The sequence below is a fragment of the Marinomonas shanghaiensis genome (genome assembly GCF_003259175.1).
Classification (GTDB): Bacteria; Pseudomonadota; Gammaproteobacteria; order Pseudomonadales; family Marinomonadaceae; genus Marinomonas; species Marinomonas shanghaiensis.
Window position 1 is genome coordinate 342,008 of sequence record NZ_QGOK01000005.1, and the last position, 83,939, is coordinate 425,946.

Sequence of the window (83,939 nt, forward strand, 5' to 3'; positions counted from 1 at the left end):
GCCGCTTCACTGTTAATGTGAATCTCAGCAAATAAATGATGGGCGACTAATATGGCGTGAATTTCACGCTCGCGCTCAGCACTTTGCACTTGTAAAACCAGCGGGTTTTCTTCACTACCGGATTTCACTTTAGGCTTGGGTTGATAATTGCCTAAATTATGCTTTTCCATAATGTCGGGTTTACCGCGATAAAAGAATTTTGACACTGGTGTTCCTAATGATGTGTAAAGTCACTCAGAGTAAGCAACTAAAGTCCGCGCAGTCTAACAGAATTTAGCGTGCTTAGCGCGTGTCTTTCATGTGCTGATAAGGTCAATTCAAACGCGTTAACCAAGTAAACATGGCTTCTATCGCTTGATTTGACCAAGCTGAGGTGGCTTGTTCTTGGGCTTTGTCTAGGGTTTTAGCAATACCTCTAGCACTGACTGTCCAGGAAGCAAGTCGTGCGCCGGCGGGATCAATCAGTTCTAATGTGCCATCCTCAAAGACATAAAAGCGCCCATTTTGTTCTTCATGATGTTGTGCTGTTCGGCTATTCAGTGTGAATAAGGAGCCACTTTTAGGTGTGAGCCCAAATTGGGAAAGTGCGCTGGCAAGAGAGTCCGCTTGCTTTGTGGCTGAAACATCAAAGCCATACTGCGTGAGCGCCTGGTTGAGTCGTTGTTCTATGTCTTGTATTTCTGTATCGGCTTTGCCTGCAAAGCGACGTTCCGTTGAATAAAGGCCGAGCTCGCTTTCATAGGACTTTCGTTGAGCAAAATAAGGAATAAGCTGCATGTAAGTTTGCCAGTCTTGAGGTGCAGGATTGTGGTCTTCTGTTTGTGTTAATGACGTCGCCAGTTTACGAATCATGTCGTCTGTATCGTTTAGGGCGATTTTTAACTTGGCAACAATGCGGCTACGATCAATCGACTGCAATGCGTATACATAATTTTTGTCGGCAAAGCGTTGTTCGTTGACGGTCTGTTCCAGTTCAATGGGGGCGGTTGTTATCTGTGTATAGGCGGTTTGCGTTTTTAAAACCTGCTCAGCACCTTGTCCTGATCTGACTTGTGTGTCTTGCGTATTCACTTGACTGACTTGGGTACGAAGTTGCTGAGCAATCTGCAGATTGCCGTTTTGCTCAGCTTGAGTGAAGGCTAAGGCAATATTTTCAATACGTGCTGCGCTGCCTACGCCATACAAATGTGTGTTGCTTTGAGGAGGCGACATAACCCAGTCAGGTAGGCGTTCCTCGCTCTGCGACACGTTTGTATTGACGCTTGAACAGCCCGTTAAGCTGAGCAATAGCGCAGCGAAGATAAGGCTGTGTCGTCTGGCAGGAAGCGCAAAACATTGCATGATTAGAAAAAGCCTTTATCTGCCAATTTTTTGATCTTCTTCTGACCGTTCCATACTTCACGGTTGGTGGTCATATCAATCAATTTCAAATCGACTTGATAGAAGCTGACACGCTGATCGCCATTGGAATCAACAATGGAGTTGATGGTACCCGATAAGGCAAAACCAGCGCCTTGCTCAAGTCCAAATTTCGCGACAGTATCCGGTGCAGCATTAAGCTCTTGCTCTTCTCGCTCAGCACGAACGTCGTCACGCTCTGCGCCAGACACGACAAAATCAACTTTGCCAGCACGCAATAGACTGCGTTTGATGTCGTTAATAAAGGTCTCGACAGGAATATGCTCAGAGGTTTTATTACGAATACTCTGCACTATTACCGTCGGATTGCCTTTGTTGCTAAAATTGTAATCACGAAACCACGGGAAAGTGAGCATGTCCCCCATCATTTCTTCTGCTACAAGGCGGGAATCCGTGTCATTCCAGCGATCAGAGAGCATAACGTCTTCGTTGGTATCCAAGCGCTTCACACTGCCAGAGCAGGCGCTTAACAACATTGCCATAAAGAGCGTAAATAGACCCTTCACTGACAGGATTGTCCATTTGGAATGTTTTGGTGTCGCGATGAACATGAGTATTTTCCTTACGTGTGTTTTAGCGGATGGTTATGGCGTCTAACCAATAACCTTTGAGTGTAACGAATTTAGTTAGGATTGCGTAGATTCCAAACTTTAATTTTGTTTGCTTCCAGATGTATTTTACCAAGAGAAAATGTCTTCTGATTGATTTGATAATCTGGCGTGTATTCGCCCGGAGGCAATGGTGCTCGTGTTAATCTAACTTGGGCTGGTAACGTCAGCCAATTTCGGGTGTCTGCAGCAGAAGAAGCAAAGACAGCCACTTGACCAATCAGATTTAAAATTAATGCCGCGTTTTGGTCCTGTACATTGGAGGATACTTGATACGCTAACCAGCTGCGTAATAGTTCTCTTACTAAGCCTTCATAAATGTCTCGTTGTGCTTGTGCTAGTTGCTCTTGAAAGGCGATATCCGCGAGAGAGGTCATGCGAATACTGTTACTAAAAGGCGCTAAATTTGGCGTGTTCACTTGCAACGTTGGCTGGTGATGGTCCAATGTGAAACGGGTGTAATATGGCACCGTCACTCGTATAGTTTGCTCGGTCAGCAATTTATCGACATTGGTGGCGCTGAGTTGTTGCCAAACAGGACGGCCAAGAATAACTCGCTTGGTAAAAATGCCAGAAAAGGTTCCCCACGCGCCGCCGGCTTTGTAGTTCGCAATCAGATTCAGTGGATTGATATCCGCATAGACCATGGTAAACCAACGGAATGAATCATTCGCTTGAGTGGTTCCACCAGCGTGCAGCGGTTCTAAAACCAAAGAGTAAGCGCGTGGATCGGCATACAATAATAAAGTCATTTCGCTTTTGTCTGGGACAAACCCTTGATGTTCTAAAATGACCAGTTCAGACTCACCGTCATGGTATTGTTTGAGCGTATCTTGCATGGATGGAGAAAGCTTGGTGTTAATGAGTTGTTGAATCTCATCTTGGTTGTAACCGCTTTTTTGCATCATGCGAATCGTGTCGAGCCAAGCGCGTTCCGCTGTTATAGCAGGTAAATCGTATTGTGTTGCGTAGCCATCTTGATAGAGATTGGCCGCTTTTTGATAACTAATTCGAGCGTCATCGAATTCACCGCTTATTTCATACTGTAAACCTTCCATATAGCGGGCCCAGGCGTCATCACGGTAGATAAATTGATCGGTATCGCGTCCGCCTGTGTAAAAGTTTCCTAACCAGCTAAGTGCTTTCATGTAAAAGGCTTGGTTTTCTTTTGCTTTGAGATCTTGATAGCTTGGATTTTGTGCTCGAATTTCATTTAGTTTTATGTCGATACGACGTACTTCAACCAAGGCTGCATCGTGGAGCTGACGTTTTTGGCGTATGTCTTCTTCTTGTTCTGCTAGCGCAAGGTAGTTGAGTGATTTAAGGTAGCTGATGTACACGCCTTCTATGCCACTACCACGATAATCACTTTGTCTAGGATTGGTGAGTAGCGCCCAAGAGCGGTTAGAAAATTTTTCTGGAAAAAAGGTGTCACTTAACTTTTCAGCCTGTTCTAACAGCGTGTTACTGCGCTCAAAATCGCCTTGATTTTGGGCAAGAGCGCCAGCTTCCATATAGTACAGTAGCTTGTCTTGAGGGTTGTTGAGTACGCCTTCCAGTTTATTCTCTGCGGCTTTCCATTCGCCTTCTTTGGCTAAGCTTAGACCCGCATCGATATCTTGTTTGTAAGTGGCACAGCCGGCTAAAAAGCAAACGCTTGCCCAAAGGAATAGCCACTTCACGCTACATTCCTTTTTCTAAGAACTGATTGGCAAAAAGAAGGGCGAGCAAGGCAAAACACCCTAAATACAGTATAAGCCAGCGGGCTCTTAGGCAATTCGGACATGGTTTTTTTTTCTTTTTCATCACAGCTTCCGTTGTGTTGGATGATCTCAAGATGCTTATTATGCAACAAAAAAAAGAGGCTGTAGCCTCTTTTTCTTAACGTCTATTTGCTTTCGCCATTCGATCGTATTATTGCTTGGTTTCCGCTTGTTGCTTTTGTAGGCTTTCAATATAGAGCGCATCAAAATTGATAGGCGCAAGCATAATCGCAGGGAAACTGCCTTTTACCACAACAGCATCAATATTTTCACGAGCATAAGGGAACAGTGTCGCAGGACAGAATGCTCCCAATGCGTGATGAAGTTGTTGGTCGTTAAGGCCAGCAATAACGAATAGACCGCCTTGTTGGACTTGTACTAAATAGCCAGTATTGCCATTATTTTTTACCGTTACGGTAATTTCCAGAACGATTTCGTAGACGCTTTCACCTACTTGGCGGCTTTTTGTATTTAATTCTAAGCCAACTTCTGGTTTCCATTCTTCTTGGAAAATCATAGGTGAACGAGGAGATTCAAAAGAAATGTCTTTTAAAAACACGCGCTGCATGGAAAGTTGTGGTGTTTGCGCTTCTTGTGCTTCTGGTGTTTCAGCTGTATCGGACATCTTGGTTCCTTTTTGTTAATGGTTTCATTTTATTATTGGGTGAATCAGAACGTTTTCTATGGTCACTATTGTGCGAGTAACGCATCCAGTTTTTGTTCACGTTCAAGGGCATAAAGATCATCACAGCCGCCGACGTGTTGTTCACCGATCCAAATTTGGGGAACAGTATGGCGACCGCTTTTTTCCATCATTTCTTGTCGTAATTCACGTTCCCCGTCTACACGGATCTCATTAAAGGCAACATTTTTGGCCGTTAATAATTGTTTTGCTCTGACGCAAAACGGACAGTAATCGCTCGAGTAGATAGTGACAGTGGCCATAATATTCTCTCTTATCCTTTCACTAGTGGTAGGTTAGATGATTGCCATTCTACAATACCACCTTGAAGTTTGTATATTTTACTAAAACCTGCTTTTTTGAGGTCTTTTGCACTGGCACCAGAGGTGATACCCGATTTACAGACGATAATGATTGGCGTCTCTTTATGTTTCTCAAGACGCTTTAGATTGTCTTGCATCTTAGTCGCAGGGATATTCATCGCACCAGTAATGTGGCCGGTGTTGAACTCTTTTTCTGGACGAATATCAATAACAACGGCATCTTCGTTATTCATAAGATTGGTTGCTGCTGAAGGGGTAAGACCCTGAGCACCGCCTTTGCTTTCAACAAACAGTAGCGTGGCAAGAATCGCTAAAAAGACAGCGACCATTTCCCAGTGGTTGATAGAAAATTCAATAAGTTGGTTCATCATAATCGTAAGGCCCATATTTAAACTGCGAGCATTATACACGGACGGTTGAATCGGTACATACTCTCAGAAACCTTTGTGTGATTAGTATGCTTGCATTGACCGACTTAATTCAAGATTCGCGAATGGGTTCTATCATAGGTATGTGACAAAGAGATAATGGCACTAGGCTAAAACAAAAAAACGAGCCATGTAGCGGCTCGTTATTGTCTTTTTGTTGTTAGGCGTACTTACTTTGCGCTGGTGGAGTCAAAGATTTTATCGGCGTTGCCTTCAATAAAGCTGTCGAACAATTTGCCATTCGGCATGACATGACGACGAGCGAATTCATAAAAGCAGCTCGGAATGGTTTTTTGTTTGCCATCGGCAAAGGTGAACTCTATCTTGTCGGCCATGGTAGATGACTGCTCTAGGAAGAGTTCAGATGAGCCTTTGACCAAACCACCGACTTGATTTAATGCGTAGCCTGCGTTTTGCACGAGAGTATTGACGTCGTCAATGGTTGGGAATGCCTTCAGGTGATTAATGCTGACCGTGAAATGGTTGGCTTGTAACCCCATAGTAGACAACCAAGCTGCGTATTCACTGTGTTCAGCTAGTGTGAGGTATTCGGCCTCCGTTGGTGTCTGCCACAATTTACCTGCCCAAAAAATAGCGGGTGTCTGTACCGCATCGGCTGGGATTTGTGCGATGAACTTACCGATAATCTCTTGGCAGTTTTCCGGTAGCTCTTCTACTAACAGCTCAGATAAAAAAATCTTTGGCGAATCCACATCCGTTTGGTGTTTGTAACAACGGGCTTTTAGATGTTTGTTTTCAAAACGAAATGCCCCATAGGCCTTGTAGCCAATGGCTTCTAGTTGGGGTTCCAATTTTTCCAATGAGATCGGTGAGTTATTAAACGTGCGAAAGGCCACGTGATCGTTCAGTACGTTTTCGCCATGACTCTTAAACAGTGTTTGGATGCGTTGAGCTTGTGGAGTAACGTTTGTGTAATGATCCCATAAGGATGCAAAAAAATCATTCGGTGTCATTAAAATGCCCTGCCATCAGTGTTAGATCGTTTTCTCTACTGTAGTGCAGGAGTCAGTCGAAAGGCAAAGGGTAAAAACGCACCTTGTTATGCATAAAAGTTATGCGAGGCGCAATTCTGTTGGATTTTTGTGGAGAAATAATTGCTGCTTGGCCGTCAGAATCGTATTGATTAGATGCGCCGGAAAACTGCGTTCTTTTTTATGTGCCAGACCCACTACACGCTTTAGTTTGACATCGTTTAATGGTCGTAAGCACAAATCGTTGCGGCCTCGGGAAGAATGCTCGGGAATGAGTGAAATGCCTAACCCTGCCGCGACTAAGTCCAATGCGTATTCTTCCGTTTTGACCTGAGCACGAACATCTGTGGTGAGTTCTTGTTTTTGCATCAAGTAGTTCCAAGATTCCAAAATGTCGCACGGCGTACGGGAAATAAAAGGTTGTTTGTCTATTTGTTTAATGGATAACGAAGGAAAGTCGGCAAGCCAGTGATCCAATGGCATGGCGATGACATAATCGTCTTCCCAGAGCGGATAAAACACATCTTCTTCAGTGGTATAGCGCTGACAGGTAAAGCGTAGATCGGCGCTTTCTGATTCATCCACAAGCTTTAAGGTCAATCCTTGTACTTCGTCCAACATGGTTTTGATCACTTGACTGATCAACGCACCTGATAAAAAAGGCGTCAAGGAGATAGACAGCGCCAGCGGTGTGGGTGTCTCGGTAAATAGGCTGCGCATGGCGCTGAGGTCGCTGACCATTTTGCAGGCGTGGGGATAAAGTTGCGAGCCGCTGTCGGTTGGAGACACGCCTTTGGAATGGCGAACAAAGAGTTTTGTGCCTAGGTCATCTTCTAATTGTGCAACTGTTGTTGATATAGAAGGCTGTGCCACAAAGCAACGTTTGGCGGCAGCGCTTAGGCTTCGCTCTTCGTAAACGGCAATAAAGTAGCGTAATGATCGAATATCCATCGGTAGGCTCTTTTAAAAGGCGGCTCTATTTAGGGTGGTTTCTGTGTTCCTTTCTAATATACCTATAGAAGTATTATCTGGCCATAGGAAAAAACTAGACCACTAGCAGGAAAACGGTATTTCTCATTCTAGGCTAGGCTGGTTAAGGTGAAGGAAGTTTCGTTCTATTTATACATAAATCTTAGAGGTTCCTATGTCACTTACTTGTTTAGAAACATTGGGCGTAAACACCCTAAAACAAGGCGATACTTTTTACAGTGTATTAACGGGTAATTCGGTTGCTTTGGGTGAAGGCAGTACTTTTTCCGTTCACAGCCCCATTGATGGCAAAGCATTGTCTACTTTTAATAATGCGACTCCAGCTCAGCTAGACAAGGTAAACGCCGAGCTAAAAGACGCCTTTAAAGTATTGCGCACCATTCCAGCGCCACGTCGTGGTGAATTGGTTCGTCGTATTGGCGAAGAAGCACGCAAATACAAAAACGAATTGGCACAAGTGATCTCCTTGGAAGCTGGCAAAATTGTTCCTGAAGCCCTTGGTGAGGTGCAAGAGTGGATCGATGTGTGTGATTTCGCGGTTGGTCAATCACGTATGCTGCATGGTTTGTCTATCGTGTCTGAGCGTCCAGGCCATCGTATGATGGAGCAATGGCATCCACTTGGTCCAGTTGCGGTGATTACCGCGTTTAACTTCCCGATGGCCGTTTGGGCATGGAATGCCATGCTGGGTCTGGTCTGTGGTGATCCGATCCTACTAAAGCCTTCTGAAAAAGCGCCGTTGTGTGCTTTGGCTATGTACCAAATTGCGCAAAATGTGATTGCTGATATGCCCGATATCCCAAAAGCATCCGTATCTGTCATGATTGGTGATCGCGAATTAGGGGAAGCCATTTCAGCAAGTGAGACGTTTCCATTGGTTTCTGCGACAGGTTCTACGGCCATGGGCCGTGCTGTGGCAAAAACCGTGGCAGGTCGTTTAGGCCGTTCTTTGTTAGAGCTTGGTGGTAACAATGCCATGATCGTTTCCGATACAGCGGATTTGGATCTTGCGCTTCGTGCCATTGTTTTCTCTGCGGCCGGTACAGCGGGTCAGCGTTGTACTACGTTGCGTCGTTTGATTACTCATGAATCTATTGTGGAGGGTTTGGTTGAGCGTTTGGCGAAATCTTACGGATCGCTTCGCGTCGGTAGCCCAATCGTTGAAGGCAATTTGGTTGGGCCACTCATCGACGAAGGCAGCTTTAATCGTATGCAAGCGGCCCTAGAAACCGCGAAACAACAAGGCGGCGACATTGTCTGCGGTGGCGAACGTGTGACTGAAGGCGTTCCGGCGGGTGGTTTCTACGTGCGTCCAGCGATTGTGCGTATTGCTCACGATGCGCCCATCGTTCATGAAGAAACCTTTGCGCCTATCCTCTATGTGTTGACTTACCAAACCTTTGAAGAAGCGATTGAAATTCAAAACGAAGTACCGCAAGGTTTGTCTTCTGCGGTTTTCACAGAAAGCATGCGTGAAGCTGAGTTGTTTATGTCTCCAGCGGGGTCTGACTGTGGTATCGCCAACGTCAACATTGGTACCTCTGGTGCCGAGATTGGTGGTGCGTTTGGCGGTGAGAAAGAAACGGGTGGTGGTCGTGAGTCAGGTTCGGACGCGTGGAGAAACTACATGCGCCGTACAACGAATACCGTCAACTACGGCGGTGATTTGCCGTTAGCTCAGGGAATCATTTTTGAGTAATACACCGTATTAAGTAACTTAATAGGCGAGAATTTTCTCGCCTATTTGCGTTCTGGCCAATGTCCTGATGAGGTCATTTTATGTCTGATAAAATCTGCAATTCTTTATGGCGCGCTAGCTCTCCCGCGGCGCCTGTGTTGGCGCCTCTTGAAGGGCGCGTTGATGTCGAAGTGGTGATTGTTGGCGCGGGTTTTACGGGACTTTCAGCGGCATTACATTTAGCTAAATTCGGCATTTCTGTTGCTGTGATTGAAGCTCAAGAAGTGGGCTTTGGAGGATCCGGACGTAATGTTGGCTTGGCGAACGCTGGTGTTTGGTTAGAACCCGACCAGTTGGATAATGCCATTGGAACAGAAGCGGGAAGCATTATGTACAAGGCTCTCGCAGCGGCCCCCGAGTTTGTCTATGGCCTCATAAAAGAATATGACATTCAATGTGAGCCCGTTCGCAATGGCACCCTACATGCAGGCGTGGGGAAATCAGGTTTGGCACAATTACAGCGTCGTTGTGAACAAATGCAGAAGCGTGGTGCGCCAGTTCAGTTGTTGGACGCCGCCGAAGCGCAAGTTCGTATCGGTTCGAGTAAATTTAATTCCGCCTTGTTTGATCCACGCGCCGGCACGATTCAACCTTTGGCCTATGCTCGTGGGTTGGCTCACGCCGCGTTAAAAGAGGGAGCTAAGCTATTTGACCAATCTCCTGTGAGTAAAATCGAACCTGCAGACAACGGTTGGGTTTTGCACACGGAAAAGGGGCAAGTACACGCTGAAAAAGTGATTCTTGCGACGAACGCTTACAGTGAATTTGGGGTCAAGGAACAAGCTCGTAAGTTTGTGCCGATTTTTTATTCTCAATTGGCAACCAAGCCTTTAAGTGAAGCGCAGTTGGCCAGTATTCTTCCAAATAAAGAAGGCGTCTGGGATACCTGTACCGTGATGAGCTCTTTCCGTTTAGACCAACAAGGTCGCTTAGTCTTTGGTGGCATGGGTGGCGAGGGCAGCGTGTTGTCTAACTGGGCTACGCAACGGGTTACCGAACTCTTTCCCATTTTAAGTAAAGTGCAATGGGATTACTGTTGGACGGGAAAAATTGCCTACAGTGAAGATCATTTACCTCATTGCCAACAATTAGAAAAGGGCTTGTTTAGTGTGGCCGGTTACAGCGGTCGGGGAATTGGGCCTGGCACAGTGGTTGGTGCGGAGTTGGCTGAGTGGCTTTCGGGTCGAAGAGAAAGTTTGTCGATACCGACCACAGTACTGAGAGACATTTCGTTTCGTGAGTTGAAACGTTTGTTTTACGAAGTGGGAGCGCATACGTATCATATTGGGCAGCAGTCACATGCCTTAAGTTAAGGGTTTTGGTTGGTTTGGTACTCGCATACGTTTACGGTGAATAATCCGCATATTAGAACGCATCTTTATGGTGCGTTTTTTATTTTACTGGTTGGGTATAAAAGTGATATAGGATACAGTTATTGTCTTCCTGTTTTTATTTTCTTTTTTGTCTTTTTATTTATGTGAATGAGTAACGCCAACATGCGCCGTTATATCCCATCGTCTACTGCACTAAAATGTTTTGAGGCTTCGGTCAGGCATTTGAGTTTCACCAAAGCCGCGGAAGAGTTGCATCTCACTCAAAGTGCTGTTAGCCGTCAAATTCGTAACCTTGAAGAGTTCTTGTCACGAGATTTGTTTATTCGTCTTAATAAACGCTTGGTGTTAACCGGAACAGGAGCGGCTTACTACAAAGAAGTGGTGCCTTTGCTCGATGGTATGGAAAACGCGTGTCTGCGAATGTTGCATCGAGAGGATGAAAAAACCACCTTGACCATATCCGCGTTGCCCACTTTGGCCTCGTATTGGTTGATGCCATTGCTGGCAGAGTTTCAAATCGCCCATCCGCAGTTTCAAATTAAGGTTCGTTCCTTAGACGATGCCGCTAAGATCGACCCAGAAAGTATTGATATTATTTTGCATTATGGTGGTGATCATTGGCCTCGTGCGATTTCTCATCAATTGATGAAGGAAAAAGTGGTCGCGGTGGCCTCACCTGCGTTATTGAAACGAATTGCTAATAAATCCATTGAGGCATGGCGAGTCGAAGATGTCACTTTATTCCCTTTTCTGCATTTATCATCCCGAATCAATGCATGGCCTGACTGGATGGTAGCGCAAGGCTTAGAAAGTGGTTCCTTTGCAGGGGCTTCATTTGCGCATTTTCATATGTTGCTTGAAGCCGCGAAAAACAGCATGGGCATTGCGATTATGCCCACAATATTGGCGGAACGTAGTCTACAGAATGGCGAACTGGTAGCGCCTTTTGGTAGCGCTGTCTCGACTCCCCATGAGTATCTTTTGTCGTACCCAGTTGATAAAGCAGATCTTGAGCAAGTAGTGATTTTTCGTGACTGGTTACTGACAAAACGAAATGAGGCTTAGTGTGTGATTAGTGAAATTAATAGTCTGAATAGCCACGCTACTCTGTAACTAAATTACAAGCCTGTGATAGTATCGAATCATAATCATGATCAATTTATGGGATAGATTAACATGAACAAGAAAACCACAGCCCTCTTCATCCTTGATGGGTGGGGATACAGCGAAACCTCTACTTCTAATGCTATTGCGGCAGCAAATACTCCTAATTGGGATGCTCTGTGGAACAGCCATCCGCATACGCTTATTAAAACGTCTGGTTTGGCGGTGGGTTTACCCGAAGGCCAAATGGGGAACTCCGAAGTAGGCCACATGAATTTAGGCGCCGGACGCGTTGTTTATCAAAACTTTACTCGTATTGGCAAAGCCATTGAAGATGGGGCGTTTTTTGAAAACGAGGCGCTTGTCAACGCCGTAGACAAAGCGGTTAATGCTGGCAAAGCGGTACATATTTTAGGTTTATTGTCTGATGGTGGTGTTCACAGTCATCATGAACAAATCATGGCGATGTGTGAATTGGCTGCAAAACGTGGCGCCAAAGCAATATATGTACATGGTTTTACCGATGGTCGTGACACGCCGCCGCGCTCTGCCAAAACACCGACAGCCGAGTTAGAGGCCAAATTAGCGGAATTGGGCGTGGGGAAAATTGCGACTCTAACTGGCCGCTACTACGCAATGGATCGTGATAATCGCTGGGATCGAGTGCAAACCGCATACGATGCTATTGTGCTAGGCAAGGGGGAGTTTCAAGCGGACACGGCGGAAGGTGCGATTCAAGCGGCTTACGATCGTGACGAAAATGATGAATTTGTTAAAGCGACTATCGTTGGTACGTCTGCGCCAGTACAAGATGGTGATGCGATAATTTTTGCTAACTTCCGTCCTGATCGTGCACGTCAATTGACGCGTGCTTTTACGGAGGTCGATTTTGACGGTTTCACGCGTGCTGTTTATCCAAAACTGGCGGCGTTTGTTACCTTTACTGAGTTTTCATCGGATATCAAAGCCGATGTAGCGTTTCCTCCGGTTGCATTGACAAATACCTTAGGTGAAGTGCTAGCCAAGCATGGCAAAAAACAATTACGTATTGCGGAAACGGAAAAATACGCACACGTGACGTTCTTCTTTAATGGTGGGGAAGAGGCCTTGTTTGATGGCGAAGAGCGTGAGTTGATTCCTTCGCCTAATGTGGCGACTTACGATCTGAAGCCTGAAATGAGCGCACCAGAAGTGACGGATAAGCTTGTTGAAGTCATCAAAGCAGGCAAATATGACACGATTATCTGTAATTTTGCTAACGGTGACATGGTAGGACACAGTGGTATTTTTGATGCCGCCGTTAAAGCGGTTGAGGCGGTGGATGCTTGTCTAGGTCGAATCATCGAAGCATTGAAAGTGAATGGCGGTCAATGTTTGATTACCGCTGACCATGGTAACGTAGAACAAATGCTAAGTGATGATGGATCGCAACCATTGACGTCTCATACGATTGGCCCTGTTCCTCTTGTGTTGTTTTCTCCGACCCAAGGTCTGGGAATCAAAGAAGGGGCTTTGTGTGATCTTGCTCCAACATTGCTCGATATGATGGGAATGGATAAACCAGCAGAAATGACAGGTGTGAGCTTGCTCACACGGGCATGAGGCGGTAATGGTCTTACTATTTCGTAGTTTTCTTTTGTGTTTGTGTTTGCTGCCTGGCTTAAGTTGGGCAGCAGGGGAGCCGCAAACGCCTGAAGAGGCCAAGCAACAAATTCAAGCGTTGCAAAAGGATTTGCAAAAGCTGAATAGCTGGCTGAAGGATCTAAAATCTGAGCGATCGGGCGTGGAAAAGCAGCTTGAAAGTAAAGAAAAAGAAATTCAGGCATTGCTTAAAAAAATCCAGAACATCCAAGAAAGCTTAAAAAAAGGCGATGAGCAGCTGGGCGAGTTAAGAGTCCAGCAGCGCTCCCTACAGCTTAGTATTCAACAACAAAATGAACAAATAGCCGCCCAATTAAGGGCGGTTTATCGTTCCGGCAATGAAGAAAGCATTAAGCTGTTATTGAATGGTAATACCTCTGAAGAAGCGCAGCGTTTGGTGCAGTACAATCGCTATTTTTCCACCGCGAGGCAGTCTTTGATCAATGGTTTTGCGAATGAGGTGAACGACCTCAACTTAGTTGAGAAAAGCATTCGTAGCCATCGAGCTCAGCAAGCCAAAGAAGAGAGTCAGCTTAAAGAAGAGCGCAATCGACTGCTCAGTCAGCAAACCGAACGTCAAAATTTGCTGGTGAAATTGGATCAAGATTTGGCGCAAGGAGATAAACGTTCCAAGCAGTTATTACAAGATCAGCAAAATTTACAGGACATGTTGCAACGTCTAGAAGAAGCTTTGGCCGACGTAAAAATTCCGGATCAAGATGTGCCTTTTTCTTCTCAACGTGGCAAGCTTGTAAAACCATTGAAGACGCTGGCTACATTACCTACAACAGGCAGTATAAATTTAGGTGGCGTCACGCTTCGAGCCAAAGAAGGTGAGCCTGTCCATGCGATATTTTCGGGACGAGTCGTATTTTCTGACTGGATGCGTGGTTTTGGTTTTTTACTCATTTTAGATCACGGTGATGGTTATATGTCACTGTACGGTTACAACCAAAGTTTATTAAAAGAAGTAGGAGAATGGGTTGGGGCCAATGATACCGTCGCGATGGCCGGTAGCACGGGCGGTCGTCCTGATGCTGCTTTGTTTTTTGCAATTCGCCATAATGGAACGCCGTTAAAACCACTTTCTTGGATAGATGCTGGATAACCTGCATAACAGGCCCAGTTCCGCCGTTAGTAAAGAAGTCATAGGAAGAAACATGATCAATATTTTGCGTCAACGAATACCCTTTTTATTTATGGTGTTATTGGTTCAGCCGGCTTTTTCTGCGGATACTAAACAAGCATCTAAACTGCCTACCACCGAGATTCAATCTTTCGTTGAAACGTTCGAAACCATTCGAGAAGGGTATGTCGAGACGCTTTCTGATGAGGACATTCTTCACAAAGCATTAAAAGGTATGGTCTCAGGGCTTGATCCGCATTCTGAGTATTTTACTAAAACAGAGTTAGCCGATTTTAATGAGCTAACGTCAGGTAACTATGCCGGTATTGGTGTTGAAGTCGAAATGAAAGACAAACGTTTGACCATAGTGACGCCAATTGATGGTTCAGCGGCTGCCGAAGCGGGTATCTTGCCAGGTGATGTGATCATTAAAATTGATAACACCTTGATTACCGATCTTGGTATGCAAGACATTGTGACATTGATGCGCGGTGAAGTCGGTTCTACTGTGTCATTGGATATTGAGCGAGAGGGAGAGATCAAACACTATGAGTTAACACGTCGTTTGGTTGAAGATGCCAGTGTTACCGCGAAATGGTTAGATACTGGAATTGCTTATTTCCGAATCAGTCAATTTCAGGGAGACAGTGACCTAGAGTTTTATCAAGCAATCGATAAACTGGCTGCGGAAAGTAAAATTCAAGGGGTTGTCTTAGATTTACGTAACAATCCTGGTGGCGTTTTGCAAAGTGCTGTCGGAGTGGTAGACGCTTTTGTTGACAAGGGTATGATTGTTTATACCACTGGTCGTCATGAGATGTCGAAGAGTCAGTTTAAGGCAACTGAGAAAAACACTAAATTCAAGCAAATTCCAGTGGTGGTTCTTGTGAATGATGGCTCTGCTTCGGCGTCAGAGATTGTGGCTGGGGCTTTACAAGACCATAAACGCGCTGTGGTGTTGGGAACGGAAACTTTTGGAAAAGGTTCTGTTCAAACCGTGGTTCCTTTATCGAACGGTGATGCGGTAAAATTAACAACCGCCTTATATTACACGCCAAATGGTCGTTCTATCCAAGCTCAGGGTATTACGCCCGATCTGATTGTGCCACAAGCGACATTAACCTTCGATAAAGATCCGTTTTTGGTGAAAGAGTCAGAGCTAAAAGGACATTTGGGAAATGGTACGGGTGGTAAAGAACGAACCAGTGCGGATGCCTTGTCCGATATTGGCGAATTGGCAAGAACCGATTTTCAATTGTTTCAAGCAGTGACAATTTTGAAAACCTTGCCTAAATTAGTGCAGAAATAGCGATCTGTTTTTCACAAATGTATTGTTGGGGTAATGACTCCTTTGTTTGATATTAAAAAAGTATGTGTGCTTGTTTTGTTTTTGCTCGCCCTACCTGGGGGAGCAAAAACATTAGACAGTGATAGTGATCCCTTAGATGATTCTTTGCTCAATGAGCGAATTGGCGTTGAACTGCCAAATAACGAGAATGTGCCAGAAGAGAGTGTTGTAGAATTAGAAGAAGGGGGCATGGCGGAGTCAAACAAGGCACCCTCTGTAAATAAATCGATCATTTTGCCCGAACATCTGGGGCCGGTTTTGGTCGAATCTGAAGACTCGATAGAGAGCCAAGTTAAATTTGACTCTTATCCTTCTATTTTACAAAGTCAGCAAGAAGTGCCATGGAAGCCTTCCATTGCGCCTTTATTAGATGTTCCTGTTCTCCAACAAGTCACACCTGTGGAGGATTTGCTCTCAGTACCTAAGCCCAATACAACAGATGCTCCGAAAAAGGTCCCTACGCCCGCGAAAATGTTAGCGGTTGACGTGCACCCTAAAATGCCGCAAATCGCGATTTTGATTGATGATCTTGGGTACAGTCGAGACGGTATGGAATCGTCCCTATTGCTACCGACCGAAGTGGCATTAGCCATTTTGCCAAGCACTCCCTTTGCTTTGCAAACCGCGTTAACGTCTCAAAAACAACATCGTATAACGCTTTTGCATGCGCCGATGGAAAATCAGCGTGAGCTAAAACTTGGTCCTGGTGGTCTGTATGCGAGTATGACGGAGCAGGAATTAAAAACCACTCTAAGCAAGGACTTGGACAGTTTGCCTGGTATTCAAGGGGTAAATAATCACATGGGGAGTTTGCTAACGACCAAGGCCGATTCAATGAAATGGGTCATGGAAACGCTGAAAGGCCGTTCATTGTTTTTTATTGACAGCTTGACCAGTGCTCAAAGTGTGGCGAAAAAAACCGCACAAGAAGAGGGGCTAAAAACGGTTGGCCGAGACGTGTTCTTGGATAATATCCGAACAGAAGAGGCGATTGATAAGCAATTTTCTCGTCTCATAAAGCTGGCTAAACGTCATGGGAGTGCTTTAGCGATAGGGCACCCTTACCCAGAGACAATGGCATACCTTAAAAAACGCCTGAAGAATTTGGAGCAAGATGGCGTTCGCTTAGTAAAAGTGTCTGACTTGTTGGTCGCCTATCCTCTGTCTAAACCGCTGTCGACGGAAACAAAATAGCCATAAAACTCCGGTTTTTAATACAGCCGGAGTTTTTTGATAAAAAAACCGATTTTTTATCAATTTTTGATTGGGTTTTTGTACTAAATTATAGTGAGTGTCATTTTTCATAATAGGCTTATTAAAGTCCTTTTTTGCCCTTTCTTTTAGCTTACTTATTTCTTGCTCCTGCTTGGTGCGTATCTCCTTGTTAAAAAGTGTAAAAAACCATAAAAATAAATAATTTTAGTGATTTATTTCGCATTTTTTTTGCGCCACAGAATTTCATCTAGGTTATTTGCACTATTTATCTGCACTACTATTGACCAAACTTTAGACTGATATTAATGTGTAGCTTCATTCCAGTGCACATTCCTTGGATAGTTGCTGTGAAAGTTCCATATTTTCTGCTTTTTCTTTGAGCTTAAATTATTGGAACGCTTCTTGCTTTTGAATAATAACGATAAAACACAAAACGAATAGAGGCTTTTCTTATGTCAAACGCGGTTGTTAGAAAAACATTAATTTCTCTTGCGGTAGCTGGTGCAGCGACACTGGCTCAAGCTGATGTCGTCATCGGTGTTGCAGGTCCTCATACTGGCGCTTATGCCGCCTTTGGTGAGCAGTTGTGGAAAGGGGCTGAAAAAGCCGCTCAAGATATCAATGCCGCGGGTGGCATTAATGGTGAGATGATCACGTTGGTAAAAGCAGATGATGCTTGTGAGCCAAAACAAGCGGTTTCTGTTGCCAACCGTCTGGTCGACTCAGATGGTGCTTTAGCGGTAGTAGGGCATTTCTGTTCTTCCTCTTCTATCCCTGCATCCAAAATTTACGAAGAAGCGGGCGTTATCATGGTAACACCAGCCTCTACGAACCCAACGTTAACAGATCAAGGTTTACCAAACGTTTTCCGTGTGTGTGGTCGTGATGATCAGCAAGGTGACGTGGCTGCCAGTTATATTGTTGACAAGCTAGGCGCTAAACGTATTGCGGTTATTCATGATAAAGACACTTATGGTAAAGGTCTTGCTGATGCCATGAAATCGACGCTGAACGCTTATGGCGTAAAAGAAGTCATGTATGAAGGTTTGACTCGTGGTGAAAAAGACTTTAACGCTTTGATCACCAAAATTCGTTCAGTTGACGCTGATGTTGTGTACTTTGGTGGTCTGCATTCTGAAGCGGGTCCATTGGTTCGTCAGTTGCGCGAACAGGGCTCTAAAGCCATCTTTATCTCAGGTGATGGTATTGTATCGGATGAGTTTGTATCCGTTGCGGGTTCCCCAGAATATGTTGATGGTGTTCTGATGACATTTGGTGCGCCACCAACGTCTTACCCTTCTGGTGCTAAAGTAATCAAAGAATTCCGCGACGCAGGTTATGAGCCAGAGGGTTATACCCTTTACTCTTACACCGCTATGCAAGTCGCTGTTGCCGCGCTTGCGAACAATAACTTAGATCCAATAAAAGGCGCTGAGTGGTTGAAGACCCATTCCGTGGATACCGTAATGGGTAAGAAAGACTTTGATGAAAAAGGCGACTTAACCGTTTCTGACTACGTTATGTACGAGTGGGATGCTCAAGGTAAATACAACGTAGTAGATTGATTTTTACGTTAGTTGTTATTTTTTAGGCGTAACTAATACATGTTTACTGGCCAAGGATTGTGTTGGTAAACATGTTCTTTCTGTTCAAAAATCCCCACGAGGTCTTACGATGGATATCGTTCTCCAGCAGTTGGTAAACGGTCTTACCCTTGGCTCTGTTTATGGGCTCATTGCGATCGGTTACACCATGGTGTATGGCATTATCGGCATGATTAACTTCGCCCATGGCGATGTCTACATGGTGTCTTCTTATATTACTGCGATCGCTATTGCACTGATCAGTGCCTTGTTAACCTTTTTAGGTTTTGAATCTTTTCTTGTTGTAATAATCGGTACGCTCTTTTTAACAATTGTTGTAACGGGGGCTTATGGATGGGTGATTGAACGTGTGGCTTATCGTCCATTGCGTAACTCCAGTCGCCTAGCGGTATTGATCTCAGCGATCGGTATGTCTCTGATATTGCAGAATTACGTGCAATTGAGCCAAGGTGCAAATCAACAGGGTGTTCCAACCATGTTGACTGGCGCATTGCGTTTTCACGTGGGTGATGGGTTTGTACAAATTACCTATATGAAAGTCTTTATTCTTATTGCCGCTTTCGCTGGTATGGGGATTCTGACTTACGTCATTCAAAAAACAAAATTAGGTCGTATGTGTCGTGCGACTCAGCAAGATCGAAAAATGGCGTCTATTTTAGGTATAGACACCGATAAAATCATTTCAACCGTGTTTGTTATTGGTGCCACAATGGCGGCGTTGGCGGGTGTTTTAATTACTCTGGACTATGGCGCGTTCGATTTTTATATTGGTTTCATTATCGGCATCAAGGCCTTTACCGCGGCGGTTTTGGGTGGCATAGGTTCTTTACCTGGAGCCATGTTAGGCGGCCTAATTTTAGGCTTATCTGAAGCCTTGTTTGCTGGCTTAATTAGTTCTGATTACAAAGATGTTTTCTCATTCTCTTTGTTGGTTCTCATTTTGATTATTCGCCCAAGTGGCCTTCTCGGCAAACCTGAAGTGGAGAAAGTATAAATGAGCCAATCTGTCGGAATTAATTTTAAAAAAAGCAGTATCGATGCCTTGATTGCTGGCTTTATGGCCTTGATTTTATTTGGTCCGATTGTCGGTGTGGTGTTGGATGGCTATAGCTTCAATGCCGAGTTCGGTAAAGTGGCTTGGATGGTGTTGGTGGTTATTGTTGGGCGCTTTGCCATGTCTAGCTTTTTTCAAACAGAAAAAGGCATTGCCATGGCGTTTCGTTACGCCAACAATAATGACGGTGCGACTGTGTTGCCGCCAGGGCATAAATCCAAAATGGTGTGGATTATTCCTCTGGTGATCGTGATTGGTTTGCTTGTGCCATTCATTGCTTCAAAATATGTGTTAACGGTCGTGATTCTAGGTTTGATCTATGTTTTGCTTGGCTTGGGGCTCAACATAGTGGTTGGACTTGCAGGCTTATTGGACTTGGGCTTTGTCGGCTTCTATGCCATTGGAGCGTATGGTTTAGCACTGGGCTATGAAAATCTAGGATTGGGTTTTTGGTCTATGTTGCCAATCGCCGCTCTCATGGCTGCTATTGCAGGTGCGATATTGGGTTTCCCTGTGTTGCGTATGCACGGTGATTATTTGGCGATTGTGACTCTGGGTTTTGGGGAAATTATTCGCTTAGTGTTAACAAACTGGGCCTCTTTTACCCACGGTCCGAATGGTGTGTCCGCACCGATGCCAACCTTTTTTGGACTAGAGTTTACGCGTCGGTCAAGTGACGGTGGGACATTTCATGAATTCTTTAATATTCCCTACGATTCTGCGTACCGATATATGTTTATTTATATCGTTTTGTTTGCCGTCGTATGGGCTGTGCTCTTCATCAAACACCGCTTAGTAAAAATGCCAATAGGCCGTGCGTGGGAAGCGCTTCGCGAAGACGAAATCGCCTGCCGCTCACTGGGGTTGAACCACGTATTAGTGAAGCTGTCTGCTTTTATGCTAGGTGCTTCCACAGGTGGTTTGGCGGGGGTGTTCTTTGCAACTTATCAAGGATTCGTTAACCCTTCTTCTTTTACTTTTTTCGAATCGGCTCTTATTTTGGCGATTGTTGTGCTAGGTGGAATGGGCTCGACATTAGGGGTGGTCATTGCTGCCTTCTGTCTGACAGTATTGCCTGAAATGTTGCGGGAATTTGCAGAATACCGCGTTTTAATGTTTGGTATTTTGATGGTTGTCATGATGATTTGGAAACCTCGAGGTATTGTTCGTGTCACGCGAACAGGTTTTGCAGCGAGAAAAGGGGTAGTTAAATGAGCCAAGAAAATATTTTAGCCGTTGAAAACTTGGTGATGCATTTTGGTGGTATTAAGGCACTAAATGATGTGACTTTTGACATTAAGCGTGGATCGGTTTCTGCGCTTATCGGTCCAAATGGTGCAGGTAAAACCACAGTGTTTAACTGCCTGACAGGCTTCTATAAAGCCACTGGTGGAAAAATTATTTTGTCTGCTGGTGGCAAAGAGACCAGTATTATTAAAGTGCTGGGAGAGCCTTTTAAACTGACCGATTTCTTTTCTCCAGTTGCCTTTTTTTCTCGTCTTAAATACAAGATGTTTGGCGGATCGCATTTGGTAAACCGTGCGGGTCTGTCGCGGACATTTCAAAACATTCGCTTGTTTAAAGAAATGTCTGTGGTAGAAAATTTGTTAGTGGCTCAGCATATGCGCGTCAATCGCAGTCTGATTGCGGGGATTCTGAATACGAAAGGCTACCGAAAATCTGAAGAGGAAGCGTTAGAGCGTGCTTTTTATTGGTTGGGAGTGGTTGATTTAGTGGGGTCAGCCAATCGTTTGGCGGGAGAGCTTTCCTATGGTCAACAGCGTCGCTTAGAGATTGCTCGAGCCATGTGTACGAACCCTGAAATTGTATGTCTAGATGAACCCGCAGCAGGTTTGAATCCTTCTGAAACCGAAGCGTTGACAAAAATGATTCGTGTGTTGCGTGATCAACACAACACGACGGTACTGCTGATAGAACATGATATGGGCATGGTGATGGATATTTCTGATTATATAGTTGTATTGGATCATGGTGAGGTCATTGCCAAAGGGGGTCCTGACGATATCAAAAATAATCCGAAAGTGATTGCGGCGTATTTAGGTGCAGAAGAAGGTGAAGAGGTGACACTATGACTACTTTAATGCAGTTTAAAGACGTCGATGTGCATTATGGTCCGATTCAAGCACTGAAGAAGGTGTCTTTGACAATCGATGAAGGTGAAATAGTCACCTTGATTGGGGCAAACGGTGCCGGTAAGTCGACGCTTTTGATGTCTATTTTTGGTCAGCCTCGTATTTCTTCTGGAGAGATTATTTATCGCGGAGAAGATATTTCACAAAAATCGGCGCATTATGTGGCCTCGAACGGTTTGGCTCAGTCTCCTGAAGGTCGCCGTATTTTTCCCAGTATGTCGGTGGAAGAAAATTTGTTAATGGGGACCATCCCAATTGGTATGGAGCATGCTGAAAAAGACATGCAGCGTATGTTTGAGATGTTTCCGCGTTTGCTGGAGCGTCGTAATCAGCGAGCCTCAACCATGTCCGGAGGCGAGCAACAAATGTTGGCGATCGCTCGTGCGTTAATGAGCCGACCTAAGTTGTTGTTATTGGATGAGCCTAGCTTGGGACTTGCTCCGATTATTGTGAAGCAGATTTTTCAGATCCTAAAAGACGTTGCCAGTACTGGTATGACGATCTTTTTGGTGGAACAAAATGCGAATCATGCTCTAAAACTGGCCAATCGTGGCTACGTTATGGTGAATGGTGAAATTAAGCTAACAGGGACAGGTGCTGAGCTTTTGGTGAACCCAGAGGTGCGAGAAGCGTATCTTGGTGGTCACTAAAGGTTAATCTAGTCATTGTGTTAGAGCAAATGCAAAGCCATGCCACATCTTATACAGGATGTCGCATGGTTTTTTTTTGCACTAGAGAATCTGAACTGTGGATAAAAAAGGCGCTTTTACACAGAGACTGTACTGTTACACTCGAAACAGTTTGTCCGTCAAAATATCTCTTACTTGAGAGGGTTTTGAGGCCTTCCCTAAAGGCGCATGATAAATAGCGTCTATTTGATCTCCAAAATACGCGTGTACTTCCTCAGCGCTCAGAGCAGGATCGAGACCCGCTGGGTTTGCTGAAGTAGACACAATCACTCCCTGAAAGGCAGCGCAGAGACGTTTTACTGGATCGTGTTGAGATAGGCGAATAGCGACACTTTGGTGTTCGCCCCTTACCCAGCTTGGCGTGATTTTGGTATCAGGCACAACCCAAGAAGTGGGGATGTCATTGATACTAATAAGACGCTGCGCAGCGTGCACGTCTAAAGTCTCCAGCCAAGGGGTGAGTTCTTCTTGTGCGCCAGCGATTAAAATTAATCCCTTTTCTTCAGGACGTGATTTCAAGGTTAAAATACGTCTTACTGCGTTTTCGTTAAAAGGATCGCAACCTAACCCCCAAACCGCTTCTGTTGGGTAAGCGATGACGCCACCTTTACGGATGATGTCGGCCAGTTCTGTGGTAGAAGTAACAAGATGCATAGATGTAGACTCAAACAACGTATATAAAAGATGTTTAGAAGCACTAAAATACGAGAAGTACCAAGCGATGATTTTTTACCGAGAAGAGGATTGTAGCGGGATTTTGAGTACCGAGCTAGCAAGCATTCCCTTCTTATGCTGGATTGGATAAGCAATCCAGTTTAAAAGAAAATGCTCGCTGTTTGCCATTCGGAGCATTATTCCATGGCTTGAATTTTTGTCTTTAGTTCTTCTATTTTGCTGTTAACCACTTTTTCTAGATGTTCGAGCTCTTTGATCAAGTCTTCTTTGGTGGCTTTGGTCTCATGTTGTTTACCCACAATCTTTTCTAGCTCTTCCATTGCGCGTAGCACAATCAGAGAAGGTTCCTGTACTTGTCGGTAAGTTTGTTGACCGCCATCGGCTAACACGGTTTTGGTTGAGCGACCAAATTTAAATTTTTTGCTTTTTGGTAGCAGAGACCCTTTTTCACGACGGTAATAAATTTTTAATACATCGTGGCCGCCTTCGTAACGCAAAGTAAATTTTTCAATGTCCTGTATGCTGGTGATACCCATGGACTGAAGTGTTGGATACATAACCATTTTCCCATTTATTAGTGATCATTTAATAGTCTTTAATTAGTAGGGGATTGTGTTAGTAAAAGCAAGTCCAAAATAGCAGAAAACAGAGATAATGCAGACAAACAAACGATAGATTGACCTGCATTATCTTTTTTATCAGCTGAGTTTAATCTTCATCATGTTCAGCATGATCGATGTTTAGCTCTTTTATTTTACGAGTCAAGGTGTTGCGTCCCCAGCCAAGTAACAATGAAGCATCTCGTCTACGTCCACCAGTATGGGCAAGGGCGGTTTCGATCATAATACGTTCAAATTTGGGTACGGCTTGATCCAAAATACCTTTTTGCCCTGTGGCTAAGGTGTTGTCTACCCAATTTTTAAGCGCTTCTTCCCACGAGGCAAAAGGTTGCTCATGAGGAACTGCAGCAAGCAGCTCAGGTGGTAGATCTTCCACCAAGACTTCACGACCAGACGCCATGACAATCAACCAGCGACAGGTGTTTTCTAATTGTCGAACGTTACCAGGCCAATCCAGCTGAGTGAGGTAATTTTCGGTTTCTTTGGTCAATTGTTTAGGTTCTACTGCCAACTCTTCAGCTGCGCGACTTAAGAAATGACGAGCTAATTTTGGAATGTCTTCGCGTCTTTCTGCGAGTTTAGGCAAATGAATTCGAATGACGTTTAAGCGGTGGAATAAATCTTCGCGGAATGATCCTTTCTGTACCAGATTTTCCAGGTTTTGGTGGGTGGCAGCGATAATGCGAACATCTACTTTAACCGGTGTGTGGCCACCTACTCGGTAAAATTCACCATCCGCTAGTACGCGCAGCAGGCGGGTTTGCGTTTCTGCTGGCATGTCGCCAATTTCATCTAAAAAGAGTGTGCCACCGTTGGCTTGTTCAAAACGGCCACGGCGTTGTGTATTGGCCCCTGTAAAAGCCCCTTTTTCATGACCAAACAATTCCGATTCAATTAAATCGTGTGGAATGGCGGCCATATTAAGAGCAATGAAAGGATTGGCAGAGCGAGGGCTGTGTGTGTGCAGTGCTTGTGCGACGAGCTCTTTGCCTGTGCCTGATTCGCCGTTAATCAATACGGTGATGTTAGACTTTGCAAGTCGACCGATGGCGCGAAAGACTTCCTGCATGGCTGGGGCTTCACCGATAATTTCTTTGTCAACTTGTGGCTCGGCTTCAACTTCCATATTGTCCGTGCTAGGTCTGGCATTGCGGTGGTGCAGCATAGCGCGTTTAACAAGACTGACGGCTTCTTCAACATCAAATGGCTTAGGTAAGTATTCAAATGCCCCACCTTGATAAGAAGCCACAGCACTTTCAAGATCAGAGTGTGCTGTCATGATGATGACAGGCAAATAGGGGTGGTCTTTTTGCAGTTTTTCTAACAGCTTTAAGCCATCCATACCCGGCATGCGAATATCACTGATAATGGCGCTTGGCTGTTCTTTATCAATCATATTGACAAGATTTTCAGCTGAATCAAATAGGCGACATTGAATCCCTTCTTGTTCTAACGTTTTCTCTAGTACCCAGCGAATAGAGCGATCGTCGTCAACAATCCATACGGTTTCTTCTGGTGTCATGAGTGTTTCTCCTGGTCTTGGACTGTCGTCTCAATGGGAATTAATATATTAAATTCGGTTTTTTTCGGGTAACTATTGCATTCAATAATGCCATGATGTTGATGAATCACGGATTGAGCGATGGACAGCCCTAAGCCCGTACCATCAGCTCGGCCACTCACCATGGGATAAAATAGTGTTTTGAGAATTGCCTCAGGAATGCCTGGTCCATTATCAATAATGCTGATTTTGCAGACCAAGCGATGACGTTTGGAGCCGATGGTGAATTGGCGCAATGCACGCGTTACCATATGAATGGTTTTATGAGGATTATTATCGTCTTCCATTAAGGCTTGCATGGCATTTCGTGTGATGTTGAGCAAAGCTTGTATCAGTTGAGATTCATCACCTATTAAGTCTGGGATGCTGGGGTCATAATCTCGAATTAATTCAATTTGGTTGTCTGTTTCAACAGAGATGAGCTGTCTAACCCGTTCAATCACTTTGTGAATATTGAGGGGTTTATTTTTAGGCAGTTGTCTTGGTCCTAATAAACGATCAACGAGGTCGCGTAGGCGATCCGACTCTTCGATAATAACTTGCGTGTAATCATTAAGCGCTTCATCTGTAAAGGCTCGGCTGATTAACTGGGCTGCTCCACGTATACCGCCCAGTGGGTTTTTGATCTCGTGAGCAAGTCCACGCACCAGTTCTTTACTGGTTTCATGGTTAGCAATAATCTCATCTTCTTGCGAAATCCGTTTCATTCTGTCCCTAGGATAGAGTTCTATGATAATACTTTCCGTATCATTAGAGGTTCCCATAATCGGTGTGACGGTATAGTCACAAAAAAGCTTTTTACTGTTATTGCATTCTATTTCTGCTTCACGCTTAGTAAATGGATGACCTGACTTAATTGCAGCATACAGTGCTTGAATGCTGTCTTCGTCTTCGCGAAAAGCCGCCCCTAAATCATTGCCATAAATTCGACGACGGCTGACAGCAAGTAACATTTCAGCAGCAGGATTTAAATATTCGATCTCTAGTTTGTCGCTCACTTGAATGACGGCGGTAGATAAATGGTCGATTAATAAGCTATACACAGTATGTGCCTCATCTGTTGACTCCTGCTTTTTTGTTGCTATTTATGCTCAATTCTTTTTATACGTTAAATGAATTGCAAAAAACGAACCAACATTGGGCATAGTAAAACGGCTTGTTTGTTAAGGTTTTTTATGTAAAGAAATTAATTCATAGCACCATTATAGTGCACCTGAATGGCCGCGTTTATTTTTGGGCAAAAAAAATCCGAAATGTGCTCAAAAAAAAGCCTCGAACGAGGTCGAGGCTTTATGGTATTCGGATGCCTTTAGAGCTTACGCGCTGTAGTACAATTCAAACTCAAGTGGGTGAGTTGTCATAGACACACGGCGAGCTTCTGCTGTTTTCATAGCAATGTAAGCATCAATCATGTCGTCAGAGAATACACCGCCTTGTGTTAGGAACGCACGGTCTTCGTCTAGACATTTAAGCGCTTCTTCCAAGCTGCTTGCCACAGTAGGAATCGCCAAAGCTTCTTCTGCTGGTAGGTCATATAGATCTTTGTCTGCAGCATCGCCAGGGTGAATCTTGTTTTTGATACCATCAATACCAGCCATCAACATAGCAGCGAATGCTAGGTATGGGTTAGCGGTTGGATCAGGGAAACGTGCTTCAATACGTTTGCCTTTAGGGCTCGCAACGTATGGGATACGGATAGACGCTGAACGGTTACGAGCTGAGTAAGCTAGCATAACTGGAGCTTCGAAGTGAGGCACAAGACGCTTGTAAGAGTTCGTTGAAGCGTTAGTGAACGCGTTCAACGCTTTAGCGTGCTTGATGATACCGCCAATGTAGTAAAGCGCCATTTCAGATAGGCCAGCGTATTGGTCGCCAGCAAATTGGTTTTGGCCATCTTTCCAGAAAGATTGGTGAACGTGCATACCAGAACCGTTATCGCCAACGATTGGTTTTGGCATGAAAGTCGCTGTTTTTCCGTAAGCGTGAGCTACGTTGTGTACGCAGTACTTAAGGATTTGAACTTCGTCGGCTTTTTTAACGAGAGTGTTAAATTTAACACCGATTTCGTTTTGTCCAGCCGTTGCCACTTCGTGGTGGTGTACTTCAATAACAAGACCCATACTTTCCATAGCGTTACACATAGCGCCACGAAGATCGTGATGAGAATCAACTGGTGGTACTGGGAAATAGCCGCCTTTTACGAAAGGACGGTGGCCCATGTTGCCGCCTTCAAATTTCTTGTTAGAAGACCAAGCTGCTTCTTCAGAGTTGATCTCTACAGAACAACCTGACATGTCAGTTTTCCATTTAACATCATCAAAAATGAAGAATTCTGGCTCTGGACCGAAGAATGCCGTGTCGCCAAGACCTGTTGACTTAAGGAACTCTTCTGCGCGAAGGGCAACAGAACGAGGGTCGCGGTCATAACCTTGCATGGTAGAAGGTTCAATGATGTTACAACGAACGATAACCGTTGATTCTTCAGTGAAAGGATCGATAACAGCGGTATCATCTTGAGGAGACATGATCATGTCAGATTCGTTGATACCTTTCCAGCCAGTAATGGATGAACCATCAAACATCTGACCGTTTTCGAAAAACTCTTCATCTACCGTAATAGCTGGAATAGTTACGTGTTGTTCTTTACCTTTAAAATCGGTAAAGCGAAGGTCAACCCACTTCGCGTCATGCTCAGCAATCAAGGCAAGGGTCTTGTTTGACATAGTTGTTCTCCAGTCGTAGTGAAAGCGAAATTACTTTTCGTTTATAGAGTGCTTCAATATAAAGCGCCATTTGCCGAATATAAAGCATAACTTGTGCCAGAATTTTGTGCGGGCTAATAAGTCCTTATATTACAATAAGATAAGAATTTTAAAATTTGCTGTGCACTTATTGGTTGCTAAAAAAAGTCATAAAAAAAGTTGTTATGCATTGTTTTGGTGCGGTCTACTTTGTTTTTGTTCATTGTTGGTGCGTATTCTGTGTTTTCGTATCTCCATACTTTTCTTTATACTATGCGTCTTTATTTATAATCTCTGGTACAAATTGCACCCCCTATGAAATTTATTGTTAAGTTTTTTGCCGAAATCACGATCAAGAGTCGCCCCGTACGAAAAGCCTTTATTAAACAGCTTAAGCATAATGTTAAACTGGTACTTAAGAAGTATGACGCGGATGTGAAAGTCTCAGGTAACTGGGATTTCATTGAGATTTATTCGGATCAGGAAGCGTTAAGAGAAGAGTTTATAGCGGCTCTGTCTAATATAGCTGGCATTGCGCACTTTCAATACGTTCGTGAGTTTCCTTTTACTCATCTCGATGACATTGTTGAACAAGCTATTATTTCTTACGGTGATGTCATCAAGGATGCTGTATTTGCCGTTCGAGTGAAACGTGTTGGTAATCATGATTTTACATCGGTAAAAGCGGAGCAATACATAGGCGGCTGTTTAAAAGTGCGCTGTGGTGCTTTGGCGGTTCGTTTGAAAGACCCAGAAGTATTGGTTCCTATCGATATTCGAGACAATCGAGTGTGGATGATTGAGCAGCGTGTTAAAGGTCTTGGTGGTTACCCATTGGGGTCCCAAGACCCTGTATTGTCATTGATGTCAGGTGGGTACGACTCCACAGTAAGCTCTTATTTGACCATGAGTCGTGGTTTGAAAACGCATTTTTGCTTTTTTAATCTTGGTGGCGACGCGCACGAGATTGGCGTAAAGCAAGTTTCTCACTTTATTTGGGAAAAATACGGCTCGGCATTGAATGTAAAATTCATCACCGTACCGTTTGAAGCGGTTGTAGGTGAGATTTTAACAAAAGTTGACCATTCTGAAATGGGTGTGATTCTAAAGCGTATGATGTTGCGTGCTGCTTCTCATTTGATGAAAGAGGTGGGAGCGAAAGCCCTGGTCACGGGAGAGAGTGTGGCTCAGGTGTCGAGTCAAACCCTGATGAATTTAAAAGTCATAGACCAAGTGACAGAAGAGTTGGTGCTACGCCCTTTAATCACCACCAACAAGCAGGAAATAATCGATAAGGCAATTGAAATCGGTACGGCCCCTTTTGCGGCCAGTATGCCGGAGTTTTGTGGCGTTATTTCTGTTAGACCAACAACCCGAGCAAAAATGCATCGCGTCGAAAAGCAGGAGTCAAATTTTGATTTTGCTGTTTTGCAGCAAGCAATTGATAGCGCTCAAATTCTGTCTATTCAAAATGTCATGGACGACGTGGCAAAGCAGTATCAGGGAGAGGTGCCAGTCGTTCGCATGCCTGTGGATGACGAGATTATCATTGATATTCGCCACCCAGACGAAGCAAGCAATCGTCCCTTAAAAGTCAGTGGTCGGCCTGTCAAAGTCATTCCTTTCTTTTCTTTAGAATCCAGTTGGAGTGATTTAGAGCGTGATGTCACGCATTTACTCTACTGCGGTAAGGGTGTCATGAGTCGAATGCAGGCTTCTTACCTACTGGGCAAAGGATACGAGAATGTAGGGGTCTATTTGCCCTGAATATTAGACCCCGACAAACGGTAGCATTTGTGTCGTAAAAAAATGTTATGGTTAATATACGGATGCGCTTTTTATCGCTTATTGAATTATTTAAAGGACTTTTTTTGTCACTTTAATGGGATATTGATCAATATAAGAGTATAATTGCGCGAATTTTACCCCGCACCAAGATTCGAGACGCTTGAAGAGCATATCTGTTCGTATCAAGCGGCGTTACATCTTTTTGCTCACGCTAAACGCAGAGAACTATAAATGTCTAATGATATCAATAAGTTACGTAACGTAGCTATTATTGCCCACGTTGACCATGGTAAAACAACCTTGGTTGATCAGCTATTAAGCCAATCTGGCACATTGGATCGTAAAGATCAAGGTTCTGAACGAATCATGGATTCTAACGACCAAGAAAAAGAACGTGGTATCACTATTTTGGCGAAAAACACGTCAATCATGTGGAACGACTACCGTATTAATATCGTAGACACACCTGGACACGCCGATTTTGGTGGTGAGGTTGAGCGTGTATTGTCTATGGTTGACTCTGTGCTTTTGTTGGTTGACGCGGTAGATGGCCCGATGCCTCAAACGCGTTTCGTAACGTCAAAAGCGTTTGAGCGTGGCCTTCGCCCAATCGTCGTTATCAACAAAATTGACCGTCCAGGTGCTCGTCCTGATTGGGTTATGGATCAAGTGTTTGATTTGTTCGACAGCCTTGGTGCAACAGAAGATCAGTTAGATTTCCCTGTGATTTACGCGTCTGCTATCAATGGTATCTCTGGTAATGATCCAGAGAACATGGCAGAAGACATGACACCGCTGTACCAAATGATTGTAGACAGTGTGCCTGTGCCAAATGTTGACCCAGATGGTATGTTCCAAATGCAGATTTCTGCTTTGGATTACGATGCTTATGTTGGCGTTATCGGTATCGGCCGTATCACACGTGGTAGTTTGTCTCCAAACCAGCAGGTTGTTGTTAAGTCTGCCGATGGTAAAGAGCGTAAAGGTAAAGTATTAAACGTGAAGGGCTATCATGGTCTAGCGCGTGTTGATACTGATAAAGCAGGTGCAGGTGATATCGTTTGTATTACAGGTATCGATGGCCTAAGTATCTCTGATACGCTTTGTAACCCTGATTGCATCGAAGCATTGCCAGCCTTGTCAGTAGATGAGCCGACGGTCAGTATGACCTTTATGGTTAACGATTCTCCTTTTGCAGGTAAAGAAGGTAAGTTTATTACGACTCGTAATATCTCAGATCGTCTTGATCGAGAGCTTATCCACAACGTAGCATTGCGTGTTCGCCAAGGCGAAACACCGGATAAATTTATTGTATCTGGTCGCGGTGAGCTGCATCTTTCTGTATTGATTGAAAACATGCGTCGTGAAGGCTTCGAAATGGGTGTTTCCCGTCCTGAAGTGGTTCAAAAAGAAGTGGATGGCAAAATCCATGAACCTTTTGAACGTGTTGTTATCGACGTTGAAGAGCAGCATCAAGGCTCTATCATGGAAGAGCTTGGTTTGCGCAAAGCAGAATTGACCAACATGGAACCAGATGGTAAAGGCCGTGTACGTCTTGAATTCATGGCGCCTTCTCGTGGTTTGATCGGTTTCCGTGGTTTGTTCCTAACGCTAACTTCTGGCTCTGGTATCATGACCAGCGTATTTGATCATTACGGTCCTGTAAAAGACGGTGATGTAGGTGGTCGTCAGAACGGTGTGTTGGTCAGTATGGTGACGGGTAAAACAGCGGCGTTTGCTTTGTTTAACCTACAAAGCCGCGGTCGTCTGTTCTTAGGTCACGCAGTTGAAGTATACGAAGGTCAGGTTATTGGTCTTCATTCACGTGATAATGACTTAACCGTTAACCCAGTTAAAGGTAAGCAGTTAACGAACATGCGTGCTTCTGGTACAGACGAAGCCCTAACTTTGACTCCACCGATTCGTCACACACTTGAGCAAGCGCTTGAGTTTATTGAAGACGATGAGTTGGTTGAAGTGACACCAGTCAGTATTCGTATTCGTAAAAAACTATTGACTGAAAACGAGCGTAAACGCGCTGGTCGTAAGTAATAGCGATTTTTTGAAAAGGTATGAAAGTATCTTTTACAAAGAGCAGCAGCAAATGAATTCATGCAAATGAATTCGTGAGCGACAGAAGCGCCTTCGGGCGCTTTTGTTTTTTCTGGCATTTGATTTAAAGTAACCGCCTACAAACCTAAAGTTATAGGTAAGGAGTGATGATGAAAGTGTTGGTTCAGCGCGCCCTAAACGCCAGTGTGGTGGTCGAGGGGGAAACCATAGGTGCCATTGATCACGGTCAGCTTGTGTTGGTTGGTATCGAAAAAGGTGACACGGAAACGGATACACAAAGACTGGCTGATAAGCTTTTAAAATACCGCATGTTTGGTGATGAAGAAGGCAAAATGAACCTCAATGTTCAGCAAGTGGGCGGTGGCGTTTTACTGGTATCACAATTTACCTTGGCCGCAGAAACCAAAAAAGGTCTTCGTCCTGGTTTTTCTACTGCTGCGATTCCAGAAGAGGGGGAGCGCTTGTTCAATGACTTTGTGGATAAAGTACGTGCTCAATACGCTAACGTTGCAACAGGGCGTTTTGGGGCTGATATGAAGGTATCTTTTATCAACGATGGCCCTGTTACATTCATGCTGGAATAGGCGTTACTGCTCTGTTGGCTTATGTCTGGCTGTTGAGTAGTTGGTAAACAAGATAGGCACTGGCTACGTCAGCAAGTGCCGTGCCGACTGATTTAAATAAAGTGGTTTCGCTGTTATTTAAGCGACCTTTGATCGTTGAAGAGCATAGCTCTGCGAGCTCTCCCTGAATGTGGCTCTCTTCAATACAGTTTTCTGCCAGTGGAATTAAAATCTCACCCGCTTCGTTTAAGACGTTCAAACGACTGTCCACTATAACTCGTGACATTTTAACCGTTGCCGAATCGCATTCACGACAGGTTCTGTGGTGATTGCCCACCAAATCTAGATGTGTACCAGCGGCGAGTAAGGCGCTGTTGAATAAGGGCGTGGGACTGCCGGTAGCGCAGCTGACAATATCGATACCCGTTATTACGCTTTCATAATGATGGCATACCTGCACATTAAGATCGGGTCTGATGGCCTTGATTTTTTGTTGAACGCTGCGCATTTTTTCATCCGAACGGCCATGCACGTATACGGTGTGAATTGGTCGAACGCTGGCGTGGGCAATCGCCATAAAAGGCGCTAATTCCCCTGTACCAAATAAGAGCAAAGTGCTGGCATCTTCTCTTGCCATATAGCTAGCCGCCAAAGCAGATACAGCAGCTGTTCGCCAATAAGTTAGGCTCGTACCATCGACAAGAGCGAGTGGTGCGCCTGTTGATCGGGAGAAAAGCAATACCTGAGCGGCGACGGTAAGCAGGCCTTTTTGTGGGTTCTCTGGGTAGTGAGTGAAAGATTTTACGCCCAGCACGTCTTCTGTCCATGCTGGAAGCACGGCAAAGGTATCGTGCTTTTCCGCGGTGCCTCCGGGTAAGGGGTACATTTGTCTTTGCGGCATGCCAAAGGCTTGTTGGAAGGTTTTGTTTATAGCGGGGATGAGTGCTTCAAAGGTTAGTACTTGGTTTACGGCATGGGCGTCAATTATCTGCATAGGGAGAAAGCCTCTCATGTGTGCTTTGGTTTTCTAGCACAATACCACTTTGTTGCGAGTCGATGAAGGTTCGTTTTATTAGATGGGTGACAGATAATAAAGAGCCCCCTAAACTAAGTTTAGGGGGCTCTAAAAAGGTTAAATTTTAGATATTACTGAGTCGCCTGAGTTTTTTCATTTTCTTCTTCGCTGCCATCGACCACGACTTTGACCGTGCGTCCAGCCAAAAGACCCAGTTCAAATAGCATCCACATAGGAATGGCGAGTAAGGTTTGAGAGAAAATATCAGGCGGTGTGATCAACATACCGACCACAAAACAGCCGAGAAAAATATAAGGACGCTTTTTTGACAAAGCCGCAACGGTTGTCACACCGGCTTTGATCAGCAAATAGGTAGCGACAGGAATTTCAAAGGTAACGCCAAACGCAAAGAAAAGTTTGAGTACAAAGTTTAAATAATTATTAATGTCAGTCATGACCGTGACTTCGCCTGGCCCTACTGTCGTGAAGAAGCCAAAAATCAATGGCAGAACAATGTAATAGGCAAACAAGACGCCTGCATAAAAAAGGAAAATGCTGGACACCAATAAGGGAATCGCAATTTGTTTTTCATTTTTGTACAAGGCTGGGGCAATGAAGGACCATGCTTGATACAGGGTATAGGGAACAGAGATTAAAACAGACACAAAAAATGTCAGCTTTAGAGGGGCCAAAAAAGGTGAGGCAACTTCTGTTGCAATCAATGAGCTGCCAGCGGGCAATAAAAGCCGTAATGGTTCAGACACAATAAGATATAAGTCGTTGGCAAAGGCGTACAAGCCAACAAAGAGAATCAGTATCGCTAGAACTGACTTTAGCAAACGATTTCTAAGCTCGAGAAGATGAGCAACCAGTGGGGCTTGATTTGAAGAATCTGTACTCATAGTGCGTCACATGTCCGCGTATAGGTTGTCAAAGTGAGTGTCATTAAGGGCGAGATGGGGCTTCAGGCACTTTGTCTGTTTCATGGGCCAGTTGATCGATCTCTTTTACCTTCTCTGGTTCTACTTGTTGTGTGTCTGCTTGCTGTTTGTCTGCTAAGGGGGCTGTTTCTAACTCAATGTCTGGTTGCGTATTTTTGTGCACCGCAATAGGGTCTTGAGTCGCCATGGGTAAAATAGTGTTTTGAATAGCACGCTCTTCTTTTAAGAGGCGTTGATTCGTCTCACTGATTTTTTGCTGCAGTTCCTCTTGGTCTAGCTGAGCATTAATTTCCCTTTGTACGGAATTAATGCTGCGCTTGATTTTACGCACCCACAGCCCTGCCATTTTTGCGGCATGAGGCAAACGTTCGGGGCCTAGTACTAATAGGCCTACGACGAAAACAACAAGAAGTTCAGAAAAGCCAATGTCGAACACGGCTTAGGCGCTCTTATCGTCTTTTTTGACATCAGCATCAATGACTTTGTGCTGAGTAACTTTTTCATCTTCTGCTTTGTCGTCTTTATCAACCGCTTCTTTAAACCCTTTTACCGCTCCACCAAGGTCAGACCCAAGGTTTTTAAGCTTTTTGGTACCAAAGATAAGGATTAAGATAGCCAACACGATTAAGAGTTGCCAAATACTGATTCCACCGAACATATTGCTCTCCTATTTTTATTTACTACGGTTGGCTTTTTCGTCTAAGCCAGACAAATTAAATCGACGCGCTAGCTCATCCAATATGGCTTCTGGGCCAATATCCAAGTGAGATAACATGACTAGTGTGTGAAACCAGAGATCTGCTGTTTCATAAATCAAATCGGACTTATCGCCAGAGATGACGGCATCTTTCGCTGCAATGATGGTTTCAATGCTTTCTTCGCCTACTTTTTCAAGGATCTTATTCAATCCCTTTGCATGTAGACTTGCAACATAAGAAGAATCTGCGGCGGCGGTTTTACGTTGTTCTAGCGTGGCTGCTAACTCAGCCAATACATCGGATCTCATTATAATCTCTCGAATGTTACGGTTTTAAGACAAGTAGGTAAAGGCCCACGAGAAATAAGCCTAAACTGGCTATATCAGCGGTTTGTAAGTGCTCTAGTGCTGTGGGATCTGTCACCATCCATGCGCTCGCCAAACTCAATACGCCCAGCAAACGAAAAGGCGTGTTTTTGCGACCCTTTTGTAACTCTTTACCGAGCTGCTCAATCGCTTCTGTTTGTGCTTTCATGCGCTCTTCTTGATGCGAAATTTGCGACAGTGCGGTAAAAATTAAGTTGGGGATCTGAGGTAATTGGCCTGCCCACTGTGGTGCTTGTTTACGCACTTCTTCCATGACACGTTTGGGTCCCACTTGTTCACTCATCCATTTTTCTAAGAAGGGTTTTGCCGTCACCCATAGATCTAAGTCTGGGTAGAGTTGACGCCCTAAGCCTTCTATATTCAATAGAGTTTTTTCCAGCAACACCAATTGTGGCTGCACTTCCATATTGAAGCGTCGCGCGGTCTGGAATAAGCCAATTAATACTTGGCCAAAAGAGATGTCTTTCAAAGGTTTAGCGAACATAGGTTCACATACACTGCGAATAGCCGATTCAAAGGCGTGCACTGGTGTTCCCTTTGGTACCCAGCCACTTTCCACATGCAACTCAGCCACTAAGCGGTAATCTCGTTGAAAAAAAGCCAGAAGATTGCGTGCTAAATAACTCTTATCGGCGTCATCTAAACTGCCCATAATTGCACAGTCTATCGCAATGTATTTGGGTTTTTTAGGGTTGCTGACATCAACAAAAATATTGCCTGGATGCATGTCTGCATGAAAAAAACTGTGTGAAAAAACCTGCGTGAAAAATATTTCTACGCCACGTTCAGCCAAACATTTCATGTCTACATTGGCTTTGTTCAGGGCGGCAATATCGGCAACAGGAATGCCTGAAATACGCTCCATTACCATGACATTGCGATGACTGAAGTCCCAATACACTTGTGGTACGTAAAGTAGCTCAGAGTGGGTAAAGTTGCGCTGCAATAAACCGGTATTGCCAGCTTCCTTGGCGAGGTCCAATTCGTCTAGGATGGTGTATTCGTAATCGGTTACCACCTCCACAGGGCGCAAACGACGGCCATCAGCGCTCATATTCGCGACAAGGTGGGCTAAAGTGTAAAGCAAACTGATGTCTTTGCTGATGGTTTTTTCTATATGAGGACGAATCACTTTCACCACCACTTCTTCGCCAGAATGAAGCGTTGCCGTGTGAACTTGCGCAATAGACGCAGACGCTAAAGGTGTGGCTGAAAATGTGGCAAACAGCTCAGAAACGGGGGCTTTTAAATCTCTTTCAATAATGGCTTGAGCCACATGGCCCGGAAACGCGGGCACCTTATCCTGTAATTTAGCGAGTTCGTCGGCAATGTCGTCATCGAGTAAATCGCGTCGAGTCGATAATATTTGTCCAAATTTGACAAAAATAGGGCCTAATGACTCTAACGCGAGTCGCAGTCGCTCGCCTCTATTTTGTTGAGCCCGTTTACGGCCTATGGCGCAAAGTGGGCCGAGCGTGTAACGAATGTACCAAGGCAATAGACCAAAAGGAATAAAGACATCAAGGCGAAAGCGAATAACGGTAAATACAATGCGCAATAAGCGAAAAACACTGGTTAACATAACTAGAATTTAAACCCTTTATGAAGCGCAACAATGCCGCCGGTTAAGTTTTGATAACTGGTGCGTTCAAATCCGACTGCGTCCATCATGCTTTTTAACATTTCTTGATCTGGGTGCATGCGGATGGATTCAGCAAGATAACGATAGCTGTCGGCGTCATTAGCAATCAATTTGCCCATAGCAGGGAGTAAGCGGAATGAGTACTGATCATATACTTGTGATAATAGTTCGGATTCTGGCTTAGAAAATTCTAGCACTAACAAGCGTCCACCCGGCTTCAGCACGCGGTACATTGACGCGAGAGCTTTGGATTTGTCAGTGACATTGCGCAGACCAAACGCGATTGTAATGCAATCAAAGGTGTCGTCAGGAAAGGGCAGTGCTTCGGCGTTAGCTTGTACAAATTTGACGTTGCCAACGACGCCTTGATTCGCAAGTTTATCACGGCCGACCTTTAGCATAGAGTCGTTGATGTCGGCCAAAATAACTTGACCTTGTGCGCCAACAAGACGAGAAAATTTAAGGGTTAAATCGCCTGTACCGCCTGCAATATCAAGAACACAATGGCCAGCGCGCACACCAGATTGACTAATAGTATGGCGTTTCCATAGGCGATGAATACCACCAGACATCAAGTCATTCATAATGTCGTATTTTGCGGCTACGGAGTGAAAAACTTGTGCGACAGCTTTTACTTTTTCATCAGTCGGAATTTCTTTAAAGCCAAAGTCAGTGGTTTTTTTCTGATCGTCTTGCATAAACTACTTCATCCTACTGGCGATATTATGCGCCATATTCTTTATTTAAGCGGTTATTGTAACCGCGTCGGCAAGGCACGGGTACTGCTTTATGTTATCTGTACTATTTATGTGCCATGACTTTATTTCGCCCAGCTTCTTTCGCCATATAGAGCTGTTTGTCGGCACGAGAAAATAAGGACTCTGGTTCTTCTTGTGCACCCAATTCCGCCACCCCGATCGACACAGAGATGGAAACCGGTTCACCCTGCATGTTAAAGGGGGTCTTGATAACCGCAAGGCGAATTGCCTCGGCGCGCTCTATGGCTTGTGAGAGTGTCGTGTTGGGGAAAATAATCACGAATTCCTCACCACCATAACGAAATATCAGATCCGTTTTATCGAGAACGCTGCGTATTTGTTTGGGGACCAGTCTGAGCACCTTGTCACCCGCCAAGTGCCCCCAAGTGTCATTCACCTTTTTAAAGTGGTCAATGTCACAAACCGCTAAACAAAGCGATTTTTGTGTTTTTTGTGTGACTCTGCACATAGGCAGGATGGTGTCTTGATAGGCGGTGCGGTTAGGGAGATCTGTTAAGGTATCTGTCATAGCTTGGGCCAGTTTCTCTTGTAATAACGAGCGCAGAGATACAGTGTCTTTTTCCATTCGAGTCACCTTGTTTTTTAGCAAGGTAATGGATTGTGTGGCATGCTTTTCCTGTTCGACCATTTGGGTTTTGTATTCCGCCATGGTACTGGAAATAGTGGATAACCTGTCATTGATAATGTTTTTAAGGCTGTCTAGATCATCGGCACTGTTTACGGCCTTTGAAGTATCGGTCACTTGTTTTTGTAGCGTTGAACTAAATCCTTCGCGGCTTGCGGATAACGACTTTTGTGAAAGATAGCTGCTAGAGATCGATTCATTGATGCTGGCAAGTTGCTTATTTAACTGATTGAGGTAATTGGTAAGGCTTTCTTGGTTTTTTCCAATCGCAATCATAACCATGCTAATAACTTCGTCCAGTAAACTGGGCAGTTGCTGCAAATTATTATTGCCGAGTAGTGCTTTCTTTAAGTCGACAATGTCTTCGTCGTAATGGCTAGGTAAAGATAAATTATTCATGAGGCCAGCCAAGGTGTGGCTAATTTGCATCATGATTTCTTGATCATTTTTTTGGGAGTCGCTGGTATTACGGTTTCGATTGAACAAGCGTTTGAAAAATGAACTTCTTGACGGGTCTGCCTCGGCTTGATTAAGCGTGTTTTCAGCTAGAGTAAGAAAGCCTTTTAACAATTGAGGCCACTGTGAAGAGGATTGCCAGTGTAAGCGTATTTGTGCTTCAAGTTGTTTTTTTTCGTTTTGAGGGACGCGTTTATTTTCTTGCTTTTCAAGTAGGTTAATAAGCTCTTCTAAAACGGTTCGAATTTGTCTGGCTCGGCTTGCAAGTGCTTCGTCGCTTTGGATTAACAAGGGTTCTGCGTTATTGAGAACCTCTTGTATCTCTTCAGCATTCGCACCTTTGGTGATAGCTTGTCTTATTTGACGAACGACGGAATCAAGTTTTGGGTCGTTTCCTTCGGCCAGCATGCTGGTTCTAGAAACGGCTTTACGTAACACTTCAATCAGTTTGTCACTGGATGATTCCGCCATATTCGCCTTATGTCCTACTTATTTTTGACGTTCTTTCTCAATTAAGAAGTCAACGACTTTAAAAATGTTTTCGTTGCCATTAGCACTTTCAGCACTGACTAGGTACTTGCCATTGACAATAATACCGGGAACCCCACGTGCACCATAAGCGCGTATTTTTGCATCGGCTTGGCTTAAACGACTGTTTACCGCAAATGAATCATACTGTTTACGGAAGTCATCTTCATTGACACCGTAGTCAGCAAAAAACCGTGCTAACGCGTCTTCAGAGTTTAGATTACGGCGCTCAACATGGATAGCATTAAACATATCTGCACGAATTTTATCTTCTATACCCAGTAGATCGGCGACATAAAAGGCTTTTGCATGCGCTAACCAGCCACGGCCAAACACGGCAGGCATGAATTTAAAGTCAACATCGCTTGGTAGATCTTTTTTCCATGTTTGAACCAGCGGTTCTAGGCTATAACAATGTGGGCAGCCATACCAAAAAATTTCGGTGACTTCGATTTTATTCGGGTCACTGGTTCTTACTGGGGTTTTAATGGTTGTATAGCCATTACCATCACTGTATTCCGCCGCCGATGCAGAAAGAGGAATCAGTAAAGAAAATATCAGTGCTGACAAAAACTTTATCATGGAGTACTCCTAGTCGTATTGATTTATAAGGTATTCATACATGATGCACAGAATTTCAGCAGAATACGATTCTATCAAGGCTTTAGCGCGCTGATTTTCCAGTAAGTTTACATGAAACTTACATACTGTGTCTTTTGCTCTGAACAACATGGCATATCATTGAGTTTGCTGGCATTATATACAGCAAATGAAATAAACCTAAATGCCAATTCGAATTTACTGATGAATATCAACTTATGACCCCTTTTGACTCTACTTTCCAATCCGCACATTTTATTAAAAGTGCAGAAAAACTTTCTCAATGTCCTTTAGACCAAGGTGTCGAAGTTGCGTTCGCAGGTCGCTCGAATGCGGGGAAATCTACCGCCTTAAATACCTTAACGAATCAACGTAAGTTAGCGCGTACTTCTAAAACACCCGGTCGAACACAGTTGATTAACTGTTTTGGACTTAATGTAGATGATCGTCGTCTTATTGACTTACCTGGATACGGTTTTGCGAAGGTGCCTATTGCCATGAAAAAAGTATGGCAAGCACACATGCAAGACTACTTGATGAATCGTCGCTCTCTAGCGGGTGTGGTGCTTGTTATGGACATTCGTCATCCTTTAAAAGAATTTGATGAAATGATGCTCGACTGGGCGAAATCCAACCGCATGAAAGTGCATGTGTTACTGACCAAGTCGGACAAGCTCAAACGTGGACCGGCGAAATCCACCATGCTGGCTGTACAGCGAGTGATTAAAACGCTAGGTGTTGATGGTTCAGTGCAAACGTTCTCTTCTTTAAACGGAGACGGTGTGGACGATTTACGCATCAAGCTGGCGGAATGGTTGGTGCTGGATAATCTTGAAGACATTCCTGTATCGCCAAACGCTTAATAAAACGCTAAAGCCACGACCTACACAAAACTATGTAGGTCGGCCTTTAGGCCGCCAAAAACAGATAACACCAAACTAAATTCTTCGACGCGTTAAAGCCACGACCTACACAAAACTATGTAGGTCGGCCTTTAGGCCGTCAAAAACGGATAACACCAAACCAAATTCTTCGACGCGCTAAAGCCACGACCTACAATAAACTCACTGCGGTGTTAAATACGCGGTTAGGAAGGTATCAAAATCCACTTCATCGGCGGCTTCTATGGCTTCCTGATCCCGTAAAGAACGTTCTGCCTTGTCCATGAATTCACGAGTGAGCTCGTCAGTGAGTGGGCAAGCCATCCATTGTGCTTGCTGCTCTTTTGATAAGGCGAGCATGGCGTTTTGATAGCCTTGTTGAGCTTTGCAACGCTCTAATAATTGCGCAGAAGGCAAGAGAGATTCGTTGTGAAGCTTTTCTTTCTGGATCGCCACCGCCTGCAAATAAGCAGGGTTGCCTGTTTTTGTCGACAAGAAATCCGCCACCTGTGTTAACTCGGCCAACATGCTATCCGCTTTTGTACGCAGCTTGGTTGGCCCTTGACCAAAATCAAAATCCATATCCAAGTCACGACCATGGGAGGCAATTTCTTGTTGCATCTTACGCAGCTGACTGCATTCTTCGCTGCCGAGGTGCTCGTCACCACGCAACATGCAGTAAAGTAAAAACACATCAATAAAATACAAAGTAGAGGATTGCATGCCAATAGACGAGCTTGGATCTAAATCCATAATACGCACTTCAATGTATTCAACGCCTCTAGCATGTAACGCGGCGCTTGGATGTTCGCCTGGCTGAGTGACGCGCTTTGGACGAATATCACTGTAATATTCGTTTTCAATTTGCAACAGGTTGCTGTTGAGTTGACGGTAGTGTCCATCCACCTTTACGCCGATGTCTTGGTAGCGTTGATAAGGTGTTCGTAATGCTTTCTTGATGGTGCTGATGTAGGTTTCAACTTCGTTGTAACACACATATAAATCGGCTTGAGCCTTGTTTTGATAGCCAAGGTCGCTCATGCGTAGCGAGGTTGCCTTTGGTCCGAACCAAGTGCGCTTTTCCAGCTCTGTTAGGCTTGCGGGTTTTTGGGGTAAAAAACTTTCATCGATGGCAGAAGACGCGCCAAACAACAGCGACAGCATCCAAGAGCTGCGACGAAAATTACGAATCAAGGCAAAATAGCTATCGGATTGAAATGCCTGTTTTTCGATGGCGGATAAGGCTGGTTTACCCTTGTAGTGTTCTAAGAATGTCCAAAAGTCACGATCAAAGGAAAAATTATAGTGCATACCTGCAATGCATTGCATGATGCGACCATAACGATTGGATAAGCCCTCACGATACACACGTTTCAGTTTGCCAGTATTGGATTCGCCATAATAGGCAATCGGAACGTCATCATTACCTGCAAGGTAACAAGGCATGCTGGCGGGCCACAAACATTCATCTTGATGGAAGAGCTCATGGTTAACGAGATTGTGAATGTCTTCTAACTCTTTAATTACCCCTTCCACGCTTGGGTGAACACCGGTAATAAATTCCATTAAAGATTCAGAGTAATCGGTTGTAATCGAACTGTGAGTCAGTGCCGACCCCAATGTTTTTGGGTGGGGCTTATGAGAGATGCGGCCCTCAGAGCGATCAACGCGCAACGCTTCTCGTTCCACGCCTCGGTGGAACGTTAGCGCTGATGTTGTCGCGGCTTGTTGGCAGTGAGCTGCCAACGCTTGCAAAGCATCGGATAAGGTGGTCAAGAAGTCTTCCTTCTATTGAATAAGGCCAAATTTGATTTGCAAGGATTGTACTCGGCAGAGCTTATTCGCAGCAAGCAAGAGATACGTCGTGCGCATTAATTACAGAATTAACCACGCCCTTTTTAAACTTGGTCATTGTAATAAGCATCTATCATTGCTGAAACGCGTAGACATTCCCTAATTTCAATAATCCAGTTAACTCCTCTAGGGCGTTGCGACTCTCAATTAGTAGCTGAGGATCGGCGAGGTCTTTTTCGTGCAGTTCGTCACGATAATGCTTATCGACCCACGCATTTAAACGCTCAAACAAGGTATCGTTCATAAGTGTTGATGGGTTAAGTGCGGCTTGTTCAGCGGGTGTTAAGGCGACACGAAGTCGAAGGCAGGCAGGGCCACCGCCATTGCTCATACTTTGTTTCAGATCAAATATTTTGATTTCATTGATTGGGGACTGGCCTGCAACTAAGCTGTTTAAATACGCCCAAACGGCTGGGTTATTCTCACATTCGCCTGGCACGACCAGCACCATATCATCATCGCCACGGCTTAATAGTTGGCTATTAAATAGGTAAGATTGAATACAGTCTTGAACGGATACTTCGTTACTTGGCACTTCAATAAGATGGAACTGTGACGCTCTGTCCCCCCATGCTTTCAGTAAGTCTTGTTTCATTTTGGCCGTATCTAAGAAGGCCTCTTGGTGGTAAAAATGTGCGTTACGATTGCCCACCGCGATGACGTCATTGTGAAAAACGCCTGCGTCGATGACATCTGGATTTTGTTGAGCATAAACCACTTGATCTGCCGATAAGCCGTGACGACGTGCGACCGCTTGGGAGGCTTCTAACGTATGGCGAGCGGGGAATTTAGCCGGTTTAGGGGCATGGTTGTTAAAGGCTTCCATTCCATAGACAAAGAACTCGACACCTTGTTCGCCGTAACTCTGACAAAACCGGGTGTGGTTGGCGGCACCTTCATCGCCAAAATGATCAACACTGGGCAATGCGCGATGATGAGCGAAGTGTTTCTCGTCTCTAAAAGTGGCTTGTAAAATCGCCCCCGTGGTTTCGTGTTCAATTGAGCGATGGAATTTATTCACCAAATTGGCCGGGGTGAAATGCACGCGTTGGTCATTGGTATCCCCACTGGGTGATACAGTCGCTGCGTTGGCCGTCCACATACAAGACGCAGAGCTGACGGCCGCCAGTAATTTGGGCGCATGCTTGGCCGCTTGTTCTATTATATTGGCGTCACTGCCAGAAAAGCCTAAACGACGTAACGTTGGAATATGGGGGCGTTCGTGAGGCGCGAGGACGCCTTGCACAAATCCCATATCCGCCAACGCTTTCATTTTGACCAAACCCTGTTTTGCCGCCGCTTTTGGGTTGGACGGACGCGCTGAGTTGTTCAAGGAGGCGACGTTACCAAAAGATAGGCCGCTGTAGTTGTGGGTTGGGCCCACTAAGCCGTCAAAATTGGCTTCTGTCGCTGTGTTCATAATGGCCTCTGCTTATACCTGAATGTAAGTTGTACTTGAATGTAAGTTGTACCTGAATCAACGTTGTCTATTCTGTGGTTTGTCAGCGTTAAAGTACTAAAGCGTTATGCCGTGGCCGAGCTTTTCTGGCATGGTCAAACGGTCGGCTTCAATACTGGCAACGGGATACGCACAATAGTCAGCGGCATAGTAGGCGCTGGCTCTATGGTTGCCACTGGCACCTGTGCCACCGAAGGGAGCGTTGCTGGACGCGCCTGTTGTCTGACGGTTCCAGTTAATAATGCCGGCGCGGCTGTGCTGTAAGAACCATTCATATTCTGTGAGATCGTCTGACAAAATACCGGCGGATAAGCCAAATTTTGTGTTATTAGCGATGTTCATGGCTTGATCCAGTGAGTCATAGCGAATCACCGTCAGCAATGGACCAAAATATTCTTGATCTGGTAGGGCGTCTAGCATGTTTGTAGCATCGACAATGCCGGGTGTTATAAAGCCTGTTTGGCGATCACCGCGGGTCATTTCTAAGATGGGTGATGCGCCTAACTGGATCAGTTTTTGGTAGGCTTGCAACAAGCCATCGGCCGCTTGAGCTGACACCACAGGACCCATAAAAGGCTGTTCTTTCGCATCAAATCGGTCGATTTTTAGTGCTTTGGTTGCGCTGACCAAAGACTGCAAAATCGCATCACCTAATGTGCCTTTTGGTAACAATAAGCGACGGGCGCAAGTGCAGCGTTGTCCCGCCGAGATAAACGCTGACTGGATGATTTCATGTACCGCAGCGCGTTGATCCGCTATTTTCTCAGACACCAATAACGGATTATTGCCCCCCATTTCCAGCGCTAAAATTTTCCCTGGGTGACCTGCAAAGTCTTTGTGCAATATATGGCCAACTTGTGGGCTGCCAGTGAAGAAAAGCCCATCGATACCTTGATGATTCGCTAACGCCACCCCTGTCTCACGCTCGCCTTGAATGAGATTAAGTACGCCCGCTGGTAACCCTGCTTTTTCCCAAAGCTGCACAATTAAGTCGGATGTAGCGGGAGCTTGCTCGCTTGGTTTGAAAACCACGGTATTGCCCGCAATGAGTGCCGGTACAATATGGCCGTTTGGTAAATGCCCTGGAAAATTGTAAGGACCAAACACCGCAACGACACCGTGTGGACGATGACGCAAACGCGCGGTAGCGCCAGGCATTGGCGTGGTTTTTTCCCCCGTTCTTTCGTGATAAGCCTGTTTAGAAATGGCGACTTTGCCCACCATAGCGGCGGCTTCAGTACGAGTTTCCCAGATCGGCTTGCCAGTTTCTCGGCTAATAACGGTGGCAATCTCTTCGCTGTGCGTTTTTACTGCTTCTGCGAACCTTTCAATGATGGCCAAACGTTCCTCTAAAGGACGATTCGCCCAAGCAGGAAACGCAGCACGAGCAGCCTGAATAGCCAAATCTACTTGGTTTAAAGTGGCGGTATTGGCTTGCCATACTAAACTGGCATCTGCAGGATCCATTGAATGTAGCGGAGAGCCTTCGCCAGCGACCCATTGACCATTGATGTAGTGTGCTTGTTTCATGGTGCTTCTCCTTTTAGAGGGCCCGATTAGTGTCCTGAATAGGGTGATAATTCAACAATGCGTACGGGCTCTTTATTGATAATACAAAGGCTGTCTGCTTCTTCTTGAGTCAGCGTCATGGCGCTGCCTGGCGGTATGGATCGTTGGATTAGAATACAGCGAAAATCGACCACTTTGGCATTAGACACAAGATAGAAGCAGCCTTCATTTGGTGTGTTGCAGAGTCCCTTTGGCTGGCCGATGTTGGCCAGACAAAGCCGACTGTCGCGAACCGCACGTATGTCTTGAACGCGGGCTTCTAAACTTGGACCGCCATCAAAAATGTCGACATAGTTCTCGTAACGGAAGCCTTCTTGTTCCAGTAGACGACGAGCGGGCACGGTGTTTTTGTGTACTTGCCCTAAAACATCTCGCGCTTCTTGTGGTAGCAAATTAACGTAGACGGGATTGTTAGGCATTAATTCAGCAATAAACTGTTTATTACCTTGTGAAGTCAGCTCATCCGCTTCTTTGAAATCGATGGAAAAAAAGTGACGCCCTAGGCTTTCCCAAAAGGGCGATACGCCATTTTCATCACTGACGCCGCGCATTTCTGCAAAGACCTTTTCTGTGAAGCGTTCCGGAAATTGTGCCATGAACATAAAACGGGCTTTAGATAGTAATTGGCCATTTTTAGAATGACGGTAGTTTTCTTCTAAAAATAACGTGCAAATTTCACTGCAACCGGTGAAATCATTGTTCAGTATCAGTGTAGGGATCGCATTGTGAACACCTAGCTCTCTTGAAGCATGGGTAATGGTGCCCAGATGGTAGCTGTAAAAAGGCTCGTCTAAACCAACGGTTGCCAATATGCCGCACGTTCCGACAATGTCTCCTGTGGTGCTGTCTTCGAGCACCATTAAGTAGTCTTCATTGCTTGGTGATACCACATTTTCTTTGGCGAAAGAGCGTATCGCACCGTCAATTTTCTTTTGCAAAACCGCTTCGTCTGATACCAAAGAGGTAAAACCAATGCCCGTCTTTTCGGCGAGTCGATAAAGAGACTTTAGGTCATTTTGACAGATAGGGCGTATGACCATCATGATGATTATCCTTTTTATAATTGAGCGCTGTTGGCGGCGCAAAAATCGTTATAGATTGTTATTAGTATTATAGAACGACCCATTGGATTCGGCTTCCAGAGGAAATGCCTAGTGTCTCTTGGGTGGTTTTTTCCAGTGCTAATCCAGCAACTTGTGGTTCCGCGGACGCGGCAGTGACTCGAAAGGTTTCTAAGTGTCCTGCGGAAATAAGGTGCATCGGGCCCTTACTGTTTTCAGTCAATATTAAGGCTTTGCCCATTTTTTGCTGGGCAATGGTGTGAAGACTTTCTGTGCGAGCTTCGATGGTCGGGCCTGCATCAAAAATATCCACATAACCCCGAAATTCAAATCCTTCATTTAAAAGAATATCGGCGCTTTGACTGGACTCTTCGTGAACTACACCGATGACTTCCTGTGCCGCTTCCGGCAAGGTAGGCACATAAATAGGATAGCGCGGCATTAATTCAGCGATAAAGTGCTTGTTACTGACGCCGGAAAGATAATCTGCCTTTTTAAAGTCCATGGTGAAAAAATGTTTTCCAAGCGCATCCCAAAACGCAGATTGGCCGTGTTTGTCATTTTCGCCACGCAGTTCAGCAAAGAGACGTTTGGTAAAGCGTTCTGGATGGCGAGCCATAAACAGCAATCGTGCTCTGGATAACAAAGACATGGCCGTAGGGTTTTGATGCGCTTTATCGACGACTAAGGCGATTAATCTGCTCGTGCCGCTGTAGTCATGGCATAAAAAAAGCGCAGGAATACGATTATGGATTTGCAGTTGTGGTGAAGCGTGTACCACTTCGTCAATGCGATAGCTGTAAAAAGGGGTATCAACGCCCACCATGGCATCAATGCCGCAACAGCCTACGATCTCGCTGCTATTGGTATTCACTAGTACAAACAAGTAGGATTCGTTTCCTGGCTGTACAACGTCGGTTTGCAAAGAACGGCGTGAAGAAGCAATTTTGTCGTTCAAGCGCTCTCTATTGGCTGGAAAATTGGTAATGCCAACGCCAGCTTGTTGAGCAAGACGCTCCAGAGCAGGAAGATCGGCAAAGTCCGCTGGACGTACGAGGTACATAGGTTCATCCTATCAATTTTGGACACAGTAATAATTTTTAACGTTCCTAACGAATAATATTATTGCCGAGTTCCAATGATGCCGTAAGAGCAAAACTTTTGTATTTGCGACAGTTTTTTCTGCTTATTGGTTTAATTTGGTCGATTTTTATAAAGTGGAGTGGTTTTGGATATGAAACAAGGTGTTTATCAGCACTATAAGGGAGCCTTGTATTGGGTGGAGCGTGTGGTGAAGCACAGTGAAACCGAAGAAGAGTTAGTCATATATCAAGCTTTGTATGGTGAGTTCGGTTGGTGGGCAAGGCCATTGAGTATGTTTCAAGAGTCTGTTTGCATTAATGGCGAGAATATCCCGCGTTTTGATTTCCTTCGCTCGCAGCGTGACGCGGGATAAATGGGGCATTTTGTGGTTGGAGGCAGAGCATTTAGATGGGTGAGTGCATCCAAGGTGATTCACGCATAAAGTAAATAATCTGTTCTCTTAACCAGCGATGGGCAAGGTCGTTATTAAAACGCTCATGCCAAAAAATATGAATAGGGTGGCGTCCATCGTATTCATCGAGATCTAACACTTCTTTTGGAATAGGCAAAAGCTTCACTGGGTAAAAATGGGCTTTTTCACACATCACTTGCAGAAACAAGTCACCAATCGAACGTGAGGTAACCAATGCCATGCCTCGTTTTACTGCCTGCATTGCCACCATTAAGCTGTCTGTCTCTAAGCTTGGCTGAATGATGTGACCCTGTTGCTTAAGTTTTTGCTCAGTCTTTGAAAAAGAACTGTGTCGATGGCTGCGTAAGTGATGGGTAACCACTTTATGGCGCAGCAACTCTTCTAACGATACCTCGTCTTTATCAAAGAGTGGGTGAGCTTCGCTTAATACAATACAGGCTTCCATGTAGCCGATGAGCTTACTGCGAACATTTCCCGGTGTATCGCTCACGCGCATAATACCAAGATCGACATTGCCAGAAACCAATTCGTCCAGCTGAGAGTCTCCCCAAGAACTGATGGACAGGCGTAAGTTAGGGGCTTGATATTGCAAAGAGGCCAACAAAGGCTCAATAAAGTTTTCTAGGTCGCCTTCATCCGCCCGCAATTTAAAGCGTCTATCTAGACTTTTTAAATCCAAAGAGTTGGGGCTCATCAATTCTGATAAAGAACTCAAAATTGGCTGGATCAAATCATGTAACTCAGATGCTCTTGCCGTGGGAGTGAGTCCATAAGCCTGACGTGTAAAGAGCGAATCTTTAAAGAGTTCGCGCAGTCTTTGTAGACTCTTACTGAGTGCTGGTTGGGTAACATTCAGTCGTTCCGCTGCCCGTGACACACTGCCTTCTTCCATGATGGTAACGAAAGCAACGAGTAGTTTTATGTCCAGCTTTAAAAGATCGTCTAGGTGCATAATCTTCTCGATAAAATAGCGCAATTGTAAATCAAGAGCCTTAATGCGAGAGGCAGTAAGGCTCTACCAGAGTGGCTAGCGGTTAGTCGAATTCGCTATGATGACGATACTTGACACGGAACAGTAGCGTATAAAATACAGGTACTGCGATCAATGTTAAGATGGTCGCAAAGCCTAGGCCAAAGGAAATAACCACGGCCATACCCTCAAAGAAACCATCAAATAGCAATGGAATCATCCCCAAAATCGTTGTGACAGCGGCCATACAGACAGGGCGCACACGACTAACGGCAGAGTTGAAGATGGCTTCATATTTCTCGGTGCCTTGATCAAGCTCGTAATTAATTTGGTCGGCGAGTACGATACCGTTTTTCACTGTCATGCCCGATAAACTCAAGAATCCAAGCAGTGCCATAAAGCTGAATGCGGAGTTCATCACCAGTAAGCCTGTGGAAACACCGATCAAGGCTAAAGGGACACAAAACCAGATGGTCAGCGGTACACGAATTGAGTTAAACAACAATATCGTAATGATGAACATGAACAAGTAACCCAAAGGCAAGGCCTTAAATATGTTGGCTTGCGCGTCAGTACTGCTCTCGTATTCACCGCCCCATTCGAGCGTGTAACCTGGTGGTAACTGGATAGCTTCAATAGCCCCACGGGTGCGACCGAAGATCGACATGGCGGTTTCGTCCCCTAAAATTTTAGGGTCTGCCATGATCGTAATGGTACGTTTACGATCTCGACGTTCGATGATCGGATCTTCCCAGACGGTTTCAAAGCCGGATACTAGTGTCGACAATGTGACATAAGAACCTGATGCTGGACTGTAGATTTGCAGGTCACGGATTTGGTCAATTGATACGCGCTCGTTCTCTGGTGCTTTGCGTACAATCGGTAACAGATCCGTCCCTTCACGGTATAAACCGATTTGAGAACCTGTAAAATTCGTTAACAGTACGTCGTCTAATTCAGTTTTGCTGATGCCTAGGCGTCGTGCTTGAGCGTCATTAAAAATAGGGCGAAGCACTTTCACAGGCTGGCGCCAATCGTCTTTAATGCTCTCTAGTCCGCCATCAGCACGGTAAATTTCCTGCACTTGTGCGCTCAACTGACGCAGAACCTTCGGATCTGGACCGCTGATACGTGTTTCAAGTTTGGCACCGGTAGAGGGGCCTAACTGCAAGCGCTGTAATTTGACTTCCAGCTCTGGGTACTCTTCTTGCATTTTGTAATACAAGTCTTTAAGAAGACCTGGAATCGCTTCTTTGGTCTTAGTGCGAACAATAAATTGCGCGTAGCTGGCGTTTTCTTGTTCGGCTTCATAGGTCAGCATGAAGCGCAAAGCACCTTGTCCTGTTGTGGAAGTGACATTTTCAATACGGTCATCTTTCAACAGGTCTTGTTCAATACTTTGAACTTTTTTATAGGTATCTTCTATATGTGTTCCTTCTGGCATCTGGATATCCATATAGAACATAGGCGTCGTTGAAGGTGGAAAGAAGGCTTGTTTAACAAACTGAAATGCCCATCCCGATGCCACTAAACAGCCTATTAACAAAACAACCGTGACCCAGCGGTAGTGCATGGCTTTGTCTAATAGCCATTTGTACCCAGTGAATATAAAGCCTTGATAAGGATCCACCTTCTCAGCGTCTGTCTCGCTAGCATTGGCTTTGGCAATGCTCTCTTTAAAGAACAGGTCGCAAAAAAATGGCGTCAATGTAATGGCGGTAATCCAGCTCAAGAACAATGAAATCAACAAGACATAAAACAAAGAACCAACAAACTCGCCGACGGCGTCAGGTGACAAGCCGATTGGCGCAAAGGCCGTGATGGCAATTACGGTAGCACCGAGTAATGGCCATTTGGTTTGCTTCACCACCGCACTGGCGGCTTGAAGTTTGGTCATGCCTCTTTGTAAGCCAATCAGGACGCCTTCTGTGACCACTATGGCGTTATCGACCAGCATCCCTAAGGCGATAATAAGCCCACCAAGTGAGATGCGCTGCAGGTTGATTTTGAAATAATCCATGACAATGAAGGTGCCAAGGATGGTCAATAAAAGAATGATACCGATTAAAATACCGGAACGAATGCCCATGAAGACCAATAGTACCAAGATAACGATACCAACGGCTTCAACTAAGTTAAGTAAAAAGTTAGAGACAGAGCGATCTACTTCTTTCGATTGGAAGTAAATAGGCTCCATGCTGAGTCCGACGGGTTGTTGATATTCTAGCTCATTGATTCTTTTTTCTAATGCTTCGCCGACTTTAACAACGTTCACGTTGGAAGAAAAAGAAACCCCTAACAACAGCGACTTGGAACCATTAAACCCAACAATATGCGTTTCAGGCTCCGCGTATTCGCGTTTAATGGTTGCTATGTCTTTTAAGCGAATTAGGTTGCCATCAATGGGCGTACCAACAATCAGGTTTTCCAATTCCGAGATGTCTTGGAATTCGCCTGTTGGGCTGATACGAATGTATTCACTGCCCACTTTTACTTTGCCCGCATTGGATACACTGTTTTGATTTTTCAACAGGTCTTCCAGTTGACTCGGAGCAATGCCCATATTGGCCAGTTTGGAGCGAGATATTTCAATCGTAACTTGTTCGTCTTGCTCACCAGCAACGGTGACCTTGGCTATGCCATCAACCAGAACCAATTCACGTTTGACATAATCCACATAGTTTTCTAGGTCTTTGTAGGGGTAGCCCTCACCGTGAACGGCGAGCATGACGCCATACACATCACCAAAATCATCAACCACGATTGGGGTGCCAACACCTGTTGGGAAGTTGCCCGAGATATCACGGATTTTTTTACGCACTTCGTCCCAGATTTGTTTTAACTCTTGGGCTCGATAGGTGTCTTTAATCGTCAGCTGAACCTTTGAATAGCCCGCTTTTGACGTTGAGGTGATTTTGTCCACATAGGGCAAGTTTTGTAACTCACGCTCAATTGGATACGTGACTTCTTCTTCGACCTGTTCTGGGGAAGCACCAGGATAATAGGTAATGACCAAAGAATCCTTGATGGTAAACTCTGGATCTTCAAGTTGACCTAAGTTGGTAAAAGCAATGATACCACCGACCAATAAAATCAGTGTGACCATCCAACTGGTGACTTTGCGATTTATAAAATAGGCTGCAATATCCATTATAGGCCTCGCTCACGCGTCCAAGGACGAACTTGCATGGTATCGGTTAGGCTATAAACACCTGCCGCCACGATTTGTTCACCGGCATTTAAGCCTGAGATAATTTCGACATTGTTGCCCTGTAAGGAACCGAGGGTAACAGTACGAGCTTCTAGCTTATTGGTTTCGCCATTGAACACCCAGACAGTACTGTCGGATTGTCCTGTGCTAGTGTCTTCATGACGAAGTACAGCCTCGACGGGCACCGTAATGTGTTTTTTGGTGCCCAAAATAGCACTGAGATCCAGATCAACGTTTGCTGTCATACCGGGCAGTAGCGTATTGACTGTTTTTCCTTGTCTGATCAGTTTTAAAGTGACGTCATACGCCATGGTGGTGTTATCAGGTGTGGTATTGTGTTCTTTGTAGGCACCGTATAGTTCTTCTTCCGGTGCGACATCAACCACCACTTTTGCCCTATAATCGGATTTGGTACTTTTGATGCTGACCACAAGACTTTCAGGGACTTGGAACTCAACGTCAAGGTTGTCGATGTTTTGAATGTGCATCAAGGTTTGTGTGGCGCTGACATACTGGAAGTTTTCGGTATCGACAGACGCAATGACGCCATCAAAAGGGGCAAAAACTTGCGTGTATTGCATTTGGTTTTTGGCCGACTGCAAAGCGTTATTGGCTTGGTCTAATGAAGCTTTCGCGGAGTCATATTCGGATTTTGTAGTGGCGTTTTGCTTGAAAATGGTTTGAATACGTTTGAATTGTGCGTCGGCTAGATATTGATTCGCTTGGGCAAGTTCAACTTGTAATTTGAAATCGGTAGGATCCAGAGAAGCCAGTAGCTCGCCTTTTTTAACACGCTGCCCTGAAACAACATTGAGTTGCATCAATTGACCGCCAACACGAAACGCTAAATCGGCTTCTTCACTGGCTTTTAACTCAGCAGGAAAGCGGCGAATGTTAATCGCATCGGTTGATTCAATAGTGATCAGTTTCACCGGGCGGACAATGTCTTTTTCGACAACCGCGTCATCGTTTTGATCGGATGAGCAGGCCGTTAAAAACAGCGAGGCCGCAAAGGTGACCCCTATTATTAGTTTGCTTCGCTTTACGCACTTCATGTATGACTCCATATAGTAGAAGATCAGGATACGATAATGAATCCATTTTATATCTCTTGCTTTGGGATATGAATTTTTAAATATATATTAAAGATATTCTCGCAAAGAATATCTGGCTAGGTTTTTTCTAATTCTTTTAAAAAGGTTTCCAATATTAGGTTGGCGCGTGCGCCTTTTCGTGTAATCGCGGAGAATTGTGTAATGTAATGACACTGTTCCGGCAAAATAGCGCGCATTCTTCCATCGCGTATCCAGCGTTCAGCGACATGATCAGGTAAAAAGCCGATATAACGTCCGGTTAAAATAAGGAAAGCAATGCCTTCTCTATCGGTGGCAGTAGCGCTTGCCGTAAGCGGTTGGTGTTGGGCTTTTATATCTGGGGTTTGAGCATAGGCTGGAAGAACCGCATCAAACTCCTTCAGTTGGGCTTTTGAAAAGGTCTGATCAGCTCTCGTGAAAAGAGGGTGAGTATCACTGCAATACAGCTTAGAGGTTTCCTCATAAAGAGGGTGGTAATCCAAACCACTGAGGATTTTTAAATCTGGCACGATACCAACATGCAAACGACCATCTAACACCCCACGTTCTATATCGGTGGGTGGGATCATACGAATATTGATGGTAACGTGCGGTCCCTTGTCTTTCAGGCTGGCTAATGTGCGCGTGATTCGAGTATGCGGGAGAGTCACCAGATTGTCAGTGATGCCAATATTGAGCTCGCCTTTTAAGTGCTGGTGGAGAGCGTTGATATTGGTTCTAAAGTCTTCTATCGAAGACAGCAGCTGCAACGTGTAATCATATACCTGACTGCCTTCGTTTGTCAGAGAGAAACCAGAGCGACCTCGTTGGCAAAGTCGAAAGCCCAAGCGGGTTTCTAAATCTGATATAGCAATACTAATCGCAGCACGGCTAATATTGAGCTCCACTTCGGCGGCGGAAAAACCACCGCATTCTACGACGGTACGAAAGATACGCAATATACGTAGGTCAGCGTCGCTTATTTGACTATGAAATTGGTTCACCTTATTCCCCATTGTGCCTATGGATAATGGCACATCATCCATTCAGATTTATAGTTAAGTAAATGATTAACTAAGCGTTAATAGATTCAGCTTTTTATAATCTATTCCTATAGGCATAGTAGTGTCAACAGACGGTGTTTTTCTCTTTTATCGTGTTGAGTTAAACCATGACATTACATTTTTTAGAGTAGGGAGTAACCATGGAAATCATTGGGCATTTGATAAACGGTAAGTACTCAGAACAGGCTGAACGTACCCAAGATGTATTTAATCCCGCCACCGGGGCGGTGGCGAAAAAAGTGGCCATTGCTTCCAGAGAAACCGTTGAAGACGCGATCTCAGCCGCTTACGCAGCTTATCCAGAATGGCGCAATACTCCGCCCTTAAAGCGTGCTCGCATCATGTTTAACTACAAGGCTTTGTTAGAAAAACACGCGGATAAAATCTGTGAGCTGATTGGCGCTGAGCATGGCAAAATTTGTCATGACGCAGCAGGAGAGTTGCAGCGTGGTATTGAAAACGTGGAATACGCCTGTGGCGCGCCAGAGTTACTAAAAGGTGAGTACAGTAAAAACGTTGGCCCAAACATTGATTCTTGGAGTGAGTTTCAACCACTCGGTGTGGTGGCCGGTATCACACCTTTTAACTTCCCCGCTATGGTGCCTTTATGGATGTTTCCAATGGCGATTGTGTGCGGAAATACCTTCGTTTTAAAACCCTCGGAGCGTGATCCAAGCACCGCGTTGTTCATTGCTGAGTTATTGCATGAAGCGGGTCTACCGGCTGGCGTATTTAATGTGGTCAATGGCGATAAAGTGGCGGTGGATACCTTATTGGAAGACAAACGAGTCAAGGCCGTGAGCTTTGTCGGTTCAACCCCGATTGCGGAATACATTTACAGCAAAGCCAGCGCCAATGGCAAGCGCTGTCAAGCGTTAGGCGGCGCGAAGAATCACGCGATTGTGATGCCGGATGCGGACATGGACAATGTGGTGAGTCAGCTCCTTGGCGCCGCGTTTGGTTCTTCTGGTGAGCGTTGTATGGCCTTGTCCGTTGCCGTCGCGGTGGGTAAAGCCGCAGGGGATGCCTTGGTGAGTAAAATGGCCGACGCCATGAAGCCGCTTAAAGTAGGTGAATGCTCAGACAAAACCAATGACTTTGGTCCTGTTATCACCAAAGAACACAAAGACAAGGTGGTGGGTTTTATTAATAGTGCCGAATCCCAAGGCGCCACGGTGGTGGTGGATGGACGCCATCCTCATGTTGCCGGCTACGAACATGGCTTTTTTGTGGGGGCAACGCTGATTGATGGTGTCACCAAAGACATGGACAGCTATCAGCAAGAGATCTTTGGCCCAGTGCTGCAAGTGGTGCGAGTCAATACCATGGAAGAAGCCATGACGCTGATTAACGATCATGAATATGGCAATGGTACATGCATCTTTACTCGTGATGGGGAAGCGGCGCGTTATTTTTCGGATCATATAGAAGTGGGTATGGTCGGTATCAATGTGCCTTTACCTGTGCCTGTTGCTTACCACAGTTTTGGTGGTTGGAAACGTTCTTTGTTTGGGGATTTGCACGCTTATGGCCCGGATGCCGTGCGTTTTTATACCAAACGTAAAACCATTACTCAGCGCTGGCCTTCGGCGGGTGTTCGCGAAGGCAAGAGTTTCTCTTTTCCCTCTTAAACCTATGGTTAGATCCTAGGCATTTTTCTGTGATGAGAAATGCGTTTCGATAGCTGCCTATTTTATTGTAGGTGGCTATTTTTTTAGACTTTTTATGCGTTCTTCTTATCAATGCCTTATATCGTTAGGAAGAGAGCGTTTTTATGGTCTACTATTGTGTGGAAACCTTTAAATCACAGGATGGTGTATGACAAATAAGGCTTTTCCAATAAATTCAGTGGCATGGCTTTCCGTGTTGGTTGTTGTGCTATTAGCAGGGTGTGCGACGTCAGCTGAAAAGCATTTAGAGACGGAAGCAAGCGAGGCGTTGAGTATCGAAGTGGAAGGCAATTCAGCCTATTTGTCCGGTATCTTAGGTCATGACCTTGTACAGCAACTGAGTGACATGGTGCGTAACAATCCGAATGTCACCGATTTGGTCTTGGTGGATGTACCAGGTTCGGTTGATCAGCAAGCGACAATGCAGGGGGCACGTTTGATTCGACACCTTGGTTTGAATACGCATATTGCATCGACAGGGTACGTGCTGTCAGGTGGGGTTGATTTATTCTTAGGCGGTGTGGAAAGAAGCATTGGTGCGGGGGCCGGGGTTGGTGTGCACGCTTGGTCAGACGGAACCAATGTCACCGCGAAAAATCTCAATGTGACCGACCCTGTGCATGCTGTTTATGTGAACTTCTATTTGGAAATGGGCGTACCGGAGCGTTTTTATTGGTTTTCTTTAGACGCTGCGCCTGCTGACAGAGTGTATTTTTTGTCGCCAGAAGAAGAGTATGATTTCCAGCTGGTAACAGAGTAGCGCATAAAGCGAGAGGGTGATGGAGCAAATAGAGTTATTTACCATAGAAAGCCCTTGTCGTGGTGTGTGTGAAAACAGTAAGACAGGCTTTTGTAAAGGCTGCTTGCGCAGTCGAGAAGAGCGCTTTCATTGGTTTTCCTTAACCAATGAGGCCCGCCATCATGTGCTTGATTTGTGCAAACAACGACGAGCACGTTTGATCAAAGCGCGCCAAGATCGACTGGAGGCCGACTCGGCTAAGGCATTGCCTTATGGCATGGAAGACGACCCCATCGTCGATCTTTTCGATTTTTAAAGGGGGCTCGCCTTAAGGATTAATGCTCGAAGATCGCATCAAGTGCTTCTGATAAGCGTTCAACGCCAATTACCTTCATGCCTTCAATGGGCTTTTTCGGGCAGTTGGCTTTGGGAACCACGGCTCTTGTAAAACCGTGTTTTGCCGCCTCACTAATACGCTCCTGTCCAGACGGTACTGGGCGAATCTCTCCCGACAATCCGACTTCCCCAAGTACGACCAGATCATGAGGTAATACTCTGTCGCGAAAGCTAGAAACGACCGCGGCGATGGCCGCAAGATCGGCGCTGGTTTCCAAGACTTTTACACCGCCTACCACGTTTAAGTACACATCCTGATCCGATGTCAGTAACCCACCGTGTTTGTGTAAAACCGCCAACAACATCGCCAAGCGATTATGGTCAAAGCCTACCGTAACGCGTCTTGGATTACCTAACGCCGAATCATCAACCAGTGCTTGCAGCTCCACCAAAAGAGGGCGAGTACCTTCCCAAACCACCATCACTAGACTGCCTGCCGCGGGATGTTTACTGCGGTTCAAGAAAATAGAGCTTGGGTTTTTGACTTCTTTTAAGCCATTTTCAAGCATGGCAAAAACGCCCAACTCATTCACTGCACCAAAGCGGTTTTTCATCCCGCGCAGGGTACGAAAGCGGGAATCTTCTGAGCCTTCTAGCAAGACAGAGCAATCCACCATGTGCTCAAGGACTTTTGGCCCAGCCAAAGAACCGTCTTTAGTAACATGGCCGACAAGCAACACCGCGGTTTGGGTTTGCTTGGCAAAGCGTGTTAATACCGCTGCGCTTTCACGTACTTGTGACACGCTACCGGGAGCCGATTCTACGCCATCTAAATGCATCACTTGAATCGAGTCGATCACCATGACTTTAGGCTTAACTTGTTGGGCAATGGTTAAGATCGCTTCCACGTTGGTTTCGGACAGCATTTTCAGGTTTTGAGTCGGTAAACCAAGGCGCTGCGCTCGCATCGCGACTTGCTGAAGGGATTCCTCACCGGTGACATACAAGGCGCTTTGTTGCTGCGCTAACCAACACATGGTTTGCAACAGCAAGGTACTTTTCCCAGCACCGGGATGCCCACCAATTAGCACCACACCACCGGGAACTAAGCCACCACCCAACACACGATCAAATTCGTTTGCGCCAGAACTAAAACGCGGCACATCACCTAGGTTCACATCGGACAAATTCTGAATGCCAGTCACAGCCCCTGCGTAACCTTGGTAACGTGGATCCTGGCTTGCGGAGACGCGGGCAGAGGTTTTACCCGATGTTAAGCGGATTTCAGATAGGGAGTTCCATGCACCGCAGGCTTGGCATTGTCCTTGCCATTTTGCGTAGTCGGCGCCGCATTCATTACATACAAAAGCTGTCTTTGCTTTGGCCATGAGAATCTCTACTACAGTGAAGTGTTGTGATAACGTCCATGTTATCACAGGCAAACACAACTTTTATGATTTCGACTGGTTCCAGATAACCGAATAAAGATCGGTACGACGGTCTTTTAGGTTATTCACCGAACCTTCGCTGCGTGTCAGTTTCAGTTTGTCTAAATCCAAATCCGAGAACATGATCATTTCCGTGTTTGGGGTGGTCTCCGCCATGACCGCATCATGTGGATAAGAAAAGTCAGAAGGCGAAAAGACCGAGCTTTGCGCATATTGAATGTCTAAGTTTTCCACTTGCGGAAGGTTGCCACAGCTACCGCAAATAACCACATAACATTCGTTTTCAATGGCACGAGCTTGGGCACAACGTCGCACACGCAAGTAACCATTTTTCGTATCTGTCCAGAATGGAACAAATAAAATGTCCATATCTTGTGCCGCCAGCAAGCGGCCCAACTCAGGAAACTCCACATCGTAGCAGATCAAAATACCGACACGACCCGCATCGGTGTTGAAAACACGTAATTCGTTACCACCTTCAATGACCCAGTCACGGCGTTCATGGGGAGTGATGTGGATTTTCTTTTGTTCTTCGACCGTCCCGTCACGACGGCATAGGTAGCTAACGTTATAGACGATTTCATCTTCGATGACAGGCATGGAGCCGGTGATGACGTTGATGTTATAGCTGACCGCAAATTGTGACATTTCATTGATAAAGCGTTCAGTGAAACTGGCTAAAAAGCGAATCGCTTCGGTTTGGTTACCTTGATCTGGACTCAATCCAATTAAGGGCGCATTGAAAAACTCAGGGAATAAAACAAAGTCACTTTTGTAATCCGATACTGCATCGATAAAGTATTCGACTTGCTTCAATAGCTCATCAACGCTTTCCACTTCACGCATTTGCCATTGAATCGCGCCGATACGAACTTGGGTTTTACGTGAGCGAATGACGTTGGTATCTGGCTCGAAGAAGATGTTTTTCCATTCCAATAAGGTGGCGTAGCCTTGAGATTTTTCATCTTCTGGCATGTAGCGCTTCAACAAGCGCGTGACTTGGAAGTCGTTCGACAACTGGAAGGTTAAAATAGGATCGTAAATTTTACGTTCACGAACCGCTTCTAAGTATTCCGCTGCACTCATCTCGTGGGCATGTTCGTGATAATTGGGAATACGACCGCCCGCTAAGATAGCGCGCAGATTATGCTGACGACAGAGTTCTTTTCGAGCTTCGTACAAACGACGACCAAGACGGTAGCCTCGGTACTCTGGTGCGATTAGGGCGTCTAGGCCATACATAGCATCGCCCATAGGGTCGTTTAAAATATTTTCTTTTTGATCAACCAGATCGTCATAGGTATGAGGGTTGCTGAAACGTTGGTAGCTAACCTGAACGGACAAAGCAAGACCGACGATTTTGCCATGGTCTTCTAAACAAATTTGTCCTTCCGGGAAAACACTGATGAGTTGGTGGATAGTGTGTTTAGGCCAAGCACCGCCAATGTCATGATAGACCTTATCCATCAGTACTTTAATTTCGTCGTAATCATCATTAGTCAGGTTACGAATGGTTAAATGTAAATCGTCGTGCATTGTCGTTCCTTTGGATTTTCATCAACTGTATGACGCTATGATAACGCGTATCGGTGTGAGTAAGTAGTTTTGTAGTCTGTATGAGAAGGGGAAACGTGATTCTAGTTGGCAATAAAAGAGAAAACCCCCGCCAAGGCGAGGGTTTTCGACGTTCAATATCGTTTTAAGAAAAGATTATTTTTTGCTAAATTCTGGGTACGCTTCCATACCACACTCAGAAAGGTCAACACCTTCGTACTCTTCTTCTTCAGTAACGCGAACACCCATGATGGCTTTGATGACCAACCAAACCACTAAGCTTGTTACGAATACCCAAACAAAGATTGTCAATGCGCCCGCGATTTGTCCGCCGAACGTAGTGCCATCATTAGTCAGTGGCACAGCTAGCAAGCCCCAAAGACCCACCACACCGTGAACAGAGATCGCGCCCACTGGATCATCAATTTTTAGCTTGTCTAGCGTCAGAATAGACACAACAACAATTAAACCACCTACAAGACCGATTAGCGTTGCACCTAGTGCAGACGGTGTGTCAGGACCTGCCGTGATAGCAACCAAACCAGCCAATGCACCGTTTAGAAGCATGGTTAGATCGGCTTTACCGAATAAGATTCGAGCTAGAATCAGCGCGCCAATTGCACCACCAGCAGCGGCCGCATTCGTGTTCAAGAACACCATAGCAACTGCGTTTGCGTTAGCGATGTCGCCAAGTTTTAGAACAGAGCCACCGTTGAAGCCGAACCAACCCATCCAAAGGATGAATGTGCCTAGCGTGGCTAGTGGTAGGTTAGCACCAGGAATAGCACGAACTTCACCGTTAGGACCGTACTTACCTTTACGAGCGCCAAGTACCAACACGCCGGCTAGCGCAGCAGAAGCACCCGCCATGTGAACGATACCAGAACCTGCGAAGTCAGTGAAACCTAGGTCACCAAGGCTAAACATACCGAATACAGAACCGCCGCCCCAAGTCCAGTTGCCTTCCATTGGGTAGATGAAGCCTGTCATTACCACTGCAAACACGAGGAAAGCCCATAGCTTCATACGTTCAGCAACGGCACCCGATACGATAGACATGGCTGTCGCAACGAACACTACTTGGAAGAAGAAGTCAGAAGCACCAGAGTAAATGGCACCGCCTTCGAATCCACCTTCACGACCCGCAAAGTCCGTTAGAGTAGAAGCAACATCAACATCTTGAATACCCGTTAGGAACCAGTTACCGCCATACATGATGGAGTAGCCGCACACTAGGTACATGATGCAAGAAATGGCGAAAAGAGCCACGTTCTTGGTAAGAATTTCCGTGGTATTTTTAGCGCGTACTAAACCCGCTTCCAACATGGCAAATCCGGCTGCCATCCACATAACCAGCGCGCCACACACCAAGAAATAAAAGGTATCCATGGCATATTGTAAGTGAAAAATTTGGTCTTGCATGTTTCGCCCCCCTAAAGGCTTGTATAATTCGAGCAGTCTTAAACTGCTTCTACACCAGTCTCGCCGGTACGAATACGAACCGCTTGTTCAAGGTTAACGATAAAGATCTTACCGTCGCCGATTTTGCCTGTGTTTGCAGCCCCAGTAATGGCCTCAACCACTTGGTCTGTCATTTCGTCTGCAATGGCCAGCTCGATTTTTACTTTTGGTAGAAAATCGACGACATATTCAGCGCCACGGTATAGTTCTGTGTGGCCTTTTTGACGTCCGAAACCTTTCACTTCTGTCACAGTGATACCTTGAACACCGATTTCAGAAAGCGCTTCTCGAACATCATCGAGTTTAAATGGCTTGATGATGGCAGTTATAAGCTTCATACCCACTGTCTCCTTAAAAAGTCAGTTTTATTGTCGTATCGCAGGTACTTAGCTTTATTCAATATGCGTGCCATATATCGACATCCCTATGTAATAAGGGCTTTGTAAGGATTTTGTCGATTTCTTGAAATTAAAAAGAGTGCAAGATGGCTTAGTATTGTGCGGCATATTGGGGTGTGTTCATCAAATGCTGCATTTAATTGGTGCAAATCCTATCTCGTCGCACAGAGAATTTCTTGTCGAGAGCTTTATCTTGTTGCTTTAGATGCAGAAAATATTCTCTATCTAAAGACTTATCCATGCCTTATTTAGAGGATTTTAAACAAATGGAAGGCGATGTTTTTTGATTGTATGCACAAAAAAGAGGCGGTTAAGGGGCGATCTTAGAGAAGGGAAAGTCGATTTATGAATCCGTCACGTCAGATAACTTGTTTGCACCTTCCCTAGGCTTCTATACTATTGGGCATTATGAGCATGAAAAAAGAGAACGACATGATAGATCAATTTATAAAGCAGCTTGGCACTGGACTGGGGCAAGCCGCCGAGACACTAGGTAAACTGCCAAAAGAAGAGATTCAAGCACAATTGCATGAAGTGGCTCGTAACACGTTAAGCAAAATGGATCTTGTCACTCGTGAAGAGTTTGAAGTGCAAGCCGCTATGTTAGCAAAATACCGTGAAAAATTGGCGGCGCTTGAGGCGCGCTTACAGGAGTTGGAGCAGTCGAGCACAAAATAAAAAAAGGCGCTCATAAGGGTGAGCGCCTTTGTTAAAGCTGAAAGCGAGTAGCTGATCACTTCCAGCCTTGTTGCCAATGGTCCGCTGACGTTAAATCACGCCAAGGGTGAATGTACTGCTGTTTGTTTATCACCGCCTCAAGCACGCATTCTGTAACGGTATCTTCTTCGTCTCTTATTAACTGCGTGACGATGAAATGCTTTTCTTTCTGCTGTGGCGACGTAGAGGTCCACTTGGACAACAGCAGCTTGTTGGGGTTTATTGGGTTGTTTGCCATTAGATCCACTCATTAACCATGTAAAACTTTATACGACATTTGTGAAGCGCTGGATTGCTTTTCACACCAGAAATAATGATATCAAGGAGAGATTATGAGTTTAGCCACTATTTACAGTCGTGCCCGTGTTGGCGTGTCTTCCCCTCTGGTCACCGTAGAAACCCATATTTCCAACGGTCTTCCCTCGCTGAACATTGTCGGTTTACCAGAAGCCGCCGTTCGGGAAGCAAAGGATCGTGTGCGCAGTGCCATTATCAATAGTCATTTTGAATGGCCGACACGCCGAGTCACTATCAATCTCGCGCCAGCCGATTTACCAAAAGAAGGTGGCCGTTATGATCTGGCCATTGCCATTAGTGTGTTAGCGGCATCAGGGCAGCTTGGCGACATAAGCTTACGTGACACTGAGTTTATTGGTGAGTTAGCGTTGTCTGGAGACATTCGTGGGGTCTCTGGTCTTTTGCCATCTGCTATTGCTTGTCATCAAGCCAATCGACAACTGATTCTGCCAGAAGACAATCAACAAGAAGCGGCGTTGGTGGAAGGCAATGCGGTTTTTGCCAAGCATCTCACTCAAGTAACCGCCCATTTATTAAAACAAACTCAGCTTCCCACTTGCGTGTCGAAACCTGTCGAGCCTTTACCCTTGGATCACAAAGACATGCGAGATGTAAAAGGCCAATACCAAGCTCGCCGAGCTTTAGAAGTGGCTGCTGCTGGGGGACATAATCTGTTATTTATTGGTCCGGCTGGCACGGGCAAAACCATGTTGGCGTCACGCTTACCTAGTATTATGCCAGCTATGACCGAAGCCGAAGCACTAGCGGTGGCATCTGTGCAATCGGTGGCAGGGCGAAAAATGGGTCTGGATTGGCATTGGTCCGAACGACCTTTTCGTTCGCCACACCATTCGTGTTCGGCGGCAGCCTTGGTGGGAGGAGGGTCTATACCGAAACCAGGCGAAGCGTCTTTGGCCCATTGCGGCGTCTTGTTCCTCGATGAGTTACCAGAATTCGACCGTAAGGTGCTCGAAGTGCTGCGTGAACCATTAGAAAACGGCGAAGTGCATATTTCCCGTGCTCGCGGTCAGATGTCTTTTCCTGCGCGTTTTCAGCTGGTCGCGGCGATGAACGCCAGTAATGAAGCTTACAATGGCGGGCAGGATTATTATCAATCCAGTGCCAGCCAAAAATACCTAAAAAAACTCTCTGCGCCTTTTTTGGACCGAATCGATTTGCATGTGGAAGTGCCACCTTTGCCATCTGATGTCTTGGTCAATGCTCAAGAAGAAGGAGAGTGCAGTGCCCGTGTTCGTGAGCGTGTGGAAAGAGCGGTGGCGCGGCAAAGAGCCAGACAAAACGTGCAAAACGCCCTGTTAAGTGGTCGTCAATTAGAGGCCATTTGTGCGTTAAGCGATGATGACAAACAATTCATGCAGCACGCCTTAGAAAAGCTCAAACTTTCCGCACGAGCGTATCATCGTGTATTAAAGGTGGCATTAACGTTGGCCGATTTAAACGACTCGCCCGTTACCAGGGCCCATTTAATGGAATCGTTAAGCTACCGGAAAATGGAGAAAACCCTGTCTATGGCCATTTCTTCTTAGAAGATAGTGTCTTTTTTGATCAATGGGCATTCATCCAGCCTTAGGGAGTCGACGATCGATAGGCTCAAATTTTTTAGACAGAGATCAACCAATATAAAGGCTGTTGTAACTTATGTCATTTGGTTACAATCCAGCTCCCGTTTTTGGGACGCATAATAATTAAATAGTGGTTGCCTATTTGTCGTCGCTGATTGACGGCCAGACGAATAGCATAAGTGGAGTGTGGTTTTATGGTTATCCAGCTGTTCCCCCTTTGGGCGTTGTTGCTTTCAGGCGTCGCCTTTTTACAGCCGAGTTTGTTTACCGGCTTGAGTTCTCAGATTGTGCCCTTGTTAACCATTATTATGTTGGCAATGGGATTAACTTTAAGCCCCGCGGACTTCAAACAAGTCTTAAAAAACGGTAAAGCCGTAGGCGTGGGCGTATTATTGCAATTCTTAGTTATGCCCATCGCGGCGTTTTGTGTGGCCTTTGTCTTTGGTTTTGACACCGAGCTGACTGTTGGCATGTTACTGGTTGGTAGCGTGGCGGGTGGTACGTCATCGAACGTCATGTGCTATTTAGCCAAAGGCGATACCGCCTTGTCGATTTCTATGACGGCAATTTCGACCTTGCTTGGTGTGGTATTAACGCCATTCCTTGTGTCGCTCATGATAGGGCAAAGTGTCGATGTCCCCGTGGCTGGTATGCTACTGAGCTTGTTTAAAATTGTGCTTCTTCCCGTTGCGGCTGGTGTGTTAATTAATACTTTTTTCTCAAAATTTGTCCGCAAGGCTGAGCCGATTTTCCCTTACATTTCGATGTTTGCTATCGTGCTGATCATTGCGATTGTGGTGGCATTAAGTGCCTCTAAAATCGTTCAAGTTGGTCTGATTGTTGCGGCTGCGGTGATTTTGCATAATGCCATTGGTTTGACACTAGGTTATTGGGTAACCTATTTGCTTGGTTTTGATGCGCGTATTTGCCGTACCATTGCCTTTGAAGTGGGCTTGCAAAACTCTGGCTTAGCAGCCGCGTTGGCGGTGAAATTCTTCACCCCAATGGCCGCGCTACCTGGCACTATTTTCAGTGTGTGGCACAATATTTCAGGATCTTTATTGGCGAGCTACTGGAGTCGTCGCCCTGTTGCTGAAAACAAGGCCAAAGAAACTGCTAAATAATGCTGTTGTTAGCGTCAACAAGAGGGATGCCATTTTCGCATCCCTTTTTTGTGTCTGTTGGTTTTTCTCAGATGATTTTTCTCTCCGTGCGAGACGCTTCATTGTCGGGTACACTTGTGGCTGATTTTTAACAGCTTGAGCCAGAGTTTCCCCATGAGCGAACCGTTACCTTCCATAGCCCAACGTCTACGTAATCTGAACGAGCGACAGCTGGATGCCGTAAAGCAAATCGATGGTCCTTTGCTGGTATTGGCAGGCGCAGGCTCAGGAAAAACCAGCGTAATTACGACAAAAATTGCTTACCTGATACAAACTTGCGGTTTTAAGGCCAACAGCATCATTGCGGTGACTTTTACCAATAAGGCGGCTCGAGAAATGAAAGAGCGCGTGGTTGGCATGCTGTCAAAGCAAGAAAGCCGAGGCTTGAGTATTTCAACCTTTCATAACTTGGGCTTGCGCATTTTACGCAAAGAATTTCGCCGTGCGGGTTTAAAAGAAGGCTTCACTTTATTTGATGCACAAGACTCACTCAGTCTAGTCAAAGAGATTTTGGATAAAGAATTTAATGGTCAAATGGACGCGGCGGCTTATTGTCAGAATACCATCTCCAATTGGAAAAACGATCTAACAACACCGCAAGAAGCCATGACCAATGCGGACACAGAAGAATTTTTGTTAGCAGCACAGGTCTACGTGCAATATCAGCGTTATTTGCGTGCTTACAATGCCGTGGACTTTGACGATTTAATCTTGTTGCCTGTCAGTCTGTTGATGGCTGACGAGGAGCTGCGAGAGCGTTGGCAGAAAAAAGTTCGTTATTTGCTGGTGGATGAGTGCCAAGACACCAACGCCAGTCAGTACGAATTGATTCGTTTATTGGCGGGATTTCGTCGCTGCTTTACTCTAGTGGGAGACGATGACCAGTCTATTTACGCATGGCGTGGGGCGCGTCCAGAAAACTTAGAACGTTTATCTGTTGATTATCCCAATTTAAAACTGGTGAAACTGGAACAAAACTATCGTTCTACCAAAAGGATCCTCAAAGCCGCGAATACCTTGATTGCCAACAATCCACACATCTACGATAAAGCCTTGTGGAGCGACCATGAAGAGGGCGATCCGATTCGCATCATGGTCACGCGTAACGAGGACGCTGAATCCGAACGTGTCGCGGTAGAAATCCAATCTCGACATCTACGTCATGATATTCCGTATCGAGATTTTGCCATCCTGTATCGTGGTAACCACCAAGCACGACTATTGGAAATCAAACTGCAAGCCTATCGCATTCCCTACAAGATGAACGGCGGTACGTCTTTTTTCTCTCGCGCAGAAATCAAAGACCTAATGGGCTACTTGCGCCTTTTAGTGAACCCGCTGGACGATAATGCTTTTCTGCGTATCGTGAATTTACCACGTCGTGAAATCGGGCCGGCAACATTAGAAAAAGTCGGAAACCTTGCCACCGAACGGAGTGTCAGCCTGTTTGAAGCATCGGGCTACAAGGAACTGGAAGACAGCGTAACAGGGCGCTCGTTAAAAAGTTTGCAAGATTTTGAACGTTGGTTGTCAACGTTGCGCAAGCGTTTGGCCGACGGCGCGTCACCCGTACCTGTGATTGAACAAATGATCCATGACATGGACTACTACAGTTGGATTCAGGAACAAACCTCATCAAGCAAAGCGGCAGAGCGGCGTATTGAAAACGTGCGTTTCTTACTGGACTCCATTCAACGCATGATGGAGTCTGCTTGGGAAGAGGATGAAAGCGCAGGATTGGATCAGGCGATAAGCAAACTGCTACTTATCGACATGCTAGAGCGCCAAGAAGAAGAGGAAGACGAAGACAAGGTTCAGTTGTTAACGCTTCATGCTTCGAAAGGTCTGGAGTATCCTCATGTCTTTTTAATTGGTTGCGAGGAAGAACTGTTACCGCACAGAAACAGTATTGAAAATGACGACATTGAAGAAGAACGTCGTTTGGCTTATGTGGGCATCACGCGAGCGAAAAAAACCTTATGCATCACCTTGGCGGCCAAGCGTCGTCAATACGGTGAAGAAATTGACTGCATGCCGAGCCGATTTTTGGATGAACTGCCAGAAGAAGACTTGGTCTGGGAGGGGCGAGGTGATGAAGATGCGAGCGCTAAAAAAGAACGTGGACAAGCGTCTTTGTCAGCGTTAAAAGCCATGCTAAATAGCTAGCAGGCTAGTGGTTTGAGCTGTTGTCTATCATGTAATGAATGGTTTCAGCGATCTCACTTTCGTTGCAGTCGAAGCAGAGACCTTTGGGCGGCATCGCGTTAAAGCCTTTGATGACATGTTCTAATAAAGTATCCATGCCTTTATCAATACGAGGCTGCCAATCCTCGTATTGCCCGAAACGCGGTGCTCCCGCTACGCCACTCATATGACAGGCAATGCAATAAGTGTTGTAAATCTCAGTCACCGGACGACCAGAATAGGGTTGAGAGGCTTGGTGTGTTTCCGTAGAAGCAATACCGTGTAGGGGGAACAGCGCGAGCAGGTAAATGCCAAGTGATACAGGAAGACAGCGGTAAAAATGCAAAGGACGGATAAATGGCACGGTACTTCCTTCTTTCGGCTAAGGACATAACAGACAAATCATTATACGATAAAACCCTGCTGACAGATGACTATTAAGTAAGCCTTTGTTAGGCAAAGAAAATACACAGTGTAAGATAGTCTGATATTGTAATTAGGAGAATGGCAATGGAAAAAGAACTCACTTTAGTGGCAACCATCACCGCGAAGGCTGGTAAAGCAGATACATTGAAAAACGCGTTACTTGATTTGGTTGCGCCGACCCGCGCCGAAGTCGGGTGTTTGCAATACGACCTGCATCAAGACAACCAAGATCCAAACGTCTTTGTGTTTTTAGAGCGTTGGACAGGCTACGACGTCTGGCATGACCACATGGAAAGTGCGCACATCAAAGCCTACATTACCCTAGCGGATGACTTAGTAAACGAGTTTGTCGTCAAAGAAATGCATGCTATTGGCTAATCGTGGCGAAAACAGCATCGGACAGCGACCATAGACTCGGTCGTCGTCCGAAATCTTAGCGCAAAAGCAGAATATCAACGCTTTGGGCTAACATTATTGTATTAAGCACTGGAATCCTGAGGGATTTCCTTTAGAATACGCACTCAAATTTGTTCTGGCCTACTTTGCGGCATGCAAAGATCCTCCCGTCAGACAATCATAATGCGCCCGTAGCTCAGCTGGATAGAGCGTCGCCCTCCGGAGGCGAAGGTCGGAGGTTCAAATCCTCTCGGGCGTACCATTTTTGGTCAGATCTGTGACATTCATTGCTATCTTTTGTCGCTCTTTCTGCGTCTAAACTGCTATAAAGACACATCCAAAGGAAGAGGGCAAACAAGTGATTAAGCAACTCGGTAAAATAAACGGCTATTACATTGCGATCCTACTGGCGATTGTTTTTTCTTGGTGGGGTTTGCTTGACACTAAAGCGTCTGACTATGTCTCTTCTTCCTTAGTGCAGGCGTTGAGTGCATTTGGTTTGGCTAAGTTGTTTAACGCGACGGTATCGGTGCTACAAAGCATTCAAATCAGTGTGTTTGTCAGTTCTGTGACCATTGGTGAGTTGTTAGACCCATTTAATGACATGATCGAAGATTTTTCCGGTGTAATGAAAGTCGCTGTGTCGTCGCTTATCTTTCAAAGTATTCTGCTGAAAATCATTTCTACTGTGTATTTCAAGGTGTTTGTCACAGTTGCGGGCTTGCTGTTTGGTTACTTGTACTGGGTCAAGAGTCGTTTTGCCGAAGTGGCTTATAAGGTTTTTGTTACTGCGGTGGGGGCGAAGTTTTTATTGGTGTTGGTCGTATTGCTCTCGGCTGTGGTCGATGCATCGTTTTTAAGCGATGAAAAGACACAAACCATGGATAAAATTCAAGTGCATTCTGGTGATATGAACGAGGTGACGACCGGTTTAGGTGTTGCATTTGATCTTAAACAATCACTCGACAAAGATAAGCAGGCGTTGCAAACCAAGCTCAATGAGCAGGAAGCGCTTTTATCCGAGCTTAATAAAGGACTGGTGGATTTAACGGCTCAAAATGACGCACTGAATCGTCAAGTATCGGCTCGCAAAGAGATCTTGTCGACGTTAGATATCGTCTTTAATAACGACAAAATACTAGCGGATTTGCGCACAGAACAGAGTCTTTTAATGACGCAGCGTCAAGACATTGTGCAGGCGGTAAAAGCCAGTCAGGGCAAGATCAATACGCTACGTGCTTCTATCAATGATCTAGAAAATCTCGCTTCCGAAGAACAAAGTTTTTTTTCTGCTATAAAACAAAGTACTTTTGGTCTGAGTCACTTCAAAGACAAAATCAGCGGCTATGTTGAAACACTTAACGGCTTGGTGAATGACTTTCTTATGTTGTTGGCATTGTTTGCTTTTAATACAGTATTGATTCCTATTTTGTTTCTGTATTTAGGGGCAAAAGGTTTCAGGCTGATTTGGCACATTAAACCCTCTGGCCTGCTTGAGCGTGCGAAAAAAGGGATGAAAAACACGCTGTAACACGATATGACTTACATGTCGCTTTTTGGGTTTTTGAGCCATTCTTTTGCAGCATCCTTGATAGCAATAAGCGCAGGATTTGTGAGTCGTTGTTCTGTCGCAATGGCGAAAAACTGCTCGCGTATTTCTTCGGTATGACCAAGGACCTCAACGTGGAATTGACTCGCCACTTCTTCCGCGATGGCCTCGGGCACGATAAACACGCCCGCACCGGCTTGTCCAAAGGTTTTCATCAGTGCTCTGTCATCAAACTCTCCCATAATTTTAGGGTGAATATGCTGTTTTTCTAACCATTGTAGGAGTTTCACCTGGATCAATGATTGATCACTGGGTATCAGAAACGGTGCATCGATAAGGCATTGAGGAAAGCGATTGTCGGTTTGTTGAATCAAACTGGGGGCCGCCATAAACGCGGTACCGCACTCACCCAAAAAGTGGTTATAGCCACGCACGCCCAAGTGGGGTGGAATGGGACCATCGGCAATAATCAGATCCAACTTATGCAAAGCCAATTCCCCTAGTAAGCTTTCTAGACTGTTCTCTTTGCAGAGAAAACGGATTGGATCTTCCAATTCCATAGCAGGTGCTAATAAACGATATGCGATGGATTTAGGAATAGAATCTGCGATCCCTACTCGGAGTAATGATGTTCTGTCTGTTGAGGCCGTTCGTATCGATTGTTCCAGTTCATTGCCCAAAGAAAAAATCTCGTCCGCATAGCTCAGTACCATTCGTCCAGTATCGGTTAACGCTAAGTTGCGTCCTGCCTTGTTAAAGAGTGCTTTGCCTAATTGTTCTTCTAATAACTGTATCTGTCCACTGATGGTTTGCGGCGTAATGTGCAAATGTTCACTGGCTTTTGTAATGCTGCCTTGTTTTGCCGTCATCCAAAAATAATGTAAATGTTTGAAATTGATCATAATTCACCAAAGCATCGGGAAAAACTGATTATTGACATAAATAATTCGATTATATCTTACGAGTTTTTGTGAGTAACGTGAAATCTCCAACATAACTTACTCATTTATGGGTAAAGGAGAACAAGATGAGAATCAAAGTCCAAGCACGTCGTTTAGCTCTGACCAAAAGCCTTAAAGCCTATGTAAAGCGTCGTCTTAATTTTGCATTGAATTCCCGTTATGACAACATTCAACAAGTGATCGTCACCTTGACTGATGTGAACGGTCCGAAAGGCGGTGAAGACAAACATTGCCGTGTGCTGGTCAAAATCAATGGCCAAAAAGAAGTTGTGATCAGTGAGCAACAAGCCGACATGTATAGTGCAATAGACAGTGCCGCCAGTCGCACCAGCCGAACGGTCACACGACGCATTGAGCGCTTACAGCATAAGGCAACCCGATTAAAAGCGGCCTTCCATAAAATGAGACCGCAAAAGAAAATGCCCCGTGATATTTATGAAGAATATGAAAATGAATACGGCTATTACCAGCATGCTTGAATAGCTTCCTAGATTCCCTGAACTGATAAGTGTAACAACCGCTTTAGGCGAACCCATAAACAGGTTCGCCTTTTTTTATTGTGCAGAGCAGAGCATTTCATTAGGTTCACAGGGACAGGCAGGCCGACAAAAAAGCGGTTTTTAACGAAAGTTCAATGAGCTTTTGTCCATCTGTGGCAAAATAATAGGTAGTTGATAAGAACGCATTTAACGATCAATCTAATGACCGGAGGCTTCAAATGTGGGTGTTTAATTGCACGAAAGCCGCTGTGGAGTGTTTTACTACCACAGTGAAAGGCGAAACACGTACTTGTGTGGAAACACCGCAACATAAAACGATTTCGGAATCCATCGAGCAGGCGCAAGATGGCGTGGTGTTTCCTAACCGTTTAGGGCTGACAGACGCGTATGAGACGGAGTGGCATTGGCTGGTGCATTGCATCTCAGTGAAACGTCGAAAATACCTGCTGGTGATGGATTACAATACGCGTTATTGCATGGCCATGTTGGCACCGAAAAAAGGCGATGTTTCCAGTTTTTTAAACGATTTTGAAGGGCATTTGTATCTCAATATTATGGGTATCACGGCGCCGCATAATATGGTTGTCAAAGACATTGCCGAATCGTTAGAAACGTGTCATGAGCTAGGCAACAGTGCGGTGTTTTACCAACGCAACGATCGCAGCGTGCAAGCTCATATCAATGACGTGTCTTGGCATTTGCAGCGTCAGTGTTACGAAGACTTCATGCTCGAAGAGGAAGAGGATTTACTCGACTTCAACCTCTTTATGGGTGAAATACCCCGTCATGCGAAAGGACAAAAAAATTACTTTTATCCAGTGCAAGCGTTTTTACTGCAATGGCTTAACGCCTATTCTCCTGATCCAGAAAAAACCATCACACCAAACTTATTGGAAGCGAAAAATTACTTTCAACAATTCTCGTTAGACGATGTGTTAGAAGATTTGGATGACAACACCGTCGACGCAGCCATTGCCGAGTTGTTCAAATCCTTACCAGCTGGTGTGGCGCATCTAGGGGAGGGCGAACGGAATCAAAAGAATGCCAAGCCTAAAAACACCAAGCCCAGTGCCGAGAAAAGCAAAGACGTCAAACAAAAAGACAGTAAACACAAAAACAATGTCATCGACTTCTCTGCGTATCAGAAGAAGCATTAAACGGTCTCGTTTGTTTGCTATATAGTAAACTTTTAGCGTCAGTAATGCTTTTGGATGGCAGATTGGCAAACTGAGAAGAAATCGGCGAGAAAATATGTGCCGCACGCAAAGCGATGAAGAAAACGCAAAAGCAGATCGCAGAGCAGACAGGTATTCATAAATCGACCTTGTCCTTGATTGAAAATGGCCACTTCACCGGGTCGTTAGATATTCTGCAACGTTACTTAGATGCGGTTGGTTTAACGCTGGATGTGACGCCTAAAAAGCATCGATTACCCCAATGGGATGAGATAGAAACCCTATTTGCGGAGGATGACTGATGTCGACTAACACGTCTTCTTATTCTGCTTTTTATGTTGTTAGCTTCGGACCACAAGAATCTCTCACAATCAACTGAGATTCAATTCTATGATGCGTTGCTGCAGTGTTGCCGTTTAGCTGTTCTAGCAGCATGGCAACTGATTTCTGACCATGTTCTTCTGGGAAGGTTTTTATGGTGGTGAGCCGAATAGGAGCATAATTAGCCAGTGGGATGTCATCGTAACCGACAATAGCGACATCTTCAGGTACTTTTAACCCCTTGTCTGACAGTGCTTTTATTACCCCAAAGGCAACCGTATCGTTACCAACAAAAATCGCGCTAAAGGGTGTGTTTTTCTGCAATAAGCGCAGACAGGCTTGGTATCCACTGTCGGCACTTAAATTGGCAAATTCTTTTACTGCGTATTGATCGAGGCCAGCCTCTTCCAGAGCACTTAACCAGCCTCTTTCTCGAGAATGCACACTGGCAAAGGTGGAGGATGCAAAGCCAATATGGGCTATTTTTTTATGGCCGAGTTGAATTAGGTGATTGACGGCCAGTTTCGCATTAACAAAGTTATTACTTCCTGTCGTGCTAAATTCGTATCCTGTTGCAATGCTGCGTGATGGACTGCCAAAGGCAACAAGAGGCATAAATAAACGATTGATTTCAGAGAGCTCTCGATAATCGCCTTCTCTGGGGTTCACGACGATCAAACCATCTACGCGACCACTTTTAGCCAATCTTCGATAGTTTTGTGAAGCTTCGCCATCGGTAGACTCGATTAATAGTTTCATATTTTGTGCACGAGATTCTTCCGCAACAGAAGCAACAACACGAGCCAAGAAAGCGTCTACATAAAGATGCTGAATATCAGGTAGCACCAAGCCTATGGTGGCTGACGAGCCAGAAGCAAGAGATTGTGCTGCCGCATTAGGTTCGTAACCCAGTTCCGCCGCTGCATTGAGTACTTTAATGCGAGTTGCTTCGCTGATGCCGGATTTTTTTACATTGTTCAATACAAAGGATACGGTGGTTCGAGAGACTCCAGCAAGCCTAGCCACCTCGATACTGGTTGGTTTCATATCGGTATCCTGAATAAGCGCCACTCAATGCTTATTATTTTTGAGTAAAGAGTGGCGCAAAAGTTACTGTAAAATTACTGATAAAAATAGTCGGGTAGATAGTCCCGATGTGCTTCCATCAATTCATCTACCATAGCACGTATTTGTTTTATATCGAGCACGGAACTGGTGTGAGGATCTAACATAGCAGCATGATAAATATGATCTCTATTCTGCTCTAAAACGGCGTTTACCACCATTTCTTGTACGCCCACATTGGTTCGCATCAGAGCGGCAAGTTGAACGGGTAAACAGCCAACACGAGTTGGAGTAACGCCATTATGATCGACTAAGCAAGCGAGTTCAACAGCACATCCTTCAGGTAAGTTATCAATGAGTCTATCATTGATAACGTTACCGTAAATAACACTCGGCTCTCCAGTCACCATTGAGTTTATGATGGTACTGCCGTATTCAACAGAGCGTTTAACTTCTGATAAACCAGAAAGCATGTTCGCGGCATTGTCAATTTCTCGCGACATCACCTTGATGTTTTTGGTTTTTAGCTGATCCTGTAATACTGTTGTGGATTGTGAGCCTGGGTGACGTAATTCTTCCTCAATAAAAGGCCACGCGACCTCGTAGACTTGGCAGCGGCCTGGGTATTCGTCGAGTGGAATATGGAAGTCAGCAAGCAAATCTTCACGTCCGGGTTTGATAAACCATGGCACATATTCGGCAAAGTGTTCACTGGATTCTGTAGGGAAATAGCCAAACTGTTGCATCACTTCATATCGAACGCGGTTCCAATCTGGCATTTTATTTTGCTTGGCCAGCTCTTTTAGTTTGGGGTATAGGTCTTCCCCTTGATGTTCTAATTTTGTATAGAAAGCCATATGGTTAATGCCAGCACATTGAAACGCTATGTCTTTCACTGGAATGCCAAGATCTTGAGACAGCTCATATGCAGTGTGCTGTACACTGTGGCATAAACCAACGGTTTTGACCTTGTCGCTTGCTTTGTTTAGAGCCCAAGTAATCATTGCCATTGGGTTCACATAGTTGAGATGGATGACCTTATCACTACTGACTTCTTCCATATCTTTTATCATCTCTAACATGACGGGAATTGTACGCAGTCCTCGCATGATCCCACCGATGCCTAGTGTATCGCCAATAGTTTGCTCAAGACCGTATTTTTTGGGGATATCAAAATCGCGTACTGTTGCGGGTTTGTAGCCACCTACTTGAATGGTGCTCAGGACAAAGTCGGCGTCTTTTAACGCAATACGACGATTTTTTTCAGTACTAACGTCGGGTTTAATATCCAGCATATCAGCCAATCTGTGTGCTACCGCTAGAGAGAGATCCAAGCGATGCTCGTCAATGTCGTGCAACACAATTTTAGCATTTTTAAGGGCTGGTAAAGACCAGATGTCGCCTAATAGATTTCGAGTAAAAACGGTACTACCCGCTCCAATGAGTACAATTTTAGGAGAAAGCATTATGTCTATCCTTTAGTTGGTCGCCATTCACGTTAACAGTGTCTGGCTGAGTTGATTGTTGTTATTTGCTGTAACGGAGTACTTTTTTGTTGGCATCCGAAAGCGCTTCTTGTGCACTTTCTTTGCCGAGTAAAATCGATTGAATGGCGCTTTCCATCGTGCTATCGATACGTGCACCATTTTTTGCAATCGGAGGAAGATACGTTTCGGACTGCGACATGGTCAGAAAGGCCGAAGAGTCGATATTGCGTTGCATTTGGGCACCAACGGCTTTTTCAGCCATGCCTTTAATCGCTGGGAAGACCACACCTTTTGATGCGACGACGCTTTGACAATCGGCAGAACCCAAATATTTCACCCATTGCCACGCTTCTTCTTTATGCTTAGAGCCGCTCCAAATCGAATCGGCAAGACCGTTAAACATAGTGGCGCGTTTACCTGATGGGCCTTTAGGCAGAGGAATCCAGTGATACTTATTCTTCACATTGTTATCGAAGTAGGTAATCATCCATGACCCCTGAGGAATAATGGCAGCTTTGCCTGCGATAAACATCGAGTCTGAGCCAAGAGACTGTGTGTTTTTAAAATCAGCTGAAAGGCCTTTTTTAGGCAGTCCGGCAAGGTAATCTAGCGTGTCAGCAAGTGACTTATGATCGTAATAGAATTCGCTTCCCCAAGGTTTATCTTGAAATTTAAAGCCGTTTGAAACCGCAAAATGACTCCACTCAATCTGCCCCATCATGCCGCCCGCACCAGGATTCTGGTAGCCATAAACCGCCACATTATTAGGATCAAATTTATCTGAGGTTGCGTTGTTGCCATTTTTATCCAGTGTTAGTTTGCGAACAATTTGCTCGAAGCTGCCACCATCTTGTGGGTTCCATGTCATGAAATTTAGCTCGTCTAAAGTAACCCCCGCTTTTTCGGCTATGTCCATATTGACTATCATCGCAATAGTGTCCCAATCTTTAGGTAAACCAAACTGCTTGCCGTCTTTGCCCCATACTTCGTAAAGGCCGTCTGTGTAGATACTTGGATCCAGTTTGTCTCGTTCGATATAACTTGAAAGGTCCACAAGCTGGTTGTTTTTCACAAACTCCGGGTATTTTGCCAAATGGTCAGTAAACACATCGGGTGCAGTACCAGAGACAAAGCCAGTAGAAAGTGCTGTCCAGTAATCATCCCAACCAGATTGGGTGATTTTGACACTAATGTTCGGATGCTTTGCACTAAAATCCTTGGCGCACTGTTGGTAGGCTGGGAGTTGATTCGAATCCCAAAGTACATATTTTATTTCCACCGCGTGAGCAGCACTTGCACTGACTGCAACGGCAAGGGAAGTGAAGGTAAGACGTTTTATTTTCATGATATATCTCCTTTGTTATTTTTATTTACCGCCAGTGAACTGGACAGATTCGACGATACGACGACCAAAAAAGAACAACATGATGATGGTCGGAATAGTGGCAATGACGGTAGCTGCCATTAAACCTCCCCAATCAGGTTGGCCTTGAGGGGTTTGAGATTTAAATGACTGCAGGGCAACCGGTAAGGTTTTCATGCTGTCATCGGTAGCAATCAGAAAGGGCCAGAGAAACTCATTCCACATATTGATGGTGGTTAAGGTGGCGACCGTCATCAATGGTGCCCAACTAAGTGGTAAGGCAATTTTGAAAAAAATCATGAAAGAATTTGCACCATCAAGCTGAGCCGCCTCTTCAATATCTTTGGGTAAAGAAATAAAGAACTGTCGCAAAAAAAATACGGCGAAGCCGTGCATTAGGAAGAAAGGAGCCACCATGCCCAGCATGGAATTCAGTAATCCTAAATCTCTCATTAAGACGAAATTTGGGATCAAGGTAACCACACTGGGGATCATCATTGATGCAACGAAGGCACCAAAAAGCAATTTGCTGCCATAAAAGGGAATACGAGCAAAAGCGTAAGCCGCTAATGCGCAGTTAAAGGTTTGTACAATGACAATAATGCCCGTAAAAATGACCGAGTTAATCATTGAGGTTGTGATGTTTATATTCGCACCGGAACCACCAGCGGCAATGGATTCCTCAGTACTCAATAGGCCAAAAATCTTCTTGTAATTAGACAAAGTAGGATTGTCAGGTAAGAGCTGTGTCGATGTCGTATAAAGCTCTCCTGCTGGTACAAATGATGTCTTTGCAACAAACAATAATGGAAAGAGGGTCACCACCAACATGGTGATTAAGACCAACCAAGCAACGCAGCGAGCAGGGGTAATTTTTTTAATTAAGATCACTTTCGGAAGCCCTCATAATGTGCATTTGAAGAAGAGTGTAAGCCAACATAATCATGCATAAGGTGACTGACATTGCGGAGGCATAGCCCATTTTGTAAAAGCTAAAAGCGTTTTGAACGATGTAATAGACAATGACTCGAGTAGAATCGAGAGGGCCACCTGCCGTGGTGACGGCAATGGTGTCGAAGATTTGAAATGACCCTGTTACACTGGTGACTAAGACAAACACCATCACAGGTCTTAATAGTGGCAGCGTGATTTTGCGGAACATTTGAAATTCTGTGACCCCTTCTAATGATGCGGATTCATAGAGGTACTTGGGAATGGTTTGTAGGCCCGCCAAAAAAAGCATGGCGCATAACCCCATATGACGCCAAATGTTGATGGCGGCTACTGATACCAGAGCTTGGTCTGGGTCTCCAAGATAGGCTTGAGGCGCTAAACCAAAAAAAGCAACCAAACTGTTCACTATGCCTAGAATCGGATCGAGCATCCACAGCCAAACTAACGCCACTAATACATTGGATAGTAAATATGGGAGTAGGATGGCGGCTTTGACAAAAAGAGATTTGGTTAAACGATCCATGGCAACGGCTAAAAACAATCCCAGCATAATTTGCAACGGAATATTAAGCAGCACGTAGTAGGCTGAGAGTTTTAAGCCATTCCAAAACTGATCGTCTTCTAGCATTTCGACATAATTGTCGAGTCCTACATAATATGGCTCACTCAGTAAGTTCCAGTCGGTGAAACTTATACCAACGGCCCTGCCAGCAGGCCATGCGTAAAAAAGCAAAAAGCCAATCAAAGCAGGAAAAATAAACAGGTATCCAAAGAGCGAGCTTTTCAATTTGCGCGACATAAATGACATGGGGATTCCTTCTTATTGTTATAGTACTAACGCGCGTTAGTTATTTGGTTAAAAAATTTTGCTACCAATTACTCATATAATAAATACTAAACTAACACGTGTTAGTAAAGGATTATTTTTTATACAGCTATCTATTTGGCAAAGCGCGATCAATCAATGTTTTGCCCGCTTGGTCGAATAAGTAACAGTCGCTCTGTTTGATTCCTACGCTTAACACATCACCGGATGCGAGTAGATTTTCACCAGAAATTTCAATGATTACTTTGTTGTCTTCAACTTGGCTGTAAAGATAACTGATGCCGCCAAGATGTTCTGCGACATCAACTGTGATATCAAAATGAAAGCCATCTTCTTGCTTTGCTAAGTGGATGTGTTCTGGACGGAACCCTAGGGTTACAGGGTCTCCAATAGAAAGTTTATCTGATTGAATTTTAAAGGGTATTTTTTGTCCATTAAAAGCAACCATAACCAAATTGTCAGCTTCAATATCACTGATCAGTGCGGGTAAAAAATTCATTTTGGGGGAGCCAATAAAACCAGCAACGAATGCATTGTTGGGATTGTGATACAAGTCCATAGGAGAGCCGACTTGTTCAATATGGCCTGCTCGTAGGACAACAATTTTATCCGCTAACGTCATAGCTTCCACTTGATCATGGGTAACATAAATCATCGTGGTTTTTAATTTTGCATGAAGTTGGGCAATCTGAATACGCATATCCACACGCAATTCTGCGTCCAAGTTGGAAAGTGGTTCATCGAATAAAAAGACATCGGGCTCACGTACGATAGCTCGACCAATTGCTACGCGTTGTCGCTGACCGCCTGACAGTTGTCTTGGCTTGCGATCAAGTAGCTCATCAAGTTGCAGAATGTGACTGGCCTTGGTAATTCTTGTGTGAATGTTTTCTTTTGATTCACCACGCATTTCCATGCCAAAACTCATATTTTCTCTGACGCTCATATGCGGATAGAGGGCATAAGATTGAAATACCATGGCAACGCCTCGATTAGCTGGCGCGACGTTATTCATATTTTTATCTGCAATCTCAATAACACCTTCCGTTATTTCTTCAAGACCTGCAATTAAACGTAATAACGTTGATTTACCGCAGCCGGAAGGGCCAACGAAAACCACAAATTCTCCATCGCACAGTTTAAGGTTCACACCGTGAATCGTTTCTAGTTTATCGAAGCGTTTGGTTACATTTTTTAGGGTTATATTTGCCATATTTTGTTATTTCCTATTTTGTTTTTATAATGGAACACAGTTCCATTATTTTCTTCAATTGTACGTAAGTCAAGCGTGGCTTTGTACACTGGCTGTTTTTCAACAGCGAATAGGGAGGTTAAACATGGTTTTTTGTCGAAGAAGTGATTGATATGAAGGGGATAAATAAATAACTAGGGCTAAGGCAAAATAGGCTTAGCCGCGTCGCTATGTTTGGGCAATCCTAACGAAATGAGTGCGGTGAGACCGATAAAACCGGCTGAAAACCAAAGGCAAGTAGCGAGTCCGTAGTCTTGGTAAATCCAGCCTGATAGCACAGTACCAATCAGTCGCCCCATGGCGTTTGCCATGTAATAAAAACCCACATCGAGTGAGACGCCATCTTCGCCCGCGTAGCTGACGATCAAATAACTGTGCAGAGACGAATTCACCGCAAAGATGGCGCCAAAGACGAGTAGTCCCGTGATGACGGCAAATTCTATGTGCCAGTTGAAGTCTAACGCCAAGGCGATAAAAATAGGCGTGACGCCCAGCGCCAGTGCCCAACCCAAAGCGTGTCGCCCATCAGGCAATTTGCCTTGTGACTTGCCAGTGAGTTTTGGAGCAAGACTTTGCACTATGCCATAGGCAATGATCCACAGAGCCAAAAATCCCCCCACATACCAATGATCCCAGCCAAAGGTGCTGGCTAAAAACACAGGTAGCGCTACTACAAACCACACGTCTCGTGCGCCAAATAAAAATAGCCGAGCAGCGGAAAGGTAATTGACCGCTTTGCTCTTCGAGAAAATATCGGTGAACTTGGGTTTGTTTTTGGCCTTACCAAGGTCTTTTTTAAGGCTAATAAGACTGGCAATCCATACGAAAGTCAGTGTGGCTGCCATGAGCAAAACAGCCCCTTGGAATCCAAGCAAGCTTAACAGTGCGCCACCCAGAAAAAATCCGACGCCTTTTAAAGCATTTTTAGACCCTGTGAGAATGGCAATCCATTTGTATAATTGCCCTTGGGCATCGTTTGGTACGAGCAGTTTAATTGAGCTTTTGGCGCTCATTTTATTCAGATCTTTGGCAATGCCAGACAGAGCTTGCGCCCCCATCACCCAAGGTACGCTAAGCAAACTGGCAGGAACCATTAGCATGACAAGGGCCAGGATTTGCAGAAACAACCCTAGATTCATGGTGCGGTTTAAGCCAAGCCGAGCACCGAGCCAGCCGCCCACCAAATTGGTAATCACGCCAAACACTTCGTAAAAAATAAACAACATGGCGATTTCAAAAGGGCTATAACCTAGCCCGTAGAAATACAACACCACCAACATACGCAAGGCGCCATCGGTTAACGTGAAGGCCCAATAATTGCCAGCCACTATCATGTATTGACGGATTTGCGGGGAAAACTGTGCCAGCCATGTCATAGTGGATTATTCCTTATCGCCGAGACCCACCATGCGCACCAACTCAGCGGTGCGATTGGCGTAGCCCCATTCATTATCGTACCAAGCGTAGAGTTTGACCTGGGTGCCATTGATCACCATGGTGGATAAGGCATCGATAATACTGGAACGTGGATCGGTTTTATAATCAATAGACACCAGTGGGCGTTCTTCGTATCCCAAAATGTCTTTTAGCTCGGTCTCGGCAGCCGTTTTTAGCAGCTGATTGACTTCTTCTACCGTGGTGTCCCGTTCGACTTCAAACACACAGTCGGTTAACGACGCATTGGCTAAGGGAATACGAACCGCATGACCATTTAATTTGCCTTTTAATTCAGGGAAAATATGCGTAATGGCAGTGGCCGACCCAGTTGTAGTTGGGATTAAGCTCATGCCACAAGCGCGGGCGCGACGTAAATCTTTATGGGGCGCATCAAGAATAGTCTGGGTGTTGGTAATGTCATGAATCGTGGTCATGGAGCCGTGTTTAATGCCCAGATTCTCATGAATCACCTTCACCACAGGCGCCAAACAGTTGGTGGTGCAAGAGGCCGCCGTCACTATCGTGTGTTGGGCTTTATCGTACAAATGCTGGTTAACACCCATTACTACGTTCAACACACCGTCTTCTTTGACTGGCGCGGTGACCACAACACGTTTAACACCTTGGTCAAGATAGGCTTGCAGTAGGGCTTTGCTTTTCATTTTGCCACTGGCTTCGATCACCACATCACAACCAGACCAATCAGTGTCTGCAATGTTTTTATTTTGTGTGCAAGCAATACGTTGACCATTGATGATCATCCTATTGTTTTCGGCTTGCGCGTCGTGGTGCCAACGCCCGTGAACTGAATCAAAGGTGATTAAATGCGCCAGTGTCGCAGCATCACCAGCGGGATCGTTGATCTGTACAAACTCGACCTCGTCCCAATCAAACGCCGCCCGAAAAGACAAACGACCCATACGACCAAAACCATTAATACCGACTTTAATTGTCATCACAACCTCAAATAAATAATGCGAATAAATACAAAGAGTGAGCCGTAAACGGGCTCATCTATCACCGATCCGAAAAACCTAGATACATCCTAGACATTAAAGACCTTATCTTTTTTTATTGCTGCCACTCTCAGAATTAAACGCAGCAAGCGACCGCTCGGTCTGGTCGATCACCCATTGCTTGCAGTTGCTCTTGGTTAATGATAATGAAATCTTCATTCTGACGAGCGGTTTCAGAAAGTACGCTCAACGCCCATTCGGGCAATGTTTTACTGATACTGTAAAATACCCATTGTCCCTGACGACGGTCGGTTAACAAACCACATTGACGTAACTGAGCCAAATGACGAGAAATTTTAGGTTGGGTTTCATCGAGCGCTCGCATTAGCTCACAGACACACAGTTCTTGTTCTAACTGAATAAGCAGCATGCAGCGTAAGCGTGTTTCGTCAGCGAGGCATTTGTAAAATTGTATGGGACTCAAAGGTGACTCCTGAATGTAACTGGGCCATAAGGCACGCGTAGATCTTGCGGTATTGAACATAATAATACATGTGTTTTTTAAAATATATGAAAATTAATATATATGAAAAAAAAGATAAGATAGGGGCTTTTGTCATCTTTCTGTCATGTAGATCTTTCATTATGGGGTTATTCAATTTTAAACAATCCACTTGAGAGGGTACTACTATGAACAAAAGCAAACTTGCTATCGCTGTTTTACTCGGCGCTTCTTTGAGCGCTTGCGCTTCTACAGCGACAGAAACGTCTATGGCTTCAAAATACGATATAGATGGTTTCAAAACAGAGATTGAAGACGGTCGCCTTTGGGTATTTGAAGAAGGCTCTGAGGACTTGGCGTTTTTCAAACAACATGGTGAACCAGCTAAGCAATTTACCAGCATTGGTACAGGACCAAACGGTATGACAGTGAAAGCCGCAAGCCAAGAAGCGTTAGACAAATATCTTTCCAGCTACAAAAAGTAAGTTTAAAGAAGGTCGTTCTTTAGAGTGGCTTTTTGCATGCTGACACTAAACAAGCCCCAACAGAACAAGGTCGTTTTGTTGGGGCTTTTTTTGTTTATTTTTCCGAATATAAAGACGTTGCGGTGGTGCGACTGGTTTTTTTGTCGTGCTTTAGCGCGTCAAGGGGGTTGCAA

At 45.0% G+C, this 83,939-nt stretch carries 78 protein-coding genes and 1 tRNA gene (1 of these 79 cut by a window edge); 31 read left to right on the top strand and 48 right to left on the bottom strand.

Features of this window, described 5'->3' with window-relative positions:
* The 9 genes from DKT73_RS05410 to DKT73_RS05450 all read right to left on the bottom strand — a co-directional run.
* Positions 1 to 206 carry the 5' portion of a PBPRA1643 family SWIM/SEC-C metal-binding motif protein gene (locus tag DKT73_RS05410; protein WP_111637544.1) on the bottom strand. Its footprint begins 127 nt before the window's first position, so 206 of the gene's 333 nt are visible here — the first part of the coding sequence; it begins with the start codon at positions 204 to 206; its stop codon lies off the left edge, out of view.
* Between the two features lie 106 nt (positions 207 to 312).
* Positions 313 to 1,341 (bottom strand): LPP20 family lipoprotein, encoded by a 1,029-nt coding sequence (locus DKT73_RS05415; RefSeq protein WP_111637545.1) that lies wholly within the window; start codon positions 1,339 to 1,341, stop codon positions 313 to 315.
* A gap of 2 nt (positions 1,342 to 1,343) precedes the next feature.
* The gene (locus tag DKT73_RS05420; RefSeq protein ID WP_111637546.1) at positions 1,344 to 1,970 is read right to left on the bottom strand and encodes a penicillin-binding protein activator LpoB; all 627 of its coding nucleotides are present in this window, start codon (positions 1,968 to 1,970) and stop codon (positions 1,344 to 1,346) included.
* A gap of 71 nt (positions 1,971 to 2,041) precedes the next feature.
* The gene (locus DKT73_RS05425) at positions 2,042 to 3,709 is read right to left on the bottom strand and encodes a COG3014 family protein (protein WP_111637547.1); all 1,668 of its coding nucleotides are present in this window, start codon (positions 3,707 to 3,709) and stop codon (positions 2,042 to 2,044) included.
* Between the two features lie 232 nt (positions 3,710 to 3,941).
* On the bottom strand, positions 3,942 to 4,415 hold the full coding sequence (secB, locus tag DKT73_RS05430; protein ID WP_111637548.1) for a protein-export chaperone SecB: 474 nt from the start codon (positions 4,413 to 4,415) through the stop codon (positions 3,942 to 3,944).
* Positions 4,416 to 4,480: 65 nt separating this feature from the next.
* A complete protein-coding gene (gene grxC / locus DKT73_RS05435) occupies positions 4,481 to 4,735 on the bottom strand; it encodes a glutaredoxin 3 (protein WP_111637549.1) in 255 nt (84 codons plus the stop codon).
* Positions 4,736 to 4,746: 11 nt separating this feature from the next.
* Positions 4,747 to 5,166, bottom strand: coding sequence for a rhodanese-like domain-containing protein (locus DKT73_RS05440; RefSeq protein WP_232827791.1), 420 nt, complete (start codon positions 5,164 to 5,166; stop codon positions 4,747 to 4,749).
* Between the two features lie 227 nt (positions 5,167 to 5,393).
* Positions 5,394 to 6,197 carry a DUF1338 domain-containing protein gene (locus DKT73_RS05445; RefSeq protein WP_111637550.1) on the bottom strand — a complete coding sequence of 268 codons (804 nt, stop codon included), beginning with the start codon at positions 6,195 to 6,197 and terminating at the stop codon, positions 5,394 to 5,396.
* Positions 6,198 to 6,296: 99 nt separating this feature from the next.
* The gene (locus tag DKT73_RS05450) at positions 6,297 to 7,166 is read right to left on the bottom strand and encodes a LysR family transcriptional regulator (RefSeq protein WP_111637551.1); all 870 of its coding nucleotides are present in this window, start codon (positions 7,164 to 7,166) and stop codon (positions 6,297 to 6,299) included.
* A gap of 193 nt (positions 7,167 to 7,359) precedes the next feature.
* On the opposite strand from DKT73_RS05450, the gene amaB reads away from it, so the two are divergent.
* The 12 genes from amaB to DKT73_RS05510 all read left to right on the top strand — a co-directional run bounded on the left by amaB (position 7,360) and on the right by DKT73_RS05510 (position 22,172).
* Positions 7,360 to 8,904 (top strand): L-piperidine-6-carboxylate dehydrogenase, encoded by a 1,545-nt coding sequence (gene amaB, locus DKT73_RS05455; protein ID WP_111637552.1) that lies wholly within the window; start codon positions 7,360 to 7,362, stop codon positions 8,902 to 8,904.
* An 80-nt stretch (positions 8,905 to 8,984) separates the two neighbouring features.
* A complete protein-coding gene (locus DKT73_RS05460) occupies positions 8,985 to 10,256 on the top strand; it encodes an NAD(P)/FAD-dependent oxidoreductase (RefSeq protein WP_111637553.1) in 1,272 nt (423 codons plus the stop codon).
* Between the two features lie 183 nt (positions 10,257 to 10,439).
* Positions 10,440 to 11,342 (top strand): LysR substrate-binding domain-containing protein, encoded by a 903-nt coding sequence (locus DKT73_RS05465; RefSeq protein WP_111637554.1) that lies wholly within the window; start codon positions 10,440 to 10,442, stop codon positions 11,340 to 11,342.
* Positions 11,343 to 11,453: 111 nt separating this feature from the next.
* Positions 11,454 to 12,983, top strand: a complete 1,530-nt coding sequence (gpmI, locus tag DKT73_RS05470) for a 2,3-bisphosphoglycerate-independent phosphoglycerate mutase (protein WP_111637555.1) — start codon at positions 11,454 to 11,456, stop codon at positions 12,981 to 12,983.
* 7 nt (positions 12,984 to 12,990) lie between these two features.
* Positions 12,991 to 14,130, top strand: a complete 1,140-nt coding sequence (locus tag DKT73_RS05475; RefSeq protein WP_111637556.1) for a murein hydrolase activator EnvC family protein — start codon at positions 12,991 to 12,993, stop codon at positions 14,128 to 14,130.
* 52 nt (positions 14,131 to 14,182) lie between these two features.
* A complete protein-coding gene (locus DKT73_RS05480) occupies positions 14,183 to 15,457 on the top strand; it encodes a S41 family peptidase (protein ID WP_111637557.1) in 1,275 nt (424 codons plus the stop codon).
* A gap of 33 nt (positions 15,458 to 15,490) precedes the next feature.
* On the top strand, positions 15,491 to 16,690 hold the full coding sequence (locus tag DKT73_RS05485) for a divergent polysaccharide deacetylase family protein (protein ID WP_232827792.1): 1,200 nt from the start codon (positions 15,491 to 15,493) through the stop codon (positions 16,688 to 16,690).
* Positions 16,691 to 17,163: 473 nt separating this feature from the next.
* Positions 17,164 to 18,276 (top strand): branched-chain amino acid ABC transporter substrate-binding protein, encoded by a 1,113-nt coding sequence (locus tag DKT73_RS05490; protein WP_111637558.1) that lies wholly within the window; start codon positions 17,164 to 17,166, stop codon positions 18,274 to 18,276.
* A 109-nt stretch (positions 18,277 to 18,385) separates the two neighbouring features.
* A complete protein-coding gene (locus tag DKT73_RS05495) occupies positions 18,386 to 19,309 on the top strand; it encodes an ABC transporter permease subunit (RefSeq protein ID WP_111606730.1) in 924 nt (307 codons plus the stop codon).
* Positions 19,310 to 20,584 (top strand): high-affinity branched-chain amino acid ABC transporter permease LivM, encoded by a 1,275-nt coding sequence (gene livM, locus DKT73_RS05500; RefSeq protein ID WP_111637559.1) that lies wholly within the window; start codon positions 19,310 to 19,312, stop codon positions 20,582 to 20,584. It abuts the gene before it with no gap.
* A complete protein-coding gene (locus DKT73_RS05505; protein ID WP_111637560.1) occupies positions 20,581 to 21,462 on the top strand; it encodes an ABC transporter ATP-binding protein in 882 nt (293 codons plus the stop codon). Before livM ends, DKT73_RS05505 begins: the two co-directional genes overlap by 4 nt.
* The gene (locus DKT73_RS05510) at positions 21,459 to 22,172 is read left to right on the top strand and encodes an ABC transporter ATP-binding protein (RefSeq protein ID WP_111637561.1); all 714 of its coding nucleotides are present in this window, start codon (positions 21,459 to 21,461) and stop codon (positions 22,170 to 22,172) included. Before DKT73_RS05505 ends, DKT73_RS05510 begins: the two co-directional genes overlap by 4 nt.
* A 135-nt stretch (positions 22,173 to 22,307) precedes the next feature.
* Here the strand turns inward: DKT73_RS05510 and DKT73_RS05515 are convergent, their stop codons facing one another.
* From DKT73_RS05515 to glnA, 5 genes are all read right to left on the bottom strand, one after another.
* On the bottom strand, positions 22,308 to 22,865 hold the full coding sequence (locus DKT73_RS05515) for an L-threonylcarbamoyladenylate synthase type 1 TsaC (protein WP_111637562.1): 558 nt from the start codon (positions 22,863 to 22,865) through the stop codon (positions 22,308 to 22,310).
* 197 nt (positions 22,866 to 23,062) lie between these two features.
* Positions 23,063 to 23,443, bottom strand: a complete 381-nt coding sequence (locus tag DKT73_RS05520; protein WP_111637563.1) for a DUF3461 family protein — start codon at positions 23,441 to 23,443, stop codon at positions 23,063 to 23,065.
* 151 nt (positions 23,444 to 23,594) lie between these two features.
* Positions 23,595 to 25,028, bottom strand: coding sequence for a nitrogen regulation protein NR(I) (ntrC, locus tag DKT73_RS05525; RefSeq protein WP_111637564.1), 1,434 nt, complete (start codon positions 25,026 to 25,028; stop codon positions 23,595 to 23,597).
* Positions 25,025 to 26,110 (bottom strand): nitrogen regulation protein NR(II), encoded by a 1,086-nt coding sequence (gene glnL, locus DKT73_RS05530; protein WP_111637565.1) that lies wholly within the window; start codon positions 26,108 to 26,110, stop codon positions 25,025 to 25,027. Before glnL ends, ntrC begins: the two co-directional genes overlap by 4 nt.
* Positions 26,111 to 26,383: 273 nt before the next feature.
* Positions 26,384 to 27,790 carry a glutamate--ammonia ligase gene (gene glnA, locus DKT73_RS05535; RefSeq protein ID WP_111637566.1) on the bottom strand — a complete coding sequence of 469 codons (1,407 nt, stop codon included), beginning with the start codon at positions 27,788 to 27,790 and terminating at the stop codon, positions 26,384 to 26,386.
* 333 nt (positions 27,791 to 28,123) lie between these two features.
* On the opposite strand from glnA, the gene thiI reads away from it, so the two are divergent.
* From thiI to dtd, 3 genes are all read left to right on the top strand, one after another.
* The gene (thiI, locus tag DKT73_RS05540; protein ID WP_111637567.1) at positions 28,124 to 29,575 is read left to right on the top strand and encodes a tRNA uracil 4-sulfurtransferase ThiI; all 1,452 of its coding nucleotides are present in this window, start codon (positions 28,124 to 28,126) and stop codon (positions 29,573 to 29,575) included.
* Between the two features lie 252 nt (positions 29,576 to 29,827).
* Positions 29,828 to 31,648 carry a translational GTPase TypA gene (gene typA, locus DKT73_RS05545; protein ID WP_111637568.1) on the top strand — a complete coding sequence of 607 codons (1,821 nt, stop codon included), beginning with the start codon at positions 29,828 to 29,830 and terminating at the stop codon, positions 31,646 to 31,648.
* A gap of 170 nt (positions 31,649 to 31,818) precedes the next feature.
* On the top strand, positions 31,819 to 32,253 hold the full coding sequence (gene dtd / locus DKT73_RS05550) for a D-aminoacyl-tRNA deacylase (RefSeq protein WP_111637569.1): 435 nt from the start codon (positions 31,819 to 31,821) through the stop codon (positions 32,251 to 32,253).
* Positions 32,254 to 32,272: 19 nt separating this feature from the next.
* Here the strand turns inward: dtd and lhpI are convergent, their stop codons facing one another.
* The 9 genes from lhpI to DKT73_RS05595 all read right to left on the bottom strand — a co-directional run bounded on the left by lhpI (position 32,273) and on the right by DKT73_RS05595 (position 39,884).
* Entirely contained in the window at positions 32,273 to 33,226 is a 954-nt protein-coding gene (gene lhpI, locus DKT73_RS05555; protein ID WP_111637570.1) for a bifunctional Delta(1)-pyrroline-2-carboxylate/Delta(1)-piperideine-2-carboxylate reductase, read from the bottom strand.
* A gap of 152 nt (positions 33,227 to 33,378) precedes the next feature.
* The gene (gene tatC / locus DKT73_RS05560; protein ID WP_111637571.1) at positions 33,379 to 34,149 is read right to left on the bottom strand and encodes a twin-arginine translocase subunit TatC; all 771 of its coding nucleotides are present in this window, start codon (positions 34,147 to 34,149) and stop codon (positions 33,379 to 33,381) included.
* A 43-nt stretch (positions 34,150 to 34,192) separates the two neighbouring features.
* Positions 34,193 to 34,624 (bottom strand): Sec-independent protein translocase protein TatB, encoded by a 432-nt coding sequence (tatB, locus tag DKT73_RS05565; protein WP_111637572.1) that lies wholly within the window; start codon positions 34,622 to 34,624, stop codon positions 34,193 to 34,195.
* A gap of 3 nt (positions 34,625 to 34,627) precedes the next feature.
* Entirely contained in the window at positions 34,628 to 34,846 is a 219-nt protein-coding gene (gene tatA, locus DKT73_RS05570) for a Sec-independent protein translocase subunit TatA (protein ID WP_111637573.1), read from the bottom strand.
* A 15-nt stretch (positions 34,847 to 34,861) separates the two neighbouring features.
* Positions 34,862 to 35,194: a phosphoribosyl-ATP diphosphatase gene (locus DKT73_RS05575; protein WP_111637574.1), complete on the bottom strand. Its 333-nt coding sequence runs from the start codon at positions 35,192 to 35,194 to the stop codon at positions 34,862 to 34,864.
* 16 nt (positions 35,195 to 35,210) lie between these two features.
* Positions 35,211 to 36,854: a ubiquinone biosynthesis regulatory protein kinase UbiB gene (gene ubiB / locus DKT73_RS05580; protein WP_111637575.1), complete on the bottom strand. Its 1,644-nt coding sequence runs from the start codon at positions 36,852 to 36,854 to the stop codon at positions 35,211 to 35,213.
* Between the two features lie 2 nt (positions 36,855 to 36,856).
* The gene (gene ubiE / locus DKT73_RS05585) at positions 36,857 to 37,612 is read right to left on the bottom strand and encodes a bifunctional demethylmenaquinone methyltransferase/2-methoxy-6-polyprenyl-1,4-benzoquinol methylase UbiE (RefSeq protein ID WP_111637576.1); all 756 of its coding nucleotides are present in this window, start codon (positions 37,610 to 37,612) and stop codon (positions 36,857 to 36,859) included.
* Positions 37,613 to 37,715: 103 nt separating this feature from the next.
* Entirely contained in the window at positions 37,716 to 39,245 is a 1,530-nt protein-coding gene (locus DKT73_RS05590; protein ID WP_111637577.1) for a GGDEF domain-containing protein, read from the bottom strand.
* 18 nt (positions 39,246 to 39,263) lie between these two features.
* Positions 39,264 to 39,884, bottom strand: a complete 621-nt coding sequence (locus DKT73_RS05595; RefSeq protein ID WP_111637578.1) for a thiol:disulfide interchange protein DsbA/DsbL — start codon at positions 39,882 to 39,884, stop codon at positions 39,264 to 39,266.
* Positions 39,885 to 40,120: 236 nt separating this feature from the next.
* On the opposite strand from DKT73_RS05595, the gene yihA reads away from it, so the two are divergent.
* A complete protein-coding gene (yihA, locus tag DKT73_RS05600; protein WP_111637579.1) occupies positions 40,121 to 40,765 on the top strand; it encodes a ribosome biogenesis GTP-binding protein YihA/YsxC in 645 nt (214 codons plus the stop codon).
* A 201-nt stretch (positions 40,766 to 40,966) separates the two neighbouring features.
* Here yihA and gshA read toward each other — a convergent pair whose 3' ends face one another.
* The 5 genes from gshA to DKT73_RS05625 form a co-directional block, all read right to left on the bottom strand.
* A complete protein-coding gene (gene gshA, locus DKT73_RS05605; RefSeq protein ID WP_111637580.1) occupies positions 40,967 to 42,559 on the bottom strand; it encodes a glutamate--cysteine ligase in 1,593 nt (530 codons plus the stop codon).
* A gap of 151 nt (positions 42,560 to 42,710) precedes the next feature.
* The gene (gene astB / locus DKT73_RS05610) at positions 42,711 to 44,057 is read right to left on the bottom strand and encodes an N-succinylarginine dihydrolase (protein ID WP_111637581.1); all 1,347 of its coding nucleotides are present in this window, start codon (positions 44,055 to 44,057) and stop codon (positions 42,711 to 42,713) included.
* A gap of 96 nt (positions 44,058 to 44,153) precedes the next feature.
* Positions 44,154 to 45,626 carry a succinylglutamate-semialdehyde dehydrogenase gene (astD, locus tag DKT73_RS05615; protein ID WP_111637582.1) on the bottom strand — a complete coding sequence of 491 codons (1,473 nt, stop codon included), beginning with the start codon at positions 45,624 to 45,626 and terminating at the stop codon, positions 44,154 to 44,156.
* 26 nt (positions 45,627 to 45,652) lie between these two features.
* Positions 45,653 to 46,708, bottom strand: coding sequence for an arginine N-succinyltransferase (astA, locus tag DKT73_RS05620; RefSeq protein WP_111637583.1), 1,056 nt, complete (start codon positions 46,706 to 46,708; stop codon positions 45,653 to 45,655).
* A gap of 67 nt (positions 46,709 to 46,775) precedes the next feature.
* A complete protein-coding gene (locus tag DKT73_RS05625) occupies positions 46,776 to 47,789 on the bottom strand; it encodes an arginine N-succinyltransferase (RefSeq protein WP_111637584.1) in 1,014 nt (337 codons plus the stop codon).
* A gap of 171 nt (positions 47,790 to 47,960) precedes the next feature.
* On the opposite strand from DKT73_RS05625, the gene DKT73_RS05630 reads away from it, so the two are divergent.
* The gene (locus tag DKT73_RS05630) at positions 47,961 to 48,182 is read left to right on the top strand and encodes a DUF1653 domain-containing protein (protein ID WP_111637585.1); all 222 of its coding nucleotides are present in this window, start codon (positions 47,961 to 47,963) and stop codon (positions 48,180 to 48,182) included.
* Positions 48,183 to 48,213: 31 nt separating this feature from the next.
* Here DKT73_RS05630 and DKT73_RS05635 read toward each other — a convergent pair whose 3' ends face one another.
* From DKT73_RS05635 to DKT73_RS05650, 4 genes are all read right to left on the bottom strand, one after another.
* The gene (locus DKT73_RS05635; protein WP_111637586.1) at positions 48,214 to 49,194 is read right to left on the bottom strand and encodes a LysR family transcriptional regulator; all 981 of its coding nucleotides are present in this window, start codon (positions 49,192 to 49,194) and stop codon (positions 48,214 to 48,216) included.
* A gap of 82 nt (positions 49,195 to 49,276) precedes the next feature.
* Positions 49,277 to 52,363: an efflux RND transporter permease subunit gene (locus tag DKT73_RS05640; protein ID WP_111637587.1), complete on the bottom strand. Its 3,087-nt coding sequence runs from the start codon at positions 52,361 to 52,363 to the stop codon at positions 49,277 to 49,279.
* Positions 52,363 to 53,478, bottom strand: coding sequence for an efflux RND transporter periplasmic adaptor subunit (locus DKT73_RS05645; RefSeq protein ID WP_111637588.1), 1,116 nt, complete (start codon positions 53,476 to 53,478; stop codon positions 52,363 to 52,365). Before DKT73_RS05645 ends, DKT73_RS05640 begins: the two co-directional genes overlap by 1 nt.
* A gap of 116 nt (positions 53,479 to 53,594) precedes the next feature.
* On the bottom strand, positions 53,595 to 54,500 hold the full coding sequence (locus DKT73_RS05650) for a LysR family transcriptional regulator (protein ID WP_111637589.1): 906 nt from the start codon (positions 54,498 to 54,500) through the stop codon (positions 53,595 to 53,597).
* Between the two features lie 200 nt (positions 54,501 to 54,700).
* Here DKT73_RS05650 and DKT73_RS05655 point away from each other — a divergent pair, with 200 nt between their 5' ends.
* The 3 genes from DKT73_RS05655 to DKT73_RS05665 all read left to right on the top strand — a co-directional run bounded on the left by DKT73_RS05655 (position 54,701) and on the right by DKT73_RS05665 (position 57,285).
* Positions 54,701 to 56,191, top strand: coding sequence for a CoA-acylating methylmalonate-semialdehyde dehydrogenase (locus DKT73_RS05655; RefSeq protein ID WP_111637590.1), 1,491 nt, complete (start codon positions 54,701 to 54,703; stop codon positions 56,189 to 56,191).
* A gap of 187 nt (positions 56,192 to 56,378) precedes the next feature.
* Positions 56,379 to 56,990, top strand: a complete 612-nt coding sequence (locus DKT73_RS05660; RefSeq protein ID WP_111637591.1) for a COG3904 family protein — start codon at positions 56,379 to 56,381, stop codon at positions 56,988 to 56,990.
* Positions 56,991 to 57,009: 19 nt separating this feature from the next.
* On the top strand, positions 57,010 to 57,285 hold the full coding sequence (locus tag DKT73_RS05665) for a DUF1289 domain-containing protein (protein WP_111637592.1): 276 nt from the start codon (positions 57,010 to 57,012) through the stop codon (positions 57,283 to 57,285).
* Between the two features lie 19 nt (positions 57,286 to 57,304).
* On the opposite strand, the gene radA is transcribed toward DKT73_RS05665, so the two are convergent.
* From radA to glnK, 4 genes are all read right to left on the bottom strand, one after another.
* Entirely contained in the window at positions 57,305 to 58,693 is a 1,389-nt protein-coding gene (gene radA, locus DKT73_RS05670; RefSeq protein ID WP_111637593.1) for a DNA repair protein RadA, read from the bottom strand.
* A gap of 63 nt (positions 58,694 to 58,756) precedes the next feature.
* Positions 58,757 to 60,289 (bottom strand): carbon-nitrogen hydrolase family protein, encoded by a 1,533-nt coding sequence (locus DKT73_RS05675; RefSeq protein WP_111637594.1) that lies wholly within the window; start codon positions 60,287 to 60,289, stop codon positions 58,757 to 58,759.
* Between the two features lie 174 nt (positions 60,290 to 60,463).
* Positions 60,464 to 61,729 carry an ammonium transporter AmtB gene (locus DKT73_RS05680; RefSeq protein WP_111637595.1) on the bottom strand — a complete coding sequence of 422 codons (1,266 nt, stop codon included), beginning with the start codon at positions 61,727 to 61,729 and terminating at the stop codon, positions 60,464 to 60,466.
* A gap of 38 nt (positions 61,730 to 61,767) precedes the next feature.
* Positions 61,768 to 62,106, bottom strand: a complete 339-nt coding sequence (glnK, locus tag DKT73_RS05685; RefSeq protein ID WP_012071322.1) for a P-II family nitrogen regulator — start codon at positions 62,104 to 62,106, stop codon at positions 61,768 to 61,770.
* Positions 62,107 to 62,598: 492 nt separating this feature from the next.
* Between glnK and DKT73_RS05690 the strand changes: the two genes are divergently transcribed.
* Positions 62,599 to 62,844: an accessory factor UbiK family protein gene (locus tag DKT73_RS05690; RefSeq protein WP_111637596.1), complete on the top strand. Its 246-nt coding sequence runs from the start codon at positions 62,599 to 62,601 to the stop codon at positions 62,842 to 62,844.
* A gap of 55 nt (positions 62,845 to 62,899) precedes the next feature.
* On the opposite strand, the gene DKT73_RS05695 is transcribed toward DKT73_RS05690, so the two are convergent.
* Positions 62,900 to 63,121, bottom strand: coding sequence for a TIGR02450 family Trp-rich protein (locus DKT73_RS05695; protein ID WP_111637597.1), 222 nt, complete (start codon positions 63,119 to 63,121; stop codon positions 62,900 to 62,902).
* Between the two features lie 94 nt (positions 63,122 to 63,215).
* Here DKT73_RS05695 and DKT73_RS05700 point away from each other — a divergent pair, with 94 nt between their 5' ends.
* The 3 genes from DKT73_RS05700 to rep all read left to right on the top strand — a co-directional run bounded on the left by DKT73_RS05700 (position 63,216) and on the right by rep (position 68,092).
* Complete coding sequence (locus DKT73_RS05700; protein WP_111637598.1) at positions 63,216 to 64,727, top strand: YifB family Mg chelatase-like AAA ATPase; 1,512 nt, start codon at positions 63,216 to 63,218, stop codon at positions 64,725 to 64,727.
* A 230-nt stretch (positions 64,728 to 64,957) separates the two neighbouring features.
* Complete coding sequence (locus DKT73_RS05705) at positions 64,958 to 65,887, top strand: bile acid:sodium symporter family protein (protein ID WP_111637599.1); 930 nt, start codon at positions 64,958 to 64,960, stop codon at positions 65,885 to 65,887.
* Positions 65,888 to 66,040: 153 nt separating this feature from the next.
* Entirely contained in the window at positions 66,041 to 68,092 is a 2,052-nt protein-coding gene (rep, locus tag DKT73_RS05710; protein WP_111637600.1) for a DNA helicase Rep, read from the top strand.
* 4 nt (positions 68,093 to 68,096) lie between these two features.
* Here rep and DKT73_RS20260 read toward each other — a convergent pair whose 3' ends face one another.
* A complete protein-coding gene (locus tag DKT73_RS20260; RefSeq protein ID WP_232827793.1) occupies positions 68,097 to 68,474 on the bottom strand; it encodes a c-type cytochrome in 378 nt (125 codons plus the stop codon).
* A 146-nt stretch (positions 68,475 to 68,620) separates the two neighbouring features.
* On the opposite strand from DKT73_RS20260, the gene DKT73_RS05720 reads away from it, so the two are divergent.
* From DKT73_RS05720 to DKT73_RS05730, 3 genes are all read left to right on the top strand, one after another.
* Positions 68,621 to 68,914, top strand: coding sequence for a putative quinol monooxygenase (locus tag DKT73_RS05720; protein WP_111637601.1), 294 nt, complete (start codon positions 68,621 to 68,623; stop codon positions 68,912 to 68,914).
* 203 nt (positions 68,915 to 69,117) lie between these two features.
* A tRNA-Arg gene (locus DKT73_RS05725) sits at positions 69,118 to 69,194 on the top strand.
* A gap of 96 nt (positions 69,195 to 69,290) precedes the next feature.
* A complete protein-coding gene (locus DKT73_RS05730) occupies positions 69,291 to 70,463 on the top strand; it encodes a hypothetical protein (RefSeq protein WP_111637602.1) in 1,173 nt (390 codons plus the stop codon).
* An 11-nt stretch (positions 70,464 to 70,474) separates the two neighbouring features.
* On the opposite strand, the gene nhaR is transcribed toward DKT73_RS05730, so the two are convergent.
* Positions 70,475 to 71,383, bottom strand: a complete 909-nt coding sequence (nhaR, locus tag DKT73_RS05735; protein WP_111637603.1) for a transcriptional activator NhaR — start codon at positions 71,381 to 71,383, stop codon at positions 70,475 to 70,477.
* A gap of 125 nt (positions 71,384 to 71,508) precedes the next feature.
* Between nhaR and DKT73_RS05740 the strand changes: the two genes are divergently transcribed.
* From DKT73_RS05740 to DKT73_RS05750, 3 genes are all read left to right on the top strand, one after another.
* Complete coding sequence (locus DKT73_RS05740; RefSeq protein WP_111637604.1) at positions 71,509 to 71,922, top strand: HPF/RaiA family ribosome-associated protein; 414 nt, start codon at positions 71,509 to 71,511, stop codon at positions 71,920 to 71,922.
* Between the two features lie 239 nt (positions 71,923 to 72,161).
* Positions 72,162 to 73,100, top strand: coding sequence for a DUF6933 domain-containing protein (locus DKT73_RS05745; protein WP_111637605.1), 939 nt, complete (start codon positions 72,162 to 72,164; stop codon positions 73,098 to 73,100).
* A gap of 92 nt (positions 73,101 to 73,192) precedes the next feature.
* Complete coding sequence (locus DKT73_RS05750) at positions 73,193 to 73,420, top strand: type II toxin-antitoxin system RelB family anti-toxin (protein WP_269814501.1); 228 nt, start codon at positions 73,193 to 73,195, stop codon at positions 73,418 to 73,420.
* Between the two features lie 31 nt (positions 73,421 to 73,451).
* On the opposite strand, the gene DKT73_RS05755 is transcribed toward DKT73_RS05750, so the two are convergent.
* From DKT73_RS05755 to DKT73_RS05795, 9 genes are all read right to left on the bottom strand, one after another.
* Positions 73,452 to 74,486 (bottom strand): LacI family DNA-binding transcriptional regulator, encoded by a 1,035-nt coding sequence (locus tag DKT73_RS05755; protein ID WP_111637606.1) that lies wholly within the window; start codon positions 74,484 to 74,486, stop codon positions 73,452 to 73,454.
* A gap of 74 nt (positions 74,487 to 74,560) precedes the next feature.
* Positions 74,561 to 75,970, bottom strand: coding sequence for an alpha-glucosidase/alpha-galactosidase (melA, locus tag DKT73_RS05760; protein ID WP_111637607.1), 1,410 nt, complete (start codon positions 75,968 to 75,970; stop codon positions 74,561 to 74,563).
* Positions 75,971 to 76,031: 61 nt separating this feature from the next.
* The gene (locus DKT73_RS05765; protein WP_111637608.1) at positions 76,032 to 77,336 is read right to left on the bottom strand and encodes an ABC transporter substrate-binding protein; all 1,305 of its coding nucleotides are present in this window, start codon (positions 77,334 to 77,336) and stop codon (positions 76,032 to 76,034) included.
* 21 nt (positions 77,337 to 77,357) lie between these two features.
* A complete protein-coding gene (locus DKT73_RS05770; RefSeq protein ID WP_232827794.1) occupies positions 77,358 to 78,245 on the bottom strand; it encodes a carbohydrate ABC transporter permease in 888 nt (295 codons plus the stop codon).
* Positions 78,232 to 79,116 (bottom strand): carbohydrate ABC transporter permease, encoded by an 885-nt coding sequence (locus DKT73_RS05775; RefSeq protein ID WP_111637609.1) that lies wholly within the window; start codon positions 79,114 to 79,116, stop codon positions 78,232 to 78,234. The genes DKT73_RS05770 and DKT73_RS05775 overlap by 14 nt, the downstream gene beginning before the upstream one ends.
* 127 nt (positions 79,117 to 79,243) lie before the next feature.
* Positions 79,244 to 80,347, bottom strand: a complete 1,104-nt coding sequence (locus tag DKT73_RS05780) for an ABC transporter ATP-binding protein (RefSeq protein WP_111637610.1) — start codon at positions 80,345 to 80,347, stop codon at positions 79,244 to 79,246.
* A gap of 179 nt (positions 80,348 to 80,526) precedes the next feature.
* Positions 80,527 to 81,762, bottom strand: coding sequence for an organoarsenical effux MFS transporter ArsJ (gene arsJ, locus DKT73_RS05785; RefSeq protein WP_111637611.1), 1,236 nt, complete (start codon positions 81,760 to 81,762; stop codon positions 80,527 to 80,529).
* Between the two features lie 6 nt (positions 81,763 to 81,768).
* Entirely contained in the window at positions 81,769 to 82,779 is a 1,011-nt protein-coding gene (locus tag DKT73_RS05790) for an ArsJ-associated glyceraldehyde-3-phosphate dehydrogenase (protein WP_111637612.1), read from the bottom strand.
* Positions 82,780 to 82,915: 136 nt separating this feature from the next.
* Positions 82,916 to 83,263 carry a metalloregulator ArsR/SmtB family transcription factor gene (locus tag DKT73_RS05795; RefSeq protein ID WP_198666548.1) on the bottom strand — a complete coding sequence of 116 codons (348 nt, stop codon included), beginning with the start codon at positions 83,261 to 83,263 and terminating at the stop codon, positions 82,916 to 82,918.
* 206 nt (positions 83,264 to 83,469) lie between these two features.
* On the opposite strand from DKT73_RS05795, the gene DKT73_RS05800 reads away from it, so the two are divergent.
* Positions 83,470 to 83,766: a hypothetical protein gene (locus DKT73_RS05800; RefSeq protein WP_111637614.1), complete on the top strand. Its 297-nt coding sequence runs from the start codon at positions 83,470 to 83,472 to the stop codon at positions 83,764 to 83,766.
* Positions 83,767 to 83,939 lie beyond the last annotated feature (173 nt).

Coding starts and splice junctions, on each gene's coding strand:
- DKT73_RS05415 (WP_111637545.1), bottom strand. CDS start 1,341: ATGCAATGTTTTGCGCTTCCTGCCAGACGACACAGCCTTATCTTCGCT.
- DKT73_RS05420 (WP_111637546.1), bottom strand. CDS start 1,970: ATGTTCATCGCGACACCAAAACATTCCAAATGGACAATCCTGTCAGTG.
- secB (WP_111637548.1), bottom strand. CDS start 4,415: ATGTCCGATACAGCTGAAACACCAGAAGCACAAGAAGCGCAAACACCA.
- grxC (WP_111637549.1), bottom strand. CDS start 4,735: ATGGCCACTGTCACTATCTACTCGAGCGATTACTGTCCGTTTTGCGTC.
- DKT73_RS05440 (WP_232827791.1), bottom strand. CDS start 5,166: ATGATGAACCAACTTATTGAATTTTCTATCAACCACTGGGAAATGGTC.
- DKT73_RS05445 (WP_111637550.1), bottom strand. CDS start 6,197: ATGACACCGAATGATTTTTTTGCATCCTTATGGGATCATTACACAAAC.
- DKT73_RS05450 (WP_111637551.1), bottom strand. CDS start 7,166: ATGGATATTCGATCATTACGCTACTTTATTGCCGTTTACGAAGAGCGA.
- amaB (WP_111637552.1), top strand. CDS start 7,360: ATGTCACTTACTTGTTTAGAAACATTGGGCGTAAACACCCTAAAACAA.
- DKT73_RS05460 (WP_111637553.1), top strand. CDS start 8,985: ATGTCTGATAAAATCTGCAATTCTTTATGGCGCGCTAGCTCTCCCGCG.
- DKT73_RS05465 (WP_111637554.1), top strand. CDS start 10,440: ATGCGCCGTTATATCCCATCGTCTACTGCACTAAAATGTTTTGAGGCT.
- gpmI (WP_111637555.1), top strand. CDS start 11,454: ATGAACAAGAAAACCACAGCCCTCTTCATCCTTGATGGGTGGGGATAC.
- DKT73_RS05475 (WP_111637556.1), top strand. CDS start 12,991: ATGGTCTTACTATTTCGTAGTTTTCTTTTGTGTTTGTGTTTGCTGCCT.
- DKT73_RS05480 (WP_111637557.1), top strand. CDS start 14,183: ATGATCAATATTTTGCGTCAACGAATACCCTTTTTATTTATGGTGTTA.
- DKT73_RS05485 (WP_232827792.1), top strand. CDS start 15,491: ATGACTCCTTTGTTTGATATTAAAAAAGTATGTGTGCTTGTTTTGTTT.
- DKT73_RS05490 (WP_111637558.1), top strand. CDS start 17,164: ATGTCAAACGCGGTTGTTAGAAAAACATTAATTTCTCTTGCGGTAGCT.
- DKT73_RS05495 (WP_111606730.1), top strand. CDS start 18,386: ATGGATATCGTTCTCCAGCAGTTGGTAAACGGTCTTACCCTTGGCTCT.
- livM (WP_111637559.1), top strand. CDS start 19,310: ATGAGCCAATCTGTCGGAATTAATTTTAAAAAAAGCAGTATCGATGCC.
- DKT73_RS05505 (WP_111637560.1), top strand. CDS start 20,581: ATGAGCCAAGAAAATATTTTAGCCGTTGAAAACTTGGTGATGCATTTT.
- DKT73_RS05510 (WP_111637561.1), top strand. CDS start 21,459: ATGACTACTTTAATGCAGTTTAAAGACGTCGATGTGCATTATGGTCCG.
- DKT73_RS05515 (WP_111637562.1), bottom strand. CDS start 22,865: ATGCATCTTGTTACTTCTACCACAGAACTGGCCGACATCATCCGTAAA.
- DKT73_RS05520 (WP_111637563.1), bottom strand. CDS start 23,443: ATGTATCCAACACTTCAGTCCATGGGTATCACCAGCATACAGGACATT.
- ntrC (WP_111637564.1), bottom strand. CDS start 25,028: ATGACACCAGAAGAAACCGTATGGATTGTTGACGACGATCGCTCTATT.
- glnA (WP_111637566.1), bottom strand. CDS start 27,790: ATGTCAAACAAGACCCTTGCCTTGATTGCTGAGCATGACGCGAAGTGG.
- thiI (WP_111637567.1), top strand. CDS start 28,124: ATGAAATTTATTGTTAAGTTTTTTGCCGAAATCACGATCAAGAGTCGC.
- typA (WP_111637568.1), top strand. CDS start 29,828: ATGTCTAATGATATCAATAAGTTACGTAACGTAGCTATTATTGCCCAC.
- dtd (WP_111637569.1), top strand. CDS start 31,819: ATGAAAGTGTTGGTTCAGCGCGCCCTAAACGCCAGTGTGGTGGTCGAG.
- lhpI (WP_111637570.1), bottom strand. CDS start 33,226: ATGCAGATAATTGACGCCCATGCCGTAAACCAAGTACTAACCTTTGAA.
- tatC (WP_111637571.1), bottom strand. CDS start 34,149: ATGAGTACAGATTCTTCAAATCAAGCCCCACTGGTTGCTCATCTTCTC.
- tatA (WP_111637573.1), bottom strand. CDS start 34,846: ATGTTCGGTGGAATCAGTATTTGGCAACTCTTAATCGTGTTGGCTATC.
- DKT73_RS05575 (WP_111637574.1), bottom strand. CDS start 35,194: ATGAGATCCGATGTATTGGCTGAGTTAGCAGCCACGCTAGAACAACGT.
- ubiB (WP_111637575.1), bottom strand. CDS start 36,854: ATGTTAACCAGTGTTTTTCGCTTATTGCGCATTGTATTTACCGTTATT.
- ubiE (WP_111637576.1), bottom strand. CDS start 37,612: ATGCAAGACGATCAGAAAAAAACCACTGACTTTGGCTTTAAAGAAATT.
- DKT73_RS05590 (WP_111637577.1), bottom strand. CDS start 39,245: ATGGCGGAATCATCCAGTGACAAACTGATTGAAGTGTTACGTAAAGCC.
- DKT73_RS05595 (WP_111637578.1), bottom strand. CDS start 39,884: ATGATAAAGTTTTTGTCAGCACTGATATTTTCTTTACTGATTCCTCTT.
- yihA (WP_111637579.1), top strand. CDS start 40,121: ATGACCCCTTTTGACTCTACTTTCCAATCCGCACATTTTATTAAAAGT.
- astB (WP_111637581.1), bottom strand. CDS start 44,057: ATGAACACAGCGACAGAAGCCAATTTTGACGGCTTAGTGGGCCCAACC.
- astD (WP_111637582.1), bottom strand. CDS start 45,626: ATGAAACAAGCACACTACATCAATGGTCAATGGGTCGCTGGCGAAGGC.
- astA (WP_111637583.1), bottom strand. CDS start 46,708: ATGATGGTCATACGCCCTATCTGTCAAAATGACCTAAAGTCTCTTTAT.
- DKT73_RS05625 (WP_111637584.1), bottom strand. CDS start 47,789: ATGTACCTCGTACGTCCAGCGGACTTTGCCGATCTTCCTGCTCTGGAG.
- DKT73_RS05630 (WP_111637585.1), top strand. CDS start 47,961: ATGAAACAAGGTGTTTATCAGCACTATAAGGGAGCCTTGTATTGGGTG.
- DKT73_RS05635 (WP_111637586.1), bottom strand. CDS start 49,194: ATGCACCTAGACGATCTTTTAAAGCTGGACATAAAACTACTCGTTGCT.
- DKT73_RS05640 (WP_111637587.1), bottom strand. CDS start 52,363: ATGGATATTGCAGCCTATTTTATAAATCGCAAAGTCACCAGTTGGATG.
- DKT73_RS05645 (WP_111637588.1), bottom strand. CDS start 53,478: ATGAAGTGCGTAAAGCGAAGCAAACTAATAATAGGGGTCACCTTTGCG.
- DKT73_RS05655 (WP_111637590.1), top strand. CDS start 54,701: ATGGAAATCATTGGGCATTTGATAAACGGTAAGTACTCAGAACAGGCT.
- DKT73_RS05660 (WP_111637591.1), top strand. CDS start 56,379: ATGACAAATAAGGCTTTTCCAATAAATTCAGTGGCATGGCTTTCCGTG.
- DKT73_RS05665 (WP_111637592.1), top strand. CDS start 57,010: ATGGAGCAAATAGAGTTATTTACCATAGAAAGCCCTTGTCGTGGTGTG.
- radA (WP_111637593.1), bottom strand. CDS start 58,693: ATGGCCAAAGCAAAGACAGCTTTTGTATGTAATGAATGCGGCGCCGAC.
- DKT73_RS05675 (WP_111637594.1), bottom strand. CDS start 60,289: ATGCACGACGATTTACATTTAACCATTCGTAACCTGACTAATGATGAT.
- DKT73_RS05680 (WP_111637595.1), bottom strand. CDS start 61,729: ATGCAAGACCAAATTTTTCACTTACAATATGCCATGGATACCTTTTAT.
- glnK (WP_012071322.1), bottom strand. CDS start 62,106: ATGAAGCTTATAACTGCCATCATCAAGCCATTTAAACTCGATGATGTT.
- DKT73_RS05690 (WP_111637596.1), top strand. CDS start 62,599: ATGATAGATCAATTTATAAAGCAGCTTGGCACTGGACTGGGGCAAGCC.
- DKT73_RS05695 (WP_111637597.1), bottom strand. CDS start 63,121: ATGGCAAACAACCCAATAAACCCCAACAAGCTGCTGTTGTCCAAGTGG.
- DKT73_RS05700 (WP_111637598.1), top strand. CDS start 63,216: ATGAGTTTAGCCACTATTTACAGTCGTGCCCGTGTTGGCGTGTCTTCC.
- DKT73_RS05705 (WP_111637599.1), top strand. CDS start 64,958: ATGGTTATCCAGCTGTTCCCCCTTTGGGCGTTGTTGCTTTCAGGCGTC.
- rep (WP_111637600.1), top strand. CDS start 66,041: ATGAGCGAACCGTTACCTTCCATAGCCCAACGTCTACGTAATCTGAAC.
- DKT73_RS05720 (WP_111637601.1), top strand. CDS start 68,621: ATGGAAAAAGAACTCACTTTAGTGGCAACCATCACCGCGAAGGCTGGT.
- nhaR (WP_111637603.1), bottom strand. CDS start 71,383: ATGATCAATTTCAAACATTTACATTATTTTTGGATGACGGCAAAACAA.
- DKT73_RS05740 (WP_111637604.1), top strand. CDS start 71,509: ATGAGAATCAAAGTCCAAGCACGTCGTTTAGCTCTGACCAAAAGCCTT.
- DKT73_RS05745 (WP_111637605.1), top strand. CDS start 72,162: ATGTGGGTGTTTAATTGCACGAAAGCCGCTGTGGAGTGTTTTACTACC.
- DKT73_RS05755 (WP_111637606.1), bottom strand. CDS start 74,486: ATGAAACCAACCAGTATCGAGGTGGCTAGGCTTGCTGGAGTCTCTCGA.
- melA (WP_111637607.1), bottom strand. CDS start 75,970: ATGCTTTCTCCTAAAATTGTACTCATTGGAGCGGGTAGTACCGTTTTT.
- DKT73_RS05765 (WP_111637608.1), bottom strand. CDS start 77,336: ATGAAAATAAAACGTCTTACCTTCACTTCCCTTGCCGTTGCAGTCAGT.
- DKT73_RS05775 (WP_111637609.1), bottom strand. CDS start 79,116: ATGTCATTTATGTCGCGCAAATTGAAAAGCTCGCTCTTTGGATACCTG.
- DKT73_RS05780 (WP_111637610.1), bottom strand. CDS start 80,347: ATGGCAAATATAACCCTAAAAAATGTAACCAAACGCTTCGATAAACTA.
- arsJ (WP_111637611.1), bottom strand. CDS start 81,762: ATGACATGGCTGGCACAGTTTTCCCCGCAAATCCGTCAATACATGATA.
- DKT73_RS05790 (WP_111637612.1), bottom strand. CDS start 82,779: ATGACAATTAAAGTCGGTATTAATGGTTTTGGTCGTATGGGTCGTTTG.
- DKT73_RS05800 (WP_111637614.1), top strand. CDS start 83,470: ATGAACAAAAGCAAACTTGCTATCGCTGTTTTACTCGGCGCTTCTTTG.